Source organism: Lascolabacillus sp. (genome assembly GCF_028696275.1).
GTDB lineage: Bacteria > Bacteroidota > Bacteroidia > Bacteroidales > Dysgonomonadaceae > Proteiniphilum > Proteiniphilum massiliensis.
Genome location: NZ_JAQVHI010000003.1, coordinates 3,529 through 102,618 on the forward strand (window position 1 = coordinate 3,529; position 99,090 = coordinate 102,618).

At 38.6% G+C, this 99,090-nt stretch carries 69 protein-coding genes and 1 tRNA gene; 34 read left to right on the forward strand and 36 right to left on the reverse strand.

Annotation, left to right across the window (positions count from 1 at the left end; genetic code table 11):
- Window positions 1–174: 174 nt before the first annotated feature.
- On the forward strand, window positions 175–435 hold the full coding sequence (locus PHO43_RS01550) for a DUF2024 family protein (protein WP_053826778.1): 261 nt from the start codon (window positions 175–177) through the stop codon (window positions 433–435).
- Window positions 436–483: 48 nt separating this feature from the next.
- Window positions 484–2,574, forward strand: a complete 2,091-nt coding sequence (locus PHO43_RS01555; protein WP_288009192.1) for an acylase — start codon at window positions 484–486, stop codon at window positions 2,572–2,574.
- Window position 2,575: 1 nt separating this feature from the next.
- Here PHO43_RS01555 and PHO43_RS01560 read toward each other — a convergent pair.
- From PHO43_RS01560 to nifJ, 9 genes are all read right to left on the reverse strand, one after another.
- A tRNA-Val gene (locus PHO43_RS01560) sits at window positions 2,576–2,650 on the reverse strand.
- A gap of 37 nt (window positions 2,651–2,687) precedes the next feature.
- Window positions 2,688–4,058: a Gfo/Idh/MocA family protein gene (locus tag PHO43_RS01565; RefSeq protein ID WP_288011051.1), complete on the reverse strand. Its 1,371-nt coding sequence runs from the start codon at window positions 4,056–4,058 to the stop codon at window positions 2,688–2,690.
- Between the two features lie 62 nt (window positions 4,059–4,120).
- The gene (locus PHO43_RS01570) at window positions 4,121–5,440 is read right to left on the reverse strand and encodes a UDP-glucose dehydrogenase family protein (RefSeq protein WP_045088968.1); all 1,320 of its coding nucleotides are present in this window, start codon (window positions 5,438–5,440) and stop codon (window positions 4,121–4,123) included.
- A 173-nt stretch (window positions 5,441–5,613) separates the two neighbouring features.
- Window positions 5,614–6,864, reverse strand: a complete 1,251-nt coding sequence (locus tag PHO43_RS01575; protein WP_045088967.1) for an FtsX-like permease family protein — start codon at window positions 6,862–6,864, stop codon at window positions 5,614–5,616.
- 10 nt (window positions 6,865–6,874) lie between these two features.
- Window positions 6,875–7,213, reverse strand: a complete 339-nt coding sequence (rbfA, locus tag PHO43_RS01580; RefSeq protein WP_045088966.1) for a 30S ribosome-binding factor RbfA — start codon at window positions 7,211–7,213, stop codon at window positions 6,875–6,877.
- Between the two features lie 5 nt (window positions 7,214–7,218).
- A complete protein-coding gene (locus tag PHO43_RS01585; protein ID WP_045088965.1) occupies window positions 7,219–7,851 on the reverse strand; it encodes an O-methyltransferase in 633 nt (210 codons plus the stop codon).
- Between the two features lie 147 nt (window positions 7,852–7,998).
- A complete protein-coding gene (gene pyk, locus PHO43_RS01590; RefSeq protein ID WP_053826782.1) occupies window positions 7,999–9,471 on the reverse strand; it encodes a pyruvate kinase in 1,473 nt (490 codons plus the stop codon).
- 58 nt (window positions 9,472–9,529) lie between these two features.
- The gene (gene aroQ, locus PHO43_RS01595) at window positions 9,530–9,958 is read right to left on the reverse strand and encodes a type II 3-dehydroquinate dehydratase (protein WP_053826783.1); all 429 of its coding nucleotides are present in this window, start codon (window positions 9,956–9,958) and stop codon (window positions 9,530–9,532) included.
- A gap of 134 nt (window positions 9,959–10,092) precedes the next feature.
- Window positions 10,093–13,677 carry a pyruvate:ferredoxin (flavodoxin) oxidoreductase gene (nifJ, locus tag PHO43_RS01600; RefSeq protein WP_045088962.1) on the reverse strand — a complete coding sequence of 1,195 codons (3,585 nt, stop codon included), beginning with the start codon at window positions 13,675–13,677 and terminating at the stop codon, window positions 10,093–10,095.
- Window positions 13,678–13,908: 231 nt separating this feature from the next.
- Here nifJ and PHO43_RS01605 point away from each other — a divergent pair, with 231 nt between their 5' ends.
- Complete coding sequence (locus PHO43_RS01605) at window positions 13,909–16,077, forward strand: bifunctional alpha,alpha-trehalose-phosphate synthase (UDP-forming)/trehalose-phosphatase (protein WP_288011054.1); 2,169 nt, start codon at window positions 13,909–13,911, stop codon at window positions 16,075–16,077.
- 1 nt (window position 16,078) lies between these two features.
- On the forward strand, window positions 16,079–17,164 hold the full coding sequence (locus PHO43_RS01610; RefSeq protein WP_045088960.1) for a mechanosensitive ion channel family protein: 1,086 nt from the start codon (window positions 16,079–16,081) through the stop codon (window positions 17,162–17,164).
- Window positions 17,165–17,240: 76 nt separating this feature from the next.
- Here PHO43_RS01610 and PHO43_RS01615 read toward each other — a convergent pair whose 3' ends face one another.
- Window positions 17,241–19,037 carry a glycoside hydrolase family 15 protein gene (locus tag PHO43_RS01615; RefSeq protein ID WP_045088959.1) on the reverse strand — a complete coding sequence of 599 codons (1,797 nt, stop codon included), beginning with the start codon at window positions 19,035–19,037 and terminating at the stop codon, window positions 17,241–17,243.
- Window positions 19,038–19,131: 94 nt separating this feature from the next.
- Window positions 19,132–20,190 (reverse strand): asparaginase, encoded by a 1,059-nt coding sequence (locus tag PHO43_RS01620; RefSeq protein WP_045088958.1) that lies wholly within the window; start codon window positions 20,188–20,190, stop codon window positions 19,132–19,134.
- 167 nt (window positions 20,191–20,357) lie between these two features.
- On the opposite strand from PHO43_RS01620, the gene PHO43_RS01625 reads away from it, so the two are divergent.
- From PHO43_RS01625 to PHO43_RS01640, 4 genes are all read left to right on the forward strand, one after another.
- Entirely contained in the window at window positions 20,358–20,777 is a 420-nt protein-coding gene (locus tag PHO43_RS01625) for an OsmC family protein (protein WP_045088957.1), read from the forward strand.
- Between the two features lie 112 nt (window positions 20,778–20,889).
- Window positions 20,890–22,152, forward strand: a complete 1,263-nt coding sequence (locus PHO43_RS01630; protein ID WP_045088956.1) for a phosphoglycerate kinase — start codon at window positions 20,890–20,892, stop codon at window positions 22,150–22,152.
- A 308-nt stretch (window positions 22,153–22,460) separates the two neighbouring features.
- Window positions 22,461–24,923, forward strand: coding sequence for a phenylalanine--tRNA ligase subunit beta (gene pheT, locus PHO43_RS01635; RefSeq protein WP_288011058.1), 2,463 nt, complete (start codon window positions 22,461–22,463; stop codon window positions 24,921–24,923).
- Window positions 24,924–24,989: 66 nt separating this feature from the next.
- The gene (locus PHO43_RS01640; protein WP_045088954.1) at window positions 24,990–25,718 is read left to right on the forward strand and encodes a YebC/PmpR family DNA-binding transcriptional regulator; all 729 of its coding nucleotides are present in this window, start codon (window positions 24,990–24,992) and stop codon (window positions 25,716–25,718) included.
- Between the two features lie 3 nt (window positions 25,719–25,721).
- On the opposite strand, the gene meaB is transcribed toward PHO43_RS01640, so the two are convergent.
- The 4 genes from meaB to PHO43_RS01660 form a co-directional block, all read right to left on the reverse strand.
- Window positions 25,722–26,813 carry a methylmalonyl Co-A mutase-associated GTPase MeaB gene (gene meaB, locus PHO43_RS01645; RefSeq protein ID WP_053827245.1) on the reverse strand — a complete coding sequence of 364 codons (1,092 nt, stop codon included), beginning with the start codon at window positions 26,811–26,813 and terminating at the stop codon, window positions 25,722–25,724.
- Window positions 26,814–26,896: 83 nt separating this feature from the next.
- On the reverse strand, window positions 26,897–27,280 hold the full coding sequence (locus PHO43_RS01650) for a DUF1573 domain-containing protein (protein WP_045088952.1): 384 nt from the start codon (window positions 27,278–27,280) through the stop codon (window positions 26,897–26,899).
- Between the two features lie 206 nt (window positions 27,281–27,486).
- Complete coding sequence (locus PHO43_RS01655) at window positions 27,487–33,375, reverse strand: alpha-2-macroglobulin family protein (protein ID WP_288011060.1); 5,889 nt, start codon at window positions 33,373–33,375, stop codon at window positions 27,487–27,489.
- 117 nt (window positions 33,376–33,492) lie between these two features.
- Window positions 33,493–36,471 carry a PEP/pyruvate-binding domain-containing protein gene (locus tag PHO43_RS01660; protein ID WP_288011062.1) on the reverse strand — a complete coding sequence of 993 codons (2,979 nt, stop codon included), beginning with the start codon at window positions 36,469–36,471 and terminating at the stop codon, window positions 33,493–33,495.
- Between the two features lie 332 nt (window positions 36,472–36,803).
- Between PHO43_RS01660 and PHO43_RS01665 the strand changes: the two genes are divergently transcribed.
- The 11 genes from PHO43_RS01665 (at window position 36,804) to PHO43_RS01715 (ending at window position 53,887) form a co-directional block, all read left to right on the forward strand.
- Window positions 36,804–38,012 (forward strand): esterase, encoded by a 1,209-nt coding sequence (locus PHO43_RS01665; RefSeq protein WP_288011064.1) that lies wholly within the window; start codon window positions 36,804–36,806, stop codon window positions 38,010–38,012.
- 220 nt (window positions 38,013–38,232) lie between these two features.
- Complete coding sequence (locus PHO43_RS01670) at window positions 38,233–39,207, forward strand: lytic transglycosylase domain-containing protein (protein WP_045088948.1); 975 nt, start codon at window positions 38,233–38,235, stop codon at window positions 39,205–39,207.
- Between the two features lie 9 nt (window positions 39,208–39,216).
- Window positions 39,217–42,042: an excinuclease ABC subunit UvrA gene (gene uvrA, locus PHO43_RS01675; RefSeq protein ID WP_045088947.1), complete on the forward strand. Its 2,826-nt coding sequence runs from the start codon at window positions 39,217–39,219 to the stop codon at window positions 42,040–42,042.
- A 118-nt stretch (window positions 42,043–42,160) separates the two neighbouring features.
- Window positions 42,161–42,661: a thiol peroxidase gene (gene tpx, locus PHO43_RS01680; protein WP_045090764.1), complete on the forward strand. Its 501-nt coding sequence runs from the start codon at window positions 42,161–42,163 to the stop codon at window positions 42,659–42,661.
- Window positions 42,662–42,805: 144 nt separating this feature from the next.
- A complete protein-coding gene (locus tag PHO43_RS01685) occupies window positions 42,806–43,024 on the forward strand; it encodes a hypothetical protein (RefSeq protein WP_154904838.1) in 219 nt (72 codons plus the stop codon).
- A gap of 86 nt (window positions 43,025–43,110) precedes the next feature.
- The gene (locus tag PHO43_RS01690) at window positions 43,111–45,594 is read left to right on the forward strand and encodes an FtsK/SpoIIIE family DNA translocase (RefSeq protein WP_288011066.1); all 2,484 of its coding nucleotides are present in this window, start codon (window positions 43,111–43,113) and stop codon (window positions 45,592–45,594) included.
- Between the two features lie 106 nt (window positions 45,595–45,700).
- On the forward strand, window positions 45,701–46,345 hold the full coding sequence (lolA1, locus tag PHO43_RS01695; protein WP_045088944.1) for an outer membrane lipoprotein periplasmic chaperone LolA1: 645 nt from the start codon (window positions 45,701–45,703) through the stop codon (window positions 46,343–46,345).
- A 118-nt stretch (window positions 46,346–46,463) separates the two neighbouring features.
- On the forward strand, window positions 46,464–47,405 hold the full coding sequence (gene trxB, locus PHO43_RS01700; RefSeq protein ID WP_045088943.1) for a thioredoxin-disulfide reductase: 942 nt from the start codon (window positions 46,464–46,466) through the stop codon (window positions 47,403–47,405).
- Between the two features lie 406 nt (window positions 47,406–47,811).
- A complete protein-coding gene (locus tag PHO43_RS01705; protein WP_045088942.1) occupies window positions 47,812–51,030 on the forward strand; it encodes a SusC/RagA family TonB-linked outer membrane protein in 3,219 nt (1,072 codons plus the stop codon).
- Between the two features lie 17 nt (window positions 51,031–51,047).
- Window positions 51,048–53,048: a RagB/SusD family nutrient uptake outer membrane protein gene (locus PHO43_RS01710; RefSeq protein ID WP_053826798.1), complete on the forward strand. Its 2,001-nt coding sequence runs from the start codon at window positions 51,048–51,050 to the stop codon at window positions 53,046–53,048.
- Window positions 53,049–53,185: 137 nt separating this feature from the next.
- The gene (locus PHO43_RS01715) at window positions 53,186–53,887 is read left to right on the forward strand and encodes a hypothetical protein (RefSeq protein ID WP_288011069.1); all 702 of its coding nucleotides are present in this window, start codon (window positions 53,186–53,188) and stop codon (window positions 53,885–53,887) included.
- 64 nt (window positions 53,888–53,951) lie between these two features.
- Here PHO43_RS01715 and PHO43_RS01720 read toward each other — a convergent pair whose 3' ends face one another.
- From PHO43_RS01720 to PHO43_RS01785, 14 genes are all read right to left on the reverse strand, one after another.
- On the reverse strand, window positions 53,952–54,401 hold the full coding sequence (locus tag PHO43_RS01720; RefSeq protein WP_045088939.1) for a GatB/YqeY domain-containing protein: 450 nt from the start codon (window positions 54,399–54,401) through the stop codon (window positions 53,952–53,954).
- 69 nt (window positions 54,402–54,470) lie between these two features.
- Window positions 54,471–55,763 carry a cell division protein FtsZ gene (gene ftsZ / locus PHO43_RS01725; RefSeq protein WP_045088938.1) on the reverse strand — a complete coding sequence of 431 codons (1,293 nt, stop codon included), beginning with the start codon at window positions 55,761–55,763 and terminating at the stop codon, window positions 54,471–54,473.
- A 17-nt stretch (window positions 55,764–55,780) separates the two neighbouring features.
- Window positions 55,781–57,094: a cell division protein FtsA gene (gene ftsA, locus PHO43_RS01730; protein WP_052673065.1), complete on the reverse strand. Its 1,314-nt coding sequence runs from the start codon at window positions 57,092–57,094 to the stop codon at window positions 55,781–55,783.
- A 33-nt stretch (window positions 57,095–57,127) separates the two neighbouring features.
- Complete coding sequence (locus PHO43_RS01735; protein WP_288010083.1) at window positions 57,128–57,859, reverse strand: cell division protein FtsQ/DivIB; 732 nt, start codon at window positions 57,857–57,859, stop codon at window positions 57,128–57,130.
- Window positions 57,860–57,924: 65 nt separating this feature from the next.
- Window positions 57,925–59,304: a UDP-N-acetylmuramate--L-alanine ligase gene (gene murC / locus PHO43_RS01740; protein WP_045090762.1), complete on the reverse strand. Its 1,380-nt coding sequence runs from the start codon at window positions 59,302–59,304 to the stop codon at window positions 57,925–57,927.
- A gap of 83 nt (window positions 59,305–59,387) precedes the next feature.
- Window positions 59,388–60,485: an undecaprenyldiphospho-muramoylpentapeptide beta-N-acetylglucosaminyltransferase gene (gene murG, locus PHO43_RS01745; RefSeq protein ID WP_288011071.1), complete on the reverse strand. Its 1,098-nt coding sequence runs from the start codon at window positions 60,483–60,485 to the stop codon at window positions 59,388–59,390.
- The gene (locus PHO43_RS01750; RefSeq protein WP_288011073.1) at window positions 60,482–61,858 is read right to left on the reverse strand and encodes an FtsW/RodA/SpoVE family cell cycle protein; all 1,377 of its coding nucleotides are present in this window, start codon (window positions 61,856–61,858) and stop codon (window positions 60,482–60,484) included. Before PHO43_RS01750 ends, murG begins: the two co-directional genes overlap by 4 nt.
- A 40-nt stretch (window positions 61,859–61,898) precedes the next feature.
- A complete protein-coding gene (gene murD, locus PHO43_RS01755; protein WP_045088935.1) occupies window positions 61,899–63,239 on the reverse strand; it encodes a UDP-N-acetylmuramoyl-L-alanine--D-glutamate ligase in 1,341 nt (446 codons plus the stop codon).
- Window positions 63,240–63,256: 17 nt separating this feature from the next.
- Complete coding sequence (mraY, locus tag PHO43_RS01760; RefSeq protein ID WP_288011075.1) at window positions 63,257–64,516, reverse strand: phospho-N-acetylmuramoyl-pentapeptide-transferase; 1,260 nt, start codon at window positions 64,514–64,516, stop codon at window positions 63,257–63,259.
- A gap of 26 nt (window positions 64,517–64,542) precedes the next feature.
- A complete protein-coding gene (locus PHO43_RS01765) occupies window positions 64,543–66,000 on the reverse strand; it encodes a UDP-N-acetylmuramoyl-L-alanyl-D-glutamate--2,6-diaminopimelate ligase (RefSeq protein WP_288011077.1) in 1,458 nt (485 codons plus the stop codon).
- A 23-nt stretch (window positions 66,001–66,023) separates the two neighbouring features.
- Entirely contained in the window at window positions 66,024–68,225 is a 2,202-nt protein-coding gene (locus PHO43_RS01770; protein WP_288011079.1) for a PASTA domain-containing penicillin-binding protein, read from the reverse strand.
- A gap of 32 nt (window positions 68,226–68,257) precedes the next feature.
- The gene (locus tag PHO43_RS01775; RefSeq protein WP_045088931.1) at window positions 68,258–68,587 is read right to left on the reverse strand and encodes an FtsL-like putative cell division protein; all 330 of its coding nucleotides are present in this window, start codon (window positions 68,585–68,587) and stop codon (window positions 68,258–68,260) included.
- Between the two features lie 14 nt (window positions 68,588–68,601).
- Window positions 68,602–69,540, reverse strand: a complete 939-nt coding sequence (gene rsmH / locus PHO43_RS01780) for a 16S rRNA (cytosine(1402)-N(4))-methyltransferase RsmH (protein WP_045088930.1) — start codon at window positions 69,538–69,540, stop codon at window positions 68,602–68,604.
- 47 nt (window positions 69,541–69,587) lie between these two features.
- Window positions 69,588–70,040 (reverse strand): division/cell wall cluster transcriptional repressor MraZ, encoded by a 453-nt coding sequence (locus tag PHO43_RS01785; RefSeq protein WP_288011081.1) that lies wholly within the window; start codon window positions 70,038–70,040, stop codon window positions 69,588–69,590.
- Window positions 70,041–70,310: 270 nt separating this feature from the next.
- Here PHO43_RS01785 and glsA point away from each other — a divergent pair, with 270 nt between their 5' ends.
- From glsA to PHO43_RS01835, 10 genes are all read left to right on the forward strand, one after another.
- Window positions 70,311–71,135: a lyso-glycine lipid O-acyltransferase GlsA gene (glsA, locus tag PHO43_RS01790; RefSeq protein ID WP_045088928.1), complete on the forward strand. Its 825-nt coding sequence runs from the start codon at window positions 70,311–70,313 to the stop codon at window positions 71,133–71,135.
- A 27-nt stretch (window positions 71,136–71,162) separates the two neighbouring features.
- Window positions 71,163–72,209, forward strand: a complete 1,047-nt coding sequence (gene glsB / locus PHO43_RS01795) for a glycine N(alpha)-acyltransferase GlsB (protein ID WP_045088927.1) — start codon at window positions 71,163–71,165, stop codon at window positions 72,207–72,209.
- Between the two features lie 283 nt (window positions 72,210–72,492).
- On the forward strand, window positions 72,493–75,510 hold the full coding sequence (locus PHO43_RS01800) for a SusC/RagA family TonB-linked outer membrane protein (protein WP_502867166.1): 3,018 nt from the start codon (window positions 72,493–72,495) through the stop codon (window positions 75,508–75,510).
- Window positions 75,511–75,522: 12 nt separating this feature from the next.
- Entirely contained in the window at window positions 75,523–77,145 is a 1,623-nt protein-coding gene (locus PHO43_RS01805; RefSeq protein WP_288011096.1) for a RagB/SusD family nutrient uptake outer membrane protein, read from the forward strand.
- Window positions 77,146–77,179: 34 nt separating this feature from the next.
- Window positions 77,180–78,322, forward strand: coding sequence for a SusF/SusE family carbohydrate-binding protein (locus tag PHO43_RS01810; RefSeq protein WP_288011085.1), 1,143 nt, complete (start codon window positions 77,180–77,182; stop codon window positions 78,320–78,322).
- A gap of 16 nt (window positions 78,323–78,338) precedes the next feature.
- Window positions 78,339–79,760: an Outer membrane protein SusF domain-containing protein gene (locus PHO43_RS01815; RefSeq protein ID WP_288011087.1), complete on the forward strand. Its 1,422-nt coding sequence runs from the start codon at window positions 78,339–78,341 to the stop codon at window positions 79,758–79,760.
- A 75-nt stretch (window positions 79,761–79,835) separates the two neighbouring features.
- Window positions 79,836–80,885: a glycoside hydrolase family 53 protein gene (locus PHO43_RS01820; protein ID WP_045088923.1), complete on the forward strand. Its 1,050-nt coding sequence runs from the start codon at window positions 79,836–79,838 to the stop codon at window positions 80,883–80,885.
- A 46-nt stretch (window positions 80,886–80,931) separates the two neighbouring features.
- Window positions 80,932–82,767, forward strand: coding sequence for a glycoside hydrolase family 13 protein (locus PHO43_RS01825; RefSeq protein WP_045090759.1), 1,836 nt, complete (start codon window positions 80,932–80,934; stop codon window positions 82,765–82,767).
- Window positions 82,768–82,863: 96 nt separating this feature from the next.
- A complete protein-coding gene (locus PHO43_RS01830) occupies window positions 82,864–85,239 on the forward strand; it encodes an alpha-amylase family glycosyl hydrolase (RefSeq protein ID WP_288011089.1) in 2,376 nt (791 codons plus the stop codon).
- Window positions 85,240–85,402: 163 nt separating this feature from the next.
- Window positions 85,403–85,909: a flavodoxin gene (locus PHO43_RS01835; RefSeq protein ID WP_045088922.1), complete on the forward strand. Its 507-nt coding sequence runs from the start codon at window positions 85,403–85,405 to the stop codon at window positions 85,907–85,909.
- 16 nt (window positions 85,910–85,925) lie between these two features.
- Here PHO43_RS01835 and PHO43_RS01840 read toward each other — a convergent pair whose 3' ends face one another.
- A complete protein-coding gene (locus PHO43_RS01840) occupies window positions 85,926–87,452 on the reverse strand; it encodes an MFS transporter (protein WP_045088921.1) in 1,527 nt (508 codons plus the stop codon).
- A 106-nt stretch (window positions 87,453–87,558) separates the two neighbouring features.
- Window positions 87,559–88,593: a LacI family DNA-binding transcriptional regulator gene (locus tag PHO43_RS01845; protein WP_045088920.1), complete on the reverse strand. Its 1,035-nt coding sequence runs from the start codon at window positions 88,591–88,593 to the stop codon at window positions 87,559–87,561.
- A 208-nt stretch (window positions 88,594–88,801) separates the two neighbouring features.
- On the opposite strand from PHO43_RS01845, the gene PHO43_RS01850 reads away from it, so the two are divergent.
- Window positions 88,802–90,058: an arginine deiminase gene (locus PHO43_RS01850; protein WP_053826814.1), complete on the forward strand. Its 1,257-nt coding sequence runs from the start codon at window positions 88,802–88,804 to the stop codon at window positions 90,056–90,058.
- Here the strand turns inward: PHO43_RS01850 and PHO43_RS01855 are convergent, their stop codons facing one another.
- From PHO43_RS01855 to PHO43_RS01875, 5 genes are all read right to left on the reverse strand, one after another.
- On the reverse strand, window positions 90,059–90,748 hold the full coding sequence (locus PHO43_RS01855) for a YjjG family noncanonical pyrimidine nucleotidase (protein ID WP_045088918.1): 690 nt from the start codon (window positions 90,746–90,748) through the stop codon (window positions 90,059–90,061).
- Between the two features lie 8 nt (window positions 90,749–90,756).
- Complete coding sequence (locus tag PHO43_RS01860; protein WP_045088917.1) at window positions 90,757–91,611, reverse strand: Cbp1 family collagen-binding glycoprotein adhesin; 855 nt, start codon at window positions 91,609–91,611, stop codon at window positions 90,757–90,759.
- A 54-nt stretch (window positions 91,612–91,665) separates the two neighbouring features.
- Window positions 91,666–92,337 carry a 16S rRNA (cytidine(1402)-2'-O)-methyltransferase gene (rsmI, locus tag PHO43_RS01865; protein WP_045090757.1) on the reverse strand — a complete coding sequence of 224 codons (672 nt, stop codon included), beginning with the start codon at window positions 92,335–92,337 and terminating at the stop codon, window positions 91,666–91,668.
- Window positions 92,338–92,350: 13 nt separating this feature from the next.
- Window positions 92,351–93,091 carry a DUF8457 domain-containing protein gene (locus PHO43_RS01870; RefSeq protein WP_045088916.1) on the reverse strand — a complete coding sequence of 247 codons (741 nt, stop codon included), beginning with the start codon at window positions 93,089–93,091 and terminating at the stop codon, window positions 92,351–92,353.
- A gap of 78 nt (window positions 93,092–93,169) precedes the next feature.
- The gene (locus PHO43_RS01875; protein ID WP_288011098.1) at window positions 93,170–94,597 is read right to left on the reverse strand and encodes an ATP-dependent DNA helicase; all 1,428 of its coding nucleotides are present in this window, start codon (window positions 94,595–94,597) and stop codon (window positions 93,170–93,172) included.
- A gap of 115 nt (window positions 94,598–94,712) precedes the next feature.
- On the opposite strand from PHO43_RS01875, the gene PHO43_RS01880 reads away from it, so the two are divergent.
- From PHO43_RS01880 to PHO43_RS01895, 4 genes are all read left to right on the forward strand, one after another.
- Complete coding sequence (locus PHO43_RS01880; RefSeq protein WP_053826815.1) at window positions 94,713–95,420, forward strand: hypothetical protein; 708 nt, start codon at window positions 94,713–94,715, stop codon at window positions 95,418–95,420.
- A 17-nt stretch (window positions 95,421–95,437) separates the two neighbouring features.
- On the forward strand, window positions 95,438–96,253 hold the full coding sequence (locus PHO43_RS01885) for a DUF3822 family protein (RefSeq protein WP_053826816.1): 816 nt from the start codon (window positions 95,438–95,440) through the stop codon (window positions 96,251–96,253).
- A complete protein-coding gene (locus tag PHO43_RS01890; protein WP_045088913.1) occupies window positions 96,244–96,774 on the forward strand; it encodes an RsmD family RNA methyltransferase in 531 nt (176 codons plus the stop codon). Before PHO43_RS01885 ends, PHO43_RS01890 begins: the two co-directional genes overlap by 10 nt.
- A gap of 124 nt (window positions 96,775–96,898) precedes the next feature.
- The gene (locus PHO43_RS01895) at window positions 96,899–98,941 is read left to right on the forward strand and encodes a TonB-dependent receptor plug domain-containing protein (protein ID WP_288011092.1); all 2,043 of its coding nucleotides are present in this window, start codon (window positions 96,899–96,901) and stop codon (window positions 98,939–98,941) included.
- Window positions 98,942–99,090: the final 149 nt, after the last annotated feature.

The following is a 99,090-nucleotide window of genomic DNA, read 5'->3' on the forward strand; positions in this document are numbered from 1 at the left end:
TATGTTAACCTAATAAATAATTTTTTTTAGTAGATTCAATTATCGTTATAATCATAATCAATGACTATTATCTTTAAAAGGTTCTCTGACGTTTATTGGCGATAAACTAATTCAAACTGCGATTGTTATATAGTCATCAATGAGAACTAAACACGTTTTTTAATTCAATTTATTATGCAAGTAGCAGTCTGGGACACCTATGTAACTAAAAAGGATGGCATGATTATGCATTTTGATATTATAGCTCCTGAGGAGGTTAAAGATGCAGAAACTATATATAATTACGGCAGGGAGTATTTGAAGAGCAAAGGTGAGGAGGGTCAGCCGCTTACCTCTGAAGAGTGCACGTTTTGCCATATCGAATCCCTGAAACCTGAACATGAGGAGGAGATAAAGACCAAGGGCTATTATATTGTTGAAATGGAGAATTGCTGAGATTACAATTTATCATAGAGCTTCCTAAATATTATAGAACTTACAACTATGAGAACATCAACTGTTTTATCTGTTCTCGTTGCACTGTTATTTATGTCGTGCAATGAGCGGGGGTCTTTTAATCGTACTGAGATTGTTTGGGATAACTGGGGGGTGCCGCATATTTATGCTCAGAATGAGGCTGAGATGTATTATGCTTTCGGATGGGCTCAGATGCAGAGTCATGCTAATGAGATTATGAGGTTGTATATTGAGTCGCGAGGTAAAGGCAGTGAGATTCGTGGTGAGAAGTCTTTGCAGATGGATAGACTGGTCTACTTATATGATCTGCCTGGAAAAGCTGCTGCTCAGTATGCTGGTTTTGAGGGTGATGAAAAACTGTTTCTGGATGCTTTTGTGAAGGGGCTGAACGACTATGCAGCGGCTCATCCTGATGAGATTGATGTGATATACAGGGGTTTTCTGCCATTGACAGCCATTGATGTTTTGGCTCACAGCAAGAGGGTTATCAATATTGAGTTTCTGGCTGTTAGTGATCTGATTACAGGTTATAACGAGCTGAAAGATATGGAGGGTGCAGCTATACCCGGATCTAATTCTTATGCGATTGCTCCTTTGAAATCTGAATCGGGCAACGCTATGCTGGTGGCTAATCCTCATTTGCCGTGGGGTGACTTTTATCGATTCTATGAGGCACATCTGAATGCTCCTGATTTTAATGTGTATGGGGTTACTCTAATAGGTATGCCTATACTTAATATCGCTTTTAATGAGAACCTCGGATGGACTCATACTGTGAATACAATTGATGCATCTGACAGGTATGAATTGAAGCTTGAGGGTGATGGGTATATTCTTGATGGTGAGGTAAAGCCTTTTGAGGAGAAGAGCGTAACAATAAATATTTTGCAGGAGGATAGCAGTTTCGCTGAGAGGGAGCTGGTTATGAAGTATTCGGAGCATGGTCCTGTTCTTGGTGAGCAGGGTGATGTAGCTTTTGCTGTCAGAATTGCGGGAATGGAGAATGATTCCTATTTTTATCAGTATCACAAGATGGGTAAGGCTCATAATTTTAATGAGTTTGAAGATGCTGTAAAGATGATGCAGATCCCTATGTTTAACCTGATTTATGCTGATAAAGAGGGAAACATTATGTATCTTTTTAATGGTAATGTGCCTGATAGAAGTGAGGGTGACTGGAGCTTCTGGAGAGATAAGGTTGATGGTACGCGTTCTGATCTGATATGGAACAGTTATCTTGATTATGATGAATTGCCTAAGCTTCTTAACCCTGAAACGGGGTTTGTGCAGAATGCAAATGATGTGCCGTGGACTGCAACCTATCCTCTCTTATTTGATAGTAAGGAGTACTCTGCTTCTATGTCGCCGCAACTGGAGGAGTATCCTACATCTTTCAGGGCTCAGAGGGCTATAAACCTTATTAAGGATGATGAGTCGGTCACTTTTGAGGAACTGGTGGACTACAAGCTGAATACTGGAATGGAGATTGCGGATCGCTTTCTGGATGATCTCCTGGCGGCTGTGGAGCAGTATCCCGACTCAGTAACTTTACTGGCTGCCGATATTTTAAAGAGATGGGATGGAACTACTGATGCTGACAGTAAAGGCGCCGTTCTTTTTGCACAATGGTTTGATAAACTAGATAACAGCATGTTTGCAGTACCATGGAGCGCCGATAGTCCTGTTACAACTCCTGATGGTTTGAATGATCCTGAAAAAGCTGTTGCCTTACTAAGAAAAGCGGCTATTGAGATTGAAGAGGAGTATGGCTTTATGGATGTTGAATGGGGTTATGTAAACCGCTTCAGTGTTGGCAATATTGAGTACCCTGCAAATGGAGGAAAGAGTGATTATGGTGTTTTCAGAACTATGTATTTCCAACCTAAAAAGGGGAGCTATAGAAATTATGTGTATCACGGAGATACATTTGTAGCTGTTGTTGAGTTCGGAGATAAGGTAAGAGCTGAAGTTTTACTGAGTTATGGCAACTCATCTCAGCCAGGCAGCAGGTTTGTGGGTGATCAGCTTGAAATGCTGTATGAGAATAGATTGCGAACAGCTCTGCTAACCAGAAAGGATGTTCTGGATAATATGGTTGAAATGAAGGTATTCAAATGAGTGAATCGTACTGGGTTCGAACCAGTGACCTCTGCCCTGTCAAGGCAGCGCTCTGAACCAGCTGAGCTAACGATTCGGGCCTGCAAATTTAATAATAAATTTGCAGAATATAACTATAATTCCGGTTCCCAACCTGGCTCATATTCGCGACTCCATAAATTCATTGCATCACGATCAAACATTCTGCCGTTGGTTTCATCGATATCAAACCCTTTACCTATTCTGTAGGCTATGTTTGAATAGTGTACCATGGCCATGCTTATGCTTGCATCATCAATTGGTGCAGTGAGTTTCTCCTTGCCTCTTATTGATTCGAAGAAGTTGATAACATGACCTGTTGTCATATCGCCTCCTCCGCCTAAAACATTGCCTGCCTCGATTGCTGATGATTTATTATCTTTTACAACTTTTCCGCCTCTGTCGTACAGGATATATTTATCACGATTTACAAAAACAGAACCTTCGCTGCCATAAATTATTGTTCCCCTGTCACTATTGTAGGTCAGGTAGCCGTTGCGACTCTTGCCATCCCATTTGATGATTTTATCATCTTTGAAACGGAAGGTTGCGTCCATAGTGTCATACATCTCCCATCCATCATTAATGAAGTGACGCTTTGCAGCCTCTACGTCAACACGTGTGGGGAAGTTAACTTGCAATGCCCATCTTGCAACATCCAGTTCGTGAGTGGCGTTATTGCCTGTTTCAGCTGTTCCATAATCCCAGCCATACCAGTGCCAGTTATAATCCCATGTCTCCGAAGTATATTCACGACGTGGTGCCGGACCCTGAAATAGTTCCCAGTCGAGCCCAGCAGGCACAGGCACTCTCTTCTGCAGAGGTACTTCTCCTCTTGTATTACTGTAAAATGCCACCGCTTTATATGGTGTACCAATGATTCCGTTATGTATCTCATTGATAATCTCAATTGTGTGGTCTGAAGAGCGTTGCTGATTTCCCATCTGAACTACCTTGTTGAACTTCTTTGAAGCGGCTACCAGCAGCTCATTTTCGAACATGTTGTGACTACATGGTTTTTCTACATATACATGTTTGCCGTTCTTCATTGCCATAATTGAACCTGGTGCATGCCAGTGGTCGGGTGTAGCATTGAAGATTGCATCTACCTTATTATCATCAACAACCTTACGGATATCTTTTTCAAGCTTTGGTGTATAATTTATATGCTTTGAAAATATTTTTGCCGCATTGTCCATCTGTTTATCATATACATCGCACAGATAAACAAGTTCAACATTTGCGCTCTTCATTGCGATTGGCTCAATAAATCCACCTAATCTTCTTCCAAGCCCAACAACAGCAACCCTGATTCTGTCGTTCGCTCCAATTATTCTACTGTAGCTCTTTGCTGATGTTCTTGTTACTGCAGCTTTTTCTGATGCAGTGATGGCGGGTGCTCCCACGGCTAAGCCTGCGGCTCCGGCTCCCATCTTTTTGATGAAATCTCTCCTGTTTACGCTCATTATCTCTGGTATTAAGTTAATATATAAAATTTGAATTTATCATGATATTTATATGATCATGATCATTTCTGCCCTATTCCTCTGTATTCGAAACCATAGGCAGCCATATCTTCTTTATTATAAATATTACGTCCATCAATTACCAAATGGTTATTCATTATTTTACTTAGAATCGACCAATTGGGTAGTCTGAACTCCTTCCACTCTGTTGGTACTATCAGTGCATCAGCCTCATTGGCAGCATCATAAATATCTGTAGCGTAATATATCCTGTCATCCAGATATTTGCGTGCTTCCTGCATTGCAGCGGGATCATATGCACGAACATTTACACCTTCCTTTAAAAGACTCTCAATTAATGTCAGTGAGGGTGCATCCCGCATATCGTCTGTTTCGGGTTTGAATGATAATCCCCATACTGCTACTGTTTTACCTTTAATATCTCCGTTATAATAGCGGTTGAATTTATGGAACAGTATACCTTTCTGTCGGTTGTTAACCTCCTCGACTGCTTTGATTACAGTCATTTCATATCCCACATCCTCTCCTACTTTCATTATTGCACGTATATCTTTTGGAAAACAGCTGCCGCCATAGCCGCAACCGGGATAGAGAAAGCTTCTGCCAATGCGGGAATCGCTTCCCATACCTCTGCGTACCATATTTACATCAGCTCCAACAATTTCACAAAGGTTGGCAATATCGTTCATAAAGCTAATACGTGTCGCAAGCATGGCATTAGAGGCATATTTTGTCATCTCGGACGATAAAATATCCATGAAGATGACCCTGAAATTGTTGAGCAGAAATGGGCGATACAGTCTCGACATAAGATTTTCAGCCTCTTTACTCTCAACGCCTACAATTACACGGTCGGGACTCATAAAGTCGTTTATTGCAGCTCCCTCTTTCAGGAATTCAGGGTTAGAGGCTACATCAAACTGAAGATCATTCAGTCCTCTTTCATCAAGACGTTTACGAATTAATTCTCTTATGCGGTATGATGTACCAACCGGTACTGTGCTCTTGGTTACTATCAGCAGATGTTTGTTCATATTATCTGCGATAGTGTTTGCTACAGTCATAACATACGACAGGTCAGCATTTCCCTCTTCATCCGAGGGTGTGCCTACTGCAATGAATATTATATCCATTTCATTAAGAACAGATGTCAGATCAGTTGTGAAGTGTAGTCGCTCCGCATCATAATTTCGTACAACAATACTCTTTAATCCGGGCTCATAGATAGGTATTATTCCCTTCTTGAGACCTTCGATCTTCTCGCTGTCGATATCAACACAAGTAACATCCACTCCCATCTCTGCAAAACAGGCACCAGAAACTAAACCTACATAACCTGTTCCGACAATTGCTATCCTCATATCTTATGTTTTATATTATACTTAATTATTTAAATTATAAAGAGTTATACGCTATATTATCTTTTTATCCAACTGTGCTGACTGGCATATAACTTTAAATAGATCTTGTATCTCTATTAATTATGTATCTCAATTGATCTTAAAAAAACAGCAGATCTTTATGTATTAACCAATCACTCTTTATATCTCATATTATTGAACTCGCCTGTCAACTTCTTCCTGAGGTTGTTTACAGGGTAAAGCACTGTTAACAGCCCGATTAAGCTTACTACGGCAATAACAATCAGTATATCCGTGAACTTAACTATTACAGGGTAAGCATCAATTATATATGCACCTGGAATATTGCTCAGACGTATTAACCCGAAATGCTGCTGCAAAAGACATAGAACCAGTCCTATCACTATACCAGCCACTATCCCTGAGAAAGTGATCAACCACCCTTCATTAAGAAATATTCGTGAAATAAGAGTGTTGGAAGCTCCCATGTTTCTAAGGCTGTTAATATCATCTTTCTTCTCTACAATGAGCATAGAAAGTGATCCTACAACATTGAAAACAGCTATGAGCAGTATAAATGCCAGAATGAGAAATGTTACCCATTTCTCCACCTGCAGCATCCTGTATGATTCTCGTTGCTGTTCAAAGCGATCCTCAATAAGAAATTCATCACCAAGAATATTCCTGATCTGATTTTTCACTCTTTTTACTGATGCTCCCGGTTGAAGTTTTATATCGAGTGAAGTTACTTCATTACTATAGTTAAGCAGTTCCCTTACCTTTGAAATTGGCATGATTGCCATCTGCTCATCATACTTTGGTGTGTTAAGGCTAAACACTCCTCCTATCTGCACATAACCTGTTGTGAAAGCTGCCGCTGGATTTGCAAGATTGACTCTCACATCTCTTTTTGGTGCATAGATCTCAATCGGATTTATGAATCCGGGACGTGCTCCCAGCGAGACTGCCAGACCTGTACCTAATGTTGTGTAATCAACTACATCTTCTCGAAGTTTGAATGATCCGTCGACCATCAGTTTCTCCATATCGGTCATATTACTGAACTCCTGTGAAACTCCTTTCATGAGTACAGGAACCTGCTGACCATTGAAGCTGAACAGGGCATTCTCTTCGAGTGACTCTGATATCATCTGTATCCCTTCAACCCGTAATGCTTCATCAAACTGGGGTGTATTGTAGTTAAATACCTTACCCTCTCTTACAGTTATCTTTAAATCGGGATCAAATGCACTGAACATACCCTCAACAATACCTCCGAAGCCATTGAAAACGGATAGTACCACCACCATTGCCATTGTTGCAATGGCAATACCGCAAACGGATATGGCAGAAATCACATTTATTGCATTGTGCGATTTCTTGGAGAAGAGGTACCGGCGTGCTATGAATAGTGATATGTCCAAAGCAGAGATTTCAGTCGTTTTTCAACAATCTGTCAATATTCTCAACATAATCAAGTGAATCATCAACATGAAAAGTTAGCTCTGGTATTACCCTCAATTGATTTCTCAATCTTTTACCCAAGTCATACCGAACAGATTTAACGTTCTCATTAATATTCTTAACTAACTCTTCACCTTTATCTGATGGGAAAATACTTAGATATGCATGTGCAACACTGAGGTCGGGCGATACACGCACATTTGTCACCGAGATCAGTACCCCCTGCATCTTCTTGGTTTCCAGAAGGAATAATTCGCTCAGTTCTTTCTGTATCAACCGATTTATCTTTTGTTGTCTGTTCGAGTCCATAATATTTACTTTTTTCTGATAAGCGTTAAACCGTCACGAACTGCTAATATAACCTTTTCGACACGATTATCGCTTTTCAAATGAGTATTAAATTCCAAAATACCTTTTGTCTGCCAGTCATTACTCTTCGGCTTTTCCAGAACCTTTCCATGCCAGAGAGTATTATCCGCAAGTATGAAACCACCCTGTTTCACTTTAGGGAGAATCTTCTCGTAGAGCTGCCAATAGTCACGTTTATTACCATCCATAAATACCAAATCGAAAGTACTATCCTCATAATCAAGCACAACTTCATTGGCATCACCAATTATCAGAGTGATCTTATCGCTGTAGGAGGAGCGACTAAAATTTTCGCGTATTATATCCTCCATCTCATCATCTATCTCGATAGTTTCAAGAGAAGCACCATCTTCAAGTCCCTCAGCAATGCAGAGCGCGGAATAGCCTGTGTAGGTTCCAACTTCAAGCACTCTTGAAGGACGAATCATCTGTACCAGCATTTTAAGTAATCGTCCCTGCAGGTGACCTGACGACATATCTCCGTGAAGCAGCTTTACATGAGCCTCACGATATATCTGACTTAACAGCTGAGGCTCCTCATCGATATGTTCAATTATATAATCTTCAATCGATCTCATTTACCGGTTAAATGAATATGATTTCAATAATACTTTTAGTGATTCAAAACTAGTTTGAATCACTAAATTACTATGAAAACATCAAGTATTTAAAACAATTGAATTAAAATTTACTACATCAGAGTTAAAATAATTCAGTTGGTTAAATTACGCTGTGTAGTCGGGCAAATTATATTTCTCTTTTGCTTCAAGAATTCTCCAGGCATCCACAACTTCCAGATATGTTGTTCCGCCCACTTCACCAAAGCTCCCTCCCAGATATGCAACTCTGTCATCAGGTTCAATCATCTTGTTTTCGATGAGTCGGCGAATTGCCTCTGTAAAATATGCCCTGCGACTCTCTTTTGTGTTGCCATCTCCTTTACCCTCCTGGAATTCAGCCATAATACCATAAGAGAGTGCAAGTTCGCGTGCAAGTCTCTTTGTTGTTGTGATGGCGTATATAGGGCTCTTACCTCTGAATGCTGCAAGCACCCTTGCTGTTCTTCCGGTGTGACTGTCTGTTACAATAGCTTTTACACTAAGCTTGTTAGATGTTTTTACTGCCTGTTTCGCAAGAAATTCAGTAACATCACCCTCTTTATAGGTGTCATACGGAACACGTATATCATTATCTGTCAGTTTAGTAAGCTCTGCTTCGTAGGCTGTCCTTGCCATTGTCCTTACAGCTTCAACAGGATACTTGCCATAGGCAGTCTCACCACTTAGCATAACAGCATCAGTTCTGTAATAGATAGCATTTGCTATGTCGGTAATCTCTGCACGTGTGGGGCGTGGATTATGAATCATCGAGTGCAGCATCTGAGTTGCAACGATAACAGGCTTCTTATGATGAATTGCCTTTTTGATAAGGACACGCTGAATGCCCGGAATCTTCTCCTGTGCCACCTCAATACCAAGGTCACCACGAGCAATCATTATACCATAAGCCGATTCAAGAATCTCATCAGCATTATCAACACCTTCCTGATTCTCAATCTTTGCAATAATCTTTATTGTGCTGCCCAACTCATCAAGTATCTCCTGAACAACCTTTATATCTTCAGCATTTCTTACAAATGAGTGTGCTATAAAATCAACATTGTGCTTTGCAGACAATGCAATGAATTTTTTATCTCTTTCTGTGATTGCTGGCAGATTGATACGTACACCCGGAATATTTACACTCTTTCGGCTGCCAATCACACCATCATTCATCACACTGCAGATAAGATGATCTTTGTTAACTGTAATAACTTTCAGATCCACTTCTCCATCATCAATAAGGATATCATCGCCAACACGCATCTCTTCAGCAATATTGGAGTATGAAATATAGATAGTTTCATTGGAAGAAACCCCTTTCGGGTCGCCCACAATTTTCACAAGTTCCCCGGTTTTAAGTTCAATTGGATTATTTGCAACCGTTGTTCTGATTTCCGGTCCTTTTGTATCTACTAGAATGGCTATCTCTTCAGAAACCTCTCTTACATTGTTTATAATTTTGAGGAAACCCTCTTCGTTTAAATGTGCGGAATTAAGTCTCACTACATTCATTCCGGCTTCGTACAACTGTTCTAAAAACGGTACTTCGCAACGTTGATCGGATATCGTTGCAACTATTTTTGTTTGTTTCTGCATATTTTATATTAATGATTCGATTATCAGTAATCGATACTGATCATTTTAACGTTTAAGTTCAAATATTGTTTGCCAACTGCAAAGCCTTAATTGCCAGTTTATATGAGTTTAACCCAAAACCGGCAATTACACCCATGCAAACAGCAGAAATCATAGATTGATGTCTGAACTCCTCTCTTGCATGAATGTTTGATATGTGAACTTCTATAACTGGTGTCTTAACTGCCTTAATTGAGTCTCTTATTGCCACTGAGGTGTGAGTATATCCACCTGCATTAAGAATAATTCCGTCATAGTTAAAGCCTGTTTCCTGAATTTTATTGATTATTTCACCCTCTACATTCGATTGGAAATAATCTATCTCAATATCTGGAAAGCTAATCCTAATATTTTCCAGAAACTCCGTAAATGTTATACTTCCATATACTCCCGGCTCGCGTGTTCCGAGCAGATTGAGGTTGGGACCGTTTATAATTTGAATTTTCATAAATCAGAAAGCTTTTTATAATTTTTTTATATGGAAACAGGATACAAAGATACTATAATATTCGCATATTGTTATAAACAACTAAGGGTATCACATTACGCGATACCCTTAGAAAAAAATATGTTACTAAAAATTTAGTTTATCTGTTCAGCAGGCTGTTTTACTCCCTCACCTTCGGTTTCCGATGAGCCGAAGTTTGCTTCTGCCATACGTACATAGGATTTATATCTCCATTGAGCATTCTGTCTTGCAGCTTCAAACAGCTCATCTGCCTCTGCAGGGAATGCTTTCATCAACTGTGTATAGCGCACCTCACCCTTCAGGAAGTCAACAAACTTATCCCACTCAGGCTCTTTACTGTCGAGCTGGAAAGGATTCAGTCCCTGCTCCTCAAGACGTGGGTCGTAGCGCCACAAGTGCCAGTAACCACTCTCAACAGCAGCCTTCTGTTCCGATTGAGCATGTCCCATTCCCTTCCTTAATCCATGACTGATACATGGTGAGTATGCAATTACAATTGAAGGTCCGTTATATGACTCAGCCTCACGGATAGCTTTCAGAGTTTGTCCCTGATTAGCACCCATTGCTACCTGTGCTACGTAAACATAACCATAGGTGGTAGCAATCATACCAAGATCTTTCTTACGTATGCGCTTACCTGCTGCTGCAAACTTAGCCACAGCTGCAATTGGGGTTGATTTGGATGACTGACCTCCAGTGTTGGAGTAGACTTCTGTATCAAGTACAAGGATATTTATATCCTTTCCGCTTGCCAGAACATGGTCCAGACCACCAAAACCTATATCATATGCCCATCCATCTCCACCAAACACCCAGATAGATTTCTTAGCAAGATACTTTTCAAGTGAAAGTATCTCCTTGGCTAATGGAATATCACTACCTGTCAGCGAAGCAACAACTTTAGCAGATATCTCTTTTGATAGTTCAGCACTATCTTTATTCTCAATCCATAGATTAAACAGCTCTTTCTGCTCTGCCGTAAACTGATCGGAAGCGATAGCATCCTTCATCAGATTTTCTATTCTGTTTCGCATACTTGCCTGAGCAATTGCAAAGCCATAACCAAACTCTGCGTTATCTTCAAAAAGTGAGTTTGCCCAAGCCGGACCTTTACCTTCCTCATTTTTAGTATAAGGAGTTGCAGGTGCTGATGCCCCATAGATTGAAGAACAACCTGTTGCGTTTGCAATCATCATTCTTTCTCCATAAAGCTGAGTAATTAGCTTGATGTATGGTGTTTCACCACATCCTGAACAAGCTCCGGAGAACTCAAACAGAGGAGTGGCAAACTGAGAGTTTTTAACATTGAGACTGATATCAACAAGATGAGCTTTACTTGTAACGTTCTCCATCATCCAGTCCCAATTCTTCTGATTTTCAAGCTGAGACTCAATAGAAACCATCTCAAGAGCTTTTTCTCCTTTTCTTCCGGGACAAACATCGGCACAATTACCGCAACCAAGACAGTCAAGAACATCAACCTGGATACGGAATCCCATTCCTGCAAACTGTTTACCTTGAGCTTTTAGCAGTTCCACTCCTTCGCCTACACCTTTCTGCTCTTCCTCATCAAGCATGAACGGACGGATAGTAGCATGAGGACATACATAAGCGCACTGATTACACTGTATACAGTTTTCAGGCTGCCAAACAGGAACATTAACAGCTACACCACGTTTTTCATACTTGGTGGTTCCTGTTTCCCATGTTCCGTCTTCACGACCAGTGAAGGCTGATACCGGCAGGCTATAGCCATTTTGTGCATTAACCGGACGAACGACCTTTCTGATGAATTCAGGAGCATCATCTGTTGTATCTGTCGATACCACAAGGTTTGCCCATTCCTGAAGAACTTCCACTTCCTCAACATCACCACCGCGATCAACAGCAGCATAATTCATCTTAACAATGGTTTCACCCTTTTTACCGTATGACTTAACGATGAATTTCTTCATCTGTTCCACAGCAAGATCGTAAGGAATTACATTTGAGATTTTGAAGAAAGCCGACTGCAATATTGTGTTGGTTCTGTTGCCCAGTCCGATCTCTTCTGCAATCTTTGTGGCATTTATTATGTATAGCTTGATATTGTTTACTGCAAAATATTTCTTCACATGATCGGGCAGGTGATCTGCCACCTCTTCCTTAGGCCACAGAGAGTTTAGAAGGAAGGTACCATTCTTCTTAAGTCCTGCAGTCACATCATACAGATGCAGATAGGCCGGAACGTGACATGCTACAAAATTAGGAGTATTTACTAAATAAGGTGACCTGATCGGGTTATCGCCAAAACGGAGATGAGAACAGGTAAATCCTCCAGATTTCTTGGAGTCATACGCAAAATATGCCTGAACATACTTATCTGTATTGTCACCTATAATTTTAATGGAGTTCTTATTAGCTCCAACCGTACCATCAGATCCAAGTCCGTAGAATTTAGCCTCATATGTTGTTTCATCCATAGAGATCTCAGCCTTTACAGGAAGCGATTTGAATGTAACATCATCAACAATACCGATAGTGAAATCGTTCTTAGGCATACTAAGAGAGAGATTTTCGAAAACCGATAATATTTGTGACGGTGTGGTATCTTTAGATGATAATCCATAAATACCTCCAACAATCTCAGGAGCATTTTCTTTTCCATAAAAACTGTTCTTCACATCCAGATACATCGGCTGACCAGGTGCTCCCGGTTCCTTTGTACGGTCGAGTACTGCAATACGCTTTACTGTATCAGGTATAACCGACAGGAATGCCTCTGCCTTGAAAGGACGATATAGGTGCACTGCAACAACACCCACCTTCTCGCCTTTAGCTCTCAGGTGATCAACAACCTCTCTGATTGTTTCTGTTACAGACCCCATAGCAATGATAACCCTTTCTGCTTCAGGATCACCGTAATAGTCAAACAGACCATACTTGCGTCCGGTTACCTCTGCCAGTTTCTCAAGATACTTCTCAACAACATCGGGAACATTATCATAAAATGGATTAGATGCTTCACGCGCCTGAAAATAGATATCATCATTCTGAGCTGTTCCTCTGGTAACAGGGTTATCAGGTGTTAGTGCTCTTTCACGGAATTCTTTCAGTGCTTCCTGATTTAAAAGCGGTGCCAGATCTTCATTTGACAATGCTTCGATCTTCTGGATTTCGTGTGAGGTTCGGAATCCGTCGAAATAGTGAAGGAACGGCACGCGGCTCTCGATGGCTGCAAGGTGAGCAACTGCTGCAAGGTCCATTACCTCTTGAACAGAGCCTGTTGCAAAAAGAGCAAAACCTGTAGGTCTTGCTGCCATAACATCCTGTTGATCACCAAATATTGATAATGCATGAGATGCAAGTGCGCGAGCTGAAACATGAAATACTCCGGGAAGAAGTTCCCCGGCCATCTTATACATATTAGGAAGCATCAGAAGTAACCCTTGTGATGCTGTAAATGTAGATGTTAGTGCACCGGCCTGCAGAGATCCGTGCATTGCGCCGGCAGCACCGGCTTCTGATTGCATTTCCTGTACTAAGACCGGCTGTCCGAAAAGGTTTTTTCTTCCGGCAGCTGCCCATTCATCTACATACTCTGCCATAGTAGACGAGGGTGTAATCGGGTAGATTGCAGCAACCTCGCTAAACATATAGGCGATATGCGCTGCGGCCTGATTACCGTCGCAGGTTAAGAATTTTTTTTGTTTTGCCATAATTATATGATCTATATACTTAATGATTTCAAGCGCAGTTAATTAGTTATTATTCATGTGTGATTTAGACTACGAAATTACTATAAAAAAGCGGAAGCAACAAACGATATCATGTTTTTGTTCACTCTAAACTAAAGAATTTCAATTCAACCCATTTGTGAATATATATTAAAAATTGATCAAATGTCAACTTTCTACGTTATATTGATGGAGTCAAACATTTTTTAAGTTATGAAAATTATTATAATTGCTAATCGGCTTCCGGTCAAAATTGAGCGTTCCGATGATGGTTTCAACATTATAAGGAGTGAGGGAGGATTGGCAACCGGTCTTGGTTCACTAGAAACAGAATCTGACATTTACTGGGTTGGCTGGCCCGGAATATTTACTGAAAATGAGAAAGAGAAAAAAGAGATAACTGAGAGATTGCATGATTTAAACTTTCATCCGGTCTTTTTATCAGCAGATCAAATTGAGAATTACTATGAGGGTTACAGCAACAGTACTATCTGGCCTTTGTGCCACTATTTTTTCTCATTTATTGAATACAGAGCAGATTACTGGGAGGCCTATCAGCAGGTGAACAGTCTGTTTTGCGATGAATCAATGCAGTTCATTGAGGATGATGATATAGTATGGGTACAGGATTATCAGCTTATGCTACTCCCCAAAAAGATTCGTGATAAAAAACCCAATGCCAATATTGGATATTTCCATCACATACCATTTCCATCATATGAGCTTTTCAGGGTGTTGCCTGAAAGGGAGGAGATTCTTGAAGGTTTGCTGGGAGCAGATCTCATAGGATTTCATACACATGACTACATGCGTCACTTTATAAGTGCAATATACAGAGTACTTAACATCAACTGCAATCTGGATGAGGTTAACCTTGACAACCGTATAATACATATAGATGCTTTCCCAATGGGGATCAATTACGAACAATATAACCAGGCTCCCAAACTCCCTGAGGTTAAAGAGAAATCGGATCTTCTCAGAGAGAAACTTGGCGAAAGGAGTATAATATTGTCTGTTGACCGTCTCGATTACAGTAAGGGTATTCTGCATCGACTTAACGGCTTTGCTCAGTTTCTTGAAAATCATCCTGATTATCATGAGAAAGTGTCTCTGGCAATGATTGTGGTACCATCTCGTGACACTGTTGATATATATGCAGAGCTGAAAACAAAGATTGATCAGCTGATAGGTGAAATAAACGGAAAATATTCAAAGTTAGGCTGGAACCCTATCTTCTATTTCTACAGAAGCTTCAGTTTTGATGAGCTGATAGCCATGTATGATGCTGCAGAGATAGCTTTAGTTACACCTCTCAGAGATGGTATGAATTTGGTTGCAAAGGAATATCTGGCCACCAAATGCAACAGGCCGGGAGTACTGATTCTGAGTGAAATGGCAGGTGCGGCAATAGAGCTTCAGGATGCAATAATTATTAATCCCAACGATACAGATCAGATAGAGAATGCTATTCTGCAAGCTATGAATATGCCGGCAAAGGAGAAAAAAGAGCGACTTGAAAAAATGCAGAAGAGGATCTCAAGACAGGATGTAAAAAAATGGTCTAATGATTTTGTAAAGGAGTTGCTTAGCATAAAGACTCAAAATAAAGAGATTCTTCAAAAGGTTGTTGGTAAAAGACAGCTTAATCAAATAAAAAAATCTTACGATGATGCAAACTCACGCCTGATAATGCTGGATTACGACGGCACATTATCACCCTTTACCAGTAAACCGGAAGATGCAATACCTTCGGCTGAAGTATTAAGTTTACTTAAAAAGATGAATTCTGATCCTAAAAACAGAGTTGTCATAAATAGCGGCAGAAATCATCAGATACTGGATAAATGGTTCAAAGGTTTAAATCTCGACTTTGCAGCTGAGCATGGTATGTTTTATAAGGAGAATGGCAAATGGCACAGAAACCTCAATACTGATGTGGTTTGGGATGATGAGATACTCGACATAATACAGCACACCATCGATAAAACACCTCGCTCATATATGGAGCAGAAAGAAGCCTCTCTTGTGTGGCATTATCGTAATGTGGATATATGGCTGGCCGAACTCCGTTCACAGCAGTTAGTTAACGCACTGATTGGTCCCTGCGCCCGCCTCAACCTACAGATAGTACCGGGCAACAAAGTGGTGGAGGTAAAACCCCCCGATTTCACGAAAGGGAGTGAGGTGATCCGCCGTATGTCGCTGGACAACTATGATTTTATTCTTGCTATTGGTGATGATACAACAGATGAGGATATGTTTCGTGTACTGCCACCAGATGGAGTGAGCATTAAGGTTGGCAACTTCTCACCTGCGGCTAAATATCGTATTCCGCTACAATCATCCGTAGTGCCATTCCTCACAAATCTTATCAAATAACATGAATTTTATTGATAATATAACAGCAAATGAGTCTTTAAGATATTTGCTAATTTCACTGAGTTTCATTGTACTCTTTATTGTTCTTGCAGGCATCTACAACTTTATAATTAAGAGATGGCGAATACGTACACATAAGAGTAAAAGCAAGATAGATGATTTTATTGTGCGTCTGTTCAGGGTGCCCGGTACATGGGCTATTTTCGCTGTTATGCTAAACATTTTCAGCTCATACCTAAAAGAAGACGAAAATATTTTCTCTCTATTACAGAAAATAAGTAATATCCTGCTGATACTTATAGTTGGCTGGCTTATAGTACAGTTGGTTAGAGCTATGTTTCATCACTGGCAGAAAAAGCTTGATATAAACAATGCTAACAATCTTGAAGCCAGAAAAAAACTCACGCAGGTGAGCATGTTAGAGAGAATAGTGATAATTTCAATCACCTTTATATTTGTCTCAATTGCCCTGATGTCAATAGAATCAATCAGAGAACTGGGAGTAAGTCTTCTTGCATCAGCAGGTGTTGCCGGAATCATTATCGGTTTTGCAGCACAGCGTAGCTTTGGTCAGGTTTTTTCAGGAATACAGATTGCATTTACTCAACCGATCAGGATTGACGACGTTGTGGTTATAGAAGGTGAATGGGGGCGAATAGAAGAGATAAATATAACCTATGCAGTAGTTAAAATATGGGATCAGAGAAGGCTGATTGTGCCTATAGATTATTTTCTCAACAATCCCATTCAAAACTGGACACGAACCGAATCTGAAATCCTGGGAACAGCATTGCTTTATGTATCCTATGATCTTCCTGTAGATCCTTTAAGGAAAGAGCTTGCCAGATTGGTAAAGGATAATCCAAACTGGGATGGCAGGGTTCAGAATATACAGGTAACAGATAGTAAGCAGTGGTATAAAGAGCTGCGTGTACTTGTAAGCAGCTCCGACTCAAGCAAGAACTGGGATCTGAGGGTATATATTCGTGAGAAGTTAATCGACTTCATCAATGATAACTATCCAGGCTCTTTCGCAAAAGTTAATTCAACTTCCACCGAAGGCGGAGCATCTCAATACTTAATGTAAGGCCTGATAAATTATGCTTTAAGACCTGTAAAACTTTGCCTGAACCCAGACTAACATAACTTAAGAGAGGTTAAGCTTAAGGCCTGATAAATTTTGAGAGCTTCTTCTCTTCAGAAAAGAGGGCAGCTGTATTTATAAACGCCAGGTGAGAGTATGCCTGAGGAAAATTACCCAACTGCCTTTTGGTATCGAAGTCCAGATCTTCACTATATAAACCAAGGTGGTTGGAGTATGATATCATATTCTCAAACAGCTCACGTGCCTCCTCCTTCTCACCAATCATATATAGAGCATCAATAAGCCAGAAAGTGCATATTGTAAATGATGATGTAGGAACCCCAAAGTCATCCTCTGCCTTGTATCTGTACATCAGACCTTCGTGAAACAGATTCTCTCTGATATACTTCACAGTTTTCACGAAGCGATCATCTCCGGCATCAATGAAATCATAAAAATACATAAGAAGCAATGAAGAATCGGCATCACTATTATCATACGCCTGAGTAAAGGTCTGCAGCTCCTCATTCCACCCTTTTTCATGCACCTCTTTCTTTATTATATCAGCCTCCTTGCGCCACTCAGTTGCGTAATAATCCCTCTGAAGGAGTTCCGCAATCAGAGAAGCCCTGTCAACCGCAACCCAGCTCATCACTTTAGAAAATACAAAGTGTTGCTTCTTTGTACGATATTCCCAAATACTCCTATCTGGTTTCTTCCATGATGATAATACAGCACGGACAAGATTCTTAATAATCTCCCAGATCTCCTCAATTTCATCAAGAGTTCCGGGGAAATAGAGGTAGTATTTATAAATCACATCCAGCAGGTAACCGATGGAGTCATTTTGCTCCTGATGATAGGCGGCATTTCCTATTCTTACCGGATGTGAGTTTTCGTAACCTGACAAATGTGGAAGTATCTCTTCGGTAAGATCTTTCTCTCCCCTGATGCCATACATAATCTGTATTGGTTCATCCCTTGAGGATTTTAAAATGCGTTTAATAAAACCGATAAAGCGGTTGGCGGCCGACTTCTGCTTCATGAACAGGAGTGTGTCGATCGACATGGATGCATCTCTAAGCCAGCAGTAGCGATAATCCCAGTTGCGGGTTTCTCCTATTGTTTCGGGGAGACTGGTGGTTGTTGCTGCCAGCATTGCACCCGACTCCTGATATGATAGCAGTTTCAATACCAGTAGACTCCGCTTTATCATATCATCATACTGAACGTAATCCCTAGATCTGTTCACAAAGTTGAGCCAGTAGACCTTGGTGCGCTCAAACTCCAGCATAACCCTGTTGAGGTCGATAGTAACCAATTTCTGATTATAGGAGAGTACGAAGAACTGATGATCGGTAATAACTACCTCCTCACTTTTAAGCACCTTCTGCATATCCAGACTGGTATATAGATATACCTTATCTTCAGAGTCTTCAACAGAATGTGTTTTGATATAGTTGCCCACTATTTCGTGACGCACCTCTTCACGTGCATAGTTTATGCGTGGATCATAAACCACCCTTACGGTGGGGCTGCCCTTGAAAACCCTTATATAGCGATGTATTTCAGGAGGCATATAGTGACGCAGATCACTGGTTCTGTACCTTGGCATAAAGTCGAATAGTATAAAACCATGCTCAGGCGATTCAAACTTGGTCATCAATATATTAGTGTGACCATTATATTTTTGGGTAATTTTATAATCATCGGCAACCTCTAAGTGAAAACTGCCCCCTTTTTCCTTATCAAGCAATTTTGCAAAAATAGATGGTGAATCGAAGTCAGGAAAGCAAAACCAGTCGATGCTCCCCTCTTTAGATATTAACGCAGCAGTCCTGCAGTTGCCTATAATTCCGTAGTCGAGGTTATTCATTTATTCTTGTAATTTATTTTCTATTAAAATACAACCTTTATAACACAATGACAAGGGCTGATGTTTAACAGAAATGAACACCTCCTGATATTTGTCAGATAACCAAATACTTATAATATGGTGACATCTCTCCGCGTAAAGGGATCTGCATCTGCTGTTTCACCTCTTCAGTTGTTTCGCAGTTTCCGAACAGTGACATCATTTTTGTTACAGCTGCCTCTGTGGTAATGTCGTGACCACTTATTACACCCAGTTTTTCGAGTTGGCGGCCATTTTCATAACGATACATCTCTACATTGCCATACATACACTGTGTTACATTTACAATAACTATACCTCTTTCTATGGCATCACTAAGCAGTTTCATAAACCATGGGTATATTGGAGAGTTGCCTGTTCCGAATGTCTCAAGCACAACACCTTTCAACCCCGGTATCTCAAGATGAGCCTTTACCACCGCTTCTGTTATACCGGGGAACAGCTTGAGTATAACAACATCAGGATTAAGGTTGTAATGATATTTTACAGGTGCGTTGTAATCAGGCTTAAGAATATCGTTGGTATTATATTTAATGTCAAGTCCCGACTCCGCCAGGTAGGTGCAGTTGGGACTTGTAAATGCACTGAAGTTATCCGCATTAAGCTTAGTTGTTCTGTTTCCTCTCATCAGAAGATTTTGCATATATACCGACATCTCAGGAACTTTCGGCCGCCCTTCCGAATTTTTATCGGCTGCAATCTCTAAAGCTGTAATCAGATTCTCTTTTGCGTCAGAACGCAGTTTGCCAATTGGCAGCTGTGAACCTGTCAGAATAACCGGCTTTGTAAGATTTTCACACATAAAACTCAATGCAGAGGCTGTGAATGCCATTGTATCTGTTCCATGCAGAATAACAAATCCATCGTATAAATGATAGTGTGTTTCAATAACCTTCAACATCTCCTGCCAGGTATAAATAGTTACATCTGACGAGTCGATTGGAGGGTTAAACTGATAACTTTCCACGTTGAAGTTCAGCTTCTTCATCTCGGGAATATTTGAACGCAGGTGACTAAAATCGAAAGGCTCCAGAGCACCGGTCTCCTTGTTCTCCAACATTCCGATAGTCCCTCCGGTATAAATTAACAATACATTAGCATTCCTATCAATCATACTAGCTTATTTTACTACAAAATTAGCATAATGATATAAATTTATATCATAATGACAATATTTTTTTATAATGTAATAGGTTACATGATATTAACGAACCAATATGCCAAATGTTTGTTTAATTTAGAATAGAGTAATAATAAACAAGTTAAAAAGAGAGTAATTCTATGGCAACACATTCAATTAAAACCAGCTGGAGAGAGAATAATATTTTTGATACCGATCTTGATGGGCACAAAGTAACCATTGATCTTGGTGAGGATCAAGGTGGTAATAATGCCGGACCACGACCGAAAAAGCTTATGCTTGTTGCCGCCACCGGTTGTTCAGGTCTGGATGTAGTAGAAATGGTACGCAAGATGCGAATAGATTTAAAAGGGTTTGATATCCGCATCGATGCTGAGATGTCTGATGAACATCCTAAGGTGTACACCTCTATGAAGGTGGTATATGAGTTTACCGGCGATAATCTGCCAGTTGAGAAGCTTGAGAGAGCATGTAAGCTTTCTTTTGATAAGTACTGCGGTGTGCTTGCTCTTTATAAGAGTGCAGTACCCGTAACTTACGAAGTAGTAATTCATAACTGATAAACTTTTACACTTTATTACAGAAAAATTTCCATATATTTTCATATCTTTGCGGCAGGTTTATCATTTATCAACAGATCATTCTTAAAAAAACATATTAAACATAGGAACTATGCAAACAATGGACTCATTTAATTTTGCCAATAAGAAGGCATTCGTGCGTGTGGATTTCAATGTGCCACTTGATGATAACTTCAACATTACTGATGACACACGTATCCGTGCAGCTGTACCCACTCTGAAGAAAATACTTAAAGATGGCGGCAGCGTTATCATAGGATCACATCTGGGCAGACCAAAGGGTGTTACCGATAAATTTTCTTTAAAGCACATTTTACCACGTGTATCAGAACTTCTTGAAGTGGATGTTAAATTCGCAGAGGATTGCATAGGTGAAACAACCGAAGCAATGGTGGCTGCTCTTCATCCGGGTGAAGCGTTGCTGCTTGAGAATCTTCGTTTCTATGCTGAAGAAGAGGGTAAACCCCGCAGCCTTGCTGCTGATGCAACAGAAGAAGAAGTTGCTGCTGCAAAGAAGGCATTAAAGGAATCACAGAAAGAATTCACAAAGAAACTTGCTACATATGCAGATGTTTACGTGAATGATGCTTTTGGTACTGCACACCGTGCTCATGCATCCACAGCTCTGATTGCTGATCATTTCGACAGTGATCACAAACTGTTTGGCTACCTGCTTCAGAACGAAATCACTGCAGTAGAAAAGGTGATGAAAGATACAGAAAAACCATTTACAGCAATTATGGGTGGTTCTAAAGTATCTACTAAGATTGAAATTATCAAGAACCTTCTGGATAAGGTGGACAACCTGATCCTTGCAGGTGGTATGACATACACATTCGCAAAAGCTTTCGGTGGTAAGATCGGTAACTCTATAGTAGAGGATGATAAGCTTGATCTTGCAAGAGAGCTGGTTGAACTAGCAAAAGAAAAAGGTGTAAACCTTGTACTTGCAACCGACACTAAGATTGCCGACAGCTTCAGCAATGATGCAAAAACCGACTTCGCTTCAGTAAAAAATATACCTGATGGTTGGGAAGGTCTGGATATCGGTCCTGAATCTGAAAAACTGTTTACTGAGGTAATCAAAAACTCAAAGACTATTCTTTGGAACGGTCCAGTAGGTGTATTCGAATTTGACAACTTCGCGAAAGGCTCACTTGCTGTATCAAATGCAATTGTAGAAGCAACTAAAAATGGTGCTTTCTCACTTGTTGGTGGTGGCGACTCAGTAGCTTGCGTTAACAAATTCGGTCACGCTGATCAAGTTTCATACGTATCAACAGGAGGTGGTGCTCTTCTTGAGATGATCGAAGGAAAAGTTTTACCGGGAATTAAAGCTATCAGGGGGTATTAATACCACTGACTAATTAAGCCATAAAATATCCACGGGGGCGGGTCATTCGTTTGACATCGCCCCTGTTTTGTTTTACAACACTCTTGTCAGACAGATTTAATACAAGAGTACTGCTTCAGTATTGTTCCTGATACAGTAATAACTATTATTTATCTGGGCTGAGTTGATAGAAGTCAGTAGTGAACTCACTGGGATTCTTTGAAGTTTTAAGCTAATGTATTGGTTTTTTTTGTAATTTTGAAACCAATTTCAAAAAAATACAGGATTATGGGATAAGACTGTAATACCTGATTCGCAATCACAAAAAAATGAATATTTCTTATAACTGGCTCAAGGAGTATCTTAAATTTGATTTAACTCCACAGCAAACTTCTGAGGTACTGACACAGATCGGACTGGAAACAGAGAGTGTAGAGGAGGTTCAGACTATTAAAGGTGGTCTGAAGGGTTTGGTAATTGGTGAAGTCTTGACATGCAAGGATCATCCTAACTCTGATCATCTGCATCTGACTACAGTAAACATTGGTGATGGAAACGAACCCCTGAATATTGTATGCGGTGCACCAAATGTTACTGCGGGGCAGAAGGTGGTTGTTGCTACTGTTGGCACAACCCTATATTCCGGTGAAGAGGAGTTTAAGATTAAACGCTCTAAAATTCGTGGAGAGGAATCATTAGGTATGATCTGCTCCGAAGCTGAGATCGGTCTGAGTAATAATCATGATGGAATTATTGTTCTTCCTGAGGATGCTGTAGTAGGAACTCCGGCTGCTGAATATTACAATGTTCAGAGTGATTGGGTATTTAGTGTGGATATTACTCCAAACCGTGTCGACGCAGCTTCTCACTATGGTATCGCGCGAGATCTTGCAGCATATCTTAAACAGCAGGGTAAATCGTTCAGTCTGACAAAACCCTCTGTTGATGATTTTGCAATTGACAAAAAAGATGGCGGTATTGAGGTAATAGTTGAAAACAGGGAGGCCTGCCCCAGATATTCGGGACTGACAATACGTGGTGTGACCGTGAAGGAGAGTCCCGACTGGTTAAAGAACAAACTTCTGCTGATTGGTCTGCGTCCCATTAATAATATAGTGGATATCACCAATTTCATTCTGTATGAAACAGGTCACCCAATGCATGCATTTGATGCTGCATATATTAAAGGTGATGAGGTGGTTATCCGCACACTTCCTGAAAAGACCAAATTTACAACCCTTGATGATCAGGAGCGTGAATTGAGCGATAAGGACCTGATGATATGCAACAGTGAAGAGGGAATGTGTATAGCAGGTGTATTCGGCGGTAAAGATTCCGGTGTAACTGAAAACACAAAAGATATATTTCTGGAGTCGGCATATTTCCATCCCACCTGGGTAAGAAAAACAGCCCGCAGACATGGCTTGAACACCGATTCATCATTCCGTTTTGAACGTGGTGCAGATCCAAATAACACAGTTTATGCTCTTAAAAGAGCTGCCTTGCTGGTTAAAGAAATTGCAGGTGGAGAGATAGCAGGCGAGATAAGAGACATCTATCCTGTTGAAATAGAGCGGCCTAAAGTTGTTCTGTCGTATGATAAGACAAACAAGCTTATTGGTAAGGAGATACCAAAAGACGATATAAAGAGCATTCTGAAGAGTCTGGATATTGAAATTGAGGCTGAATCTGAATCTGAACTTACTCTTCGTATCCCCACATACAGGGTTGATGTTACACGTGATGTTGATGTGATTGAGGATATTCTTCGCATATATGGATATAATAATGTAGAAGTGAGCCATTCATTGAAGGCAAATCTTTCATACAAAACAGCTACTGACAGGAAACAAAACCTGCAGACACTTATATCTGAACAGCTTACAGCAAACGGTTTTGATGAGATAATGAATAACTCGCTCACTAAGAAGAGTTATTATGAGATACAGGAGACATATCCTCTGAAAAACTGTGTAACATTGGTGAACCCGTTAAGCAATGACCTTAGCGTTATGCGGCAGACACTTCTGTTTGGCGGACTTGAAAGTATTGTATACAACCGTAACCGTAAACATAGCGATCTCTGTTTCTATGAGTTTGGTAATTGCTACTTCTATGATGCAGACAAGAAAAAGGATAATGATATACTTGCAGAGTACTCTGAATCAACCTATGCAGGTTTATGGATAACAGGCAAGCGTACACATAAAAACTGGGCTGCACCTGAGGAGCAAAGCTCTGTATTCGAACTGAAAGCTCATATTGAGAACATAATGATCAGAATCGGGATTGGTAAAGACCGCATTATATATGAACCTCTTCAGAACGATCTCTTCTCCACAGCAATGTCAATTGGCACAAATAACAGAAAATTGGGCTATTTTGGGGTTGTATCAAAAGCAATCAGGAAATCATTCGATATAGAATCAGAAGTATTCTTTGCTGAGTTGAACTGGGATCTGCTGATGAAGGATTCTGAAAAACATAAGGTACAGTTTTCCGAAATCTCCAGATTCCCCGAGGTTAGTCGCGACTTAGCCCTTCTCATAGATAAGAGTGTCACTTTCGCACAGATAGAGCAGGTTGCACTGAAATCAGAAAGAAAATTACTGAAGAATGTTGTTCTGTTTGATGTTTATGAAGGTAAGAATCTGCCAGAAGGCAAGAAATCCTATGCAGTAAACTTTATCATTCAGGATGAAGAGAAAACGCTGACCGACAAGCAGATTGACAAGGTTATGAGCAAGATACAGCAGAACCTTCAAAATGAGCTGGGAGCACAGTTAAGATAATCAGGGATTATAATTTTGAAAATAATCGATATATAGATAAAAAAGAAGCGCAATCAAGATAATATTATGGGAAGAGCATTTGAATACCGCAAAGCAAGAAAGATGAAGAGATGGGGCAATATGGCCCGCGTTTTCACCAAGTTGGGAAGAGAAATAACTATTGCAGTTACAGAAGGTGGTCCCGAGCCCGATTCAAATCCCCGCCTAAGGGTACTAATTCAGCAGGCTAAGAAAGAGAACATGCCTAAGGAGAATGTTGAACGCGCTATAAAGAAAGCAACCGACAAAGATTTCTCCAACTACAAGGAGATGGTTTATGAAGGATATGGTCCTTATGGTATAGCAATTGTTGTGGAAACAGCCACTGACAACCCCACCCGCACAGTTGCAAACGTTCGCAGCTATTTCAACAAGCATGGAGGTTCTCTCGGAACTTCAGGCAGTCTTGAGTTCATGTTCGACCATAAATGTGTATTCAAGATCGCTCCAAAAGAGGGAGTTGATCTGGAAGATCTGGAACTAGAACTTATCGATTTCGGAGTTGATGAAGTTGTTAACGAAGAGGAAGATATACTACTTTATGGCGACTTCAAATCATACTCTGATATTCAGAAATATCTGGAAGATAACGGCTTCGAAATCTTTTCAGCCGAATTTGAACGTATCCCCAAAGACACAAAAGATCTTGAACCAAGTCAGCGCGAGCAGATCGAGAAACTACTCGAGAAGTTCGAAGAGGACGATGATGTTCAGAATGTATTCCACAACATGTCTGAAGTGGAAGATGAGGATTAGAACCTATTTCTGCAGCTGGGAGTATCTTTCTAGAGCCTCCTTGGCTGCAGCATAAGAACTTTTTCTCGCGTGCAGTAGATCATCCTCAAGCTTCAGTAGCAGTGCTGCAATTTCAGGATCATTATAGAAACTGTTTCGCAGATGCTCATTAATAGTTTCATACATTCTGTACTTAGCTTGCTCGTTCCTTTTCTGATAGAAGTAACCATTATCCTTTACAAACTTTATATAACGGTCGATCATATCCCAGATCTCCTCAATCCCGATGTTATAATAACCTGAGTAGGTAAGCACTTCAGGAGTCCACCCCGATTCAGGCAATGGAAACAGATGCAGTGCATTTTGAAGCTGCCGTTTGGCAATCTTAGCCTTTGCAATATTATCACCATCGGCCTTGTTAATAACAATACCGTCTGCCATCTCCATTATCCCCCTCTTTATTCCCTGCAGCTCGTCACCCGTTCCTGAAAGCTGTATCAGCAGGAAGAAATCCACCATTGAATGAACTGCAATCTCCGACTGACCCACTCCCACCGTCTCTACTAATATATAGTCAAACCCTGCTGCTTCACAGAGAATTATAATTTCACGCGTCTTTCTTGCAACGCCACCCAGAGAACCTGCAGATGGGGAAGGTCTGATAAAGGCATCCTGTTCAACCGAAAGCCTTTCCATTCTTGTTTTGTCACCAAGTATACTTCCTTTTGAACGCTCACTGGAAGGGTCTATAGCCAGTACAGCAAGTTTATGCCCATTCTTCAGAAGATGCATACCGAATGAGTCGATTGATGTACTTTTCCCTGCGCCCGGCACTCCTGTAATCCCTACTCTGATTGAATTACCTGAGTGTGGCAGACACTTCTCTATAATAGATTGTGCCAGTTCGTGGTGCTCAGGCAGAGAGCTCTCTACAAGCGTTACAGCCTTACTTAGCATTGTGCGGTTACCCGACAAAATACCTTCCACATACTCCTCTGCAGAATTAGTCTTCCTCTTTATCCTCTTCTTAAGATATGGATTTACACTTGGTGGTTGGGTTACTCCTTTATTCACAATCAAACCTTTGTATTTCTCGTCGTTCTCGGGATGTTCCATCATATGATTAAAATTAAAAACCGAATGAAGTCATTTGCAAATTTACTTCATTCGGTCTGTATTATCAATCCGAAACTGAAATATTATTTTTTCGGAGTTACATTACCTTTGATAGTAAGCACATAAACGGTATCCGGAATATTAGTATAAACCCTTATGGTTTTGTTGAAAGTACCTGGACGACGCACAGTTGAATATTGCGCTGAAATGGTCCCCTCCTTACCCGGCAGTATCGGCTGGCGAGTATAGCTTGGAGTTGTACAGCCACAAGAAGAAGATACACGCTGAATTATAATAGGGGCATCACCTGTGTTCTTGAATGTGAATTGAGTTGTAACTGCTCCGATCTCCTCCTTTATTGTACCGAAGTTGTGTTCTGTTTTCTGAAATTCCATGGCAGGCTTTTGAGCAAAAGCTAATCCTGTCATAATTAAGCTGAATAGTAGAATAAAACCGACTTTTTTCATTGCAATATATTTTGTTGATAATTTTATCTTAATTTCTAATTGACACAAAAATAACAATTCTGTTTAACAACAGTTCTTATATTAACTATTTTTTTACTAATACTTTATCACCCTTTGATACAGCATCAGAAATATATTTTACTTCTTATGTACAAAAATCCTTAACAAACATCATCTTCCCGTGCGGCACTAATAGTTGCTATCTTTTAATCTGCAATATCAACTCTTAACCCTTCTGTATGAGAAGTGAATTCTGGAGCATACATACACTGAACTGTGGTTATTCCGTTTGAATAACTACCTGTACGGGTAACGTAAACGGAGTACTCCAAAACGTAAGTGCCACGTGGCAGCACATCGAAGTAAAAGTTTGTTGATGCATCTTTAGAGGTTCTGTAATAGATGACACCATTCTGCCAGCTGATACCTGAAACCTGATCGACAGGCTCAAAAGCAGAAGCACGCAAATCTTTCAGATGCACAAATTCAAAATCACGATCCGCACGCAAAGTGAGTCGCACCACCACCTTATCTCCAACCTTAAGCTGTCTCTCCCCACTAATTCTCATCAGCTGCGCACCAGATTCACCACTCTCCTCAACAAACAGTTGCTTTTCAATATCGAGAGAACCATCACTCTTTCTGATCCTGTCAAGATTCTCATAATATTGCCTGTATAGAGCACCCCAAGCAGGTGCAGTACCTTTGTGAGTCACTGTTACCCTACCCATATCTGTCGTAATATCACCTCCGCTCCAGCTCTCTTTAATATAACCTGTTCCAGCTTCACCTTTATCCGTTTCAATAATTTTTTCACCTAATGAGATTGTAGTTGTGCCACTGTCGGAGAACCAGTCATTTCCACTGCTCAGTAATACATAAACCGCATCTGCAGTGGCGTGAGCTGACTCCCATATCTGAGTCTGCTTCTGCTTCAGAAGCCATCTTTTCATATTATCCATTTCAGTATTGCCGGCATTACCTGCAATAAATGCCTGCATAATGAAGGTGTGTACTGTTACTGCAGATTGTGACATAAATACATTAGCACGGTTATTTGGCCAGTACATACCCAGCTCATCAGAAATAACTGCATGCTCACGGTAGGAATCAAGTATATTTTTTACAATACCACTGTTACCCTCTCTTTCCATCAGTATTGCAATTAATGAACGTTCGTAGAGACCGTAGGCTGTCCAGTTTTTCATAATCACCGATTTATAGAAACCGGTCATCTCTTTCACCTGATCATCTACTGAAAACTCACTGTATGAACCCCTCACAAAAAGATATTCAAGATCAGCAGTAGAGATCGTTTTAATACTTTTCCAGTTCCTGTTATATTTCTTAAGATTCTCAAAGCGTCTTAATGCCTCAGCATCAATGTAGCTTACTGCCTTCAACTGCATAGATTGCAGGTCATCAGTAACCACAACTGCACCCATAGATTTGAGCTGACTGAATCCATACAGTATATATTGAGTTATGCTGACACTAGGATTAAACCCCTTGAACCAGCTCCATCCGCCCTCTGTTGTCTGAAGCTCAGTGAGTTTATCAATTGAAGTCAGAGTTAAATTGCGACTCCTGTTAAGATCAAACAGCAGAGCCAGTTTCTCTTTCTGCTCAGACTCATTTTTAGCCTCCATCACCCATGGAGTCTCTTCCAGAAGAATATTTTTCAGTTCACTGTTCTTCTCAAGATCAGAAAGAAGCGTTTCTGCATCGCCACCCTGTTTTTTCCATGCTTCAACCATTGCTGATACTCTCGGATAGGTTTTACCAATATGAGATGCCAGGATATTTGCATAAAATGAGGCAAACCAGGATATGGCGTTATCGCTTACAGGCTGTCCCAGAACAGGCAGTGCCTGCACCGCATACCATGCAGGGTTAGAGGTAAACTCAAGAGTCAGACGATAGTCTGTTTCCGTATCACTACCCCTGTTAACAAGCGACTCCATAGTGAAACTTTTTTTATCATTACCATTTATATCCATACGCATACTCTCTGTAACCATCATCCTGTCAGGTAGTACCGCAACGGCATGCTGTTCACCATCACTGAAAAGAGCGCTCTCAGCTACTATACGAATTCCCAAAAGATCTATATCTGAAGGCACAACAAAGGACCATGAAACATCGGCAGATGCACCACTCTCAAGAGATATTGATCTACTGCCATTCATCAGTTCAATATCATCTGTTTCAATATCATTCTGAGGATTGAAGAAAATCAGTTTCACGCTGACTGCAAGAGTAGTGTCAGATAGATTGGAGACCTTTGCAGATATCTCTGTCTTATCTCCATGTCGCAGAAAACGGGGAATATTTGGTGTCACCATCAGCTCCTTCTGTGAAACAGTAAAAGCCTCTGCTGCATCATTACTCAACCTCTTATCGTGAGCCAATACCCTGAAACGCCATCTGGTATTGCTTTCAGGTACAGTAAATGCTATCTGTACCCCACCCTTGTCATCAGTTTTAAGCTGTGGGTAGAAGAATGCAGTCTCATTGAAGTTTCTTCTAACCTGTGGCTGAGCATCGCTCTGCTCTGCAGCACCCGCTGCCATCTCCTCACTCTCAATATCAGAATCAGTCTTTAGTTCAGCATATCCCACTATTTCTGAAGGAGCCGGTTGTGGAGCTGCAGCATCGACCCTTAATGACACCCCTTCGTTCAGGATATTTGAAGTACTGCTCCTAAACATGATCCTTCCATAGTTATACAATGAGAAGCCAAACCAGTTGAATCGGTCGAATTCAAACGTTTTTACATTTTTCGTTGGCAATTGAAAATTACCCATTGCTGTTTCAATGCTGAAAGAGATATCCTGACCAAGTGAGCTCATTGTTCCGTAGCGGTCAAACATATAATTTGAGAGATTCCACGGGTATGTTTGGAAGATATTGTCAAGCGAGTAATCATACATGGAGGCCAGCAACTCAGCAACAGCTGGTCTACCTTTTGAATCTGTCACAGAGATACGCCACTCCTCCTCAGACCCCGGGCGAATCCTGTCCCTGAACACATCAAGTCGTACATTCAATTTCTCATCCTCTTTTTCAGGACGAAGCTCCACTTTGCGTGAATAAAACTCACTATCCTTAACATAAGTAAGAATAAGCGTGAGACCATTCTTATAGCTCTCACTGTATGGAAATGTGAATGTAAGGTTTTGGTTATTCATCAGAATCCACTCCCTTTTAAGGAGAGTTTTTTCCTGCCATAATTCATAAAGCAAATTAACCCTCTCCGAAACACCAAAGATTATCTCTGCACTCTTATTAGGAGAAAAGAGAGTGTTCTTCTCAATGAACCAACTGTTTGTCTTTATTGGCGGTCGTTTATCATTAACCGAGTAAAGTACAAAATCCTTTTCAGCCTCTATCCTATTGCCCCTGTCATCCTCAGATTCAAGCTTCAACCTGTATTTACCCGATTTCAATTTTGACAATTGCTCCTTAATCTCTTTCTGCACACCTGATTCAAACAGACCGCTAAACATAAGTCTATCTGTTGAATCATTCTCCAGCAGTGAGAACAGCTGATAATTCCCTTTGGCAACTATATCGGCACCATCAAGGTTTTTTGCAGCGATAACAATATTATCATCACCATCCTTATCAAACCAGTCAGGCATCTCTGTCTGTAGTATCATTGAGATATCACCTACAGTTACTGTATAACTGCCTGTTTGTGTTTCACCATTTATATCTGTGATGGAAGCCTCCACAACAAATGAGTATATTGCTCTTGGAGATATTCCGCCGTCAGGTTTTTCAGGGATAAATGAGATCACGAACAGACCATCATTATCAGTGACACTAACGCCCTCCGCAAAATGCTCGGGAGAGCTTCGCCACGACCACCACCATGACTGGTTTCTTGAAACTCTCCAATCCACGATAGCATTCTGCAGTTTGATCCCTGAGAAATTCTCAGCCTTGCCTTTAAGAACTATCTCCTCACCAAACTTATAAGTTCCCTCTATCTTGTCAAAAGTAACCTCAAACGTTGGTCGCTTATACTCCTCCACATGGAAACTGACACTACCCTTTTCAGATTCAATTATGAAGGAGCCGGGCAACAATCCCTGAGGCAAAACAAACTCACCTGAAACTGATCCAAACTCATTACTTTTCAGTAGCTGTTTCGACAGCTCTCTGCTGTTTGCATCACGAAGAATAAACTCAACCTGCTTGTCGGTAAGAACCGCAGCTACTCCATCAGCCGAACGGGATAATATTGCTTTAAAGTAGACAGTTTGTCCGGGACGATAAAGCGACCTGTCAGTAAAAATATCAGTTCGTTCAACCACCTCTGAACCCATATCTATTTCTTCTGTATAATATATATGTGAAAATGGGAAACGATTAAGGAATGAGCCGTTATCATCACCTTTTATAGCATGAAAGAAGATATTATTGTCATCTGCTGTATTAGCATAAGCTGTATGACCCTCAGAATTGGTATTCAGCGACGCCACCTCAGTCAACACTGAATTTCGCCAGTTACCCGGTAAATTATAAACCTTTACCAGGGCATTATTAACAGGTGCTCCCGTAGTTCTGTCAACAACAAAAAACTCATACTCATTTTTAGATACAGAACGTGTAAATATTGTAAGATCTGAGACAGCAAAGTAGTATATATCACCCCAGCCATTGTTCTCAATTTCAGGATCTGATGAGAATGTGAGAATATATGAACCGGGAGTAGCTATATCAATATTAAATTCAGTTTCACCCTCCATAAACTCAGGAATATCCTTGAGAGGAATATCAATATCACTGATAAAAGTTCTTTTTCCTTCCAGTCCACGACCAATACCGGAACGCGACATCTGAATATCCAAAGGTGAATCAATCCTGTAAAGTTTTGCAGTGAGAGATTTCAGATTGCGGTAGGAAACTTTAACCTTCTTCTCTTTTTTTATAGAGAACGTGCTGTTTCCCCTCACAGTAAAAGATGGGTTGGTAAGCCGCTGCAAATGGTTTTCCAGCAGAGATATACGCTCATAATCAGGATACCAGTTTATATATTCCTTAAGCAGGTTATATAGTTTTTCCTTTTTCTGATCAGCTGCTAAATTGTCAGAACGGGAGACTCCTATTTCATATAGATTCATTGATGCTATTTTATCAACAATCTCAACACTGAACTCGTTCCCCTCCCACTCTTCCAGCAACTTGCTGAATAGTGGTTGAATATTCGAAGCATAAGTGGTTTGCAATTGAGAAAGATATTCAATTCTATCAAGATCCGTTAACAGTACAGAGTTCTTTAATCCTCTGGCAGATAGCGATCTAATCAGTTTTTTATATGTCTCAAGAGCCCAAAGGTTGTATTCAGTAGATTTAGGGCTGAAGTCGATTTCAATAAATTGCTCAGAAGGTGTAAACAGAGACTCCGATAAGATATTTTTCTTTTTAAGAGTTCTGGTCAGATCTTCATCTGTATCAATCTGTCTAAACAATTCAATAGCCCTTCGTGCGAGAAAATCATACATAGAAGGGAAGAAGCGACGAGAATCCTTTCCTGTTTCAATAATTTCAGAATAGAGTTCTGTGTTTACGGCAACCAGCTCATCCTCGGATGTTATCGAGGCATTCAGATGCTCTGTAATCCTATCATAAAAGTTGTTTCTTGTCCACTCCTTCATATCAGAAGGAAGAAAATCTCCCAGCTCGGTGCGCTGGTTAACTGTCCACTGATCTCTCTGATAATATTGAAGATATAGCTCCCCCAGCATTGAGTGAATAACAGATTTCTCTACCTTGTTACTGCTCTTCTCGAGCATCTCCTTAAGGTTATTAAATATCAGGGAGTCGTTCTGACCATCAACAGACAGATCATACTTGCCCTCATGTATGAGAGCTTTGATAACCTGAGGAGTGTTTTTCTCCTTAATAGCTTTTTGCAGTATTAGTCCCACTTGCTCTGAAGCTGATTTAGGCAGTGATTTCTTTTCGAAATCGGCAACAATAGCCCACTCTTTTTCATAGTTATCTCTGTTCATTTCCGTTCGGTTCTGGGAAAAAACTCCTGAGACAAGCAGTGTCAGAAGTAATATTAAGTAAGCTTTTCTCATAAATGGTAAGGGTTTTCTTAGAATTCTTAGAAAATGGGACTAATAAACCTCATTGAATGTTTAAATTGACAACTGAAATTATATATCAATTTAACAATTCATTCAAACAATTTGTTTTCACGGCTTCATGACGACACCCATTCGTTTCTTACCATTTATCTTGATTACTATAGGTTTATCGAAGCGAACGTGACGAATATAGTCAGTTTCAAAAAATGCCGTTTGTTCATTTAAAAAATCCACATCGAAGAAACCATCATTCTCAAGAAACGGGTTCACAGTGAAGTACCCAACACCGAAAGATGTGAGGTTCTGGAAGAAATGAGTGCCCTGGCTGGGCTCGATGCGATAGTTTTCCATCCCCGACTCCACTATTATTTTTGCCTGGGAGATATGAGGCCATTTAACAGGTATTCCAAGCCATGGATCAGAAGAACCCCATCTGCCAGGACCAACCAGTACATAGTTTTTTTCTGATGCCAGGAACTCCGCGTTGAGTCGTTCAATCTCACGTGCAATCATCGGATTTTTTGCAGCATTGAATGTATCCGTCTTCACATATATAATATCAAATACATCTTCCACCAATCCATTTCCAAGTGCATTCCTGGAGATAAGAATAGTATCACTGCTGTCTATCTTTTCAAGATTCTCATGCATCACCTCTCTGCTGTCGACAATAGGACGAATCTGCAGAACATAGAATGATGCATGTTTCTGATCAGCAATATCAACTGCAAATTCAATTTCGACAGGCCTCCCCATCTCTTTTTGTCCTGCTTTCAGAAGTTTATCCAGAATCTCTGCAAGTGGAAACATATCATGCTGAAGAATATTGGCAAATGAAACGATTTTCCTTCCACCCTCATAATACCCTTCACGAATAATCTGATCCTGCGGATCATATGTTGATGCAACATAACGCAAAGGACCGCTTTTCTCTGCCACTTTCAGACGAACCTTAAGCAGATTAAAACTATCATCCACACTAAAATCCTTTGTAACAGAATTCAGATCGAGAGCATAAAAGCTGGTTTGCGTATCTCTCAGAGCCAGTTCAATAGTACTCAGCTGAAGAATGTTGGATGTGTGAAGCGGAGAAAAACGGAGACCAATATTACCATCTACAATATATTTTCCTAATCCGAAAGCCATATTAATAATGCCATCCTCAGTTTTTTCATTGCCGATAGGATAATAGTTTATCGACCTGCCCACTCCTGATATTGCGGGATAATACAGATTATCATAACGTGACCCCACAACCTCCTGTAGTACAATTGCCATTTTTTCCTGATCTATAAGATTATGAGTAGCCGCCATATAAGCCTTACTGTCTCTGTAAAATACAGATGCATATACAGCTTTGATAGCATCACTGAGAAGTCGCACCATCATATACTTATCACTCACGTAAGGTATCATGTAAGTTGAATAGATACCTGCGAACGGCTGGTACTGTGAATCCTCGAGCAGACTAGAAGATCTGATGGCAATAGGAGACTCAATAGCTTCAAAGAACACAAGGAAGTCGCTCACCAACCTTTTTGGAAGTTTAGCAGCAAGAAAGTGATTGAGCATATCCTCATCTGACCGGTCGGCCAGAGCAATTGGATAGAGATCATTAGCCTCCATAAACTCATCAAAAATATCAGTACACAAAACAACCGTTTTAGGTGTCGTAACCGGGAAGTTCTGATGATTATTCAGCTCAAGGTGAGTTTTAACCATATAGCCGATAAATGCCAGACCTCTACCCTTTCCACCCAAAGAGCCATCACCAATACGGGCAAAATTTGAGTACTGATCGAATCTGTCCTTCTCAAATACAGCAACAACACCGGTATTCTTCATCCTGCGGTACTGTACAATAGTGGCATATATCAGTTCACGAGCATCATGCATGCTGGCATACTCAGAGACATCAATCTTCTTGAGCATTTCAGCCACGGGAAACATTGCACGTGAATAGAAAAATCTGGAAAAGTGATTATGAGAAAGGTGGTAATAGAGAGCATCATCAGGAATATTGCGAATATTCATCTGCAGCTCCTTAAGGTTTCTGATTCTGAATATCTCCTTGTTTGTATTTGGATCAGAAATTATAAAATCACCAAACCCAAGATTCTCCTTGATAGCTTTTCTAAGATCCTGTGGAAAGGTTTTGGAGTTTTTGTCAATAAACAGATCTTCCGCCTCATTAACATGCTCTCTGTTCTGAGACTCCGAAGATGTGAAAATAAGAGGGATGTCAACATCATAAGTTCTAATCCACTCCCCCAGTTTTTTTCCTGCCAGCTTATCTTTTACCCCATTACGACTGAAGCTCATGTCACTAATGACGCCAAGCATGTTGTCACCATACTTTTTGTAATATGAAACAGCCTCTTCGTAATTACGTGCAAGCAGTATTTTGGGACGTCCGCGCATCCTAAGCATCTGTAAATGTTCGTTCAGTGCCTCTTTTGAAAACTCCTTAGACTCTGAAAGAACAAATTTATACAGCAGTGGAAGAACAGAAGAATAAAAACGAACAGAGTCCTCCACAAGCATAATTGTCTGAACCCCTACAGTTTTCACATCATGTTCTACATTCATGTGGTCCTCGATTAACTTGATAATCGCCAGAAGCAGGTCGGTATCACCCAGCCAGCTGAATACATAATCGATTCCACTAAGATCCTCTCTGCTTAGGGACTGTGTTACCGCCTTAGAGAATGGAGTAAGCAATACCACCGGGATACTCGGATAATCTTTCTTAAGCTGCTTGGCAAGCACAAACGTCTCACCTGTATCCATATTTGGCATACAGATAATAAGCTCATAATGATTCTGCTTTAATTCAGCAAGAGCCTCCTTATTATTGCTTACCTGTGTGAACCGTGGCGGATATCTTAGATTAAGTGAGGTGTATTCATTAAAGATCTGTTCATCAACACGACCATCATCTTCAAGTATAAACATATCATATCTTGATGCAACCATAAGAATATTATATATACGCTTATTCATCAGTTTCACGAATGGTGTATCTCTGAATCTCAGCTGACTTATATCATGAGCTTTAATAACCGAACTGGATGTTTTGAACTTCATATTTTAATAGTTTCATGAGAACTTGCCTGCAACAACATGCCGGAGTACTTTATAACGGTGATACTTAACAGAAATCAAATATAAATTAAAAAAATGAACCGTTTATTGTTTTATCTCATTCTTTGCCTAAACTCACCAATAGAAATAGTAACTCAACACTCTTCAGAGCAATGCGCAGAACTCTTTATTGCTCGAAAACAGCACTCATAGAGTTGATGAGTCAATCGAAATAAATGAGAATAAAAGTAATAAAACATTAAATTAATTCTTATATTTACAAGTTGTATCCAATATAAAGCAGATCTGCAATAATATCAATTAATATTTAAGATATGAGAAACATTACGACCTTTTTAATTGCACTATTAATCTGTGCATCTGGTTATGCACAACAAGCTCTATGGGGTGGAGAAACAATAATATCGCCCGAGATACATGATGATAACAGTGTTACTTTCAGACTAAATGCTCCAAATGCAAAAAAAGTAGAGATTACAGGAGATTTCCTCCCTCCTCTGAAAATAGAGACCCCCAGAGGCATAAGTGAAGCTCCCGGGAGAGCAGAACTTGTTAAAAATGAAAAAGGTGTATGGGAATATAAAACAGAAGGACCACTCCCTTCTGAACTTTACAGTTACGCATTTTATGTGGACGGATTTCGTACTCTTGACCCTGCAAATGTTTTCATGATACGTGATGTGGCAACTGTTACCAGTCAGTTTATCATTGGTGATGGTCATGCAGATTACTATATAGTTAAAGATGTGCCACACGGATCAGTTACAAGAAGATGGTATGACAGTCCAACTCTTAAAGAACAACGACGTATTACAATTTACACTCCTCCCGGTTATGAAAGCAGTAACGAGACCTATCCTGTATTCTATCTCCTTCATGGTTCAGGAGGTGATGAAGAGGCATGGATTGCTTTAGGTCGCTCCGCACAAATTATGGATAACCTGATTGCTCAGGGTAAGGCTAAACCTATGATTGTGGTAATGCCCAACGGACATACCCAGAATGCTTCTGCACCAGGCGAATCAAGTCGCGAGTACCACCCCGCCATGGGAGGGGGACCTCGTGAAGCTGTGGCTACAATGGAAGATAGTTTTGGAGATATAATCAACTTTGTTGAGAGCAATTACAGAGTTAAAAAGGATAAAGCCAACCGCGCTATAGCAGGGTTGTCTATGGGAGGAAGACACTCAGCAGCAATCTCTGCCCAGTATGAGAACACCTTCGATTATATTGGAGTATTTTCAGCTCCTCCAATTTCGGCAGTGAGGATTGCAGATGAAGCAGAGAGAGCAAAAGCCGTGGATGAGTTTGTAAAGAAGCTTGAAGTACAGCAGAAAAATGGTTTCAAGCTCTACTGGATAGCATGTGGAAACAGCGACTTTGTATATCAGGAGCTCCCATTCTGTTTTAAAAAAATGGATGAGATAGGATTTAAATATACTTACAGAGAAAGTGATGGAGGCCATATATGGAGAAACTGGCGTATCTACCTCACTGAGTTTGCTCCGATGCTGTTTAAATAGATCAATTTCTAATTTACATATCTGTTTTTAAATGCCGTATGACAATTATTTCATACGGCATTTTTGTGGTAAACAGATATAATTAACCGATATAAAATAAGCATATTAACCATAAGCACTGTTCCTAATTTCCAAAAAAGTGACTAACTTTGTTAGTTGATATAAAATTCCGGCATCCTTTTTTTATGATTGATATGGATTCCTCAAAGAAAGAAATAAAATGAAAAAATCACTGCTTTTCTCCTTAGTTATTCTACTGGCCGCACTTGTGACCAGTGTAGTTTTATTGACATCTGGAAACGATCCGGTAAAAACTGAGATTGAAAAGCCTCAGGTGCTTTCGATGACAGCCTCAGTTTCTATTCCTGAAAGAATGACATTTGCGGGTGAGGAGATTGTTTTCGACCGTTATGATAAACGAGAGAGAATGGACCGGGAGCTGAACAGTTTCACCTATTTCCACTCAACGACAATGCTGTTGATAAAGAGGGCAAACCGCGTTTTTCCTATTATTGAACCGATACTTAAGAGAGAAGGTATTCCTGATGATATGAAATATCTTGCAGTGATTGAAAGCAATCTTGATCACAGAGCAGTATCACCTGCCAGTGCGGTTGGTTTATGGCAGTTTATACAGACGGCTGGTCGTGAAAACGGACTTGAAATAAGATCTGAAGTAGATGAGAGGTATCATATAGAAAAATCAACTGTTGCTGCATGCAAGTATCTCAAAAATGCATATAGGAGATATGGGTCATGGAGTGCTGCTTCAATGTCTTATAACGGAGGACAGGGAAGAATTACAAATGAACTGAGAAATCAGAAAGCAGAAGATGCACTTGATTTGTGGCTGGTGGAGGAAACCACCCGTTATTATTATCGTATGCTTGCTATAAAACAGATCTTTGAGAATCCGCAGCAATATGGTTTTGTAATAAAACCGGAACATCTTTACAAGCCCATGGAGTTTAAAAAGGTAGATGTTACAAGTACAATACCCGACCTTGTATCATTTGCCCGTGAACATGGTATTACTTATGCACAATTAAAGGATTTCAACTCTTGGCTAAGATCTGACAAGCTTAATAATGCTTCAGGGAAGAGGTACACTATACTTATTCCTACAGAGGAAGATCTGTACTATAAAAAAGGGGGTAAACCCAAAGTACATAATCCCGCCTGGGTTGTCGACTGAATATAGAATATGACATCTGAAACAGAACTTATAAATGTGTACGGAGCACGCGTACACAATCTTAAAAATATAGATGTAACAATCCCGCGTGACTCGCTGACGGTAGTTACCGGACTGAGTGGCAGCGGAAAATCATCTCTGGCTTTTGACACTATTTTTGCCGAAGGCCAGCGTCGTTATATCGAAACATTCTCAGCATATGCACGCGGTTTCTTAGGTAAACTTGAACGTCCCGATGTAGATAAGATTACAGGATTGAGCCCTGTGATCTCCATTGAACAAAAGACTACAAACAAGAACCCAAGATCGACTGTTGGAACCACAACTGAGATTTATGACTTCCTTCGTCTGCTGTATGCCCGTGCAGGGGAAGCCTATTCCTACATCACAGGCGAGAAGATGGTAAAATATACTGATGAACAGATTCTTGAACTAATTCTTGAGAAATATATCGGTAGGAAGATCTATATTCTTGCACCAGTTGTAAGGAACAGAAAAGGACACTACAAGGAACTATTTGAACAGATACGTAAAAAGGGTTATCTGAATGTGAGAGTAGACGGTGATATAAGGGAAATTCTACCCGGAATGAAAGTTGACCGCTACAAAAACCACAGCATAGAGATATTGATTGACAAGCTGGTGGTGTCAAATAAGTTTGAAGACAAGCTGAAAGCGAGTGTGAGAACAGCCATGAAGCAGGGAAACGGACTGATTCTTATATTGGATGTGGAAGCAGATGAGGTACGACATTATAGTCGCAGTTTAATGTGTCCCACTACAGGACTATCATACAGTGAGCCGGCCCCGCATAATTTCTCATTTAATTCGCCACAGGGAGCCTGCCCTCGCTGCAAGGGCCTTGGTGAACTGGATCAGGTGGATATTGAAAAGATAATACCTAATCCTGATCTAAGTATTGCAGCCGGTGGAATTGCTCCATTGGGTAAGGAGAAGAGCAATATGCTATTCTGGCAGATTGCTGCGATATGCGAAAAATATGGAGTAACCCTGAAAACAGCTATCAAAAACATTCCAGAGGAGGCTATTGATGAGATACTATATGGAACAAATGAGAGACTGAAAATAAAGAATGAGTCGCTTGGGAACTCCAACTACATGGTTTCTTACGAAGGAGTTACCAAATATATCGAGATGCAGCAGGAAGATGAAGCATCTGCTACTGCACAGAAATGGGCTGGACAGTTTATTACAACCTCAGTATGTCCGGAATGCAACGGTCAGCGCCTCAACAAGGAAGCCCTCCATTTTAAGATCAATGAAAAAAACATTGCAGAACTGGCCGATATGGATATACAGTCGCTTTACAACTGGTTTTCTGAATCCGTAACAGAAGTATCTGAAAAACAGAGATTGATTGTAAATGAGATAAAGAAAGAGATCTTGTCGCGATTACAGTTTCTGCTTGATGTGGGACTGGGCTACCTGTCCCTCTCACGTGCATCAGCATCACTATCGGGAGGTGAGAGTCAGCGTATCCGTCTTGCAACACAGATAGGATCTGAACTTGTAAATGTGCTTTACATTCTTGATGAACCAAGTATTGGACTACATCAGCGTGATAACCGCAGATTGATTGATTCACTGAAGAAACTGCGTGATACAGGCAATTCGGTTGTGGTGGTTGAGCATGACAAAGATATGATGCTGGCATCAGACTACATTGTTGATATGGGACCTTTTGCAGGCCGTAAAGGGGGAGAAGTAGTTTTTGCAGGCACCCCTGAAGAGATGCTGAAAAAGAATACCCTCACCTCAAATTACCTTAACGGCAAGCTTGAAATTGCTATTCCAAAAAACAGGAGAAAGGGAAACGGGAACTATCTAAAGATAATCGGTGCTTCGGGCAACAATCTGAAGAAGGTATCAGTAGCCCTTCCCCTGGGAACACTCACCTGTATAACCGGAGTATCGGGAAGCGGTAAATCCACACTTATAAATGACACACTTCAGCCAATACTTAGTCAGAAATTCTACAGGTCATTAAAAGACCCTCTACCATATGAGTCAGTAGAGGGAATAGAACATTTGGATAAAGTAGTCAGTGTTGACCAGTCGCCTATTGGCCGCACCCCCCGTTCTAACCCTGCTACTTATACCGGTGTATTCTCGGACATACGTAATCTTTTTGCCGGTATGCCGGAAGCAAAGATAAGAGGATATAAACCGGGAAGATTTTCATTTAATGTAAAGGGAGGCAGATGTGAAACATGCAAGGGCAACGGCTATAAAACAGTTGAAATGAATTTTCTGCCAGATGTAATGGTTCCATGTGAAAACTGCCACGGTAAGCGATATAACCGCGAGACACTGGAAGTACGATTCAAAGGGAAATCCATTGCTGATGTACTTGATATGACAATAAATGTAGCGGTTGAATTTTTCGAAAATGTGCCATCAATACTGCATAAGATAAAGGTATTGCAGGAAGTAGGATTAGGATACATAAAACTTGGTCAATCGTCCACAACCCTTTCAGGCGGAGAGAGTCAGCGTGTGAAACTTGCCACTGAACTTGCCAGGACCGATACAGGCAATACCATGTATGTTCTGGATGAACCGACAACCGGACTACATTTCGAAGATATCAGAGTATTATTAACTGTACTCAATAAACTTGTTGAAAAGGGTAACAGCGTAATAGTAATTGAGCATAATCTTGATATAATAAAATGTGCAGATTATATAATCGACCTGGGTCCCGAAGGAGGTGAAAGAGGTGGCTATATTCTTACAACCGGAACTCCTGAAGAGATAGTTAAAAATAGAGATAGCTATACTGCTGTTTACCTGAGAGAAGAGTTAGTGCAATAAAAATTCGGACAGAGTAAAAAAATTTTGTTCCAACGTGAACAATTATACAGACTCTTTGTTTACTATTTTGAAATCACTTGTTATTAAGAACAATTATAAATTAAGAAAATATAAAATAATGGCAAATATTACGTTTAAAGGCAACCCTGTGACTACGGTCGGAGAACTTCCTGTGAAGGGAAATACAGCTCCCGATTTTAGTTTAGTTGATGGCAAACTTAATGAAGTTAAACTTTCTGACTACAGAGGAAAAAATGTTGTACTCAACATTTTCCCAAGTCTGGATACCGGCACATGTGCTGCTTCAGTAAGACGTTTCAATAAAGAAGCTGCTGCTCTCAACAATACAGTGGTACTTGGAATATCTGCCGACCTGCCATTTGCAGCAGGAAGATTTTGCTCTGCAGAGGGCATAGAAAATGTAGTTACTCTTTCGAACTTCCGCGATGAATCTTTCGGTAAAGATTATGGCCTTCTTATGACTGATGGCCCGCTGAAGGGACTACTTGCCCGAGCGGTAGTAGTTGTAAATCCGGAAGGGAAAGTAGTATATACAGAACTGGTTCCTGAGATTGCACAAGAGCCGGATTATAATTCTGCAATCAACTCGATAGTGTAGTTTGTTTCATGAAGATTGTGTTAACAAGGGAGGTCTGCGAAGTGATTCGCGGACCTTTCGCTTTTTAAATAGAAGCTGCAAAAATAAACAATCTTATTGAAATTAGCGTTTAAAATGCAAGAAACTAATTTAATATATGTAAATATGAAAAGAACATTAGGTCTTATTCTGATTATTGGAGCTATGGTACTGGGATATCTGGGTATAAGAGATCTTGGCTCAAGTTCAACTTCAGTGGATATTCTGGGCATTGAGTTAAGCGCAGAAGACAATAAAGCTAAAGAGATGGCCTATGTTAAGATTGGCCTTGGAGTTGTTGCTTTAATTGCAGGTGTTTATCTTTTTGGAAAAAAGAGCAAGTGACATGAATTGAGTAGTTAATCCTTTTAAACTAAGTTTCTTTTTCCTAAATTTGTACTTTCAATTACAGATAACACTTTCACCAATATATGGTAAAAAGAAAAAGGAAAAGAACTTCCCCGTCCAAAAAAAAACGCACTGACTGGCTTCATTTGTTTAAAAGTGAGCGTACTCAATTTATATTGGGAGTTATTGTAGCTTTTGTCGGAATCTTCATGCTTCTGGCAATTATATCATTCTTTTTTACCGGTGCTGCCGATCAGAGCAAGGTACTCAATGTATCTTTCTGGCAACTTATCCGATCATCTAACCTTGAGGTGGACAACTGGACAGGCGCAGGTGGTGCTTTTATAGCTGAAAGACTTGTAAACGACTGGTTCGGGTTATTCTCTTCACTAATACCAATCTTCTTTATTTATATTGGCCTGCGTCTGATGCGGGTTTCAAAGTTTTCTTTTATTAAGGCACTGTTTGCTACGGCATTTGGATTGATATGCGGATCCATTTCAAGTGCATTTATTCTTGACAATATACTTCCTGACTCACATGTAAAATGGGGAGGAGCCCACGGTATTGAGATTGAACGATTCCTGGAGAGCAGTATTGGCTGGCCAGGTATAATACTGCTGATAATTCTTTTTATAGTTATCATTGTTGTGACTGTTAGAAGAAGTAATATGCATAAAATTCAGCAGACGCTTGTGGATAACAAGCCTTCATTTTTGAAGTTTGAAGAATCTGTTGAATCAGAAGCAACTATTGAACCTGATTTGCCTGAAAAAGAAAATAAACCGGGCATTTTTTCAAAACTATTCAGTTCGATCAAAGAAAAGCTCTCTTCAAATAACGGTACCGACATAGAGGAAGAGACAAGTCCTGAAGAAGAGATAGAGGAACCAATTGAAACAGAGACAAAAACTGCTGATAGCTTAACACCCAAATATGTGGTTAAGCCGGATGATGACTTTGAAATCATCGTTCCAAAAGATGATGAGACAGATTCTCTGCCTGCAGATGATGATAAAGAGAATAAAAGAGACCTCTCATTTATTACGAATGGAAACCAGGAGGCATATGACCCTAAAAAGGATCTTTCGATGTTTAAGTTTCCGACACTCGATCTTCTGAAGGTTTACAATACAGGTGACAGGGAGATAAATATGGCTGAGCAGAATGAGAATAAAGACAAAATCATCTCTACGCTCAGAAACTACGGAATCGAGATAACTTCGATAAAAGCAACAGTTGGACCAACCATCACACTATATGAGATTGTTCCACAGGCAGGTGTAAGAATATCCAAGATCAGGAATCTAGAAGATGATATTGCATTAAGTTTATCAGCACTTGGAATTCGTATTATTGCACCCATGCCAGGGAAAGGAACGGTTGGCATTGAGGTGCCAAACAAGGACCCTCAGATTGTATCTATGCATTCTGTTTTATCATCCAAGCGATATCAGGAGTGTAACTATGAGCTTCCTGTTGCATTAGGTAAAACAATTACCAACGAGGTTTTTATTTTTGACCTTACCAAGATGCCTCATCTACTGGTGGCAGGTGCTACTGGGCAGGGAAAATCGGTGGGACTAAACGCGATCATCACCTCTCTGCTATATAAAATGCATCCTGCTGAGATGAAGATGGTTCTGATAGACCCTAAGATGGTTGAGTTCAACATCTATTCTATTATAGAAAACCATTATCTTGCTAAACTTCCGGATGAAGATAAGCCTATAATCACAGATGTTTCAAAGGTGACACAGACTCTGAACTCACTTACAAAGGAGATGGATGATCGTTATGAGTTGCTCATGAAAGCTCATGTACGTGCTATCAGGGAGTACAATGAGAAATTTATAAACAGGAGGTTAAATCCAAACAATGGTCACAGATATCTGCCATATATTGTTGTGGTAATTGATGAGTTTGGTGACCTTATTATGACTGCCGGCAAAGAAATTGAGATGCCAATTGCCCGTATTGCACAAAAGGCACGAGCTGTTGGTATACATATGATTATAGCCACACAGAGACCTACAACAAATATTATAACCGGTACAATCAAGGCTAACTTCCCTGCCAGGATGGCTTTCCGTGTAACATCGCAAATCGACTCCCGCACTATACTCGACATGAGTGGTGCCAACCAGCTTATTGGACGAGGTGATATGCTTTTCTCACAGGGAAGTACGCTGACACGTATTCAGTGCGCATTTGTGGATACACCTGAGCTGGATGATATAACTAAATACATAGGAAAACAACAGGGCTATGATGCTGCTTATCCTCTGCCTGAAGTGATCTCGGATGCAGAAGCAGCTCCAGGTGCTGTTGATTTGAACGATAGGGATGTGCTGTTTGAAGAGGCGGCTAGATTAATTGTTGTACATCAGCAAGGATCAACTTCACTTATTCAGCGTAAGTTCTCGATTGGGTATAACCGTGCCGGCCGACTAATGGATCAACTGGAAGCAGCCGGAATTGTGGGCGGGGCACAGGGCAGTAAACCGCGTGAAGTATTTATTCAGGACGAGTATTCACTTGAAAAGCTGCTTGATTCATTGAATTAATGCTTAATTGATATTAAACCGAAAACTGATTCTCCTGTCAGTATTGTACATTTATATAATTATGAATTGTGTATAAAAGACTGACTAAATAATTAATATTATTCATATGAAACGTTTAGCATCAATACTTCTGGTTTTATCAATTACAGTAATCGCCATTGCGCAAGACTCATCACAGTCAAGAGCTATACTTGATAAAACTCACTCAGCATACATGCTGTCTGATGGTATTAAATTATCGTTCACCTCTGCTATGGGTGAGGCTGGATCAAATGATTTTGATTCTCAAAAAGGGGAAGCATTCATTAAAGGTAACAAGTTCAGACTTGAGATGGAAGATATGATTATATGGTTTGACGGAACTACTCAATGGGTACTACTTAAAGATGTTGATGAAGTAAATATAAGCAACCCTACAGAGAGTGAACTGGCCACTGTTAGTCCTGTAGCACTTTTAAGTATATATAAAGAGGGATATACATTGAAAGCACCTGTAACAAAAACTGTTAACGGAAAGAGCGTGTATTCGATAGATATGAACCCAATTGCAGTAAACAGTGATATAAAGTCGATATCAGTCGCAGTTGACAAAACCAACAATCGTCTTGTTCAGGTAATTTTAACCATGAGTAATGATTTGCTTACCAAGATAGATATCACAGACTACAATGATAACTTCAAGTATAACGACAGTGAGTTTACTTTCAATAAAAACAATCATCCCGGTGTTGAAATTGTGGATCTCAGGTAGTTGATTTCCACTATATATTTTCCATTTAATATAAATAGATTAATGTAATATCTGTTTCAGATATAATGGAATAGTAGTATCTTTGAGATAAATAAACTATCAAAATAAAGAAATTAATATGAATGAAAAAGTTCGTGTACTGATCCTGGGATCAGGACCGGCAGGTTATACTGCGGCTATTTATGCTGCAAGAGCAAACCTGAACCCTGTACTTTATGAGGGTCTGGAACCTGGTGGTCAGCTAACAACCACAACTGAGGTAGAAAACTATCCAGGTTACCCTGATGGTGTAACAGGCCCGGCCATGATGGAGGACTTCAAAAAGCAGGCTATTAAATATGGTGCTAAAGTATTACCAGGGAGAGCAACTGCTGTTGATTTCTCGACACGTCCTCTGAAGGTGACTATTGATAACGAAAAGGTTATTGAAACTGATACTGTTATAATTTCCACAGGTGCTACTGCAAAGTATCTGGGACTAGAAGATGAGACTAAATATGCAGGTCAGGGTGTATCTGCATGCGCTACTTGTGACGGTTTCTTTTACAGAAAGAAAAAGGTTGCAGTTGTAGGTGGTGGCGACACTGCATGTGAAGAGGCTACTTACCTCTCTGGTCTTGCTGACAAGGTTTATATGATTGTTCGAAAACCATATCTGCGCGCTTCTCAGATTATGCAGGACAGAGTGATGAATAATCCAAAGATTGAAATATTGTTTGAGCATAATGCAGTAGGTCTGTTTGGAGATAATGGCGTTGAAGGAGTTCATCTTGTTAAAAGGATGGGTGAAGCAGATGAGGAAAAGGTGGATATAGCAGTTGATGGATTTTTCCTGGCCATTGGTCACAAACCTAATACAGAGATTTTCAAAGATTATATCGAACTCGATAATGTTGGGTACATTAAAACTGAGCATCCATACACAAGAACAAATGTTGAAGGAGTATTTGCTTGTGGTGATGTGGCAGATCCTATATATCGTCAGGCAGTTACTGCAGCAGGAACGGGTTGCCGTGCAGCTATGGATGCAGAACGTTATCTGAGCGAAAAAGGTTTATAATACTCACTTGTTGAGAAAAACATAAATTATTGGTGCCTCCGGCTTAATTAGTCGGAGGCATTTTTTTATACCTGAGTCTATACCTTAATTACACACTTTTTAAATGACAATCTGTGTTAAATATGGATTAATTGAGAAGAGCCGCAATTATAAAACTATTCTCGATACAAGTATCTTTAATTAAATAAGATATAACCATAATTATTATTAATATTATTTATTAATTATGCCTTTTATACTCATTCCATTTTATTAATAAAAATATTTATTTTACTTTTGTGTTTATATATTTAATTTATTAGTCCTATTTTTTAAATTCTCATTATTTATTAAGTTGGAAATATAAATTTATATACTAATTTAATTGATTAATCAACTAGTAATTAACTAAAAACGCGAGAATGAAATGAAAAAATGCAAACAATTAGGCTACAGAAGCTTTGTTACTCTTATTTTGAGCTTCTTCGCCTTAACAATCTCTGCACAAACAGTTACCGTGAGTGGTAATATTACCGATGATACCGGCTTCGAAGTTATCGGGGCGACAGTTATCGTTGAAGGTGATGCGACTCGTGGTACTGTTACCGACATTGACGGTAATTATACCCTAACTGATGTGCCGGCAAGTGGAAACCTGCAAATCAGTTATGTTGGTATGAGAACACAGGTAGTTCCGGTTAATGGCAGAACAACAATCGACATTGTTCTGGCAACAGACACAGAACTTCTGGACGAGGTAGTAGTGGTAGGTTACGGTACTCAGAAAAAAGTGAACGTTACCGGATCTGTATCTGCTATCGACTCAAAATCATTAGAATCAAGACCTGTACAGAATGTATCCCAGGCTCTTCAAGGTGTTATACCGGGATTGAACTTGACACAATCCAGTGGAGTTGGTGGAACACTTGACAGCCAGATGTCTATTAATATTCGTGGAGCAGGTACAATTGGAAGTGGCTCCAACTCATCACCTCTTATTTTAATTGATGGTGTAGAAGGAAACATTAATGCAATCAACCCTGCTGATATTGAGAGTATCTCTGTACTGAAAGATGCTGCATCTTCATCTATTTATGGTGCACGTGCAGCTTTTGGTGTTATTCTTGTAACGACTAAATCAGGTAAGAGCGGGAAGCCAAGTATTTCATATCAGGCTAATATCCGTTTTTCAGATGCTAATCAGGTACCTAAGATGCTTGATTCATACAGATTTGCTCAGTACTTCAACGAAGCTGCAAGAAATTCGGGACAGGGAGCTATTTTCTCTGAAGAGGCACTGCAGAACATACTTGACTATCAGGCTTACCAGAATGGAACATTCACAGGTGAGCTGACTGACAGAAACAGAGACGCCGTAATGTATGGAACTACTGCAGGAAGCAATAACAGATGGCTTCTGTACGGTGGTGCTAATGCAAACACTGACTGGTTTGCTGAAATGTATCGTGACTGGGTACCATCACAGGAACACAATATGAGTGTTAGTGGTGGTAGTGATAAAATAACGTATTTAATAAGTGGGAACTTCCTTGATCTGAATGGGTTGATTCGTCATGGAAAAGACAATTTCAACCGTTATTCTATAAATGGAAAGATATCTGCAGAACTTGCAGATTGGGTAACTCTGAATTACAGCAGTCGTTGGGTACGTGAAGAGTATTCAAGACCTTCTTATATGACTGGTCTGTTCTTCCATAACATTGCAAGACGTTGGCCTACAAACCCTGTAATTGACCCTAATGGTCACTATCATGAAGGTAATGAAATCCTTCAGATGAGAGATGGTGGTGTTGATAAAAGCGAGAAAGATTATCTGTACCAGCAGCTACAGTTTGTATTTGAACCTGTAAAAGACTGGTATATCAGAGCAGAAGGTAACTACAATACAATCAATCGTTTTAACCACTGGGATGTATTGCCTATTTATGGATATGATACAAACAATCAGCCATTTGCTGCTCCATGGCAAGGTGGTGACGCAGGCAAATCCAACATTTATGAAGGTGCTACTAAAGACAACTTCGCTTCTGTAAATGTATACTCAGACTACACTTTTTCTCTTGCTGATGCTCACACATTCACTGTAATGGGTGGTACAAATATCGACTTGATGAAAACAAGAAACCTGGGTGGTTCAAAACAGGACTTAATAACTCCTCTGGTTCCAACACTTAATACTGCTACCAATCCGACACCAAGTATCTCTGGCGGGTACGGACACTGGGCAAATCTTGGTTTCTTCAGCAGATTAAACTATAACTACAAAGAAAAATATCTTTTCGAAGCTAACGTAAGACGTGACGGATCTTCAAGATTCGTTGGTGATAAGAGATGGGGTACTTTCCCTTCATTCTCTGTTGGATGGAATATGGCTCATGAAGATTTCTTCGCTCCACTTGCTGACAAAATAAGCATGTTTAAACTAAGAGCATCTTGGGGTCAGCTTGGAAATATGAATACAAGCAGTTGGTATCCATTCTTCCTGTCAATGCCTGTTAGTTCAAGTGCAGGTAATTGGTTAGTTGATGGCAGAAAACCAAACATCTCTTCTGCTCCTGGAATTGTAAGCTCATTAATGACATGGGAAACTATTCAGTCTTGGAACCTTGGTTTGGACTGGAACTCACTCAATGGACGTTTTACAGGTGCATTTGATGTCTTTAACCGTACAACAAAGGATATGATTGGACCTGCACCAGAATTGTCTTCTATCTTAGGTACAGGCGTTCCAAGAGTTAACAACGCAGACATGGAGTCTTACGGTTGGGAGCTTGAGGTTAACTGGAGAGATATGATCCAGGATTTCTCATATGGTGTGAAGCTTGTACTTTCTGATGACCAGCAAAGAATTACTCGTTATCCAAACGATACTTATAGCTTAAGTACATGGTATAACGGTCGTATGAACGGTGAAATATGGGGTTATACAACAGAAGGAATTGCAAAATCTGATGCAGAGATGCAAGCCCACTTAGAAAACAACAGACCTGTATGGGGAAGTAACTGGGCTGCTGGTGATGTTATGTATAAAGACCTGAATGGTGATGGTGTTGTAAACAATGGAGCTAACACTCTTGATGATCATGGAGATATGACCATAATTGGCAACAGCATTCCTCGCTATAAGTTTGGTGTTACTCTTGATGCAGCATGGAAAGGAATCGACTTAAGAGTATTCTTCCAGGGAGTAGGAAAAAGAGACTATATGCTTGGCGGACCATATTTCTGGGGTGCTTCAGGAGGTATGTGGCAATCAACCGCCTTCGAAGAGCATTGGGATTTCTTCCGTGACGAAGACAACCCTCTTGGAGCAAACTTAGATGCATATTATCCAAGACCACTTTTCTCAGGCGAAGGAAAGAACCAGTACACACAAACAAGATATCTGCAGAATGCAGCATATCTGAGACTTAAGAATATTCAACTAGGATATACCTTACCAAGCAGTATTGTTAATAAAGCTGGTATGCAGAATGTACGTTTTTATATCTCAGGTGATAACCTTTTGACTTTATCAGAGATTACAGGTGTATTTGATCCTGAACTCCTTGGTGGAGACTGGGGTAACGGTAAACTATACCCACTTAGCAAGGTTATTTCTGTTGGTTTGAATATTAACTTTTAATCAATAACAACAATAAGATGAATACTATATATAAACATTTTTTATTAATTATTGGAGTATTGGTTCTATCTCTCACTTCTTGTGAGGACTTCCTGGACAGAGAGCCTCTGGACCAGGTTGGACCAAACCAATTCCTCAGTTCTGAAAGCGATCTTGCTTCATTTCCCATTAACTATTACTCTTCTTTGTTCAGCACTCATGGTGGATGGAGCACAGGTATAGGCCGTTTGGATGACCACACTGACAATCAGGCTACATCAAATCCTAATCTTGGTTTATATGAACCGGGAAACCGTTTGGTTCCACAAAATGGTGACTTAGGTTTTGGAAATATCAGGGCATTTAACTTCTTCCTTCAGGAGGTGTTACCAAAAAGAACTGACAATGCACTTTCAGGAAACACACTGATGATAGATCACTATATTGGTGAAGTATATATGCTAAGAGCAATGGCTTATTTTGACAGACTAAAAACCTATGGTGACTTCCCAATTGTAACCACAGTTCTTCCTGATCAGGAGGAGATTCTGGTTGCAGCAGCTGAACGTAAGCCACGTAATCTTGTTGCACGTCAAATAATTTCTGACCTGGACTCTGCAATATTACTTATGCAGAATGGTGTATCGAATAAAACAAGACTCACCAAAGATGCAGCACTCTTAGCTAAATCAAGAGTAGCACTTTATGAAGCATCTTTCCTTAATTATCACAGAGGCACACCACGTGTACCGGGTGAAGCAGGCTGGCCGGGTGCTTCTATGAGCTACAACAGCGGTTTCTCAATCAATCTTGATAGTGAGATCGACTGGTTCCTGGATCAAGCTATGGATGCAGCAAAACAGGTCGCAGATAAAATTGAGTTAACAGCTAACTCTGGTGTATTAAATCCTCCTTCAAGAGCAGAATTTGCAGGATGGAATCCATATTTTGACATGTTCTCTTCAAGAGACATGGGTAAATTCGATGAAATATTATTCTGGCGTCAATATGATCTTTCACTTTCTATTACACATGGTGTAACTATATATATTGAAAGAGGAGCAAATACAGGATTAACAAAAGGTTTTGTTGATGGCTTCCTGATGAAGAACGGTCTGCCTATCTATGCACAAGGTTCAGAATACAAAGGAGATACATTCATCACTGATCTGAAAGAGAATCGTGATGAGCGTCTTCAGCTTTTCCTTTTTGATGAAGATGATCCAGTACACATTAAGAGTGATTCAGCCATCTTTACTGCACCGCTGATTATCAACCTTCAGGAGGTTAGAGACGTTACAGGTTACAGATCAAGAAAATTCATGAACTATGATCCTTCTGAAGCACCGGGTTCTGATTTGACAGCAACTGCAGGTTCTCCAATCTTCCGTGCTGCAGAAGCTTATCTGAACTATATAGAGGCTTCTTACATGAAGAAAGGAACTATTGATGCTGTTGCAGACAGATACTGGAGAGCTTTGAGAACAAGAGCCGGTGTTGATGCTGATTACAATAAAACTATTACTGCTACAGATATGAGTATTGAGGCTCTGGGTGACTGGGGTGCATATTCAGGTGGTACTTTGGTTGATCCTACTCTTTATAACATCCGTCGTGAACGCAGAAATGAATATCTGAGTGAAGGTATTCGTTATGATGACCTTATCAGATGGAGAGCTATGGATCAGGTTAAAAACTATATAATTGAAGGATTCAATTTATGGGATGAGGCATATAAGAACTCTATCTATACAGATCCTAAACCAGGTGAAGTGACAAGTGCAGGATTGGTTGATGATGGTAGTTCAGATGCTAATGTTTCAAGTAGAGACTTAAGTAAATATCTGCGTCCATATCAGATTCTGAATTCATCTACAAATACAATATTTAATGGTTACAACTGGTCGGAAGCCAATTATCTGGCACCAATTCCATTTAGACAGATGCAGCTTGCCTCACCTGATGGAACAGCAGATAATTCAAATCTGTATCAGAATCCATATTGGCCGGCACAACCAAATGCTAAGGCAGAAAGATAATTTGGATTTACATTCATGACATAAAGAAGGGCCGCTCCTGTGAGCGGTCTTTTTTTTACCCTGTTTTCTCGAACAATATTTTAAATAAGTGAAAAATATAGCTATTTTTGTTACAGCAACACAAAAAAACCACTCTTATGAAAAAAATTCTTATACTATCATTACTACTATTATCTCAAATGGTGGCGTCTGCACAACAACTGGAAGGTGTGTATAAAAACGGGAACGACTCGATAATTTTCATGGGAGAAAAGGTTTCATTCAGAATTACAGGTTTTGCGGGACTATCCACAGTTCAGGTTGGCGAAGGAAGTTATGAATTAATTGAAAATTTCATGCTTATAAATACGACTGACTATCCCGGACATAAAACATCCTATTCATCGCAGGATGCAATTAGCGAGGATACGTGCAGAGTAAGAGTGGTAAGTATTGACAATTACCCTGTTCAGGGTATTCTTGTGGAATCTAAAAACAGCTCAGGTAAAGTTTTGAATGCCGGTGTTACAGATAGCAATGGAAGTGTAATATTTACTGATTTTGATAAAATAGGCAAGATAACAGCCTTTGCAATGGGATATCACCCTATTACATTTGATTTTAGTATGGGTAAGGATTATATTATAAAAATTGCCGAGAATGATATTATTGAAAACAGGACTGTTGCTTTCAGAATAAATATAATAGATGATAAATCATTCTCCATTTTACTACTTTCCGATGATTTGAAAACTAATAAAGATTTGGAGAAAGAGCTTACTAAACTAAACAAACGAGCCAGTAAATCAAATTTAATTGAGAAAAGATTCACTAAAGAACTCCCAATTTTTATAAGATAGTTACTGGCTATTAGTTGCTTTTCTGATTAATTGTTTCAGTTGAAAATGTATATCAGAGCCTGTGTTAAGACAACTTTTGTCTCACGATAGCAGAAATGGTTCCACCATCAGCTTTTCCACCAAGTTCTTTTGTGGCTATACCCATAACTCTTCCCATATCTTTCATAGTGGAAGCGCCTGTGTCGGCAATTATTCTCATGACTTCTGCCTCTATTTCTTCTTTTGAAAGCTGTTTAGGTAAATATTCCTGGATAACCTTCATCTGCTCAATCTCAGTTTCTGCCAGATCTTCCCTACCCTGCTCTTTATATATTTCAGCACTCTCCTTGCGTTGTTTTACCATCTTTTGAAGAATAGCTATTGCTTTATCATCTGCAAGTTCATCTGCTGCACCTTTAGCAGTCTTAGCTTCCAGAAACTCTTTCTTTACCCCTCTTAATGCATCAAGACGGACCTTATCTTTAGCCAGCATTGCTTTTTTTATCTCTTCTGTGATAGTATCGAATAGTGTCATAACAGTTATCTTTTTTCAAATGATTTTAAATGTATTTGTACCTGAATTATAAAATATAAAATTCATCTCTTAGTCGAACAGAGTAGCCGACTGGTTAAGTTTATCTATATGATATGTTCTGGGATTAAAAGTTCTATCCCTTTTAAATACCGGGTTCTTCTCCAAAGCCTCCAGAATCTTATCATCGTCCAGCTCCTCTAAAGTAAGTATAAATGGCTCCTGTCTGTAATTGTTTGCTGAAAGAGTTTCCAATCCGGCTTTTCCATAATACTTCTCAATAAGCTCCTTATCTTTGATCTCGCGTTTTCGCTCTTCATCTTCCTGAATCTTACGCTGTAGCTCATCAGCTTTACTCTCTTCCAGTTTAATCTCTTCTATACCGGGAACATTATTAATTGAGAATCCAGTCGCCAGCAGCGTCACCTTAACCTCTTTATCCAGTGATTCATCAACTGCAGCACCCCAGATTACTTCAATATCATTACTGAATTTTGACATAAAATCATGAAGTGCATTCATCTCTTCCATCATCAAAGGATTTTCTTCTCCAAAGCAGAGATTTATCAATATTTTCTTAGAGTTGAAAACATCGTTATTGTTGAGCAGAGGAGAGTGCAGAGCGTCTTTTATGGCCTCATTAATACGGTCACTTCCTGTTCCTTTTCCACTACTCATTATGGCCACTCCACCATCTTTTAATGTAGTATTTACATCAGCAAAGTCGAGATTAACATGACCATGTACAGTGATGATTTCCGCAATGCTCTTTGCAGCAGTGGTAAGAGTATCATCAGCTTTGGCAAATGCATTAAGTACAGTAAGATCACTATATATATCACGCAGACGTTCGTTGTTTATTACAAGCAAAGCATCTACATTCTTGGCAATCTCTTCTACACCTTTTAGAGCCTGAACAATTTTTCTGGATCCTTCGAACACAAAAGGTATAGTAACAATTCCTACTGTAAGAATACCTAACTCTTTGGCTACACGGGCAATTACAGGGGCTGCTCCAGTTCCGGTTCCACCACCCATTCCCGCAGTAATAAATACCATGCGTGTACCATCGTTAAGCAGATCTTCAATCAGATCCACACTCTCTTCAGCGGCTTTTCTGGCGATTTCAGGTTTGTTCCCGGCACCTAATCCACCGGTTGTAGTTGTACCTAACTGAACTTTTACAGGTACCGGAGATTCCATCAAAGCCTGATTATCTGTATTACATAATGCAAATGAGACATTATGAATACCTTCTCTGAACATATGATTTACGGCGTTACCGCCACCTCCACCAACACCAATTACTTTAATAATTGCGTCTGTATGACTCTCTATTTGAAAATCTAATAAATCGTAATCCATCAATGTGTACCTTTTAATTATTCATCCTCATCAGAAAACATATTCTCAAACATATCGCCGAATTTTGAAAAGAGACCCGGTTTTTGAGTTTTCTTGGTCTTCTTCACTGCTTTTGCAGTTTCTCTATACTCTTTTTTCTCACTTTCTTTAGAGAATTCCTCTTCGTCATATTCATTATAAACATGGCGATCCTCATAGTGACAGCTCTCTTTACCAAACAACAACATCCCTAAAACCTGAGTAAATGAGGGGTCGTTGATAAGTTCAGAAGCATTATTTATAAAAGTTTTTTTAGCTGTTGCTTTCCTTACAGGCATCTTGAACTTGTGAGTCAAGTAATCAGTCATATTCTTTAATTGTGATGCGCCCCCCGTAATTATCATTCCGGAACCCAGTTCATTCTCGAGACCTGAAAGTCTGATCTGCTCTTTAAGGTTTGCAGAAATTTCATCAAGACGTAATCCAATCACCCTGTTGAGCTCTGTTAGATCTACATCAGGCTTTGAAGAGAATGGTGATGTAAAAAAAGGACTTTCGTGATTCTCATATGCTTTTCCGAACTTAATTTTTAATTGCTCTGCGTCATTTTCAGTTATATTCAACGCACATATATCTTTAGTGATATTCTTACCACCAAAAGGAATCACAACCATCCTCTTTAAAATCCCATTTTTATATATTGATAGAGTGGTAGTGCCTGCACCGAAATCAACAAATGCACAACCCAGCTCTTTCTCTTCATCGTTCAATGCTATAGCAGCTGACGCTAGAGCACCTATAACATATCCGGCAATTGGGAGTTTAGCTTTATCACTAAAGCTTTTCTCAATATTAGACAGTAAATTGGGTCTGCCTGTTACAATCCTGTAAGCTGCTTCTATTTGCGTACCAGCAACACCTACTGGGTTAAGTTCCTGCTTACCATCAATATAATATTCAACATCTGCGACAGCATAATTTCTTTTCAGATCGGGAGTAAATTTCTCGGCAGACTCCTGTAACTGTTTGATCACTTCTTCGGACACTATTCCACCGGTAGAGAGCTGTTTTGTGTCCCTGACCTCCATAGTATGCAGTGACTGTCCGTTAAGAGAAACATATACCTTACCTATTTTTTGATCTATACTGTTTTCAAGCATAGTCATTAATTTCCTGACACTTGCTCCGGTTTCTTCAATGTTGTAAACCATACCTCTGCGTATTGAGTTGCCAGAATCAATGGTTTTACTTTCGAGTATTGAAAAAACATTATTGTCGTTCCTGCGAGCAACAACACCTTTTATTTTATATGTTCCCAGATCTATTACAGCTATAAATTCTGATTGCGTCATATATTGGCTATATTTTTTTTGTTGTGATTATTACTATTTTCTGGTGCACACAACTTGATTTTCATACTTTAAATTAATTTCGGAATAACGGTTCCATCCAACAACATTTAATCCTCCATCAACGAAACGAGCGAATTTATCCAACTTGGAGTGATAATCATCAATATCTCCCATAATTATCTTAAAATCACCAGCTCTGGGAATTAATACCACTTCGTTATCACTCCTAACCACTATCTGTTCGATCCACGCATCCCATTCGGAATTATTCCTAAGGAACATTGCAAAATCATACAGTTCGTTTTGAGCAAATTCCTCATCTATTACACCAGTTGCAATTGGCACATAAACAGCAAAACTAGAAGAGACGGGCATTATCTTTCGATCCTTATCTACATAAAAATTTCCTTTTATATCTGAAACTACTCTAAGAATTGGTTCTCTCTGTCGTATTGTTGCCACAATTGTAGAACTTGAAGTAATAAATACATCAGCAGATTCAATTAGTCTGTTGCCAAGAATTGTATCACGAATAGCCAGTGTATTTATCTCTTTAAAAGGTTTCCCTACCGGATAAAGTTTATACTTCTTCACTAAATCCTCTACTTCTCTGGCTGTTACAAACTGGGTTTGTGTACTATCTTTTACAATAACAACAAACTCTTCACAAACACTGTTGTGTGATGATTCCCTGAAATAGTCAGCTGAAAATATCAGGTAACCAACAACTGCCAGAGCAATGAATATGACAAGGATTTTCTTCACTATCGTTTTATTTTTCTATACAAAGATAAATCTTGAAGTTCAATATACTACTAATTTAAATAAGATTATACCTTACTCAAATACCTATCTCTTAATATTTTTTCTATTTCGGGCACCAAACGGTCGATATCTCCTGCACCAAATGTAACAAAGACTTCCATAGGCTTATTCTTAATCAGTTCAGGAAGTTCATTTTTACTACAAAGCAGTTTCTCAGCTGTTGTTATCTTCTCAAATATTATTTGAGAGGTAACTCCTTCGAGAGGTAATTCTCTGGCAGGATAAATATCCAGTAATATAACATCTTCCAGAAGTGAGAGACTAGAGGCAAATTCATTTGCAAAATCACGTGTCCGGGAATAAAGGTGTGGTTGAAAAACAGCTGTTACCTTTTTGTTCGGGTAGAGTGATTTTATCGATTCTATAGCTGCCTTAAGTTCATTCGGATGGTGTGCATAATCATCGATATATACTATCTGATTACTTTTTATCCTGTAATCGAAACGTCTTCTTACACCTTCAAAAGAGCTCATTGCACGACGAATCTCTTCTGCTGTTACTCCACTTAGCTGAGCTGCTGCAATGGCTGCTATACCATTTTCAATATTTATCCTTACCGGCACTCCAAGTGAGATATCTTGAATATTCTCAATTGGCGAAACGAGATCAAAAACTGTTTCTCCATTTCCCGATCTGATATTCTCTGCATGGAAGTCACCCTCATTTTCTGAATATGTCCATACTTTCACTCTATCGTTTACATTTGGTGTAACGGCTACTCCTTTTTTAAGAATAAGATGTCCACCAGGTTTTATAAGTGATGTAAATTTCTCGAAGCTCTCTCTGTAAGATTGTTCATCACCATAAATATCCAGATGGTCCGGATCGGCTGATGTAATAATTGCAATTTCAGGTGTGAGCCAGTGAAAAGATCTGTCATATTCATCAGCTTCAGCAACAGTTACATTACTTTTACCGGAAAGCAGCAGGTTGGTATCATAGTTTTTGAGTATCCCGCCTAAAAATGCATTACAATCCACATGTGATTGACGAAAGAGGTGGGCTGTCATACTTGATACAGTTGTCTTTCCGTGAGTACCAGCAATACAGATGGCCTTACTGGACCTGGTTATTTCACCTAAAAGCTGAGCACGTTTAATTACCTTAAAACCATTATCCTTAAACCAGTTTAATTCGCTATGTGATGCAGGAACAGCAGGTGTGAAAACAATCAGGGTGTCATTCTTATCTTTAAAATGATCTGGAATCTGAGTTATGGAGTCTTCGTAATGAACTAAAGCACCCTCTTTTGAAAGAGTTTCGGTGAGTAGTGTTTCCGTACGATCATAACCTCCCACTTTTTTATTTTTTGAAAGAAAATAGCGGGCAAGATTACTCATGCCTATCCCACCTATCCCTATAAAATATATATTATTATACTCCATTTTTATATCTTCACTTTTCAAAATATTTCTTCTCTGAGTTTACTCTTTTTGCATTAAAGAGATCAAAGTTGTTTATCAAATTCCTAAATCAGTTTTTCAATCTCATCAACAATTCTTTCTGCAGAATTGTGCTGTGCCAGTTGAATAATGTTTTCACTTAACTTTTTCAGCTCATCGTCATTTCTAACCATTTCCAGTGCAAAATCAAACAGCAGTTTTGGAGCCAGGGCATCTGATATCATTACGGCAGCTTCCTTATTTACCAATGCTTGTGCATTCTTTGTCTGATGATCTTCTGCCACATTTGGTGACGGTACAAGAATCACAGCTTTGCCAAGTAGACTGAACTCGGAAATAGAACCAGCTCCTGCACGAGATATTATTAAATCCGCTACAGAATAGGCGTAATCCATACGAGATATAAAATCCATCAGATGGATATTGTGAGGTATTTTACCTTCGGTCTGCAGTTTCTGCATATCTTTAAAGTAATACTTACCACACTGCCATAAAACCTGTACATTTTCATCTTTTCTCAATTTATCGAGAGCTGAAACAATGCTTTTGTTTAATGTTGCTGCACCAAGGCTTCCTCCTAACATTAAGATTGTTCGCTTCTTTGGATCAAGATTGAAGTGCTCATAACCTTTCTTGCGATTCTCAGCAGAAACGATTAAATCCTGACGACAGGGATTTCCTGTGAGTACAATCTTATCCTTTGGGAAATAGCTCTCCATTCCTTCATATGCAACACAAATGACTGAAGCTTTTTTTGCAAGCATTTTATTGGTTATTCCTGCATATGAATTTTGCTCCTGAATAAGTGTTGGAATACCTTTGGCAGAGGCTGCCTTAAGAATGGGGCCACTTGCGTAACCTCCTACACCTATAGCGATATCAGGCTTAAATTCATTAATGATACCACGAGCTTTATTCATACTTTTTATCAGTTTTGCAGCAACACTGATATTTTTAATCATATTCTTCCTGTCGAACCCTGCAACAGGAAGACCTATAATCCTGTATCCGGCAGCGGGTACACGTTCCATTTCCATGCGATCCTCTGCTCCCACAAACAATATTTCACTATCGGGCCAACGCTTTCTGATTGCATTTGCTATAGATATAGCAGGAAAAATATGTCCTCCTGTTCCGCCACCACTTACTATAAACTTCTTCATACCTGATAGATTTCAAATTCCACTTTATCTTCAAGACCGTTTACTGAAACATCCTCCGGGTTAGATGAATCTTTATTATCATCACCGTCTATTCCGCCAACTTCATTGCTTTTGTCATCACTATCCACCGAGTCTCCTTCTTTCTTTTTACTTATACCAAAACGGTCTGCACTAAGTATAAGTCCAAAATAAGCACAAGTTATTAAAGTTGATGTCCCTCCACGGCTTATTAAAGGAAGAGGCTGACCGGTTACCGGAATCAGGTTGACCGCAACTGCCATATTAATAAATGCCTGTATAGACAGCATCAGAGCAGATCCCATTACAAGATATTTTGGAAATAATTTTTCTGTCTTCCTCGCTATTATACCTCCTCGTATCAGTATAACCAGGTATAGTAGTAAAACAAACATACCACCCAGAAGTCCCATCTCTTCAATTATAATAGCATATATAAAATCGGAATAAGCTTGTGGTAAGAAATCTCTTTCTGTACTATTGCCAGGGAAAACTCCAAATACCCCCCCATTAGATATTGCTATTTTTGCATGTGCTACCTGATAATTTTCGTCTGTAATAGTAAAGTATTCCTCTTCCGTCATCTCTTTTGCTTCTCCAAAATGAGTGATACGATTTTGCCATGTACCTAAACGATTGAGGGGACCTGAGTCGGTCCAGCTCTCAGGAATGATCTTAAGTAACAATACAAACAAAAGGATGATTGCAATACCGACGCCAGCTACTTTAAGAAGTCTAGTAATCTTTACATTTCCAATAAACATCAGAAGATAGCATACACCAAAGAGCAGTACAGCTGTTGATAAGTTATCCACTGCAATTATTCCGCATACTACAATCATCAGACCAATCATCCACTTAAAGAGTATTCCATCATTGTGTCCATTCTGTTTACTTAACAGAAATGCAATGGTACCCATGAGTGAAATCTTTGCAATCTCAGAGGGTTGAATTGTGAATCCCATTATTGATATCCATCTGTCGGCGTTATTTACACTCTCTCCTATAAATGGAGTGAGAATAAGCAACACAATTGCTCCCAACAGCACAAATATAAGTGATGAGAAAAATCTATATGGAATATTATGTATAAGCAAAATGATTCCAACGCCCCCTATTAAAAACATTGTGTGACGCAGGATGGGACCAAATTGATTTTGCTGTCGGTACACAATTGTACTTGTAGCACTAAAAATTTCGATCAGTGAAATAATACAGAGTATTATAAATACAGACCAGATAACCTTATCCCCTTTGAATATCTTGTGCCCGAATTCGACCAGCGTAGATCCGGACGTTTTAACCTCTTCGATAGGTTCTGTCGGGTTGTCTGTGTAGTTTTTATTATCGAGCATAATTACAATTTTTCAGATTCGTAGAATTATTTCCTAAACATTATAAGTTCCTTACACATTCTTTAAACTGATCTCCTCTATCTTCATAATTTTTAAAGAGATCGAAACTTGCACAGCATGGAGAAAGCAAAACGACATCTCCTTTTTGAGCAAGTTTGTAAGCCAGATCTACAGCTTCTTTCATTGAACTTGCATCTCTTATTTCTTCAACTTTACCATCAAAAAATGTGTGTAACTTACTGTTATCTTTTCCTAAAAATATCAGAGCCCTTGCTTTAGATCGGACCAGATCGTCGATCTCTGAGTAATCATTACCTTTATCAGTACCTCCCAGAATCAGCACTGTTTTACTTCGCATACTCTTTAAAGCATACCAGCAGGAATTTACATTAGTGGCCTTAGAATCATTTATATATTGAACTCCACGCACAGTTGCCACCTTTTCCAGTCTGTGAGGTACGCCCTGAAAATCGGACAGTGAAATTCTCAACTGATCGTCGGTGATATCCATCAGCTTTGCTACTATACCTGATGCCAAAGAGTTATACACATTATGCATTCCTTCCAAAGCTAATAATTCTAATTCCATATTAAACATATTACCTTTAGTATTGATAAACAATTTTCCATTTTCAGTATATCCAACGGTATGTTCTTTTTTAAACTCACCAAATGGATAGCATGTAACTTCAGGTTTAAGTTTCTCTATCTCTCTGGTTACAATAGGGTCATCCTCCCAGTAAATAAAAGAATCATTAACTCGTTGATTCCGTATAATTCTCATTTTTGCATTTATATACTCCTGCATATCGTTGTTATACCTGTCGAGGTGATCAGGTGTGATATTCAGCAATACCGCAATATCAGCCCGGAATTCAATTAATCCTTCCAGTTGAAAACTACTTAATTCTAGAACATAATAATCAAAATCTTTCTCAGCCACTTGTAGGGCAAAACTGTTTCCTACGTTACCACACAATCCTACATTCAAGCCAGCAGACTTAAGAATGTGATATATCAGATTTACTGTTGTTGTTTTACCATTACTCCCGGTGACACAAATGAGTTTAGCTGAAGTATACCGGCTTGCGAACTCTATCTCTGAAATGATTGAAGTTCCTTTTTCTTTAAGCTCTTGAACAATTAAGGATGTATCAGGAATTCCCGGACTTTTAACTACTTCATCCGCTTTTAGTATAATATCTTTTGTATGACTATTCTCTTCAAAATTGATGTTGTGAGAATTCAAAATATCTCTGTACTTATCTTTTATAATGCCGCTGTCTGACAGGAATACTTTGAAGCCCATCTTTTTGGCAAGTATGGCAGTTCCAACACCACTCTCTCCACCACCAAGAACAACAATCAATTTTTCATTCATATTTTATTTCTTAAATATTATCTCATTTTCAAAGTTGCAACAGCTAATACAGCTAACAGAATGCCTATCAGCCAAAAACGAGTAACAAGTTTTGGCTCAGTGATAGGTGTTTTAGGCTTTTGTATAATTGCATCGATGCTTCCATCTCCCGGCTTCTGAAAATGATGATGCAAAGGTGTCATCTTAAATATTCTTCTTCCGGTACCATATTTCTTTTTAGTATATTTAAAGTATGTAACCTGTCCTATTACTGAAAGGGCCTCAACAAAAAACACTCCGCACAATATGGGCAAAAGAAGTTCCTTATGAATCAGCACTGCAAACACACCTATAATCCCTCCTATGGTTAAACTTCCCGTATCCCCCATGAAAACCTGTGCAGGATAAGCATTATACCACAGGAATCCTACACATGCACCTACAAATGCAGAAGCAAAAACCATAAGTTCGTCACTTCCGGGTATATACATGATATTAAGATAAGAGGCAAAGTCAACACGTCCCGAAACATAAGCCAGTATACCTAAAGCTACTCCAATTATTGCAGATGATCCAGAGGCAAGACCATCCAGACCATCAGTGAGATTAGCACTATTTGATACAGCTGTTACAATTAAAATTACAATTAAGACAAAAACTACCCAAACAGCTTCATCAGCATAATCACCCAGCCAGCTTACCAGCCATCTGTAATCAAAGTTGTTATTTTTTACAAAAGGAATTGTTGTACTTGTAGTTTTTACATCTTCACTCTTATAGGTCACATCTTCAATTACGTTATCAATTCGTATTTCAGTATTTTCTCTTACTACAATCTCAGGACTAAAATATATTGTGAGTCCAACAATAAGGCCAAGGCCGACTTGTGCAATAATCTTGAATTTTCCTTCAAGTCCCTCTTTATCTTTTTTGAAGACCTTAATATAATCATCTGCAAATCCCAGAGTCCCTAACCAAACAGTGCTTACAAGCATTATAATGATATAGATATTCTCAAGTTTACCGAAAAGAAGCATGGAAAAAAGTATAGAGAGAATGATTATTATACCACCCATCGTAGGTGTACCTCTTTTACTATATTGCCCTTCCAGGTCAAGATCACGAATTGTTTCTCCAATTTGTTTCTTCTGAAGTTTCCTTATTAGCTTTTTCCCGAAAAAAACACCAATAAGCAGAGCAAATATGGCTGCCATTGCAGATCGAAACATTACGAACTGAAACATTCCTGCTCCGGGAAAATCAAGCTTATCTAAATAATCAAATAGGTAATATAACATTGTTTATCGTATTTATCTAACACAATTTATTGAGCAGAAAATATCTTTTCTACCTCTTCCTTATCATCAAAATGATGTTTTACACCTTTAACTTCCTGATAGTCCTCATGACCTTTTCCGGCAATCAAAATAACATCGCCAGGTTGAGCTAATGCACATGCAGTCTTTATAGCCTCTCTACGATCTGCAATTGTTAATGCAGAACTTTTTTCTTCTTCAGTTAGTCCAGCAAGCATATCATTAAGAATATCCATTGGATCTTCGAATCTGGGATTATCAGAGGTAAAAACCACTCTATCACTCCCTTTAACGGCTTCCCTGGCCATAATAGGGCGTTTGGTTTTATCACGATTGCCACCACAGCCAACTACCGTAATTACTTTACCATTTCCGCTAAGCACCTCGTTTATAGAGCTTAGAACATTTGTCAAAGCATCAGGAGTGTGTGCATAATCAACAACAGCAGTATAATCTTTTGGTGAACGTATTGTCTGGAATCTCCCGGCAACCGGCTTAAGCACAGAAAGTATTTTTAACACCTCTTCTTCTTCGAGACCCAACAATATTGATGCTCCATATACAGCCAAGAGATTGTAGACATTAAAAACACCCACAAATTGTACAGATAAAGCTTTGCCATTTATCTCTATCTCGCTGCCATCAAAATGTTTCTCGAATATACGTGCTTTAAAATCTGCCATACTCCTGAGAGAGTATGTATACTTCTTTGCTTTAGTATTCTGAAGCATTACCAACCCATTCTTGTCATCTGAGTTAGTCAATGCAAATGTGTCCTTTGGAAGATTATCAAAAAAAGATTTCTTTACATTTCGATACTCCAGCATATTACTGTGATAATCGAGATGATCCTGCGTAAGATTTGTAAATATTCCACCAGCAAAAAGAAGGCCATGAACACGCTTTTGATGTATAGCGTGTGAGCTTACCTCCATAAATGCATACTCGCATCCTGCATCAACCATTTTTCTGAGATAGCTGTTTAATGATATCGGATCGAGTGTTGTATGTGTTGTTTGGTAGAATTCATCATTAACATAATTGCCTACAGTTGACAGCAGACCAGAAGGATAACCTGATAATCTAAATATCCTGTAAAGCAATGTTGCAATGGTTGTTTTCCCATTTGTACCAGTTACACCAACCAACTTTATGAGCTGAGATGGGTTACCAAACCACTCAGATGCAATTTGAGCAAGTGCTTCTGAACTATCTTCAACCTGAACATATGTTACACGCGAAAAGTACTCTTCTATAAGAGGTTTATCAAAAACTACAACAGTAGCATCCTGTTCTATTGCTTTTCCAATATAAGAATGCCCGTCAGTAAATATTCCCTCAACGGCAATAAATAGAGATCCTTTAACGACATTGCGTGAATCGGATGTGATAGATTCAACTTCTGCATCTTTATCACCACGAATATTTATGACTTTACATCCTTCAATTAACTTACTAAGTTTCATAAAAACATTTTTTATTGGTCCAATTAACGCAAGGTTATTGTTATTGTTGTTCCCTTAACAAGATTCTGTCCCGGTGTGAAAGACTGGGACACAACTTTTCCTGAGCCAATCAGGTTTACTCTTAATCCGGATTTTTCCAGAAGATACACAGCATCTCGTGCACCCATTCCCTTCACGTCAGGTATTTTTGAATTGTTGAGTGCAATCTCTTCGGTTAGATATTCATTATTTTCAAATTTTATTTTTACCCAATCCGAATCACTATTTTTATCTGCTACTGACAGATTTAGTTTATTCAATACATATTTATTGTTATTCCAGTTGCCATGTTTTATTTCAGGAGCTTTTTGCAATGTAGAATCCACTTTACAATCTTCCGCTAAAAGTCGGACTTTTCTTAAATAAGTCTGTTCAGCTATATTTTTAAATACCATACCTGCCATTCCTCCCCCTGATGGAACACCTTTTGGTTTACGCAGACCAACAAATATTGTATACATAGGCTCATCTGCAGGAAAATAACCGCTAAACGAAACATAATATCCGGAATATCCACCTCCACCTGCGATTTGCGCTGTACCGGTTTTCCCTGCAATGCTAAAATAATCTGATGCTACAACTTTTGCTGTTCCATTTTCAACAACACCAACCAGCATCTTCTTTATCTCTTCTAAAGTTGACTCTTTACATATCTTAGGATTAACCACCTCCGCCTCAAACTCTTTTACAACCTTTCCGTTTTCCAGAAACTGCTTTGCAATAAATGGCTTGATCATTTTTCCACCGTTTGCGATAGCATTGTAAAACATCAGCATGTATATTGGAGGTATTTGTGTTTCGTATCCGAAAGACATCCATGGAAGTGTTGTTTTTGACCAATAGTTATTTTTATCATTAGGATATCGGATTGAAGAGGTACCCTCAATACCGTTTAATGGTACATCCCACGTTAACTGTTTTCGCAGACCTATCCTATCAATACCGTCTACAAATTTCTCAGGTTTATCTTCGTATCCCTTTAGAACTATTTTGCTCATTACAACATTCGAAGACAACTCCATACCCTCTGCCACTGTGAGATATCCTCTATCCTGACCTCTGCGCCAGTAATGATCTCTGACCCATCTTTTATTATATTGGAACAGACCGTTACCTACATAGAATGAATCAGTTGGAGTAATTACACCATCATCAAGTGCTATCATAGTGGTAACAGTCTTAAATGTTGATCCAGGTTCATTCATATAAGAAAAAGCATTCGGGTTACCTTCGGCATAATCGCCGTTACTCAAACGGTCTAAGTTTACAATTCCCTTAATCTCACCGCTTTTTACTTCCATAATAATTGCAGTACCTGATTCAGCCTCTGTTTCCACAAGTTTGCTTTTAAGTGCACGCTCGGCAATATCTTGAATATCAGCATCAATAGTAGTTACTATATCCCACCCCTCTTTAGCAGGTTCTTCAACTACATCCATCCATTTGCCCTGAATTTTCTGACGATATTTAACTCCCGGTACTCCCCTTAAAAGAGAATCGTATTTTAGTTCCAGTCCACTGGCTCCACCTTTTTCGATATCTTTATAGACGCTTCCTACTGTACGGTTTGCCAGATTTCCAAATGGTTTTTTGCGAGAATTTCGCTCTTCAGCTATCAAACCACTCCTGTTAGATCTCTGATTCCAAAATGGGAATGTACGTATCTCTTTCAGATCTATATAGTTAATATCATTTCTTAATATCTTCACATATCTTGATCGAATTGGAACCCTCTCATCAATCCCTTTGTTTTTATTTTCGAGAATCTGCCTCTCCTCTTTTTCACGAAGATTCCAGCCATTCATTATAATATTCTTATACTGAGATGCAGTGCGGTCGGGAAATTTTCTTGCAAGTGCAACAGACAGATCATCTACATATTTAACGAGAGTATCTTTCTTCATTCCATCAGCCCAAAAGTCCATGTAGATACTATAAATTGGTTCTGTAGATGCAAGTAGCTTATCATCATATGTATAGATATTACCTCTTTTTGGTAAGATAACCCTGTCTCTGATTACTGTCTCTTTTTCGCCCACCTCTCTCCATTTTCTACCTTCAGCTGAAAACATAATTCTGCCTGCAGAAAATATAATCATAAATGAAAACAGCATTAAAACGGATACAATGAGTCCGTATCTACCCAAAATACCTTTATTTTTTCTGTTTTTATCCTGCTCTTTCATCTTTTCAATAAATTTGCTTCTCTAAAAGACTGCTAATCTATATAATACACCGGTTCATTTGTAATGACAAGATCAAGTCCTGCCTCCTCAACACGTCGTTCTATTTCACTTTGCCTGCTAGCTTCAGTTAGACTTGAAGAAATAGTAAGTGACTCATATTTTACATCTTTAAGTTGCTGTTGCAGACGCTCTATATCAGACATCCCTTGCAGCATAGTATAACGATGACTAATAAACAAAATCATTATAATTACCAGTGCAAGAATAAATCTCATGTTTCGGAGGAAGAAATTCTCAGTCAGAACACTCCCTCCAAAAACATGGACAAACGATTTGCGTATGTTATCGAACTTAAATTTCATTTTATCTGAACAGTTTATATTTTATCAAACAACAGTTTTTCTGCTATTCGCAATTTAGCACTACGAGAACGTGGATTTGCTTTTTGCTCTTCATCAGAAGGTACAATTACCTTCCTGTTCACTAACCTGAAAGGTGTAAGAGGATTCCCATAGAAATCTTTTTCGAGGCGACCTTCAAAATTTCCTGTCTTGAAAAAATTCTTAACAAGCCTATCTTCAAGTGAATGATATGAAATCACACTTATTCTGCCTTCAGGCTTCATTACCTGTAATGCTTGCCTAAGCATATCAGTTAATGTATCCATCTCTTTATTAACCTCAATGCGGAGAGCCTGAAATGCCTGTGCAAGCACTTTCTTCTCTTTGTCTCTTCTTGTATATGGCTCTAATATTGATAAAAACTCATCTGTCTTTTTAATCTTCTGTGACTCTCTGAATTTCACTATTGAGGCTGCAATTTTTCTGGAGTTTTTAAGTTCTCCATATCGATAGAAAATATCTGAGAGTTTATCAGCCGTATATTCATTAAGAATATCTGCAGCTGATATATTAGCATTTTGATTCATCCGCATATCGAGATCTCCCTTAAAACGAAAAGAAAAACCCCGACTAGATTCATCGAAGTGATGAGAAGACACCCCTAAGTCGGCTATCAACCCATCTATGCTATCTACATTATAAAATCGAAGGAAGTTTTTCAGAAATCGAAAATTACCATGGACCAAGGTAAATCTTGGATCGGGGATACTATTCCTAAATGCATCTTTATCTTGATCAAATGCAATTAAACGCCCCTGATCTCCTAGTCTTTTTAGTATTTCCCTGGAGTGACCACCCCCACCAAAAGTCACATCAACATAAACACCTGAAGGCATTATATTCAGACCGTCTATGCTTTCATTAAGCAATGCCGGAGTATGATAAGTATTGGGAAAAATGTTGTCAGTATCCATTTTGGGATATATTTAAATATATAAAATGATGTCCCCTTAATGGCTTTTTAAAAAGTTCCACCCATGAGTTCTTCCAATTTTGAAGAGAACTCATCTGGATCAACCAATGGCTTTTCTAATTCTTCTTTGGACCAGATTTCAATAGTGTTATCCACACCAAGGAATCGAACATTAGTTTCAATAAAAGCCATCTGTAAATATCGTTTCGGTATAAGCACACGTCCATTTGCATCAATTTCCAATCTTTCTGCATCTAACACAAACTGACGGAAGATTTGTTGCTGTTCTCTGTTCCACTTACTCAATCTGTTTCTGAGCTCATTAATCTCACTTTCCCAAACGCTGCCGGGATAGAGAACAAGACAATTCTGAAAAATATCTTTACGAAGGACTAGAAAACTCTCCCCTTCATTTTGGAGACATTTGCGAAATATGGCGGGAATAAAAATCCTACCTTTTGCATCTGTCTTCGCTTCAATATTTCCCAGGAATTGCAACATTTTCTAAATCATTTTCAACCTAATAGAGACATCAACGGTGTAAAATTACAAAATAATCCACTTTTCCCCACATTTCCACACATTATTTTACAAAAAAGTTATCAACACCTAAACACATACACATATACACCTGATTTAGTGACAATTACAACAATTACCAAGATTATATGTTTAACTCAAATCAGGTTGATTTACAAGAAAATATCGTTTTCTCAGTACTGCATATGCATTTTTTAGTAAATTTGCGATAAAATTAAAGTAGAGTGAGTAATGAGTTCAAACAATGCGTTTAGAATTGATATTGACGGTATTTTAAAGGATAAAGCTCCGAAATATTATAAAAAAATACCCAAATTCCTTATAAACTATCTCAAGCGCACCGTTCATCAGGATGACATAAATGGAATTCTTGAGAGAAACAGGGATTTGGAGGGAGTGGAATTTATGCGTGCATTGGTTGACAAAGAGTTTAATCTGTCATTAAATATAGAGGGAGAAGAAAATATACCAGAAGAAGGAAGGTTTGTATTTGCTTCGAACCATCCTCTGGGAGGACTTGATGGTATCTGTTTATCCGCTGTTTTAGGTGAGAAATATAATGGAAGAATTAAATATCTGGTAAATGATGTTCTCTATTATATTGAACCCTTAAAACCCATATTTGTGCCTATAAATAAATATGGTGCACAGGCAAAGAATTCAGCAAAAGCAATCAATGATGCATACGCTTCAGATAACCAGATTATAACCTTCCCAGCTGGCTTATGTTCCAGAAAGATAAAAGGAGAGATTATTGACCTGGAATGGATGAAGAACTTTATTGTAAAAGCGGTTGAATATAAAAGAGATATTGTTCCTGTACACTTTGAGGCAGTAAACTCTAATTTCTTCTATAATTTTGCAAATATTCGAAAATCTCTTGGGTTTAAATTTAATATTGAACTTATATATTTGCCTGATGAAATGTTCAAAAACAGTAATAGTGAATTCAGAATCATATTTGGGAAACCAATATCATGGCAGGTATTTGATAACTCAAGAACGACTAAACAATGGGCACAATATGTGAAAGATATTGTATACTCAATGAAGTAGTCACTTTTTTAAAGAAATAGAAATCATATGGAAAAGATAATCGATCCGGTAGATAAGAATCTTATTAAATCAGAACTTACAGTTCAAAAGAGAGTAAGAATCACAAATAAAGCTAATAACGAAATCTATGTTTTTACTAGTCATGATTCTCCTAACTTGATGAGAGAGGTAGGAAGACTACGTGAAATTGCATTCAGACATTATGGTGGAGGAACCGGACTTGAGGCTGATATCGACAAATATGATGTGATGAAGGTTCCATATAAACAACTTATTGTATGGGACCCGGAAAATGAAGAAATACTTGGAGGCTATCGTTTCATTTATGGCTCTGATGTAGAGTTTGATGAAAATGGTAAACCTATGTTGGCAACAGCCCACCTTCTTAACTTCTCTGATGAATTTATAAATGATTACCTGCCCTATACTGTTGAGTTAGGCAGATCCTTTGTATCTCTGGAGTATCAGTCTACACTTATGGGTCGTAAAGGTATATTTGCACTTGACAACCTTTGGGATGGCTTGGGCGCCCTCACAGTTATAGATCCTCAGATAAAATACTTTTTTGGCAAAGTTACAATGTATGGAACATATAATAAGCATGCCAGAAACATGATATTATACTTCCTGAACAAACATTTTCCCGATAAAGAGAAATTAGTCACTCCAATTGTACCTTTGGAAACTGATACTGACTATAAAAAAATGGAGGCTCTTTTCCGTGGCAAAAACTTCAATGAAGACTATAGAATCCTTAATAAAGAAGTTCGTGCATTAGGATGGAACATCCCCCCTCTTATTAACGCTTATATGGGACTTACTCCTACTATGCGATTTTTCGGAACATCAGTAAATGATGAATTTGGTGATGTGGAAGAGTCAGGAATCCTTATTGAGATTGATCAAATTCTGGAGGATAAAAGAGCTCGCCATATCGAATCGTATATGAAAAGCAATCCGAGCAAACGCTTTCTGATGATGCTTAGAAGAAGGATTTCAACAAAAACTGGGAAAAAGAAAATCACTTTACTTAAAAAAAGAGATCGGAAAAGAGGAAAATCTGCTTCAAAATGACACAGAACTCCTGTTTTTAACTTTACATACATATAATTTAACCACATTTTTTTACTTTTTGCAACCTGTTGAGTTGTCAATTGTAACTAATTGATAATTTAGCCATTATATCTAATATGCAATCGTTTGCACTGCTTAATTTCGTTAATTAAGTAGATTGCAGAAACATCCCATTTAAGAAAATCTAACTTTGTATAGAGTGTAGAGTTCTTTTAGTTAATCAGATCAATATTATTGATAACGTGGTATTAAAGTAAACAGATAATCTAATAATGTTAACAACATGTATGTAAAATTCAACAAAAAAACGAAAGCGTTTCTGATGATGTTTTTATCGGGGATGCTAATGATTTTATCAGCAAGTGCTCAAACAGGCACTATGATAAATGTCAGAGGTACCATTACGGATATTGCCGGCGAACCAATAATCGGCGCCAATATTCTTATACAAGGTACTTCAAATGGAACAGTAACTGACTATGATGGTAATTTTGTGATTCAGGTGCCTTCAAACGGGGTATTAGAAGTTAGCTACATCGGGTACATACAGCAAATTATACCAGTCAATAACAGAACTACAATAAATATAATACTTCTGGAAGACACCGAACTCCTGGAAGAAGTGGTTGTTATTGGTTATGGTACTGTAAGAAAAGATGATGCAACAGGATCCGTAGTTGCTGTTGACGCAACAACACTTAACAGAGGGTTAGCAACATCACCTTCCGAATTACTGGCCGGAAAAGTTGCGGGTTTGAGCATAATATCTTCTGGAGGTGCTCCGGGAGCTTCATCTAACATCCGAATTCGTGGAGGCTCATCTATGTCGGCCAGCAATGATCCTTTAATAGTTATTGATGGTGTACCGGTTGACAACACCACATCAATAAGTGGTATGTCTGATCCTTTGAGCAGTATTAATTCGAATGACATTGAAACCTTTACTGTACTAAAAGATGCCTCTGCAACAGCAATTTATGGATCAAGAGCTTCTAATGGTGTTATTATTATAACTACCAAGAAGGGACATTCCGGAAAAATGAAGTTATCATATAATGGTAACATGTCAGTAAGCACAAGAACAGGAAGTGTTGATGTTATGGATGCTCCTACTTTCAGAAATTATGTTATTAATTCATTTGGTGAAGGCAGCCAGCAGGCATTAGCATTAGGCAACACTGAAACAGACTGGCAGGACGTGATATTCAAAACATCACTGAGTACAGATCACAATATCAGTGTATCCGGTTCAGCTGGAGAACATCTACCATACAGAGCTTCTTTAGGATATACCAATGAAAACGGTATTCTGAAGACATCCAGTCTTGAAAGATATACTGGTAGTTTAAACCTGGCTCCAAGTTTCTTAGATGATCATTTAAGAGTTCAGCTAAACGCCAGAGGTATGTATATAAACAACAGATTTGCTGATCATGGAGCAATAAATTCGGCAACACAGTTTGATCCAACTATGCCAGTTTACTCTGAGACAAGCAGTGAATATGGAAACGGTTATCATATGTCCCTGAAAACAGATGGGACTCCCATCGATATCGCTTTGGCCAATCCATTGGCTATACTTGAACAGAAACATGATAAATCAAGAGTATTAAGAAGTATTGGTAATGTACAGTTGGATTACAAAATGCATTTCCTACCTGAATTAAGAGCTAATCTGAACCTGGGGTATGATATTTCAAAAAGTGAGGGCGATGTAATTATTGAAGATAATTCGCCAATGTCATATACTTGGGGTAATTATAAAGAGGGATGGGGAGATAACAGAACTTATAACCAATATAAAAGCAATACCCTGCTTGATTTCTACCTTAATTATGCAAATGATTTCGGTGCACATAGGTTTGATGTAATGGGTGGATACTCTTGGCAAAGATTTTATAATGAAAGTGAGAATTATTACCCCAATTCACCTGCAAGAGCTGCAGAAACAAATGAAGAATTCTACAGAGAAATGAATGACTACTCAACAGAAAGTTATGTAATTTCATTTTTTGGACGTCTGAATTACTCTTTACTTAATAGATATCTACTAACATTTACATTAAGGAACGATGGATCTTCACGTTTTAGTCCTGATAATAAATGGGGACTCTTCCCATCAGTTGCTTTTGCCTGGAAAATAAACGAGGAAGGATTTATGCAAGATCAGCGATTGTTTTCTGATCTTAAACTAAGACTTGGCTATGGTGTTACTGGTCAGCAAAACTTAGGTAGTGGTGATTACCCATGGATGGGAAGATATAGTTACAGCCAGGCTGGTGCAAACTACTTTTTTGGTGATCAGATGATTTCTCTGATCCGACCAGTTGCTTATGATGAGAATCTGAAATGGGAGCAGACATCGACAACTAATGCCGGACTTGACTATGGACTCCTCAACAACAGAATTAGTGGTGCAATTGATGTCTATTATCGTAAAACCTCAGACCTTCTTAATACTGTAGGAATTGCTGCAGGTACTAACTTCAGCAATCAATTACTGACAAATGTGGGTGAACTGGTAAATAAAGGTATAGAGTTTACTGTTACCGGACGTCCGATTGTAAGCAAAGATCTGAACTGGAATCTTAGTTATAATATAACCTATAACAATAATAAAATAACCAAACTTACAATTACTGATGATCCAAATTATGTAGGAGTTAGATTTGGAGGTATTGATGGTGGTACAGGTAATAATATAGCTATTCATAAAGTCGGTTATCCTGCCGGTTCATTTTATGTGTATGAACAGGTCTATAATGATGAAGGCAGACCAATTGAAGGTGTTTATGTAGATCAGAATGCTGATGGTGCTATCAACGAGCAAGATCTTATCCCCTATAAAAATCCTTCACCTGATGTGTTTATGGGATTGTCCTCACAACTATCTTATAAGCAATGGGACTTTACATTTTCTTTGAGATCAAATATTGGCAATTACGCATATAACAATATTCAATCAAATCGTCAATCAAAGAATACAACCTTCGATCCATCCGGCTGGCTGAAGAACAGGGTAAATAGTGCAACTTTCACAAACTTTAATGCGGTACAATATCAGTCAAGTCATTATATCCAAAATGCTTCATTCTTAAAGATGGACAATATAACACTTGGATATAATTTCGAAAAACTGTTCACTCAGAATCAAACAGGCAGATTATATATGACTGTACAGAATCCATTTGTTTTAACAAAATATGATGGACTTGATCCAGAGTTTACTAACAATGGTATTGATAACAATATTTACCCACACCCAAGAGTGTTTATACTGGGTCTAAGTTTAAATTTTTAATTCATGAATATTATGAAGACAGCAAAATATAATATTTTATCCTTTTTAGTAATCGGTTTTATGATTACAGGGCTATCTTCCTGCCTGGATGATCTGAATACCATACCTCTTGATGAGGAAGAGTTGGTATCGGATGTAGTATTTGGAAGTGAGATTGGTCCTTACCAGGAATTACTTGCAAAAATATATGCAGGTTTAGCTGTTAGTGGAAACAGCGCGGGTGATGGTGACCCTGATGTTGCAGGTGTGGATGGAGGTAGTCAGGCTTCTTTTCTCAGAGGATTATGGAACCTTCAGGAATTACCTACAGATGAAGCACATTGTGCATGGAATGATGTTGGTATACCTGATCTGAATTATATCACATGGACATCCAGCAATGTTTTTATAAAGGGGTTCTATTATCGTCTTTATTACCAGATAAATCTTGCAAATGCCTTGTTGAGAGAAACAACTGAAGAGGTGTTAAATGGCAGAGGTGTTAGTGCTTCTGATCAAACAGAAATCAAACGTTTTCGTGCTGAAGCAAGATTTCATCGTGCTCTTTCTTACTACTATCTGCTTGATATGTTCAGAAATGTTCCATTTGTAGATGAGAACAGTCCTGTTGGAAGCACTTTACCTCCACAAATTCAAGCAGCTGATCTTTTTGAATATATTGAGAGTGAGCTTATTGATTGCGAGGCTGATATGATTGACCCATTTGTTGGCTACCACAATCAATACTATGGCAGGGCAAATAAAGCTGCTAACTGGGCTCTTTTATCACGTCTTTATCTTAATGCTGAGACTTACGTTGGACAGAATAAATATAGTGAAAGTATAACTTATAGTAATAAGATACTTAACCTAGATTATTCACTGGAGCCTGTTTATGTCAATCTGTTCAAAGCAGACAACCATAAATCAGCTGAAATGATATTCCCTATTCGTTATGAAGGTGCTGACACTCAGACTTGGGGAGGTATGACATTCCTTCTAAGCAGTATGGAACCATCTGATATGCAAGAAGAAGTGAATGCTGTAGGTGCATGGCAGGGTAATAGGGCAAGATCATCGTTACTCGCAACTTTTGAGAAAGAGAATCTGCATGAAAACGACAGCCGCTTTGATATGTTATACACAGATAAAACGGAAAATATTGAGATTGAAGATCCTTCAGTTTTTACAAACAATGGAATACCTATTGTAAAATATTATAACAGAAACAGCGACGGATCATTGCCACCAAGTAATATTGCTTATACTGATTTCCCATTATTCAGACTTAGTGAAATTTATCTGAACTATGCTGAAGCTGTTTTAAGAGGCGGATCAGGAGGCAGCAGAACTACAGCATTAGAATTAATAAATGAATTACGTGGTCGTGCATACAAGCAAGCTCCATATACAATTTCAGATGGTGAGCTTACTTTGGATTTCATCCTTGCCGAAAGAGGCAGAGAATTTTTCTTTGAAGGACAGCGCCGCACAGATCTTATTCGTTTTAATAAATTTACAGGCTCTTCTTATGTATGGACCTGGAAAGGGAACGTGAAGGAAGGCAGATCTGTAGCAGATCATTTTAAGGTTTATCCTATACCGGCAGACGATATAGGTGCTAATGAAAATCTAGTACAAAATACAGGCTACTGATAAATGCCAAATTAAACTTAAAAATAAACTAACGATGAAAAAGATATATATAATATTTTTATTACTGACATCTCTTGGCATGCTTTGGTCATGTCAGGAGGATGAACAGGTAGTTTTAAAGCATCCTGATTCCTTTGTACTAAATGTACCAAAGTATGCCTCGGGTATCTATGATCTAAAGAACATGGAGACCATTGAATTCACTACATCACAACCTGATTATGGGTTCACTGCAGTAGCTAATTATAGTGTGGAAATATCACTCACAGAAGACTTTGCCAAATCAGACACCTTACCGGGTACATATACTTCAGCTAAATTTAACGTTCAGGCTGCTGACATTGCTTTAGCATTGATGGGACTATATGGAATTGTTGACGAAAATGAATTCCCAACAGAACCATTTCCACTTTATGTTCGTTTGATTTCGGTATTGAATAGTAATAACGATGGCGCAGTAAAATCAAACGTGATTATGCTGCCACGTGTTAAGAGTTATTTTGCTCTTGACCCAATGGTAATGCCTGAAGAGATGTATATAATAGGAAATGTTGCCGGCAATTGGAGTTGGGATGGAGCAACCACTATGATCCCAATCTGGGGAACACCCGGAAAATTCTGGTCAATTCAATATCTTGGCCAAACAGGCGATGGAGCAAATGCAGAGATTAAATTCAACACTGTGAAAGAATGGGATGGAAATGAGTTCGGATTTTCTGGCACTGCAATAAATGAGAGTGGTACTGCTGATCCGGGAGCATCAGATTCAGGAGGTAATATTGGAATCGGAAATCCGGGTTGGTATATAGTAGTTGTTACAACCACTATAAACGGCAGAGAATATGAGTATGCTGTTGATTTCTTCCCACCTCATGTTCATTTGCAGGGACCTACTGCAGGTGGCAATTGGGATACGACAGATGAGATTTATCGCTTTGCAATCCCTGATCTTTCACTTGGTGCAGATGCTGATTTTGTATCTCCTCCTTTCACAAACGATGGTGAGATTAGAGCAAGTATAAAATTGCCTGGACAAGAATGGTGGCATACAGAATTTCTTGTATTTGATGGAGTATTCGTTCCACGTGGTACCGGAGATGACCAGGAACGAGTAAGTGGTAAAGCAGGTCAAAGGTTATATATCAACTTTACAGAATTTACAGGAAAAATACAATAAACTAAAAAGCAACGATATGAAAAACAAAATATATCTATTTGTAACACTGCTTGGTATATTGCTGCACACCTCGTGTGAGGATGTCTATGACCATGTAGCAGAACCTCCACAGGCATATGAGCAGGAAGATCAGCAATCGGTTGATGGATTCTCATTTGCTATCGGATCGGGACTTAGTACTCCTGTTGTACTTACAAATGATCTAATAGAGAATGAAACAATTTTAGCTGCAGTCAATACAACTTCAACACCTGAATTAGCTGAAGGAGCATATGTAAAAATAGTACTTGAGGTTTCTGATTCTGAGGATTTTGAAAATGTGGTAGCTATTAATTCTGCAGCAGATGGAAACAATGCAACTATATTGGCAGCTGATCTTAATGAGGCTGTAAAAACTCTTTATGGAAAAAGACCCGATGCACGACAAATTTATCTTCGTGCAACATACTATATTGTGGAAGGTACAACATCTTCTTTGATGCCAACACCTGCAATACTAGGTCCCTTAACAGTTACACCTGTAGGTCCTGTTATTGAAACCGAATATTATATTGTTGGTAGCCTGAATGGCTGGAATATAGGTGATTTAGATAACTGGAAATTCTACCATAGTGGTAAAGATGTCTATGATGATCCTGTCTTCTCTATTCTTGTAGAAAATCCCGGAGAATTCAAGATCGTTCCAAAATCCAGTAAGGAGGCTGCATCATGGGATTATGTATTTGGGTCATATGATGACACCGCACTTGAAGGTGAGTTACAAGCTGATGGAGGTAATCTCAAAGTTGAAGAGCCTGGTTGGGTAAAGATTACTCTTGACATGATGGAGTATAAATATTTTATTGAAGTTATAGGTGAAATGAACCTGACGCTATATGCACCAGGTGGACACCAGGGATGGTCGCCAGAAACAGCTCCGACACTTTACAGTCGTAACTTCGACTTTAAATATGAAGGATATGTTTACTTTGCTGATGAAAATACAGAGTTTAAATTCACTTCTCAGCCTGACTGGGGTGGTACAAACTATGGAGATGGAGGAGAAGGTGGCATTTTATCCGATGATGGGGGTGCAGGCAATCTTAAAATAACAGAACCGGGTTATTATAAACTTAATGTAGACCTCTCCGTTTTGCCATTTACATATACAGCAGTAGCAACTGACTGGGGTGTTATTGGCAGCGCTACTCCAGGTGGATGGGATAATGATACAGATATGACTTATGACCCTGAAACTGGTATCTGGTCTGTTACATTAGATTTGATAGATGGAGCTTTTAAATTCCGAGCCAATGATGGATGGGATATTAACTTAGGAGGAGACCTCAACAATCTGAGTTATAATGGAAGTGATATTCCTATAACAGAAGGTAATTATACTATTACTCTGGATCTCTCAAATCCTCAGCAGTATAGTGCTACAATAGTTCAGAATTAATTCTTTTATTGTTCAAAAAAGCGCGGCAATATCAGCCGTGCTTTTTTGCATTATAATAAATTTAATCAGGTGTTAATGAAAAATTGTTTTTATACATACATATTAGTCTCCCTTCTGCTATTATTAGGAGTCTCATCATGCGAAACCTCAGAAAGAGCAGAAGAGACAGGTAAAGAAAGTTTTGCTAAAGGAGCAGATATAAGCTGGTTACCTCAAATGGAAGAGAGTGGGTATATTTTTTATAATGATGATGGAGTACCGGAAGACTGTTTTAAAATTCTGAAAGATCATGGAATAAACTCAATAAGACTTCGCACTTGGGTAAATCCTTCTGATGACCCACACAGTGGTCATTGCAGCAAGGAAGAAACAGTAGAAATGGCAAAACGAGCAAAGGAATGGGGTATGAGTGTTATGATTAATTTTCATTACAGTGACAGCTGGGCTGATCCCGGAAAACAAAATAAACCTAAAGATTGGGAAGGACTTAATTTCGATGAACTAAAACAGGCTTTGTATGATTATACATATGATGTAATGGATGCACTTAAAAAATCAGAAATTACACCGGAATGGGTTCAAATTGGAAATGAGATACCATCAGGAATGATTCATCCTGAGGGACATACTGATAACTGGTCCCAATTGGTAGAGCTAATCAACGCTGGATATGATGCGGTTAAAACTGTAAGCAACACTTCAAAAGTCATTCTGCATATAGATCAGGGAAATAACAACGATCGTTTTCGCTGGTGGTTTGACAATGCTGAAAATTATGGAGCTAAATATGATATTATCGGAATGTCATTCTATCCATGGTGGTTGGAAGGAAAACCCGATTATACTGAAGTAATAGAGGATCTTGCATATAATATGAATGATATGGTTAGCAGATATGGAAAGGGAATTATGGTTGTTGAAGTAGGTGGTGAGGATATCAAGCCAGTAAACACTTATAATATGCTTAGAGCTGTTATACAGAAGACAAAGGAAGTTCCTGACAATAAAGGATTAGGAGTGTTTTACTGGGAACCGCAAGGTGCAAGAAGTTGGAGTAAATATGCTCTAAGTGCTTGGGGAGATAATGGCAAGCCTACAAAAGCTATGGATGCATTTATTGATTAAAGATAAAAAGCTAAAACAGAATAATTTAATACTAACAAAAAGAAATATGATTAAGAAAATAAAGTATCTCTGGATATATTTTATAATAAGTGTGTCTCTACTGCATGCACAGGAAATAAAAATTGATCCTGCTTTCTGGTGGAGCGGAATGATGGAAACAGAGCTTCAATTAATGGTTCATGGTGATGATATTGCTACATATAAACCTGAAATTAGCTCAGAAAATATAAAAATTAAAGAGGTAGTAAGGCTCGATAGTCCAAACTACCAACTTATATACTTAGATATTTCAAACTCAAAACCTGAACAGTTCAATATAGTTTTCAGAGGACCCGAAAATAGCTATACAGTGAAATATGAATTTAAGGAGAGAAATCCTGAAAGATATGACATTGAAAGCTTTAACTCTTCAGATGTGCTTTACCTGATTATGCCGGATAGATTTGCAAATGGTGATCCTTCAAATGATCAGATAGAAATGCGCATGCCATATAAAGTTGACAGAAACGATCCAAACTCCCGCCATGGAGGTGACTTAAAAGGTATTTCTGATCATCTTGATTATCTTAATGAACTTGGTGTAACAGCAATATGGCTTAATCCTGTACTCGAAAATGATATGAAAGGTGGCTCTTATCATGGATATGCAACAACAGACTACTATAAGGTAGATCCACGTTTTGGAACCAACGAAGAGTATAAAAATCTTATCGAAAAAGCACACTCAAAAGATATGAAAGTGGTTATGGATATGATATTTAACCATTGTGGAAGTGACCACCCATGGGTTTATGACGTGCCATCGTATGACTGGTTCAATAACTTTGAAGAATATGTTCAGACCTCACATATGAAAGAAATGTATTTTGATCCTTACGCTTCGGAATATGACAAGAATAAAATGGTTGATGGCTGGTTTGTTCCCACAATGCCTGACCTTAATCAAAAAAACAGACATGTTGCAAAATATCTTATTCAAAACAGTATCTGGTGGATAGAATATGCCGGTGTGGATGGTATACGCCAGGATACATACCCTTATGCAGACTATGATATGATGGTTGATTGGGTAGATGCTGTTGAAAAGGAATATCCAAGTTATAACATCGTTGGTGAAGCATGGCTGAATAATATAATCGGTACATCATTCTGGCAGAGAAATAGTCCGATTAACCCAAAAAACACAAAGCTGAAGTCTGTAATGGATTTCAAGTTTATGGGGTTGTCCCATACTGCTTTTTTCGAAGAAACAGGTGAATGGGGTGGTGGATTACATGGTATCTATGATCATATGACATACGACTTTATGTATCCAGATATATACAACGTACTAAGGTTTTTGGATAATCACGACACCGACCGGTTACTAAAGGAGTATCCAACTGATCTGTCAGGTTGGAAACAGGCTGTAACATTCCTGTTAACTATACCTGGTACACCTCAAATATATTATGGAACAGAATTATTAATGCATGGCAATAAAAGCAAGTCGGATGGTTATATCAGACTTGATGTCCCCGGGGGCTGGCCAGATGATAAAGTAAATCACTTCACAAGAGAGGGCCGCGATGATATACAGAATGAAGCTTTCGACTTTCTGAGCAAGCTGCTGCATTGGCGTCGTAACAATGATCTGATTGCTAATGGTTCCATGAAGCATTATGTTTTACAAAATGGTGTTTATGTATATGAACGTTACATTGGCAACAGAAATGTTCTGATATTCATGAACGGCGGGAAAAATGAGGTTGAGATAAATCTGGACAGATATGCCGAGTCGATTAAAGGCAGGAATGAATGGACCGATTTCTTATCCGGAGATATCATTTCTCTGGGTGAAAAGATGAAACTATCTCCTAAAGAAATTCTGATTTTAGAGTAACTTTATATTTATTAAACTGTTAACTGAAATAAGCAGTTGGGTAACGTACTGTATAAAACTAAAATGATAATTATGGGTAATATTTATAATTTAAGTATGAAAAAAAGCAGAACAGTACTTACACTACTGCTTATTTCTATCTTCCTTTTTTCTTGTGGTGAGGATCCTGTTATTGTGCCCGATAAGCCAAAACCGGAAGAACCAAAACCAGAAGAGCCTGCAATGTTGAATGACTGGTACTCTTGGCAGCCGGAAAAACCTGATGCAGATGAGGAACTAACAATTTTCTTCAAAGCACCTTCCTCTTCAGAATTATATAATTACACTGGGGAGGTCTACGTACACATAGGAATTGTAAATGAAGGGGTTTGGCAAAATGTACCTGCTGATTGGGATGAAAATATAAGCAAATGTAAAATGAGTCCTGTAGAGGGAGAAAGCAATGCCTGGAGTATCAAGCTTATTCCAACAATAAGAGAATGGTTTGAATCAGAAAATATACCGATTAATAAAATAGGAGTCATTGCCAGAAGTGCTGACGGCAATAAAAAAGGTAATAAAGATGGCGCAGACTTTTTCATCGAGGAAATTACCGATAGTAAGTACAAAGCATTTCAGCCCGCTGCTGTAAAAACCGCATCAATGCCTGCAGGATTAAATCATGGGATAAATATAATCGACAATTCTACAGTAACACTTGTACTTTTTGATAAAGACAAAAATGGCAACAGAAAAGATTTTGCTCATGTAATTGGTGATTTTAACGACTGGACATTGAGCAACGACGAGAAATCTCAAATGTTTCGTGATGAGTCTTCAGGAGTATGGTGGATAACATTATCAAACCTGGATCCGAATAAAGAGTATGCATTTCAATATTACATTGGTAAATCGGGAGGAGAAACATTCAGAGTAGCCGACCCCTATTCTCGTAAAATATTAGATCCTGATAATGATAAATATATATCATCTGCAACATACCCTCATCTGAAACCTTATCCTGAAAAAGCTATTGGTATAGTCTCAGTTTTTCAAACTAAATCAGAGAGTTATAATTGGCAGGTAACTGATTTTGAAATCCCTGATAGAGATAATTTAGTAATCTATGAAATGTTACTTCGTGATTTTTCTGAAACAGGTGATATTAATGGAGCATTAGGAAAACTTGACTACCTTGAGTCACTTGGCGTTAATGCTATTGAACTTATGCCTGTACAGGAGTTTGATGGTAATGACAGCTGGGGATATAATCCTGCATTCTTTTTTGCAATGGATAAAGCTTATGGTACCGACAGGATGTATAAGGAGTTTATAGATGAGTGTCATAAACGTGGGATTGCTGTTATACTTGACGTTGTATATAATCATGCAACAGGTGCAAATCCTTATGCCCGTATGTGGTGGGACACTTCAAATAACAAGACATCTGTTGAAAATCCTTTCTTTAATGTAAATGCTCCTCACCCCTACTCTGTATTCCATGACTTCAACCATGATGCTCAGATTGATGGTAAGTTCATCGTGAGGGATTTTGTAAAACGCAACCTTCTGTTCCTTCTTGAGGAGTATAATATAGACGGTTTCCGTTTTGACCTGACAAAAGGATTTACTCAAAAAAACAGTACTGAATCATCCGCTTCAAACTATGATGCCTCAAGAGTTGCAATATTAAAAGAGTACAACAATACAATTAAAGAAGTAAATCCAAATGCATATGTTATACTCGAGCACTTTGCCGATGATCGTGAAGAGACAGAGTTAAGTAACGAGGGTATGATGGTATGGAGAAATATGAACTGGCAATATGGCCAGTCTGCCATGGGGCATAAAGAGGACTCAGGATTCACCCGTACATATTATGGAACAGTACGACCAACAAACAGTCTGGTAAGCTATATGGAAAGTCATGATGAAGAGAGATTAGCGTACAAGCAGGTTACATGGGGTAACGGAATTATTAAAACCAGTTTGAGTGCGAGAATGTCTCAGCTTGCAACAAACGCAGCCTTTTTCTTTACTGTACCGGGACCTAAGATGATATGGCAATTTGGTGAACTGGGTTATGATATCTCAATTGATCAAAATGGAAGAACTGGGAAGAAGCCAATAAAGTGGGACTATCTGGAAGTTTCAGAGCGAAACAGCCTTTTAAAAACTTACAGCACTCTGATAAATCTGAGAATGGATCATCCTGAACTGTTTAACTCAACAGCTACTCTTGATTGGAGGGTTACACCTACATTCTGGGAGCAGGGCAGGTTTATCACACTCTCTTCTTTTGGCAGTTCAAAACAGGTGGTTGTGATAGCTAATTTCACAAATGAAGTAATCACTGTTCCATATACATTCCCAAGATATGGTGTCTGGTACAACTATATGGATCAATCAGAAACAATAGATGTAACATCAACAAATTTGAATATTGATGTTCCTGCTAACAGTTTTAAAATTTACAGCACATTTACGGATTAACAAAATCAAAGCCCGTCATGATATCGCATCCTTAGATAAAGTTACACATTATGTGATTTATTTAAGGATGCGATTATTTTATTGGGATTTTTGAAACTTATGTTATCTTTGCGAGTATAACATATAAATATCACAGATTTAAAAATTCTAAAACTTAAATAAAATGAAGTCAATTGCAATCATTTACGGATCAAGTACAGAACACACAAAAGAAGCTGCCGAGAAAATAGCTGAATTACTTGCAGATTATTCTCCTACATTAGCAGACATTTATGATGGCGATGATGAACCATTTAAAACCCACGATGTCCTCATTCTTGGTGTTTCCACATGGGGTGTACAGGATTTGCAGGATGATTGGAATGATTTCTACCCAAAACTAGAACAGATAGATCTATCTGGAAAAACAGTAGCACTCTTTGGAATGGGAGATGCCTCTATCTATCCAAGTTCATTTGTTGATGCCATTGGTATTCTTTATGAGATAGTAGTGAAACAAGGTGCAACAGTAATTGGCCATGTTTCTCCGGAAGGATACGATTTTGAATACTCAAGAGCACTGGTAGATGGTCAGTTTGTCGGCTTACCGCTTGATGACGACTATGAACCGGAGCTTACAGAAGAGCGTATAGTCAATTGGGTTGAACAGCTTAAACCACATCTTTCATAACCGGTTTTATTCTTCATTATCGCTTTAGCTTATAAACATCATCTTTATCCTGGACAATAGATAAACTTAGTGCACCTAATATGAGTGAGCATCCCGCAAGCACTAAGGTTAGTATTACTTGTCCATTAAACAGTTCACGTGTAATAAAACCAAGTATACTTGCAGCAAGTATCTGTGGAATTACAATAAAGAAATTGAATATACCCATATAGGTACCCATCTTATCAGCGGGCAATGAGCCTGTTAATATTGCATATGGCATTGATAGAATGCTTCCCCAGGCAAAACCAACACCTATCATGGGTATTACCAACATATTTGGATCTTTGATAAAAAACAGGGAGATTAATGATACTCCTCCAAAAGCTAAAGCTATTGAGTGAGTGGCTTTACGGCCTATCTGACGAGCAATTACTGGAAGAAGGAAAGCGCTGATTGCTGATACTGCATTATATACGGCAAAAAGGACTCCAACCCAGTTTGCCCCCTGATTATAAAGCAATGATGTGGAATCTGTTGTACCATATATATGTTGTGTAATAGCTGGAGTTGTATAAATCCACAAAGCATAAAATGACAGCCAGGAGAAGAACTGAACAACTGCAAGCTGCCCCATTGTTTTAGGCATATGAAGCAGGTCATTCATTATACCCACCATACCTTGTGGCCGATTGTTGTTCTTGGTAATCAAACCTGAAATTATTAGAATTAAACCAAAGACCAAGAGTAGTCCAGAGATTATATATAATTGACCATTGTCTTCTGCCAGTCTAAATGACTTAATTATAAATGTTGTAGCAATACCTATAAGAGTCCATATTACACCTCTTTTCATAAACTGACCAGAGGTTACAGGGGTCTTAATAACAGTTTTAATACCGGTAGACTTCTCTTTCTCTTCTTCAAAGGCAGCCAGTTCCTCAGGTGAATACTCTTTCGATGTTAAGACTGTATAAAGAACAGAAGCAATAAGTACTACTCCCCCCACATAAAATGAGAGCTTCACAGATTCAGGTATTACACCTTCAGCAGCAGTATTAGATATTCCAAACCAGTTAGTTAATATATAAGGCAACGCTGATGCTATAACTGCACCTGTGCCGATAAAAAAGCTTTGCATAGCAAACCCCATTGTTCTTTGCTCAGACGGGAGGTTATCACCCACAAAGGCTCTGAAAGGTTCCATTGAGATATTGATAGAAGCATCCATTATCCACAACATTCCGGCAGCAATCCATAATGATGGAGAGTTTGGCATTATATAAAGAGCTAACGTAGTAAATATAGCACCTATCATGAAGTATGGTCGGCGACGGCCAAAGCCATTCCAGGTTTTATCACTTAAATGACCAATAATTGGCTGTACAATTAATCCGGTTATAGGTGCAGCTATCCATAATATTGGAATATCCTCAACCCTGGCACCCAGTGTCTCAAAAATACGGCTGACATTAGCATTTTGTAAAGCAAAACCAAACTGTATGCCAAAGAAACCGAAACTCATATTCCATATCTCCCAAAAGGATAATCGTCTTTTTTTCATGTCGCTTAGATTAACTTATTTAAGTACTTATCTACTAAATTCCATCTGATAATTAACAAAAATACAAGGGTTTTTATATTGAGTTGGCAAATAAATCAATGTTATATTAATATCTCTGCGCAATCGATTGCACTGGTTTTGTTGACTCTTTTACTACTAATTCGGTCTTGATTACCCGGCTAACCACTCCCTCTTTTTTTTCTCTTCCTTCAATACGGTTTATAAGAAGTCGCGCAGCCACCTTTCCCATCTCTACACCATACTGGTCTACACTTGTAAGTCTGGGATATGTAACCTCTGTAATATAACTGTTTGTAAAGCCACAGACCGACACCTCTTCAGGCACCATAAAACCTAAACTTTTCGCTATCTGTATACAGTATGCAGCTACCTCATCATTAATACAGAAGAATGCATCAGGAACAGGATCAAGTTTAAGCATCTCAGGAATCACTTTCTTTGCAAGTTCAACAGTATCGCACACCTCTATCAGTTTTTTATCTATAGCTATCTTATGCTTACGCAGTGCATCCTCATACCCCATTCTCCTGTTATTGGATATCGGCATTGAAGGTACGGAGCCTAAAAAAGCAATATTCCTGCACCCGGATTCAATCAGATATTCAACAGCAGTAAATGCTCCTGCATAATCATCAACTACCACCTTATCAGTGTTTATACCTGTACATATACGGTCGAAAAAAAGGAGATGCACATTATTATCTAATATTTCCTGAAAATGGTCATACTTTACTGTTGTTTTGGACTGAGAAACCAATATACCACAAACTCTTGCATCAAGCAGTGTTTCCACACATTTTACTTCCCTCTCATAATCTTCATTTGAGTGTGATATTAGGAGATTATACCCTTCGCTCTCGGTTTCTTGCTGAATTCCATCGAGCACTGTTGAAAAAAAATAGTGAACAATTTCAGGGACAATTACACCAATTGTGTTGTTTTTATTAGTACGCAGCTGTAATGCCAGTCTGTTTGGTTTATATTTATGCGCCTCGGCATAATCTTTTACAATTTTGCGAGTTTTTTTACTAATAGCAGGATGGTCACGCATTGCCCGTGAAACTGTAGATGGCGATAAATTAAGTGCTTTTGCTATATCTTTTAAGGTAATTTGTGCCATTATTAAGGTGACTCACGATTTAAATTTAATAACTCCTACTTTTTAAACTCAATATCAGTTTCTGATAAGAAAATGATATTATCAAAAATAGGAATAAAAAAAGTAAATATCAACCTATTTAAAAAATATCTGGTGTTTTGGGAAAAACCTCCACGTCAAATCAGATTAAATTTATATTTTTGTTTATAATCATTTCTATCCTATCAATATGACAGAATCCAAAATAACCTTGAATGTACAGTCCGAGGTAGGCAAACTCGAAGCTGTATTATTACACTATCCGGGACCCGAAGTAGAGAACATGACCCCACGAAATGCCGAAAGAGCGTTATATAGTGATATTCTCAACTTATCTATAGCTCAAAAGGAGTATGATCAATTACATGGGGTGCTGAGTAAGACTTCCAGAGTATATGAGGTATCTGACTTGCTTACTAAAGTACTTGAGAATGACATTCTTAAGGAACAACTTATACAAAAAATAGGTGAAATGGAGCAGGTTCCCGGGTATATCGACTACCTCATGAAACTATCTCCCCGAAACTTGTCCAAAATATTAATAGAGGGATTACCAATAAATATAAATACACTTACCGACTATCTGCGTGAAGAGTATTACGCATTAAAGCCTCTTTACAATTTCTACTTTACAAGAGATGCCAGTGTAGTAATTGGTAACAATGCAATGGTATGTAAAATGGCAAATAGTGTTAGAATGCGTGAGTCACTTATTATGAATGCAATTTTTAAAAGTGGACTTTTCTTCGACTCTAATCTGTTTAATATATATGATATTTCAGATAACAATCCTTCCGTGAAAGTAGAGGGAGGAGATATACTCGTTATAAGAGATGATATACTGCTAATTGGTAATGGCTCGAGGACTAGCTCACAAGGAATTGACCTCATAGTAGAGGAGTTTTGTAAAACCGGTAGTGGTAAAAAACATGTAATAGTGCAACAGCTGCCCGAATCTCCCGAATCATTTATTCACCTGGATATGGTATTTACTATGCTCGATACTAACACCGCCATGGTATATAAACCTTTAATTATGAACAGCTCACCCTACCAAACGGTGTATATGCAGATTGAAGATGGAAAAGTTGTCAAAATTTCTTCTTCAGGAGGTATACTAAACTCACTCAGGAAACTTGGTGTTGATCTGGAACCGGTAGTTTGTGGTGGTAAAGCCGATGAGTGGGATCAGGAGAGAGAACAATGGCATAGTGGAGCAAATTTCCTGGCAATAGCTCCCGGTAAGGTGATATCATATGCACGTAACATTCATACTTTGGAGGAGTTAAGCAAGAATGGTTTTGAAATTGTCACAGCACAAGATGTTATAAATGAGAAGTACAATCTCGATACACTATCAAAGTGCGTTATCACAATTGAAGGATCCGAATTACCTCGCGGTGGAGGTGGTCCCCGATGCATGACTATGCCACTTCGACGCAGTTAATCAGAGAATTTCAATAATTTTCAAAAGTGAATCTACTGTATATGTAGGTTCAAATCCATCAGGATTTAAATGTGCAGGATTGAACCATATCTGGTCAATCCTGCTATTTTTTGCACCAACAATATCAGCTTCCCAGCTATCACCTATCATTATTGTTTTATTACGCTTCGAGTTGGTGTTTTTAAGTGCATATGTAAACATCCCTTCGTGAGGCTTATTTATATTTGCATCTTCAGATAGGATTATTTTATCAAAGTACTTTCTCAAGCCTGAGTTTTCTATTTTTTTATATTGTACCTCTCTGAATCCATTCGATAGAATATGCATTTTATATCTTGGTTTCAAATACTCTAATAGTTCAATGGTACCATCAACCAACCTGGTCTTCCTGGTTGTCCTTTCAAGAAAATCATCACTGAGATTTTTAGCATATTCCGGATCATCAATTCCAAACTCCCTTACAGGAGCCAGAAATCTTTCAACGATTAGTTCTTCTTTTTTAATCACTCCCTGCCGATAGAGTCCCCACAGATAATTATTACTGGGCATATAAACCTTGTAGTAATCCTCAAATGTTGGGTAATATTTTGAGTACCCATAGTCATGATAAACCTCTTCCAGACACTCCTTGCCATTAAGATGAATATCCCAAAGCGTATCGTCCAGATCAATAAATAAACTCTCGTACATTCAACTGATCAGCTAACTTCTATGATTAGATATTTTGTAAGACTCCAGAATCTCTGAGTATCTGTTATATGAAAAATCAGATTCCCATCACTACCGTTTACAAACTCATATGTTCCTTCGGGATGGGTAGACCATAATTTTCCTTTCTTAGAGTATAAAGGTATCTCTTTAACTTCACGAATGTCGATCTGCAGAAAATAATCTTTATTAAATGTATCCTGCATTACACGAGTAGCCTGAAGAAAACCTCCTGAAAGAATTTTTTGATTTTTAAGTTCATTTGCTGTACCAAATACATAATAGGCAGTGTTTAGTGATCTATCCTGCTCCTGAATAGTAATCATCTGCTGTTCTGTCTCAAGTGCCAGAGAGGTTATATCCTGCGATAGCTGAGCAATCTGCTCATCCTTCAATGCCAGCTCATTTTGAAGTTCAGCCAATCTGCCTGAGCTCTCCTGCATTTCACGATTGAGTCTGCTGATTGTATTTTTTAAAGCAGCTACTTCTTTATTACTACTGCTATATTTTTTATTAAGTTCTTCCAACTGTACTTTATTACGTTGCAAGATCTCACTGATCATCTTAAAGTTATCAGCTACACGCTGTTTAGTATCCTGACTCATCTCTCCAGCTTGTGAAGATTGAGTAGAAATATATTTCTCAGCTTCTCTTATCTTTTCAAAATTTGCCTCAACATCACTAATTACTGACATCATTTCTGCAGCTTCTCTTTCTGAATCTGACGATTGCATCAAAAGAGAGTCGCGCTGTGCCTGCAATTCCTTATATTCTTTTGACTCCTTCACATTTGTACATGAAACAATTAGTCCCATCACAAGAAACAAAATCCATATTTTTTTCATAAATTATAATATTAATATTTTACAATTATAAAAAATTCTCTCTACTGTTATATATCAATCCTTACCTTTAACTATTATAACAAACTCACCCCTCGGTTCGTTTTCTTTAAAATGATTTGTTAATTCTTCAAGTGTTCCTCTAACTGTCTCGGCATACATTTTGGATATCTCCCTTGAAACAGATGCGTATCTATCATTTCCCATATTTTCAGCAAGTTGAGAAAGTGTTTTGATAACTCTGTACGGAGATTCGTAAAAAATCATAGTTCTCGTTTCTTCAGAGAGCAGTTTAAGTCGTGTTTGTCTCCCTTTTTTCTGAGGAAGAAACCCTTCAAAGCAAAAGCGATCATTAGGCAGACCTGATTCAACCAGGGCTGGCACAAAAGCAGTTGCTCCCGGAAGGCATTCAACTTCTACTCCTGCAGTAATACAATCCCTTACTAGAAGATATCCGGGATCAGAAATAGCTGGAGTTCCTGCATCTGAGATTAATGCAAACACCTCTCCCGATTTCATTCTCTCCACTAAATGAGCTGTAGTCTTATGCTCATTAAATTTATGATATGACTGCATGCGTGTCTCAATACCATAATGTTTGATCAGTACACTACTGGTCCGTGTATCCTCAGCCAAAATAACATCACACTCTTTAAGCACCTTAATTGCTCTAAGAGTAATATCTTCCAGATTTCCTACAGGAGTGGGTACAACATACAGTTTTCCCATCTTAATCATTGATTTACTTAAACCCTTTTCTAACAATCAAAAGAAAATCAGCTACAGTTGGATTGTCAATATCAGCTGAAACATTTTCTCTGATATAATTCTCAGCCTCCTCGTATGATTCTAGTTCGCTAAGTTTTTCTAAAGTACTGTTCATTTTATGTCGATCATTACCAAACAACTCACGTTGGAAAATAAATCTGTCATTGAGACTAATTCCTCTCTTAATGTCGACCACAGCCGGAACTGTCTTTATTATATCATTTATTGATTTGGAGCTATTACTTGTCTCAATTATATTCTTAACTACCTTTGTTTCTTTTACTTCACTTTTTTCTTGAATTTTTTCAACTGGTAAATCAGATTCCTTTTTATTAAAATAGTTAACATCCTGACTATATGGATTCCTGTATTCGGGCAATTCTATTCTTTGCGCATGAATATTACCAGTTCTGCCCTCTTTCTCAATCTCTTTATCAAATTCTTTTTCTTTCTCTTTCTCCAGAGCCGCTTCCTGCTCCTTTTGCTCCTTACCGGAAAGTACAACAACCAAGCGTTCCATTTGACCCTTCAAGTCATCTATCTGCATAAACTCAAGGTTATGCAGCAATTCATTAATTTTCTGAGTCTTTATAAATGATTCTTTGAAAAAGGTAAACGGGAGATTGCCGCTTTTACTGACCTCCATAACATTCTCTTGCAAAGATCTTATCTCACTAAGAAGCCGTTCAATATAAAATGATTTATTCTCAGACATCTGACATTAATTTATTTAATGATACTCAATAGCATACAATTATGTAAATTGCTCATTCCATGAAACACACAAAAGTAATCATATTTTAGAAAGCTCAACAAAATCATCAGGTAAATTCACAAGATATAACGTTTGAGTTGCCCTTGTAACCGAAGTATATAACCATCTGTAAAAGCTTTCACCAAGATATGATTCCTGTATATATCCTATATCCAAAAAAACATTTTTCCATTCACCGCCCTGTGCTTTATGACAGGTAACTGCATATCCATATTTTGTTTGGAGGGCATTAAAATAAGGATCTTCTTTTACCTTCTTATATCTGAGTCGTTTCTGAGAAATATCACTATAATCCTCCATTACATTAGTGAAAAGCTGATTATTCTGCTCTGATGTTAATCCCGGCACTTCTGTATGTAAAACATCTAAATTTATCTTGGCTTCAAATTCGATATCATATTCACGATGATACAAAACAACATTGCAGAACCTGAAACCATACAACTCCTCCTGACCTCTTACACGTTCAACTTCTACAAACTCTCCATTGGCAAGAAAGTCAAGATGTTCATACTCTTCAATCCAGAAATAGTTGTTTTTGGTAATCATGAGAATATCGCCAGTTGAGAGCTCTTCTTCCCGAAATAAAACAGTGTTCCTTATCCCATTATTATATGCGTTTACACGCTTATTGGAACGGGAAATTATAATAGTTTCCTCTATTCCGTCACGTGAATAAGCATCTGATATCTCGTAAATCAGATCTTTACCTGTAATTCTTTTAACATCTGCAAAACCTTCAATTTTAAGCTTTGGAAAAACATCAGTTGCTTGCATTGCCAGTGAGTCTCTCAAATAAGTTGCGTTGTGAAGAATTCCTGACTCGATCTCCTGCCTCACAATATCTGTAAGATTAGCTTCCGTAACATGCAATGAATATGATTTCAGAACCTCTGTATCGAGAGCGGGACTAAACTCCTGTTTAACAGGCGGTAACTGGGCATCATCGCCAATCAAAAGGATCCTGCAGCCTTCTGCAGAATAAACATACTCGATAAGGTCATCAAGTAATCTTCCTGTTCCAAATACCGAAAAATCAGGGGATTCATTATTAATCATTGATGCCTCATCAACTATAAATAGCGTATGTTTATGCAGATTCTCCGACAAGGTAAACTGCATTGTCCCTTCAGACATCTTTTGCTGTCTGTAGATCTTTTTGTGTATTGTATATGCCTTCTGTGCTGCATAACCTGAAAACACTTTCGCAGCTCTGCCTGTAGGAGCCAGCAAAACAGTTTTTTGGTTAAATTGGGACATTGTTCTTACAAGACTACCGATTAATGATGATTTACCCGTACCGGCATATCCGGTAAGTAAAAAAATGTGGTCGCCATCATTTGAAAAAAGAAATGTTGTAAGCTTTTCTAAAGCATGGATCTGGTCACTCGTAAAGTTGTATGGGAAATTTTCATTGATTTTCTCAATAAAAAAGCTATTTATCATTTTTTGTGGTAATTTTTCCAGTAAAAGTAGCATAATTATCATTCTTTTTCTAAATTTGTAGTCTAAAATCAAAAAATCAATATTAAAACAGTATAAATTAAAAAAAGAAAAGTCCATGAAAGTTGTAATGAGAGTGCTTTTAGCAATAGCCATTGTTCTTTTAGCTTGGGTAAGTTGGAAAAGTATCCAGGGTCCAATTGATTTCAATGCTGAAGTTGCAAAACGAGATCAGGCAGTTATCCAGCGCTTAATGGATATCCGAACAGCACAAGTTGCTTTACGCTCACAGACAGGCTCATACACCGCTAGTTTTGATACACTTATAAATTTTATCAAAACTGGTAAGATTGCTACACTCGTTAGAGAAGGAGACCTTACTGAGTCTCAATTAGAATCAGGAATGACAGAAGTAAAGGCAATGGAAATTATCAGAACTGGAAATGAAGCAAAAATAAAAGAAGCCGGTTTATGGGATAACGAAAAGAATGCCCCTCAGTTAGTCAGAGACTCAATTTTCTCTCCCGCAGTTGAAGTTCTCTATCCAAATCGCACTAATTTTTATCCCGATTCAATTAAATTTGTTCCGTATGCTCCTGCAGGTACAACTTTCCAGATGGGTGTAGATTCACTTATTACAGCTTCAGGCTACCCAATTCAGGTATTTGAAGCAAAAACTCCATACACTGATTATTTAGGAGACCTTGACAAGAAATTACTTGGACAGAAGATTCAAGAAGTTCTTGATCGCCCGGGCAAGAGATTCCCAGGTATGCAGGTAGGTTCACTTGAAGTTGCTAACAATAACGCAGGTAACTGGGAATAATTAGTATTGACTGATTTATGTTTCTACCGGAGAATATAGATTTAGCAAATTCAGAGAAATATAGATTATCCATTCGGTTATCACCGAATGGATTTTCTTTTTATTTTCATTCCTCTGAGAACCCCGATATATTTCACTTTCAGAAAACTGATTTAAGTAATAAGTTATCATATATTGATAACATCAAGAAGATAATATTTGATCAGGGATTCTTCAGCAGTCCTTTCAATAAAACCACAGTTATACTTGTTTCTCCCCATTACACTATCGTACCTAAACCCTATTTCGATGAGAGAAAAAGTAAGGATATTATGGATTTCAATTTCCATAATCTGAAAGGTACAATACTTCATAACTCTTCAGAATCTGATAAGTTATCTGTATTGTTTAACATGGACGAGGATGTGCATTCTTTTCTTACAAGACATTTAAGTAATCCTGAGTTTAAACATCACACATCGTCACTTCTATGTTTTTTTAACACATACAAACAGAAAGAAAATCAAAAAAAGTGCTTTGTAGACTTTCATGATGGCTTTGTTTCGATATACAGCTATCTTGAAGATAAGCTTCTATCAGCATTAACATTTCCCGCTAATAGCAAACAGGATATAACTTATTATATTGCGAGCATCTGGGAAAAACAGTCGTTCGACCAAACCAAAGATTGCCTCTATTTATGTGGTGAGATCGATTCACACTTATCAGTTATAAGCGATCTGAAGAGATTAATAAACAATGTTGAAAGAGTGGAGTTGAAACCGAAAGCAAAAATTTCGGCTGAAGAGATGCGAGTATTACCAACTGATGTAATTGCTTCCTTATGCGTATAATAAGCGGAAAATATAAATCAAGAAGGATTCAGGTACCCACGAATCTTAAAGCGAGACCAACAACCGACTTTGCAAAAGAGGGCCTTTTCAACGTTCTCAATAATTATATTGATTGGGATGATACATCTGCACTTGACCTGTTCTCAGGTACAGGGAGTATAGCACTAGAGCTTGTTTCAAGAGGATGCAGCCGCGTTGTTTCTGTTGAATCAGAGCAGCTTCACTGGCGATTTATAACAATTGCAAAGGAAAAACTTGAAGCAAGTGAACTATATCCATTAAAAGCCGATGTTTTCAAATTTTTAATTTCATGCAGAGAACAGTTTGATCTGATATTTGCTGACCCCCCTTATGATTTAAAAGAGGTTGACACAATACCCGATCTTATATTAGATAAAAATCTTCTCAAACCTGATGGTCTTCTGATATTGGAACATTCAAAATCTCACGATTTCACAATGCATCCCCGATTCAACAGAGAGCTAAAATATGGCAGTGTTCACTTTTCATTTTTCATCTGAAACTGCTGAAGCTCTTACTCTTATCACTTCCTGTCATTGCTATTCCTTTTTAAACGGTATACAATTACAAGCTGGTCTCATTATTAATTTCTATTTTTGCACTTCGTTATTAATAATATAAAATATGGATAAAAAGCAATTTAAAGAGACTAAAGCATTTCGGTTCAAACGATTCGCACGAAAGTCATACAGTATATTCAACAGTATACATAAGATGGTAACCATCGGTGTATTATCGGGTTGTACACTTATGTCTGCTCATGCAGCATCAATTGATCCGGTTGAACAGATTTTTATTAAGACCGACTCAGAGTCTATCCCTCCAACTGAACTTGATGAAGTTGTGGTCACCGCTTCCAAAGTAGCTTTGCCAATAAATATGGCTGCAAAGCAGGTGACAGTCATAACAAGCAAAGAGATTGAGCGTGCACCGGTCAGAAGTATTGAAGATCTATTAAATTATGTAGCAGGTATTGATATACTGCAACGCGGACCGCACGGCGTACAGGCGGACATATCCCTCAGAGGTGGTACTTTTGACCAGACAGCTATCCTGTTAAACGGTGTTAACCTAACAAATCCTCACACAGGACATTACAATTTCGACATTCCAATTAACCTTTCAGATATTGAACGAATAGAGATAGTTCAAGGCCCATCCTCCCTTGTTTATGGAGCAAGTGCATTTTCCGGCGGGGTTAACATTATAACAAAGAAAGATAATGAGTCGGGCTTCTACACAAAACTGGAAGGTGGAATGCATGGAATGTTTGGAGCTGACGTCAGAGGCTCTTTCGCAAATGATAAATCCACACATTCACTCTCTGCAGGATATAAGAGATCGGCAGGTTATATCCCAAACAGTGATTACAATATTTACAATCTCTTGTGGCAGAGCAGATTTAAAGTCAATGGCACCAATATTGATTTTCAGGCGGGACTGAATGATAAAGCATATGGAGCAAACACATTTTATACAGCTGCATATCCCAATCAGTATGATGATACGCAGGGTCTGTTTTTTTCAGTAAAGGGAGAAAGCAGTGGTAAAATCAAAATCACCCCTCACATCTATTGGAGCAGACATTATGATGAATTTCAACTTATTAGGGAAGGCACACCCGATGTTCCCGCATGGTATACTGATCACAATTATCACAGAAGTGATGTTTTCGGTATGAATTTACATCTGCAGTATGCATCACAACTGGGTATCACAAGCTTTGGTGGTGAGTTCAGGAATGAAGGCATATTAAGTAATGTCCTTGGAAATACAATTGATAACCCTATAGGTAAGTACTCTAAATCGGATAACAGGACAAACATTAGTTATTTTGCTGAGCATAATTTTATACTCGATCGCGTAACTTTCTCGTTGGGTGGATTAATTAACTACAATACAGCAGTAACTGATAAATTTGAGTTCTATCCGGCAATAAACGGATCGTTCAGAGTTAATGACAAGCTGAATCTGTATGGTTCATGGAACAGGGCAAGTCGAATGCCAACATTCACCGATCTCTATTATACAACTGCTACTCACATCGGAAACAGCAACCTTGAGTCGGAACTTTCCGAAGCATTTGAAGTTGGAGCTAAGCTCAATAATTATCTGATTAGCGGATCAATTGCCATTTTTTATATGGAGGGAAAGAATATGATCGACTGGGTGAAACCATCGCCCGATGCATTGTGGGAGTCAACTAACCATACTCAGATAAACAAAAAGGGTATGGATTTAAACCTTACATTAAATATTAAGAATTGGTTTGGAATTAATCAGCCTATGAATTCTTTAAATGCGGGACTAATGCTTCTTGATCAGGAGAGAGCAGATGATGAACTTATATCTAACTATATATTGAATCATTTGCGTCATAAACTGACAGTGGGATTACATCACGATCTGATAAAAAATTTATCAGTGGCATGGAATTTTAGATGGCAGAAGAGAAACGGTTCATATGTTAGTTATATCGATCTACAGCCGGGTGAAAGAGTTGATTATGCTCCTTTTTCTATTCTGGATGTCCAAGCAAATTATAAACTTAATAATATTGATCTATTCATTAATGCGAATAATATATTCAACACTAAGTATGTAGATTTAGGTAATATTCCTCAACCCGGATTCTGGTTATCCGGCGGAGCTGCAATAAAACTGTAATAAACCATATTCAGTTTTTCATATATATAGTCCCCTTGAAAAATAAAAAATCATTTCAAGGGGATTTATCAATATTAAGGATCTATAACGTTAAAGGATGTGCTGTTTTTAATTTACAGTAAATTGATTTAAGTATAAACCTATTTCAG

Bases quoted from the DNA above. Each gene is read 5' to 3' on its own strand.
- PHO43_RS01550 (WP_053826778.1), top strand. From the start codon at position 175: ATGCAAGTAGCAGTCTGGGACACCTATGTAACTAAAAAGGATGGCATG.
- PHO43_RS01555 (WP_288009192.1), top strand. From the start codon at position 484: ATGAGAACATCAACTGTTTTATCTGTTCTCGTTGCACTGTTATTTATG.
- PHO43_RS01565 (WP_288011051.1), bottom strand. From the start codon at position 4,058: ATGAGCGTAAACAGGAGAGATTTCATCAAAAAGATGGGAGCCGGAGCC.
- PHO43_RS01570 (WP_045088968.1), bottom strand. From the start codon at position 5,440: ATGAGGATAGCAATTGTCGGAACAGGTTATGTAGGTTTAGTTTCTGGT.
- rbfA (WP_045088966.1), bottom strand. From the start codon at position 7,213: ATGGACTCGAACAGACAACAAAAGATAAATCGGTTGATACAGAAAGAA.
- PHO43_RS01585 (WP_045088965.1), bottom strand. From the start codon at position 7,851: ATGAGATCGATTGAAGATTATATAATTGAACATATCGATGAGGAGCCT.
- pyk (WP_053826782.1), bottom strand. From the start codon at position 9,471: ATGCAGAAACAAACAAAAATAGTTGCAACGATATCCGATCAACGTTGC.
- aroQ (WP_053826783.1), bottom strand. From the start codon at position 9,958: ATGAAAATTCAAATTATAAACGGTCCCAACCTCAATCTGCTCGGAACA.
- nifJ (WP_045088962.1), bottom strand. From the start codon at position 13,677: ATGGCAAAACAAAAAAAATTCTTAACCTGCGACGGTAATCAGGCCGCA.
- PHO43_RS01605 (WP_288011054.1), top strand. From the start codon at position 13,909: ATGAAAATTATTATAATTGCTAATCGGCTTCCGGTCAAAATTGAGCGT.
- PHO43_RS01610 (WP_045088960.1), top strand. From the start codon at position 16,079: ATGAATTTTATTGATAATATAACAGCAAATGAGTCTTTAAGATATTTG.
- PHO43_RS01615 (WP_045088959.1), bottom strand. From the start codon at position 19,037: ATGAATAACCTCGACTACGGAATTATAGGCAACTGCAGGACTGCTGCG.
- PHO43_RS01620 (WP_045088958.1), bottom strand. From the start codon at position 20,190: ATGATTGATAGGAATGCTAATGTATTGTTAATTTATACCGGAGGGACT.
- PHO43_RS01625 (WP_045088957.1), top strand. From the start codon at position 20,358: ATGGCAACACATTCAATTAAAACCAGCTGGAGAGAGAATAATATTTTT.
- PHO43_RS01630 (WP_045088956.1), top strand. From the start codon at position 20,890: ATGCAAACAATGGACTCATTTAATTTTGCCAATAAGAAGGCATTCGTG.
- pheT (WP_288011058.1), top strand. From the start codon at position 22,461: ATGAATATTTCTTATAACTGGCTCAAGGAGTATCTTAAATTTGATTTA.
- PHO43_RS01640 (WP_045088954.1), top strand. From the start codon at position 24,990: ATGGGAAGAGCATTTGAATACCGCAAAGCAAGAAAGATGAAGAGATGG.
- meaB (WP_053827245.1), bottom strand. From the start codon at position 26,813: ATGGAACATCCCGAGAACGACGAGAAATACAAAGGTTTGATTGTGAAT.
- PHO43_RS01650 (WP_045088952.1), bottom strand. From the start codon at position 27,280: ATGAAAAAAGTCGGTTTTATTCTACTATTCAGCTTAATTATGACAGGA.
- PHO43_RS01655 (WP_288011060.1), bottom strand. From the start codon at position 33,375: ATGAGAAAAGCTTACTTAATATTACTTCTGACACTGCTTGTCTCAGGA.
- PHO43_RS01660 (WP_288011062.1), bottom strand. From the start codon at position 36,471: ATGAAGTTCAAAACATCCAGTTCGGTTATTAAAGCTCATGATATAAGT.
- PHO43_RS01665 (WP_288011064.1), top strand. From the start codon at position 36,804: ATGAGAAACATTACGACCTTTTTAATTGCACTATTAATCTGTGCATCT.
- PHO43_RS01670 (WP_045088948.1), top strand. From the start codon at position 38,233: ATGAAAAAATCACTGCTTTTCTCCTTAGTTATTCTACTGGCCGCACTT.
- uvrA (WP_045088947.1), top strand. From the start codon at position 39,217: ATGACATCTGAAACAGAACTTATAAATGTGTACGGAGCACGCGTACAC.
- tpx (WP_045090764.1), top strand. From the start codon at position 42,161: ATGGCAAATATTACGTTTAAAGGCAACCCTGTGACTACGGTCGGAGAA.
- PHO43_RS01685 (WP_154904838.1), top strand. From the start codon at position 42,806: ATGAAAAGAACATTAGGTCTTATTCTGATTATTGGAGCTATGGTACTG.
- PHO43_RS01690 (WP_288011066.1), top strand. From the start codon at position 43,111: ATGGTAAAAAGAAAAAGGAAAAGAACTTCCCCGTCCAAAAAAAAACGC.
- lolA1 (WP_045088944.1), top strand. From the start codon at position 45,701: ATGAAACGTTTAGCATCAATACTTCTGGTTTTATCAATTACAGTAATC.
- trxB (WP_045088943.1), top strand. From the start codon at position 46,464: ATGAATGAAAAAGTTCGTGTACTGATCCTGGGATCAGGACCGGCAGGT.
- PHO43_RS01705 (WP_045088942.1), top strand. From the start codon at position 47,812: ATGAAAAAATGCAAACAATTAGGCTACAGAAGCTTTGTTACTCTTATT.
- PHO43_RS01710 (WP_053826798.1), top strand. From the start codon at position 51,048: ATGAATACTATATATAAACATTTTTTATTAATTATTGGAGTATTGGTT.
- PHO43_RS01715 (WP_288011069.1), top strand. From the start codon at position 53,186: ATGAAAAAAATTCTTATACTATCATTACTACTATTATCTCAAATGGTG.
- PHO43_RS01720 (WP_045088939.1), bottom strand. From the start codon at position 54,401: ATGACACTATTCGATACTATCACAGAAGAGATAAAAAAAGCAATGCTG.
- ftsZ (WP_045088938.1), bottom strand. From the start codon at position 55,763: ATGGATTACGATTTATTAGATTTTCAAATAGAGAGTCATACAGACGCA.
- ftsA (WP_052673065.1), bottom strand. From the start codon at position 57,094: ATGACGCAATCAGAATTTATAGCTGTAATAGATCTGGGAACATATAAA.
- murC (WP_045090762.1), bottom strand. From the start codon at position 59,304: ATGGAGTATAATAATATATATTTTATAGGGATAGGTGGGATAGGCATG.
- murG (WP_288011071.1), bottom strand. From the start codon at position 60,485: ATGAAGAAGTTTATAGTAAGTGGTGGCGGAACAGGAGGACATATTTTT.
- PHO43_RS01750 (WP_288011073.1), bottom strand. From the start codon at position 61,858: ATGCTCGATAATAAAAACTACACAGACAACCCGACAGAACCTATCGAA.
- murD (WP_045088935.1), bottom strand. From the start codon at position 63,239: ATGAATGAAAAATTGATTGTTGTTCTTGGTGGTGGAGAGAGTGGTGTT.
- mraY (WP_288011075.1), bottom strand. From the start codon at position 64,516: ATGTTATATTACCTATTTGATTATTTAGATAAGCTTGATTTTCCCGGA.
- PHO43_RS01765 (WP_288011077.1), bottom strand. From the start codon at position 66,000: ATGAAACTTAGTAAGTTAATTGAAGGATGTAAAGTCATAAATATTCGT.
- PHO43_RS01770 (WP_288011079.1), bottom strand. From the start codon at position 68,225: ATGAAAGAGCAGGATAAAAACAGAAAAAATAAAGGTATTTTGGGTAGA.
- PHO43_RS01775 (WP_045088931.1), bottom strand. From the start codon at position 68,587: ATGAAATTTAAGTTCGATAACATACGCAAATCGTTTGTCCATGTTTTT.
- rsmH (WP_045088930.1), bottom strand. From the start codon at position 69,540: ATGGATACTGACAACATTTTTCCCAATACTTATCATACTCCGGCATTG.
- PHO43_RS01785 (WP_288011081.1), bottom strand. From the start codon at position 70,040: ATGTTGCAATTCCTGGGAAATATTGAAGCGAAGACAGATGCAAAAGGT.
- glsA (WP_045088928.1), top strand. From the start codon at position 70,311: ATGAGTTCAAACAATGCGTTTAGAATTGATATTGACGGTATTTTAAAG.
- glsB (WP_045088927.1), top strand. From the start codon at position 71,163: ATGGAAAAGATAATCGATCCGGTAGATAAGAATCTTATTAAATCAGAA.
- PHO43_RS01800 (WP_502867166.1), top strand. From the start codon at position 72,493: ATGTATGTAAAATTCAACAAAAAAACGAAAGCGTTTCTGATGATGTTT.
- PHO43_RS01805 (WP_288011096.1), top strand. From the start codon at position 75,523: ATGAAGACAGCAAAATATAATATTTTATCCTTTTTAGTAATCGGTTTT.
- PHO43_RS01810 (WP_288011085.1), top strand. From the start codon at position 77,180: ATGAAAAAGATATATATAATATTTTTATTACTGACATCTCTTGGCATG.
- PHO43_RS01815 (WP_288011087.1), top strand. From the start codon at position 78,339: ATGAAAAACAAAATATATCTATTTGTAACACTGCTTGGTATATTGCTG.
- PHO43_RS01820 (WP_045088923.1), top strand. From the start codon at position 79,836: ATGAAAAATTGTTTTTATACATACATATTAGTCTCCCTTCTGCTATTA.
- PHO43_RS01825 (WP_045090759.1), top strand. From the start codon at position 80,932: ATGATTAAGAAAATAAAGTATCTCTGGATATATTTTATAATAAGTGTG.
- PHO43_RS01830 (WP_288011089.1), top strand. From the start codon at position 82,864: ATGAAAAAAAGCAGAACAGTACTTACACTACTGCTTATTTCTATCTTC.
- PHO43_RS01835 (WP_045088922.1), top strand. From the start codon at position 85,403: ATGAAGTCAATTGCAATCATTTACGGATCAAGTACAGAACACACAAAA.
- PHO43_RS01840 (WP_045088921.1), bottom strand. From the start codon at position 87,452: ATGAAAAAAAGACGATTATCCTTTTGGGAGATATGGAATATGAGTTTC.
- PHO43_RS01845 (WP_045088920.1), bottom strand. From the start codon at position 88,593: ATGGCACAAATTACCTTAAAAGATATAGCAAAAGCACTTAATTTATCG.
- PHO43_RS01850 (WP_053826814.1), top strand. From the start codon at position 88,802: ATGACAGAATCCAAAATAACCTTGAATGTACAGTCCGAGGTAGGCAAA.
- PHO43_RS01855 (WP_045088918.1), bottom strand. From the start codon at position 90,748: ATGTACGAGAGTTTATTTATTGATCTGGACGATACGCTTTGGGATATT.
- PHO43_RS01860 (WP_045088917.1), bottom strand. From the start codon at position 91,611: ATGAAAAAAATATGGATTTTGTTTCTTGTGATGGGACTAATTGTTTCA.
- rsmI (WP_045090757.1), bottom strand. From the start codon at position 92,337: ATGGGAAAACTGTATGTTGTACCCACTCCTGTAGGAAATCTGGAAGAT.
- PHO43_RS01870 (WP_045088916.1), bottom strand. From the start codon at position 93,091: ATGTCTGAGAATAAATCATTTTATATTGAACGGCTTCTTAGTGAGATA.
- PHO43_RS01875 (WP_288011098.1), bottom strand. From the start codon at position 94,597: ATGATAAATAGCTTTTTTATTGAGAAAATCAATGAAAATTTCCCATAC.
- PHO43_RS01880 (WP_053826815.1), top strand. From the start codon at position 94,713: ATGAAAGTTGTAATGAGAGTGCTTTTAGCAATAGCCATTGTTCTTTTA.
- PHO43_RS01885 (WP_053826816.1), top strand. From the start codon at position 95,438: ATGTTTCTACCGGAGAATATAGATTTAGCAAATTCAGAGAAATATAGA.
- PHO43_RS01890 (WP_045088913.1), top strand. From the start codon at position 96,244: ATGCGTATAATAAGCGGAAAATATAAATCAAGAAGGATTCAGGTACCC.
- PHO43_RS01895 (WP_288011092.1), top strand. From the start codon at position 96,899: ATGGATAAAAAGCAATTTAAAGAGACTAAAGCATTTCGGTTCAAACGA.